We start from the raw sequence: 114,290 nt of genomic DNA, 5'->3' as shown, positions 1-114,290 counted from the left end.
GTGACGACGAGAATCGTCGTGCCATCGCGGTTGAGGTCGCGCAGCAGGTGCAGCAGCTCATCGGCGCGCGCGCGGTCCTGGCCGAACGTCGGCTCGTCGAGCGCCAGCACGGGAGCGCCGGCGATGAGCGCTGTGCCGACCGAGAGCCGACGCTTCTGACCGCCGGACAGCAGGAACGGATGCCGGCCGGCGTGCGCCTCGAGGCCGAAGCGGCGCAGCATCCGATCGACGCGCTCGCGGATCTCCTCGGCGGGCACCCGCTGGCGCCGCAGGCCGTGGGCGAGCTCGTCGAACACGGTGTGCGCGACGAACTGGTGCTCGGGGTTCTGGAAGACGAACCCGATGCGCTCCGCCACCGCGCGCGGGTCCGCCCGGCTCGGGTCGATACCGCCGACGTCGATGCGCCCGCGCGGTCCCCGGACGACGCCCGCGATCGCCTGGACGAGGCTCGTCTTCCCCGCCCCGTTCGCGCCGACGATCGCGACGAACTCGCCGGTCGCGACCTCGAGGTCCACGTCGTGCAGCACCGTCGTCCGGCCTCGACGCAGCGTCAGACCGCGCACCGAGACGGCGGGTGCGGTCGCGAGCCTCGGAGAGTCGCGCGAAACTCGGAGCGGACCGGGGGATGTCTCCGACGACGGTGCAATCGTCCGATTCTCGCGCCCGGATGCCGCGGCCTCGAGCCCCGCGCACAGCTCTTCGGGCGTCAGGGGGAGCGGGTCGAGCGGGTAGCCGGCCTCGCGGAGGTGCAGGGCCGCGAGGGTCGAGATCGGCAGCCACACGCCGATCTCGTGCAGCTCGGCCGCCCGTTCGCGTAGCACCGCGTCGATCGGGCCGTCGGCGATCGTACGGCCGCCGTGATCGAGGACGACGACGCGGTCGGTGAAGCCGATCGCCGCGTCGAGATTGTGCTCGACGAGCAGGATCGCCCGGTCGCCGGCGGCGGCGATCTCGCCCAGAGCGGCGTAGACGTCTTCGATGCCCTCGGGGTCGAGGTTCGCGGTGGGCTCGTCGAGCACGAGCAGGGGGGAGTCCATCGCCAGCGCGCACGCGATCGCAAGGCGCTGGCGTCCCCCGCCGGAGAGGCGGTCGGGGTTCTCGTGCCGCCGCTCCCAGAGACCCATCCGGCGCAGCGCCCGCTCGCTGCGATCGAGGACGTCGTCGACGGGAAGCCGCAGGTTCTCGGGGCCGAAGGCGACCTCGTCGAGCAGGGTGCCGGTGACGAGCTGCGCGTCGGGGTCCTGGAACACCATGCCGACACGGGTGCTCAGGCGCGGAATCGGGGTGGTCGCGGCATCCTCGCCCGACACGAGCACCCTGCCCTCGGTCGTCGCCGGGATCGATTGGGGGATGAGCCCGTTGAGCGTCAGCGCGACCGTCGACTTGCCCGAACCGCTGGGCCCCAGCAGCAGCACGACCTCGCCGGGAGTGACGGTGAACGACGCGCCGCGCGTCGCCACGGCATCCGATCCCTCGTAGGTCACGGCGAGATTGCGCACGGCGAGCAGCGGCGCGGATGCGGTCGCAGCGACCGGCGTCCCCGCCGTGGCGGCACCGGATGCGGCGGATGTCACGGGCGTCCTCGGATCGGATCGGTTGCGCTTAGCTTAGCCGACCCTAACTTGGGCTCGAAAGGCCGGCAGGGGCTCAGCGCCGGGCGACGCCGGCGCGGCGGAGGCCGACGCCGATCCACAGGCCGATCGCCGTCCAGACGACGGGGCCGAGCACGGCCAGGATCAGGTAGGTGACCTGAGCCCACAGCGGGAGGGCGCTGAGATGAGCGGCGAAGAACACCGCGAGGGCGACGACGACGCCGATGACGAGACCCGAGACGAAGAACCGCCAGGGCGCCCACGAGCGATAGCGGACGAGAGCGGCGACGCCCTCCTGCAGGCCGCCGAAAAGTACGGCGGTCCCCAGGAACTGGAACGTGTAGGGCGGCGCGACGGCCGACGATGCGAGCGCCGCGATCAGGTGCGTGATGAGCGCGACCCAGGGCAGCCGCAGGGTCTCCTGCGCGACGATTCCGGGCAGCACGTGGATGCCGAGGAGGAAGCCGTAGACGATCGGCAGACCCGTGATGACGGGGACGGCGAGCCATCCCTCGATGCCGCCGAGCAGACCTGTGGCGACGCCGATGGCAGCGCAGACGAGCAGAACGCGCGTCGAAAGGCGGGATGCCGGGGCCACCCGCCCAGCCTATGGGACGCGCGCAGGGCGGTTCCCTCGTGGGCCGTGAGAAATCCTCGGTCGGGGTGGCGCTTCCGTGACCTGAATGAAAGCCGAGGGTTCCTTGTGTCGGAACTGTGAGCTAGGTTGACTTCACCGCGCGCCGCCGACGCCGCGCGGACTGCTCATCCATCCCCCCACTGGAGCGCACATGGTTCGCACCACCCTGCGAACAGTCGCGGCTGTATCCCTGGCTGCACTGTTCACGAGCTCTGCCGCAACGGCATCCTTCGCTGCAACGGGAGAGGGGGTGAACATCCCGGTTCCGATCGAGAGCGAGAGCGGGCGCTACATCGTCCTGCTCGATGAGGCCCCTGTCGCGACCTACGAGGGCGGCGAGGCCGGCCTCGCGCCGACCAAGCCTGACGAGGGCGAGCGTCTCGACGCCCAGTCCCGCGCCGTGACCGACTACTCGGGCTTCCTCGAGCAGCGTCAAGAAGAGGTCGCGAGCGAAGTCGGCGCGACTCCCGACGCGACCTACCAGACCACCCTCAACGGGTTCGCGGCTCAGTTGACGGCCGACCAGGCGGGCAAGCTGGCTGCCAAGAAGGGCGTGCTCGGCGTCTTCCCCGACGAGATCCGCCACGTCGACGCCGTGCCGTCGACCGAGTTCCTCGGGCTCGAAGGCACCGGCGGTGTCTGGGAGAAGGTCGGCGGCATCGATGCGGCGGGCGAAGGCGTCGTCGTCGGCGTCGTCGACACGGGCATCGCGCCCGAGAACCCCGCGTTCGCCGGCGACGCGCTCGGCACCTCGCCGGGCGATCAGCCCTACCGCGACGGTGACGAGGTCGTGTTCACGAAGGCCGACGGCGGCGAGTTCCGCAGCACGATCGTCGATCAGGATGCCGGCACGAAGGATGCCTGGGACCCGTCGCTGCTGAACACCAAGCTCATCGCTGCGCACTACTTCGGCGACGGCGCCGCAGCCAACGGGTTCTCGTTCGCCGACGACCACCTGTCGCCGCGCGACGGCGACGGGCACGGATCGCACACGGCGAGCACCGCCGCGGGCAACAACGGCGTCGAGGCCACCGTCGAGGGAATCGACTTCGGCTCGATCTCCGGCGTCGCACCGGCTGCCAAGGTCGCGTCGTACAAGGCCTGCTACGTCGGTCCCGACCCGCTCGTGACGACCGACGACATCTGCGCCTTGAGCGACCTGCTGGCCGCGATCGACCAGGCCGTCGCCGACGGCGTCGACGTGATCAACTACTCGATCGGCGGCGGCTCGGCCACGACCGTGCTCGCGCCGGAAGACATCTCGTTCTTCAACGCGGCAGCGGCCGGTGTCTTCGTCGCGACGAGCGCCGGCAACTCCGGACCCGACCCGGTCACGGCCGACCACGCGTCGCCGTGGTACGCCACGGTCGCGGCATCCACGATTCCGACCTGGGAGGGCACCGTCCGCCTCGGCGAGGAGGGCGACACGTCCGCCGCGCAGTTCCCCGGCGCGTCGGTGTCGGTCGGATTCGGCGACACGATCTCGGGCCCGTCCGTGTTCGCCGGCGATGCCGGCCTGGCCGGCGCCACGACGCCCGAGCTCTGCCTGCTCGGCTCGCTCGACCCGGCGAAGGTCACCGGCAAGATCGTCGTCTGCGACCGCGGATCGAACGCTCGTGTCGAGAAGTCGCAGGCGGTCGAAGAGGCCGGCGGAATCGGCATGATCCTGACCAACGTCACGCCCGCCTCGCTCGACAACGACTTCCACTCGGTTCCCACCGTGCACGTCGCCGACACCGCCCGCCCGGCTGTGCTCGAGTACGTCCAGGGAGGCACCGACCGCGTCGTCACCCTGATCGGCGAGAACGTCACCGGCACCGAGACCCCGGTTCCCCAGGTGGCGGGCTTCTCGAGCCGCGGACCGATGCTCGCCGACGGCAGCGACGTCATCAAGCCCGACATCACCGCTCCTGGCGTCGCGATCCTCGCGGCCACCGAGAACGGCATCGGCGAGGACCCGACCTTCGGCATCCTCTCCGGCACCTCGATGTCGTCGCCGCACGTCGCCGGACTCGCCGCGCTCTACTTCGGCGAGCACCCGCAGGCGACGCCCGCCGAGGTGAAGTCGGCGATGATGACGACCGCCTACGACACCGTGGACGCAGCCGGCGACGCCGTCACCGACCCGTTCACGCAGGGTGCTGGTCAGACCGACCCGACGAAGTACTTCGAGCCGGGCCTGCTCTACCTGAACGGTCCGGCCGACTGGGCCGCCTACCTGCAGGGCCTGGGGCTGCGAGACTTCGGTGTCGACCCGATCGACCCGAGCGACCTCAACCTGCCCTCCATCGGCGTCGGCGCGCTCGGCGCGCCGCAGACGGTGACCCGTACGATCACGGCCACCGAGGCCGGGACGTACGAGGCGCAGGCATCCGTTCCCGGCATCGACGTGCAGGTCTCGCCGTCGTCGGTGACCCTCGGCGCCGGCGAGTCGGCCACGGTCGAGATCACGCTGTCGCGCGTCGATGCTGCGATGGGCGAGTGGGCCACCGGCTTCCTCACCTGGACGGGCGGGGCGAACGACGTGCGCTCGCCGATCGCGGTGTTCCCGGTGCCGGTCGACGCTCCCGAGTCCGTGTCGGGCGCCGGCACGACCGGCTCGGTCGACGTCACGGTCGCGCCGTCGCTGACGGGTGAGATCGACCTCGGCCTGTCGGGTCTCGTGCCGCAGGAGCTGCGCGTGAACCCGGACTTCCCCGAGGTGCCCGGCCACTCCGGTGACCAGGACTCGTTCTACGACGAGGGCGAGGCCGGCTTCAACACCTACGAGATCGTCGACGTCCCCGAGGGCACCGAGTTCGCGCGCTTCGCCGTCGAGACCGAGGCGACGGAGACGACCGACCTCGACATGACGGTGTACCGCGTGGTCAGTCCCGACGACCTGCGCTACTACGAGCAGTGGTCGTCGGCGACGGCATCGGCCAACGAGGCCGTCTCGCTCACGGCCCCCACCGCGGGCACCTACCTGGTCAAGGTCAACCGGTACTCGTTCAGCGAGCCCTTCACCTACGACCTCACCACTGCGGTCGTGGCGGCGGGAGCGACGGGCGGCGAGTTCACCGCGACCCCCGACCCGCTGCCGACGGTGCAGGGCGAGAAGGCGACCTACACCCTGTCGTGGGCGGGCCTCGAGCCCGAGACGTCGTACCTCGGCGTCGTTCGCTACGGCGACTCCTCGATCCGGACGATCGTCGAGGTCGAGTCGGGCCAGGGTGCGCCGGTCGCGGTCGTCGCTCCCGAGGTGTCGGGGTCGGCGAAGGTCGGCGGCACGCTGAAGGCGACCGCTGGCGAGTGGGACCCCGCAGAGGTCAGCGTCGCGTACCAATGGCTTCGCGGCGGCGAGCCCATCGAGGGTGCCACCTCGGCGTCGTACAAGGTGACGCGCGCCGATGTCGGCACGGCGCTGTCGGTGCGGGTCACCGCGACGGCGGAGGGCAACCCCCAGACCGGAACCGCGGTGTCGAACGAGGTATTCGTCAAATTCGCCTCGGCGACGACCGTGTCTCTCAACCGTTACGTCGGAACGGCCTCGCAGCCCTACGTCGTCTCGGTGAAGGTCACTCCGACCGGTGGCGCCCCCGCGACGGGCACCGTCGACATCTGGGTGAACTCGACCCGGTACAGCGCGGATGTCGTCGACGGCACGGCGCGGGTCGAACTGCCCCGGCAGTCGCGCGGGCTGAAGGTCGTCGTCGCCACCTACAACGGCAGCGACACGGTCGAGGGATCGCTGGGGCTCAGCGGATTCCTCGTGCTGTGGTGATGACCGGCTGACGCACTTCTGTGCGGATGCGCGGGGCGCTCGGACTTCGGTCCGGGCGCCCCGTCGTCGTGTTTCAGGCGGTGCGGGATGCAGCGAGCGCACGCCCGGCGCTGACGGCATCCCGTTCGGCGTTGGCGCGCAGCTCGGCCGCGGCTTCGGTGAAGGCGTCGAGCGCAGGGTTCACGCCGACGAGCGTGAAGGGACGGTGGACGACCGTGAGGTCGAGGCCCCACACGTCTGCGAACACGCGCCGGAGCCACCCGGTGGAGTGGTCCCAGCCCTCCTTCGGGCTGCCGGGCTCGTAGTTGCCGCCCAGCACGGTGACGAGCGTCGCCGGCTTGCCGCGCAGAGCGGTTCCCTGCGGGTCGATGCGCGGGTCGGTGTAGGCCAGGTCGAACCACGTCTTCACGTGCTGCGAGACGCCGTAGTTGTACAGCGGCACGGTGAACAGCAGGGCGTCGGCACCGATCAGCTCGTCGGCCAGCTGCTCGCGCAGGGCGATCGCGTCGCGCTGGCCATCGGTCTGCTGCTCGGCGGGCGTGAATCCGGCCGTCACGGCATCCCGCCATGCGGTCGCGGGGACCGGGTCGGCGGCGATGTCGCGGCGCATGACATCGCTCGAGGGGTGGGCGGCGAGCCATTCGGCCTCGACGAGGTCGCCCAGCTCGCGGCTGGCAGAGGTGGCGGGCAGGATGCTGGCATCCAGGCGGAAGAGGGTCATGCGCTTCTCCGATCAGAGGGGCTATGAAAAACAAAGCGACTTCGGGAACGCTAGCACACGTACGATGGAGGCATGACCGATGCCCACGACGCGCGACAGTGCGACGCCGCGGTGTCGCATGCGTTCTCGGTGCTCGGCAAGCGGTGGAACGGCATGATCGTCGACGTGCTCGGGCAGGGCGAGCTCTCGTTCGTCGGCCTGCGTCGCGCCGTCGCCGGTATCAGCGACGCGGTGCTCTCCGACCGGCTCACCGAGCTCTCGGATGTCGGACTCGTCGTCCGGCGGGTCGAGCCGGGACCGCCCGTCGCGGTCACCTACGCGCTGACCGAGGCCGGCTCGCGCCTGGTGCCGATCCTCAGCCAGCTGGGCGAATGGGCCGACGGCAACCTCACGCGGCGCTGAGCGCGTACCGGAGACAGCCCGAGAATAGAGACCGTGATCAACGGCTTGAACCTCCCGGCAACCGTCCGCGCCCGCTCGGCGGATGTCGTCATCCGTCGCGCGACGTCGGATGATCTCGATGCGATCGTGCTACTGCTGTCGGACGACCCGATCAGCGCGGGGCGTGGCGACCTTGCCCGCGACGAGGACCGCGGCGCGTACGCAGACGCGCTCGAACGGATCGTCGCGAACCCCGCCAACGAGCTGCTGGTCGCGGTCGACGAGACGGGGCAGGTCGTGGCGACCCTGCAGCTGACCCTCATCCCCGGGATGGCGCGGCGGGGGAGCACCCGTCTCCTCGTCGAGGCCGTACGCGTCGCGAGCACCGAACGCTCATCCGGCATCGGCACGGCGCTCATGCGGTGGGTGATGGATGCCGCGGCGGTCGAGCTCGGCGCCTCTCTCGTGCAGCTCACATCGGATGCCGCGCGCGTCGACGCGCACCGCTTCTACCGCAGGCTCGGGTTCGCCGACTCGCACGTCGGGTTCAAGTACGCCGTGCCCTCGGCGACGGCCAGCGCCCGATGACGGAGATTCGTCACGAGCTCTGTCTGGTGAACGGCCAACTCTGCGCGTGCGTGAAGGGGAGAGCGACCACCTGCACGGGGTCCTCGTAGAGGATCGTTCCCGGATGAGTCGTCCGGACCTCGTGCCAGGGAACGTCGTAGCGGTCGAGCAGGTCGAGGTATCCCGCCGCCAGCGCGAGAATGTCGTGCGCTTCAGTTTTGAACCACGAGCGCCCGCCGGGAGGCGCATACGGGCCATAGGCCTCAGCCGGTGCGTCGTAGAGGCTGTTGGCGCGATCGTTCGCCGCCCGCCACCAGACTTCGTCCTCGGGTTGGAGCATGCCGTCGTGCGCCAGGCCGTTCGCTAGGGCGAAGACGCCGGGGAAGCGTCCGTTCCGGTTGGGAACCGCGCTCTGGAATCGGACGAATCGCTGCACACGGCGACGATATCGGCGTTCGGGATCAGGCCTCTGCCCGCAGGGTCAGCCACACGTCGACGTCGTCCTCGCTGTCGAGGGTGAAGCCGTGCCGCTCGTACAAGCGCCGCGCGGCGCTGCCCTGCAGGACGTTCAGGCGCGTCGGTCCGTCGTGCGGCTGGGAGATCACCGACCGTAGAACGGTGCTGCCGATGCCTCGCCCCTGCACGGAGACGGGTAGGTAGAAGTGCTCGATCCAGCGGGTGGCGCCGTCTGGGCGGGTCGTGATGCAGCCGGCATCCGTTCCCTCGACGACGATGATGCGGGTCCACTCGGGTCGGAAGCCCGCGCGCATCCGCTCGCGCACGCGGTGCTCGTCGAAGCGGCCGAGGCGCTCGAGGTCGACGCGCAGCACGTCGGCGCGCAGGTCGACGAGCCACTCGATGTCGGCTCGGACCGCGGGGCGCAGAGTGACGTCCATCCCACCGAGTCTAAAGACCGGCCGGATCCGGATCACTGGGCCTCCTGCGCTGGCGTCCATGCGTAGAACGTCCCGTCGCTCTCCGCCACTGCCCACTCGCCGCAGACGGCGACACGGTCGATCGCGTAGACATCGGGAGCCGAGGCGATCTCCATGGTCGGCGCCGAGACCCGCTCGACGTCCTCGCACGCTGCAAGTCCGTCCTCGCTCGAGAACAGGAGTGACTCGGCCTCGGCCCGGGTCGACACGACCCGCGTGATCTCACGCGCGTCGGGCGGCAGCCACGCGGGTGCTTCGCCGCGCGCCTGCGCGAACTCCTGGGCCGTCGCGTAAGAGCTCTCCGCTCGACCGTAGGCGACCGAGTCGATGGCGGCGCAGCCCGACAACGTCAGCAGGATGGCTGCCATGCCGAGGGCGGCGGCGCCGGGTGGGATGTCGCGGGGGAGGCGGGGCTTCGTCATGCCATCGACGCTACGAAGACCCGCTGTCTGCGTCGTCGCTCGCGTGGATGAGCGACATCAGCCTCGCGGATGATGTCGCAGCCGTCCCCGCCGATGTCGACAGATGCCAACCGTTCAGTTGGATTCTGCTAGCGTTAGTCCAACCGAACGTTTGGAGTTTTCATGCGACCGCTTCCGCGCCCCCTTCAGGCACTCGTGACGTGGGCGGTGATCCTGCCGCTCTCACTCGGAGTATCGGCTCTCACCGCTCCGATGACCGCTGGCTGGCCCGATGTCGCGAGGACAGCTCTGGTGATCACGGTCGTCGTGCCGCTCGCCGTGTTCTGGGCAGTGCCTCTGCTCGCTCGTGCTGTGCAGCGGATGCGGGGCACGCCGGCTGCGGTCATCGCGGCGTCGTGCCCCGCCCCGGGCCTTGCCGGCAAGCCGTCGACCACGTCGGCCTGCGCGACGAATCCGGGCGAGGCCTCCGGTCGCGGCGGCGGTCATTTCCACTCGCCTTCCCAGGTGTAGAGATCGTCGGTGACGGCGTACTCGCGAAGCTGCGCGATCTTGCCGTCGCGCTCGGTTGCGATGGTCGCCCCCAGGAGCCTCCGGTCCTCACCGTTCTGGTGGTACTCGAAACGCCACTCGGCCACGAGGAGATCTCCGGCCCGGGCTTCGTTCGTGATCGTCCAGTCGAGAACGCGCGACCCCTCCTCGTTCCACTTCTCGCACCACTCCCGCACGCGCTCCCGGCCGTAGTACACAGGCCCGAAGCTCTCGGTGATCACGACATCCTCCGTGACGGTCTCGACGATCCGCTCGGTGTCGTTCGTCTTCCACGCTGCGATGTAGTCGGTGAGAGCGCTCATCGCACCATTCAACAACCGCGCTTCGCCCGGGCGCACCCGGCGCAGTTTGCGCCTATAGCGAAGGTGACTCCTCTGCGTCGGTCGGTGCCTGTTGACTGGCGGGCATGAGACGGATCCTCGTGCTGGGCGGAACCGGATGGCTGGGGCGCGAGGTTGCGCGACGGGCGCACGAGAGCGGAGCCGAGGTGGTCTGCCTGGCGCGCGGCGAGTCGGGACCGGCGCCGGATGGTGTGCGACTCGTGCGCGCCGACCGATCGCTCGCCGGGGCTTACGAGGGTCTCGGGGGTGAATGGGATGACGTTGTCGAGCTCGCCTCCGAGCCGCAGCTCGTCGAGTCCGCTCTGAAGGCGCTCGCGGCCCGAGCGGCGCACTGGACTCTCGTCTCGAGCGTGTCGGTATACGCGGACAACAGCACGCCCGGCGCCGACGAAACGGCGCAGCTGGTCGACCCACAGAACCTCGCCGAGTATCCCGACGCGAAAGTGGCCGCCGAACGGGCCTCCGCGGCAGAGCTCGGTGACCGCCTGCTCATCGCCCGACCCGGTTTGATCGCGGGTCCGGGTGATCCGAGCGACCGCCTCGGCTACTGGCCGGCGCGGCTGCACCGCGGTGGCAACGTGCTCGCTCCGACGATGAGTCAGCGATTCGTCCAGTTCATCGACGTCGAGGACCTCGCGGACTGGATCGTCAGCGCGGGCGCGGCCGGGATCGCCGGCGTCGTCAATGCCGTCGGTGAGGTTCACACCATGGAGGACTTCTTTCGTGCCGCACGGTCGGTCGCCGGGTTCGACGGCGAACTCATCACGGTTGACGACGAAGAGCTCCTCGCTCTCGACGTGCATTATTGGGCCGGCCCCCGGTCTCTCCCGTTATGGCTGCCGATCGAGGCCGCGGGCTTTGCCCAGCGAGCGGGAAGCGCCTTCGTTGCCACAGGAGGTCGGTCGCGACCGCTCGCTGACACCCTGACCCGTGTGCTCACGGACGAGATCTCGCGCGGGCTCGACCGGCCCCGGCGCTCCGGGCTGACAAGGGACGAGGAGCAGGAGGTCCTCGCCGCGGTCCGCTAGTCGCCCAGCTCCGCGGCTGCGGGACAGGGATCAGGTCCGACGGGCGATGATCAGCCCGTCCCAGCCTTTCACGCCGACGGTTTGCAGCGCCGTGGCTGTCAGATCGTCTCGTGCGGCGATGGCGTCGACGACGTCTCGCACACCGATCACGCGGGGATCGTCCGAGCCCGCGTCAGCGACGGCACCGTCGCGCACGACGTTGTCGATGATGATGACCGCGCCGGGACCCGTGAGCTCGAGAGCAGCCTGCAAGTACAGAGGGTTGCTGGGCTTATCCGCATCGATGAACACCAGGTCGAATGGTTCGGTGCCTTCACTGATGAGTCGTTCGGCGGAATCCGCGGCCGAGCCCTCGACGAGCTCGATCCGGTCGGCGAGGCCCGCTCGCTCGAAGTTCTCTCGTGCAACCTCCGCGTTGGCCGGCTCGAGCTCGAAGGTGACGACCTTCCCTTCCGGGCCGACAGCACGGGCGAACCAGATCGTCGAGTAGCCAGCGAGGGTGCCGAATTCGAGGACTCGTCGAGCGCCGGAGAGCTGGGTGATGAGCCCGAGGAGCGCGCCCTGGTTGGCGGCGACCTCGGCGTTCGGCATCGTCGTGCGTTCGCCGGACTCGCGCGCGGATGCCAGTGCGTCGTCCTCGCGGACGAGCGCGTCGGTGAAGTAATCGTCTACGGCCCGCCAGGCCGGGGCGGACGCATAGCGGTTGGCGGGCGCTGTGGAATCGACATCGGTGCTCGGCGGGTGCGTCATGCTCTTCATCCTCCCACCGAGGCTGGTCGGTCCTCGCCTCCGTCCGTCGGTCGCCCGAGGAATGAGCCCGGGCTGGAGCATCGACATCGGTAGCCTGCGACGAGAGGCGGATTCGTGTCAGTGTCTCGAGGGTGAGCGGCCGGCGGGTACGGCGGCCAGTGAGGACGATCATGACGAGTGCCTGGGTAGACCGATGGGTCACGGGGTGGTGCAATTCGCGGCAGATGCAACGATGCCGCGATGGCGACAGCTGGCTCGTGGAGGTCGGGGCAGACGGCCGTTCCCAGGAACGCGTCGCGTCGACGGCGTCGCTGACAGAAATCGACCGCCTGGTCGCCGTGACGAGCGAGCCCGATGTGAGGTTGACTCTCATCGGCGAACTCGACGCGTCGATGCATGACGCTGTCGCTGTTCTCGATCCCGCGAACACGAGCGAATGCATGATGAGCGCGCGTATCCAGCCGGGCATCGTGCCGACCGAGGTCGAAATCGAGCAGGACGGGCCGGTGGCTTACGCCCGGATCCATATGGACGGCGAGCTGGCCGCTCACGGGCAGGTCGCCGTGGCTGCCAGCGACGCGGTGTTCGATCGCATCAGGACGATGTCGGCATTCCAACGCCGAGGGCTCGGGCGCCTGATCATGACCGGCCTCGCCGCCTGGGCGGCCGAGCAGCGGGCGACGACGGGAATCCTCGTGGCGAGCGCCGACGGACGCAAGCTTTACGAGAGCCTCGGATGGTCTCAGGTCGCGCCTATCGCGATGTTCCGCGGACGGGGTGATGAGCGAGGCTGACCACGCGGCTCCTTCACGACCTCTCGCTGTCGTGCAACGTTCGGCCGAGGTCCGGCCATGTACGTGGTGAGCACCGAGGAGGACTCCATGGACACATCGATTGATGACCTGTTGCGGGCAAGTGCCCCGCGCCGCGTATCAACGGACGGAATGGTCGCAGCTGAAGTAGATCGCGTCGGGATCGCAGCGCGCGTTCATGCGGCGCGCCGGCGGCGTGTCCGCCGGCTGTCGTGGGTCGCTTTGCCGGTGCTCGCCTTGCCGGGAATCGCACTCGCGTCCACAGCCGGCACCGATCCGCGAATGATTCCCGACTTCGAGATTCCCGTCTCGTACGTCACCGACACCGGTCGTGAGATCTCTTGCTCGATCGAGCTCTTCAACGGCGAACTCGACTACGTCGAAACGAACACCGAGGCCGTCGAGTACATCGCGGCTCAGAACTGGGATGGTGTCGGACAGAAGATCTACGAGAGGGCTTTGGAGCGCGAGGCCGCTGGTCTTTTCTCGCCGTGGTTCGGAGCGGCGGGCGATGTGATCTTCGCCGGGGTTGACGACTACATCCTTCCGGGCGACGGCGGGCTCGGCCGAGACACCGACTGCACGGGACAGCTGCATTGACGGGCGCATCTGAGCCCGCGCCGACGAACGACCAGCGCGTCGCCCAGCTCGTGAAGGATCACGCCGGTGCGCTCCTGGACTACTTCGTCCGGCGTGTGCCCGATCGCGAAGATGCCGCAGACCTCTTGGGAGAAACCCTCGTCGTCGTGTGGCGTAAGGCGCGGTCGGTCCCCTCCGAGGCCGTCGAAGCCCGGATGTGGATGTTCGGTATCGCTCGCCGCGTTCTTTCTCAAGGCCGGCGGTCGCATGCACGTCGGCATGCGCTCGCGAACAAGCTCGCACGACACCTCGCGGAGTTGCCCCGGACCGAGGAGCAGGATCATGCCGCCGATGTGCGCGCTGCGATCACCCAGCTCCAGGTGATCGATCAGGAGATCATCCGCCTCGTCTACTGGGATGGCTTCACGCTGGTGGAGGCCGCGCGGCACCTGGGAATGAATGCCGCCACGGTTCGCAGTCGACACGCGAGAGCGAGGTCGCTGCTGCAGACGCTCCTTCACACCGAACGCGTCTGACGGGCCACGTCGGGTCGGGGGCGTGGCTCGAACCGGGCCACGCCTCCATCAGCGGATGGGTCAGAGCCGGCGGCGGGGCGTCAGCCGCACGTGCGGGAGCGGCGGCGCGGGGATGCGCTCGTCGCCGTGGCCCGTGACGTGGCCGAATCGATCGGATGCCGCTTCCCACTCCTCGCGCGCGACCTCGATCTCGTCGTGGCTGCGGCCGACGAAGTTCCACCACATGACGATCTCGTCGCCGAAGGGCTCGCCGCCCAGGAGGAAGACCGTCGCATCCTCGTCGCCGGCGGTCAGGCGGGTGCCGCGACGACCGTCACCGAGGTAGAGCAGGGCGCCGGGTGCGACGGCACCCTGCGTCTCGGCGTCCGCGCCTGCCTCGGCCGCCTCATCCGTCCCCTCCACACGAACCGATCCGAAGACCGGCACGACGGCGTACTCCCACGCGGTCTCGAGGGGCAGGTCGACGATCGCCCCGGCGGGCAGTCGGAGCTCCGCGCCGACGATCGGCGTATGCATCGTCGCGGGCGAGACGGCGCCGGCGAGCTCACCCACGACGACGGTCGCCGTGGCCCCGCCGCCGAGGTCGAGCTCGGGCAGGTCGTCGTGACGCTCGAAGTCGGGAGCGCCGTGGCGGCGCTCCTCGGGGAGGGCCACCCACAGCTGCAGCGCGTCGAGCGGGATCGGCTCGTCGCCGACCGAGTACTCGGAGTGGGCGATGCCGGCACCGCTGGTCATGATGTTCAGCGCGCCGCGCTCGATGACGACGTCGCTGCCGAGGGTGTCGCGGTGGTGCACCTCACCGGCGAGCGGCCAGGTGACGGTCTGCAGTCCGATGTGCGGATGCGGCTCGACGCGCATGCGCGTGCGCTGCGGGCCGAACCGGTCGAGAAAGCACCAGGCGCCGACGAGCGGCAGATCGCGCTGCGGCAGGAAGCGGTGCACCGACATCGCGCGCACGCCTCCGAGCGGAACCTCGCGCGCCTCAAGCAGCGCGCGCCGGGGACCCGGCGATCCCGCCCCCGGGTCTTCGTCGACGGGCGCCGTCTCGGCGTCGAAGCGGGTCACGCCGACGGTTCCGCCGGGGCAGCGGCGTCGACGGCATCCTCGTCGCGCCACGCGATCTTCAGGCCGGGAACCTCGTTCTCACGAAGGAACTTCACGATGAACGGGCACTCGGGAACGACGGTCTCGCCACGTCGCGCGACGTCGGCGAGCGCATCGGCGGCCAGCGCCTTGCCGAGGCCGCGCCCGCCGAAGGCCTTGTCGACCTCGGTGTGATCGAACACCAGGCGTCCCTCGTCGTCGCGCCGGAAAGCGGCGAAACCGGCGGCCACGTCGCCGACGTGGAGGTCGTAGCGGTCCTGCTCGTCGTTGCGGATCACGGTGGGGGTCTCGTCGGTCATGGTGATCTCCTCTCGATCACCTCCACGGTAAGGCCGGTCGAGACCATTACGACCGAATACCGGGAATGCCTCGGAGCATCCGCCTAAGCTGGGAAAACGCAATGAAGCGCCTTCCCCCAGGAGAACCGATGCCTCGATCCTCGTCCGACATCGTCACCGATCCGAAACTGCCGCCGGTCGCCGTCTCCGACGAGCAGCACCGCGCCGCCGCGCGCTGGACGCCGTTGAAGGTCGTGATCTGGATCGCGATCGCCCTGCTCGGCGGACTCGCCTGGGTCATGCTCGCCGTCGTCCGCGGCGAGACGGTCAATGCGATCTGGTTCGTGTTCGCCGCCGTCTGCACCTACCTCATCGGGTACCGCTTCTACTCCAAGGTGATCGAGCGCTACCTGCTGCGCCCCGACGACCGGCGCGCGACCCCGGCCGAGGTCAAGCAGGACGGCAAGGACTACGTCCCCACCGACCGCCGTGTGCTCTACGGCCACCACTTCGCGGCCATCGCCGGGGCCGGTCCGCTCGTCGGCCCGGTGCTCGCGGCCCAGATGGGGTTCCTCCCCGGGACGATCTGGATCATCGTCGGCGTCGTCGTCGCGGGCGCCGTGCAGGACTACACCGTGCTCTTCTTCTCGATGCGCCGCGGTGGCCGGACGATCGGTCAGATGGCCCGGCAGGAGCTCGGGCGCATCGGCGGCACCGCCGCGATCGTGGCATCCCTGCTCATCATGCTGATCATCGTCGCGATCCTCGCGCTCGTCGTCGTGAACGCGCTCGGCGAGAGCCCGTGGGGCGTCTTCTCGGTGTCGATGACGATCCCGATCGCCCTCTTCATGGGCGTCTATCTGCGCTACCTCCGGCCCGGCAAGGTCACCGAGGTCTCGATCATCGGGTTCGTGCTGCTGATGGGCGCGATCATCGCCGGAGGCTGGGTCGCCGACACGGCCTGGGGTCAGGAGATCTTCCACCTCGACCGCACCGTCATCGCGTGGGGCATCATCATCTACGGCTTCGTCGCCGCGGTGCTGCCGGTGTGGCTGCTGCTCGCTCCCCGCGACTACCTGTCGACCTTCATGAAGATCGGCGTCATCGTCATGCTCGCCGGGGCGATCGTGCTCGTCCGACCCGAGATCTCGGTGCCCGCGGTCACGATCTTCGGCGAGAACGGACTCGGCCCGGTGTTCGCCGGCCCGCTCTTCCCGTTCCTGTTCGTCACGATCGCCTGCGGCGCGCTCTCGGGCTTCCACGCGCTCATCGCTTCGGGTACGACACCGAAGCTCGTCGAGAAGGAGCGCCAGACGCGCTTCATCGGATACGGCGGCATGCTCATGGAGTCGTTCGTCGCGATCATGGCGCTCGTTGCCGCGATCTCGATCGACCAGGGCATCTACTTCGCGATGAACGCGCCCTCGGCGGCGACCGGGGGCACCGTCGAGGGCGCGGTCGCCTTCGTCAACTCGCTCGGTCTCACCGGGGTCGAGATCACGCCCGATCTGCTGATCTCGACCGCGGCCGACGTCGGCGAGGAGTCGATCGTCTCGCGCACCGGCGGCGCGCCGACCCTCGCCCTCGGGCTCGCGCACATCATGCAGCAGGCCCTCGGCGGCCAGGCCATGATGTCGTTCTGGTACCACTTCGCGATCATGTTCGAGGCGCTGTTCATCCTCACCGCGGTGGATGCCGGAACCCGCGTCGCCCGCTTCATGCTGCAGGACTCCATCGGCGCCTGGATCCCGCGATTCCGCGACGTGTCGTGGCGTCCGGGCGTGTGGATCACGACGGCGATCATGGTCGCCGGGTGGGGCGCCATCCTGATCCTCGGCGTCACCGACCCGCTCGGCGGCATCAACACCTTCTTCCCGCTGTTCGGCATCGCCAACCAGCTGCTCGCTGCGATCGCGCTCGCCGTCGTGCTCGCGATCGTCGCGAAGCGCGGACGCTCGTACGTGAAGTGGATCTGGATCATCGCCGTACCGCTCGCCTTCACCGCGGTCGTGACGATCACCGCTTCGGCGTACAAGATCTTCTCGCCGGTGCCCGCGATCGGCTACTGGGCGAACCACTTCCGCTACCGCGACGCCCTCGCCTCGGGAGACGAGAGTCTGGGGCCGGTGGCGACGGTGGAGGCGGTCATCCGCAACACCGGTGTGCAGGGCACGCTGTCGATCATCTTCGTGGTCCTCGCGATCATCGTGATCGTCTCGGCCGTCGTCGTCGCCGTCCGGGCGATCGTGCGGGGTGGGGGAGACGAGACCGAGGACCCCGCCGTCCCGTCCCGCCGCTTCGCGCCCGCCGGCTTCATCCCCACCGGCCCCGAGCGCGAGCTCGAGAAGGAGTGGGAGCCGCTGCTCGCCGAGGAGCGGGCCGAGACCGCGCGCCGGGGGCACTGACCGATGGTGCAGAGCGCCGGTCGGGCCGTCCTCCGCGTCGCCCGCGCGGTGCACTGGTACGTCACCTCGCTCATGGGCGACAACGCCTACGCGACGTACCTGGCGCACCAGCGCCGGACGCACCCCGACACCCAACCCCTCACCGAGCGGCAGTTCTGGCGCCAGCGCATGGACGACCAGGACCGCAACCCCGGTGCGCGCTGCTGCTGACCGGGTGACCATGGAAGGGTGACCCGCACTCCCTCCTCCTCGCGCGCCACCCGTTCTGCGTTCGCCGCCGCCCTGGTCGGGGTGCTGGCGTTCGCCGCCGGCTGCGCCCCCGAGCCGGGACCGGCCGACCCGACGACGTCTGCCCCGGCCCCGACCGGTTCGGCCACCGCGACCCCGACCCCCACCACGCCGTCCGACCCCGCCGCGGCTCTCGGGCTGGAGGGCTGCGTCGGGCAGGTGCTCATGGTCGGGACGCCGGTCGACACGGTCTCGCCGGATGCCGCGGCGGCGATCCGCGACCGCGGCGTCGGCGTCGGCGGACTGTTCCTCCATGGCCGCTCGAGCTCGGGCGTCGAGGCCACGGCGGCTCTCGTCGCGCAGTTCCGCGACCTTGCGCCGGAGGGCTCGCCGAAGCTCTGGGTCGCGACCGATCAAGAGGGCGGCGAGGTGCAGGTGCTGAGCGGACCCGGATTCGACGAGATGCCCTACGCCATCCGGCAGGCCGATCTCGGCCCCGACGCGCTCCGCGCCGCGGCCACCACGTGGGGCGCTCAGCTGGCGGCAGCGGGCATCGACGTCAATCTCGCCCCCGTCGCCGACATCGTCACGAGCGCCGACACCCGATCGAACAACCCGCCCATCGGAGCGCTCGGACGGCAGTACGGCTACGACGAGCAGACCGTCGCCGCGGGCGCCGGGGCATTCGCCGACGGGATGCGCGCATCGGGCGTGCTGCCGACCTTCAAGCACTTCCCGGGGCTCGGGCGGGTGGATGCCAACACCGATTACACCGCCGAGGTTCTCGACACGGTGGTCTCGGCGGAATCGCCGGATGTCGACGTGTACCGGGCGCTCACGGCATCCGGTCCGTCGCTCGTGATGGTCGGCACCGCGCGGTACCAGAACATCGATCCCGACCACCCGGCCGCGTTCTCTTCGGCGGTGCTCGACCTGCTGCGCGATCGGGTCGGCTTCGACGGTGTCGTCATCACCGACGATCTGTCGGCCGCGGCCGCCGCGGAGATCGTCGCCCCCGGCGATCGGGCCGTCGAGGCGCTGTCGGCGGGGGTCGACATCGTGCTCGCGTCGGCCGATCCGACGGTGCTCCCCGCGATGTACGACGCGGTGCTCTCGCGGGCCGAGTCCGACGCGGCCTTCGCCGAGCGCGTCGACGAGTCGTGCGGCCGAGTGCTGGCCGCGAAGGATGCCGGCACGGCCGGCTGATGCTGCGGGTGAGGCGGTCGCCCGCCCCACCCGCCTCGGCTCAGTTCCCGGTGAGACGCGCGTGCGACCAGGTGCTCGTCGCCGAGCCGTCGGTCGCCGTCAGCTGGAACGACGCGTCGCCCAGGTCGAAGCCGAGCGTGACCGACGCGTCGGCGGCATCCCACCGCAGCTCACCGCGCGTGTCTCGCAGGTCGTGCGAGAACGTCCCGGCGAAGGCGGGGTGGGTCGCGCGCAGGCGAAGCGCGTCGAGCTGGAGTCCGACGACCGGTCGCGCGAGCGCGGCATCGATCTCGTCGGGGGTGTAGTGGTGCCGGTTGACGTCGCGGCCGACGCCGGTCGCCTTCAGCAGATCCATGTCGTTCTCGCCAGCGAGGAGCCCGACGTAATACACCTGCGGGATGCCCGGGGTCATGATCTGCAGCAGCCGCGCGAGCGCGCAGCGCCGGTCGTCGCGCCCGAGAGCATCGTAGAACGTGCAGTTGACCTGGTACAGATCCAGGTTCGATGCCGCCGCCCCGGTCGCCTGCCGACTGGTGCCGCCGCTCGCGTCGTGGATCGCCTCGACGAGGGCGTCGATCTGCTCGGGCTCGAGCAGGCCGGGTTCGCCGGGGGCGAGGTCGCTCACACCGACGTCGATGATGCCGATGCCGTCGTGGGTGTCGAGGACCGTGATCGAGTTCGCGGGACGGATCTCGAGCCAGCGCGCGAGCGGGCGCGCGTCGTGCGCGTGGAGCGCGTGCAGCACGAGGGGCGGCAGCGCGAAGTCGTAGACGTAGTCGACCGTCCGCGCGATCGCGATCTGCTGCGTGTGGTGGCCGTGGATCTCGAGCAGCACCTGGGCGCCCCGATCGTGGGCGAGCTCGAGGATGCGCTGCGTGTAGCGCTCGGTCGCCGCCGTCATGAAGCAGCTGGTGCCGGCCTCCTTGCCCGTGTAGCCGACGGCGTCGAGCCGGAGCATCGAGGTGCCGCCCGCGACGAGCGCGTCGATGACCGCCGTCAGGTACTCCCAGGCGGCGTCGGTGCGGAGATCGATGTCGATCTGCTCCGACGTGAACGTCGTCCACACCAGCCGCAAGCGGTCGCCGAGGACGATGGCGGTGAAGGGGAGCCCCGGGCGGGGGCGGTAGATGCGGGTGAGGTCGGCCTCGGTGACGCCGTCCGGGAAGACGGAGTCGAGCGTGAGGAACATCGGCGCGAACGGCGATGCGTCGCCGCGTCGGCGGACGTCGGCGAAGGCCGCCGAGTCGGCCGAGACGTGGTTGACGATGAGGTCGCTCATGACCGTGTGGGTCTCGCTCAGCGCGCGGACGTCGTCCCACGTGCCCAGACGCGGATCGATGGAGGCGTGGTCGACCGGATCGAAGCCGGCGTCCGCACCGTCGAACGGGGTGAAGTAGGGCAGCAGGTGCACGCCGCCGAAGGCGTCGGACAGCCGGGTCGCGAGCAGATCGCGGATGCCGGTGACGGTGCCGCCGAGGCGGTCGACGTAGGTGATGAGCTGGGGGGAATCGGGGTTCATGGGTTCTGGGGGTTCTTCCGAGGGGTCAGATGCGGTGGAGCAGGCGGCGCAGCCACTCTTCGCGAGCACGTCGCGCGTCGCGCGCGAGGACGGTCCACGGCGCGAGGAAGTCGAAGGCGTGCGCTCCGCCGGGCCAGACGTGCAGCTCGGCGTCGCCGCCGTCGGCCCACATCCGTCGCGCGAAGGCGACGCACTCGTCGCGGAACGTCTCTGCCGAGCCGACGTCGATGAAGGTCGGCGGCAGCCCCGCGAGCGAGTCGGCCACGGCCGGCGACGCGTACGGCGGGACGCCGCCCTCGACATCGGCCAGATAGGCGGCCCAGGCGGTCGCGTTGGCGTCGCGGTCCCACGAACCGTGGCCCGCCATCTGCCGTGCCGATTCCGAGTCGGAGCGGTGGTCGAGCATGGGGCACAGCAGCACGAGCCCCGCGATACGCGGACCGCCGTGATCGCGAGCGAACAGGGCCGTCGCCGCGGCGAGGCCGCCCCCGGCGCTGACCCCCGCGACGATGATGCGGTCGCCGTCCAGGGCGGCGGGGGCGTCTGGCCCGGCCAGCCAGCGGAGAGCGGCAGCGGCATCCTCGAGCGCTGCGGGGTACGGGTGCTCGGGGGCGAGCCGGTACTCCACCGAGAGGATCGCGCAGCCGGTGCGCTCGGCGAGCTCGGCCGTGGCCGGCATGTCCGAGTCGGCGTTCCCCGCGATCAGTCCGCCTCCGTGCAGGTGCAGGATGACGGGCACCGGACGGCGCACGACGGCGGGCGTGTAGACGACGACGCCCACCGGCGGGTCGTCCTCACGCCACCCGGGGACGAGCAGCTCGTCGCGCTCGAAGGCGCCGTGCGCGGTGAGCTCGGCGAGCGGAGCCGCGACCCCGGACGCGCGCACGCGCGGGATCTCGTCGCTGCTCATCGACACGACCACGAGGTCGTCGAACTCGGCGAGAGCGCGGGCGACGGCGTCGTCGAAGGGCGGCCGTGCGACATCCGTCATCCCTTCACCGCCCCCTGCAGCAGAGCCGCCACGAACTGACGCTGGAAGATGAGGAACACCAGGAGCGTCGGCAGCAGGATCAGGATCGACCCGGCGCACAGCAGCGGGATGTCGGTGCCCCACTGACCCTGGAACGCGCCGAGCGCGCCGGCCATCGTGCGCTTGGTCGGGTCGTCGACGAGGACGATCGCGAGCAGGAACTGGTTCCAGGTCCACAAGAACAGCAGGATCGCCAGCGATGAGATCGCCGGGCCCGACAGGGGGACGTGGATGCGCCAGAACAGCTGCCACGTCGTGGCGCCGTCGATGCGCGCCGCCTCGGTGAGCTCGTGCGGCATGTTCACGAAGTGCGCCCGCATCCACATCACGGCGAACGGCATGAACAGGCCGATCAGCGGCAGGACGATCGCCAGCTGGGTGTTGAGGAGGCCGTAGCCCTTCATCTGGTAGTAGATCGGCACGATGATGCCCTCGAAGGGCAGCGTCAGGCCGAGGACGAACAGCACGAAGATCGCACGGGCGAAGGGCACGCGCAGGTGGCCCAGGGCGAAACCGGCGAGCGTTGCGATGACGAGCGAGATCGGCACGACGCCGAGCTCGATGAGGGCGCTCGACCCGAGCATCTTGAGCATGTCGGCCGACTGGAACGCGAGCGCGAAGTTGTCCCAGTGCGGGGTCTCGGGCCACGACAGGCCCTTGGGGTAGGTGCCGGGCTCGTGGAGCGCGGTGACGAAGAGCGTGATGAACGGGATGATCGTGAACGCCATCACCACGATGAGGACGATGCGGCCCGTCCAGGCCTCGACGGCGGAGGTTCTCATGCGTCTTTCTCGCTTCCGCGCGTGATGCGGTTCAGGGGCAGGACGATCACCAGGACGAGCACCGTCAGCACGACGGCGAGGGCCGACGCCTGTCCGACCTCGCGCTGGAAGAACGCGAGGTAGTAGATCTCGAGACCGGGCACGGTGGTCGAGCCGCCGGGACCGCCCTGCGTGGAGATGTAGATGATGTCGAAGCTGCGGAGGGCGTTGATCACCGTGATGAGGATCGCGACGCCGAGCTCCTGGCGCACCGCGGGCAGCGTCACGGTGAAGAACTCGCGGATCGGGCCCGCGCCGTCGATGCGGACGGCTTCGTAGAGCGCCGGGTCGATCTTGGTCATGCCCGACAGCATGAGAAGCATGCAGAGCCCGAGCGAGACCCACGCTCCGATGACACCGACGGCGGGGAGAGCGGTGTCGAAGTCGCCGAGCCACGCGCGCGTGACGCCGCCCAGTCCCACCAGGCGCAGGGCCTGGTTGACCAGGCCGTCGGCGGCGAGCAGCCAGGTCCACATGATGCCGGCCGCGACGAGGGGGATCACCTGCGGCAGGAACAGGACGGTGCGCGAGATGCCGGCCAGACGGCTGCCCCCGAGCTTGCGGATCAGGGCGGCCGAGACGAGTCCGAGGATGACCGGCACGATCGAGAAGTACAGGATGAGCTTCAGCGCGTTGACGATCGGCACGAGCAGCGTCGAATCGGTGAAGATCCGGATGTAGTTGTCGAAGCCCGCCCACGTCGCGGTGGTGATGCCGTCCCAGTCGTAGAACGAGTACTGGACGGTCGAGCCGAGGGGGATGAGTACGAACATCGCGTAGGCGATGAGCGCGGGGGCGATCAGGGCGAGACCGATCGACCTCTCGCGCAGGCGCCGCGTGGTGACGCGGCGCCTGCGCGGCCGAGAGGCCGACGAGTCCCGGTTTGCCCGGCGATCGCCGAGCTGTCCGGTGACGGTCATCGGGACGGCCTACTCCTTCTTCTGGCTGAGGTAGTCGGACTGCACCTTGGTCAGCAGGCCGTCGGCGGTCTGCTTTCCGGCGAACAGCTCCTGGAGGTTCGGCGTCAGCGTCTTGGCGTAGATCGACCCGGTCGCGTTGGCGATGAAGTCCATCGAGCCGTTGTTCGCCGAGAGGTCGGCGCCGGCGGCGAGGGTCTCGGCGGTGACGCTGCCCTCGGCGATCTCGGGCATGAAGGCGTCGGCCGGGCCCATGGGGTGCGAACCGCCGGACTCGACGGCGATGGTGCGTGCCGTCTCGTTGGTCGCGACCCAGTCGAAGAAGAAGGCCGCGCAGTCGGGCTCGTCGGCGTAGGCCGAGACGCCGTACGTCGTCGGCGCCGACATCGCGCCGACCTGGCCGCCGGCCTCGACCGGGGGCATGAGGAAGAAGCCGACGTTGTCGGGCATCTGCGCGTCGAGGTTGCCCGACTCCCAGTCGCCGTTGAAGATGAAGACGCTCTCGCCGCCGATGAAGCGGCTCATCATCTGCGAGTAGTCCATCGAGTTGATGTCGGGAGCGAAGTAGCCGGCGTCGATCCAGCCCTTCAGGTGCTCGGCCGCCTCGAGGTTCTCGGGGGTGTCGATCGTGGCGTCGTCCTTGAGGAAGATCCAGTCGTTGATCTTGCTGGGCTCACCGTACGAGGCCATGAGCGCCTGCAGCGGGAAGGCGAGGCCGCCGGTCGCGCCGCCGTTGAACTGCGCGACGGGCGTGAGCCCGGCGTCCTTGGCCGCCTGCAGGTAGCCGTCGAGCTCGGCGAGGGTCGCGGGCGGCTCGGTCATGCCGGCCTGCGCAGCGAGGGTCTTGTTGTAGAAGACACCCGTCACCGAGTAGTTGATGCCCATGCCGTACAGCGGCCCGTCGCCGCGCTGTCCGTTCTCGTCGACGCGCAGCTGCTCGAGCTGCGAGGAGGGCCACTGGTCCCAGCCGTAGGCCTCGGCGTAGGGATCGAGGTCGTAGAGCAGGTCGCTGTCGACCAGGTCGACGATCGTGGGGAGACGCATGATGTCCGGCGGGGAGTCGACCAGCACACGGGGCGCGTTCTGGGTGATGACGGCGAACTGGTCCTCGCGCAGGTTCACCGTGACGTTCGGGAACTGCTTCTCGAACTCGGTGGCGAGGTCGCTGAAGACCGGGAAGCCCGTCTCGACGTAAGCGTCGAGGGTGACGTCCTCCGTTCCGCAGGTCGTCTGGATCGGACCGCCGGATGCCGCGCCTTCGCCGGCGGGGGCGGCGCTCGGCGGAGCACAGGCCGAAAGGGTGACCGCGACGGCGAAGCCGGTCGCCGCGGTGGTGAGAACACGTCGTCGCATTCGTGTCGACATCATCGTCTACCTTCTGTGGGTGGTGGAGGGGCAGGTGCTGCTAACACGAAATAGCACCTGGGCTAAAACGTACTAGCCAGTGGCGGTTCTTCGCAATCGCGGCATACTGAAGCTGCACCGGAGCGAGAGGGGGAGAGATGAACCGCAAGCGCGTCACGCTGGCACAGGTCGCCGCGGAGGCCGGGGTCGCGGCATCGACGGCATCCCTCGTCCTCGCCGGACGCGGCAGCGAGCTGCGCCTCTCGCAGGCGCTCCAGGAGCGGGTGCGAGAGGCCGCCGAGCGGCTGGGGTACCGTCCCAACGCCGTATCGGTCGGGCTCCGCACGGGCAGCACCCGCACCCTCGCCTTCATCTCCGACTCGGTCGCCTCGTCGCGACTGGCCGGAGAGATGATCAAGGGCGCCATCGACGCCGCCCGTGCGCGCGGTTTCCTCGTGTTCGTCGGCGAGACCGGCGGCGACGTCCAGCTCGAGCGGCAGCTGCTCAACGCCATGTTCGACCGGCAGGTCGACGGCCTGGTCCTGGCTTCGATGATCACCCACCGCCGGGCGCTGCCTCCCGAGGCGACACGCACTCCCGCCGTTCTGCTCAACCTCGAGGTCGACGGCGCCACGGATGTTCCGCGGGTGCTTCCCGACGAGTACGCCGCCGGTCGCGAGGCGGTCGGTCACCTGCTCGAGCGCGGGCTCCGCGACATCCACCTGATCGGTGCCGGGCCGACAGAAGACGACGCGCCGCCGTTCTCACTCGGCGCGCAGCAGCGACTGCACGGCATCCTCGACGCGCTGCGGGATGCCGGACTCGAGCCGGCATCCGGAAGTCCCGTCATCCAGTGGCTGCCGCCCGAGGGCTTCCGGCTGACCTCGCAGCTGCTCGACGGGGGAGTCGTGCCGCAGGCGCTGATCTGCTTCAACGACCGCCTGGCGATGGGCGCGTATCAGGCGCTCGGCGAGCGAGGCCTCGCGGTGCCCGACGACGTGTCGGTCGTCTCGTTCGACGACGTCTCGTTCGCCCAGTGGCTGCGTCCGGGGCTCACGACCTTCGCGCTGCCCCACCGTGCGATGGGCAAGCGAGCCGTCGAGCTTCTCATCGACCGGGTCGAGGCGGCGAAGGATGACACCGGTGCGGGCGACGCGGCGGTCGCGCCGTCGCTTCTGCCGATGCCGCTGCGTGTCCGGGCATCCGTGCGAGAGGTCGACGCGGCGGCCGCCGTTCCGCGGGTGTAGGGCAGACTCGAGGGATGACCTCCGCGCCGCTGCTCGACCTCATCGGCCCGGATCCCTCCGACGACGCGATCTACGACGCCTTCACCTCCTGGGCGGAGGGACGTGGGCTCACGCTCTACCCGGCACAGGACGAGGCGGTCATCGAGCTCGTCTCGGGGGCCAACGTGGTGCTGGCCACGCCCACCGGCACGGGCAAGTCGCTCGTCGCGGTGGCCGCGCACGCGGCATCCGTCTCCCGCGGCGGGCGCACGTACTACACGGCTCCGATCAAGGCGCTCGTGAGCGAGAAGTTCTTCGCCCTCGTCGAGATCTTCGGGGCCGAGCGAGTCGGCATGGTGACGGGCGACTCGTCGGTCAACCCCGAGGCGCCGATCATCTGCTGCACGGCCGAGATCCTCGCCAACCTCGCGTTGCGCGAGGGCGCCGACGCCGACGTCGACCAGGTGGTCATGGACGAGTTCCACTTCTACGGCGACCCCGATCGCGGCTGGGCGTGGCAGGTGCCGCTGCTGACCCTGCCGCGCGCGCAGTTCCTGCTCATGTCGGCCACGCTCGGCGACGTCACCGACCTCGCCGACGACCTCTCGCGTCGCACGGGCCGGCGGACGGCCCTGGTCACCGGTGTCGAGCGTCCGGTGCCGCTGCACTTCTCGTACGAGCGGCGCCCCGTGCACGACGTGCTCGAGCGGCTGCTGGAGGAGCGCGAGACCCCGGTCTACATCGTGCACTTCTCGCAGGCCGCCGCGCTCGAGCGCGCGCAGGCGCTGTCGAGCGTGAAGATCACGACGCGCGAGCAGCGGGATGCCATCGCCGAGGCGATCGGCGGATTCCGCTTCACGACCGGCTTCGGCAAGACCCTGTCGCGCCTCGTGCGGGCGGGCATCGGCGTGCACCACGCCGGGATGCTGCCGCGGTACCGGCGTCTCGTCGAGACGCTCGCCCAGCGCGGGCTGCTCAAGGTCATCTGCGGCACCGACACGCTCGGGGTGGGCATCAACGTCCCGATCCGCACCGTCGTGATCACGGCGCTGTCGAAGTACGACGGGACCCGGATGCGGCAGCTCACCGCCCGCGAGTTCCATCAGGTCGCGGGGCGTGCGGGACGCGCCGGCTTCGACCCGCACGGGAACGTCGTCGTCATGGCGCCGGAGTGGGAAATCGAGAACGCCGTCGCCCTCGCGAAGGCCGGAGACGACCCCGCCAAGCGCAAGAAGATCGTGCGCAAGAAGGCTCCGACCGGCGTCGTCAACTGGGGCGAGGGCTCGTTCGAGCGGCTCGTCGAGGCGCAGCCCGAGCCGCTCACGCCGCAGCTGCAGCTGTCGGCCGCGATGCTGCTCAACGTCATCGGTCGCGGGGGCGACGTGTTCGGCAACGTCCGCTCGCTCGTCTTCGACAACCACGAACCCCGCGCCCGGCAGTACGCCCTGGCCCGCCGGGCCCTGGCGATCTTCCGCACCCTGGTGGCCGCCGGCATCGTCGAGGTCGTGCGCCCCGCCTCTGTGGCTCTTGCCGTCGACTCGCCACAGAATGCGGATGCGAGGGGTGCGGCATCCGCGGTTTCTGGCGAGTCGACGATCAGACTCACGGTCGATCTGCAGCCCAACTTCGCGCTCAACCAGCCGCTGTCGCCGTTCGCGCTCGCGGCGATCGAGCTGCTGTCCCCGGATGACGCCGAGACCGGCACCGGCCACTATGCGCTCGATGTCGTGAGCGTGATCGAGGCGACGCTCGACGACCCGCGCGCGATCCTGTCGCAGCAGGAGTACAAGGCGCGCGGCGAGGCGGTCGGCGCGATGAAGCGCGACGGCATCGAGTACGACGAGCGGATGGCGCTGCTCGAGGAGATCACCTGGCCCAAGCCCCTCGCCGACCTCCTCGCCCAGGCGTTCGAGACCTTCGCGTCGAGCCAGCCGTGGGTGCGCGACTTCGAGCTGTCGCCGAAGTCGGTCGTGCGCGACATGTTCGAGCGGGCGATGTCGTTCGGGGAGTTCGTGTCGTTCTACCAACTGGGGCGCAGCGAGGGCCTCGTGCTGCGCTACCTCAGCGACGCGTACCGCGCGATCCGCCAGACCGTGCCGGCCGAGGCGCGGACCGACGACCTGATGGACCTCATCGAGTGGCTGGGGGAGCTCGTGCGGCAGGTCGACTCCAGCCTCGTCGACGAGTGGGAGTCGCTCGCGCACCCGACCGACGACCCCGACGCTCCCGTCGTGCCGCCCGCGCCGCCCTCGGTGCTGACGAATCGGCGCGCGTTCACGGTGCTGGTGCGCAACGAGATGTTCCGCCGGGTTCAGCTCGCCGCGCTGCAGGACGATGAAGCGCTCGAAGCCCTCGACGCCGAAGTCGACTGGCCGGAGGTGCTCGACCGGTACTACGACGACCACGACGAGATCCTCACCGGTGGTGCCGCGCGCTCGCCGTCGCTCTGCGTCATCGACGAGTCCGCGGCCCGCGACGGCATCTGGCGCGTCGAGCAGATCATCGACGACCCCGCCGGAGACCACGACTGGCGCATCCGGGCCGAGGTCGACCTCGAGCAGTCCGTCGAAGCCGGCACGGCCGTCGTGCGCGTTGCCGAGGTCATCCGCCTCTGAGCTCGGCCAGGCCGCGCCGTGACCGGATGTCGCGGGCCCTGGGCATGATGAGGGCGTGGCCACACATCTCGGGTTTCTGCGGGCGATCAACCTCGGCGCGACGCGCGTCTTCCCGAAGGACGACATCCGCCGGGTCACCGAGGCCGCCGGCTTCGAGAACGTCGTCACGCACATCAACACCGGCAACATCCGCTTCGACACGCGCATGCGATCCCGCGCGAAGCTCGAGCAGACCCTCGAGCGGGCCTACGCGGCCGATCGGGGCTTCGACGTCCCGACGATCACGTTCCGAGCCGACGAGTTCGCCGCGCTCGCCGCCGAGGCGCTCGCCGTGAGCGAGGCGAACCCGGGCCTGGCCCGCCATTACGTGTACCTGCTCAAGGACGAGCTCGACCCCGACACCGCAGCCCGGGTCGAGTCCCTCGCGACTGCCGCCGGGCGCATGCGCGTGCGCGGCCGCGCCGTCCACGCGCTGCTCGAGCCCGGATACCAGGACGGCACCGTCGATCCGCTCGGCGCGGCGAAACTCCTCGGCGTCGCGACCAATCGCAACCTCAACGTCGTCGCGACACTCGCCGAACGATGGTGCTGACGACAGACGCGACGACTCCGCGCCTGTGAACGCGCGGAGCACGATGTCGGATGCCGCGGCTATCGTGAATCGGGTGAGTCGAGAGCAGCAGTCCTGGGATGCCGATCCCTACGCCGACCTCGACTGGAACCCCGACGAGTTCGCTCCGCCCGAGGATTTCGACGCACCGCCGCCGCCCGAGTTCGACGGTTACGGCGCTGCCGTCGCCCGCGCCACCCGCGACCGCGCCGCCGCCCCGGCGTCGAGCGTCTTCGCGACCTCGGCCCGCAGCACCGTGAGCCCGGCCCGCACCGCAGCCGCGCCTCCGACGGCGGCCCCCGCCGCCGTCCTCTCCCTCGCGCGCCGCGACTTCACCGGCGCAGACCCCCGCGCCGTGCTCAAGGAGGTCTTCGGCTACGACGACTTCCGCGGCGACCAGGGCGATATCGTCTCGCACGTCATCGGCGGCGGGGATGCCGTCGTGCTCATGCCCACCGGCGGCGGCAAGTCGATCACCTACCAGGTTCCCGCGCTCGTGCGTCCCGGAACCGGACTCGTCGTCAGTCCGCTCATCGCGCTCATGCACGATCAGGTCGATGCCCTGATCGCCAACGGCGTGCGGGCGGCCTATCTGAACTCCACGCAGTCTCCGGGCGAGCGCGCGGGCGTCGAGCAGGCCTATCTCGCCGGCGAGCTCGACCTGCTCTACGTCGCCCCCGAGCGGCTGAGTGTGCCGCAGACGACGCAGCTGCTCCAGCGAGGCGCCCTGAGCGTCATCGCGATCGACGAAGCGCACTGCGTCTCGCAGTGGGGCCATGACTTCCGCCCCGACTACCTCGCCCTCGGCGACCTCGACGAGCGGTTCCCCGGGGTGCCGCGGATGGCGCTCACCGCCACCGCGACCCGCGCGACCCACCAGGAACTCACCGAGCGGCTGCGCCTGCCGCAGGCGCGTCACTTCGTCGCGAGCTTCGACCGGCCCAACATCCAGTACCGCATCGAGCCGAAGGTCGACCCGCGGCGGCAGCTCGTCACGTTCATCCGCTCGATGCCCGAGGGGTCGGCCGGCATCGTGTACGCGCTCAGCCGCAAGTCGGTCGAGCAGACCGCCGACTACCTCGCCGCGCAGGGGCTCGACGCGCTGCCGTATCACGCCGGGCTGCCGGCCGAGATGCGGGCGAAGCACCAGTCGCGGTTCCTCCGCGAAGACGGTGTCGTCATGGTCGCGACGATCGCTTTCGGGATGGGCATCGACAAGCCCGACGTGCGATTCGTCGCCCATATCGATCTGCCGAAGTCCGTCGAGGGCTACTACCAGGAGACCGGACGCGCGGGACGCGACGGCGAAGCGTCGATCGCCTGGATGGCCTACGGCCTGGGGGATGTCGTGCAGCAGCGGCGCCTCATCGATCAGAGCCCCGGCGACCGCACGTTCAAGATGCGCATGGGGCAGCACCTCGACGCGATGCTCGCCCTGTGCGAGACGGTCGCCTGCCGCCGCCAGAACCTGCTCGGCTACTTCGGCCAGGACTCCGAGCCGTGCGGCAACTGCGACACCTGCCTCACCCCGCCCGACACCTGGGACGGGCTGATCCCGGCGCAGAAACTGCTCTCGACGATCGTGCGGCTGCAGCGCGAGCGCAACCAGTCGTTCGGCGCCGGCCACCTCGTCGACATCCTGCGCGGGGCCTCCACCGAGCGCATCCGCCAGCAGCGTCATGACGAGCTGGCGACGTACGGCCTCGGGGCCGACCTGTCCGACCAGGACTGGCGCAGCGTCATCCGGCAGCTGCTCGCCCGCGGGATCCTCGTCGCCCGCGGTGAGTACGGCGTGCTCGCGGTCGGCGACGCCGGCGCGCCGGTGCTCAAGGGCGAGGTCGGCGTTCCCCTTCGGCGCGACGTGCTCGGACGGGGGCAGAACAGCGGCGGCTCTCGCGTCCGCAAGGCGGCCGCGGCCGAGCAGGTCGCCGAGGGCGACCGCGACCTCTTCGAGGCCCTGCGGGCGTGGCGGGCCGAGCAGGCTCGCGAGCAGGGCGTGCCGGCATACATCGTCTTCGGCGACGCGACGTTGCGCGCTCTCGCCGATCGCCGCCCTCGCACGTCGGCCGACCTCGAGGGCATCACCGGCATCGGGGCGAAGAAGCGCGAGGCCTACGGCGACGCGGTGCTCGCGGTCGTGGCATCGCACTGACGCACATCCCACCGACCGACCGGATGTCGCGGTCGCACAATGCGGGTCGCCGACGTACCGGAATCCCGTTGTGCTGATCGACCAACCCGCTTGGTGAGGTGTTGTGGAAGTCCTACCGTGAGTATCGACTCCGATCCTTCCGACGTCGAAAGGCACGCGATGACCGACGCCGCTGTTCGTCCCCACAAGCCCGCAACCGCCGACCGCACCCCGGCCGGGGGTGCCCCGACCGCGCCCCACACCGCGGCGGAGGCGCATGAGCCCCGCATCGACATCGACGCGGTCACCGACATGCTGCTCGGAACGTGGGCGGCGACGCGTCGCGAGGCGCGCGAGATGATCAAGGACCCGGTGTTCTGGCAGATCCCGGGCGAGCCGATGGCCGAGCACCGTGAACGCGTGCTCAAGCAGCTCCACCTGCTCGTCGAGCGCGGCGCCTCGGGCCGTGGCTACCCGAAGGAGTACGGCGGCGACGGCGACAACGGCGCGAACCTCGCCGGTTTCCAGGAGCTCGTCCTGGCCGACCCCAGCCTGCAGATCAAGTCGGGTGTCCAGTGGGGTCTCTTCGGCTCCGCCATCCACCAGCTGGGCACGAAGCCGCATCACGACGCGTGGCTGCGCGATGCGATGGAGATGCGCCTGCCGGGCGCGTTCGCGATGACCGAGACCGGGCACGGATCGGATGTCGCGGCCATCGGCACGACGGCCACGTACGACCCCGAGACCGAGGAGTTCGTGATCCACACGCCGTTCCGCGGCGCGTGGAAGGACTACCTGGGCAACGCCGCCGTCCACGGCAAGGCGGCGACCCTGTTCGCTCAGCTCATCACGGGTGGCGTGAACTACGGCGTCCATTGCTTCTTCGTGCCGCTCCGCGACGACGAGGGCAACTTCCTGCCCGGGGTCGGTGGTGAGGACGACGGCGTCAAGGGCGGGCTCAACGGCATCGACAACGGCCGGCTGCACTTCGACCACGTGCGCATCCCGCGCACGAACCTGCTCAATCGCTACGGCGACGTCGCGCCCGACGGCACCTACAGCTCCGACATCCCCAGCCCCGGCCGCCGGTTCTTCACGATGCTCGGGGCACTCGTGCAGGGTCGCGTGTCGCTCGACGGCTCCGCCACGACGGCCTCGGCACTGGCGGAGTACATCGCCGTGACGTACGCGAACCAGCGCCGGCAGTTCGACTCGGGTGCCGGCACCGAAGAGGTCACCCTGCTCGATTACGGCCGGCACCAGCGGCGCCTGCTGCCGCGGATCGCGCAGACCTACGCGCAGTACTTCTCGCACGACGAGCTGCTGCAGGCATTCGACGGCGTGTTCTCGGGCCGCACCGACACCCCGGAGGGGCGCGAGAACCTCGAGACCCTCGCCGCGGCGCTCAAGCCGCTGTCGACGTGGAACGCTCTGGACACGATCCAGGAATGCCGCGAGGCATGCGGCGGTCAAGGGTTCCTCGCCGAGAACCGCATGGTCGACCTGCACCACGACCTCGATGTCTTCGCCACCTTCGAGGGCGACAACAACGTGCTCCTCCAGCTGGTGGGCAAGCGCCTGCTCAGCGACTACGCGAAGCAGTTCAAGGGAGCCGACGCGAAGGCCCTCGCGAAGTTCGCCGCGGTCTCGACCGCCGAGCGCGTCTTCCACGGCGCCGGCCTCCGGCGGCTCGGTCAGTCGGTCGCCGACTTCGGTCAGACGGCGCGATCGGTCGAGCTCGGGCTGCGGGCCGAACAGCAGCACGAGCTGCTGACGGGCCGCGTCGAGCAGATGATCGCCGATATCGCGGCCGCCCTCCGGCCCGCGTCGAAGATGTCGCAGCAGGATGCCGCCGCCGTCTTCAACCAGCACCAGTCGGAGCTGATCGAGGCGGCTCGTGCCCACGGCGAGCTGCTGCAGTGGGAGGCCTTCGCGCAGGGTGTCGAGCGGGTCGACGACGAGGGCACGCGCCAGGTGCTCGTGTGGCTGCGCGACCTCTTCGGCCTGACCCTGATCGAGCGGCACCTCGCCTGGTACCTCATCCACGGTCGCCTCTCGACCCAGCGCGCGGCCGCCGTGACGAGCTACATCGACCGGTTGTGCGCTCGGCTCCGCCCGCACGCCCAAGACCTCGTCGACGCCTTCGGGTTCGCCCCCGAGCACGTCCGGGCGCCCATCGCATCGGGCGCCGAGGCCGAGCGGCAGCGTGAAGCGCGCGAGTACTTCGCAGAGCTCGCCGCGTCGGGCAGCGCCCCGGTCTCGGAGAAGACGCTCGCGAAGTCGGCCAAGCGAGGGTCCTGATCGGATGCCGCCCCGCCGATCGCCCGAGGGATGTCGGCGGGGCTCGCTAGCCTGACGGGATGGTGCACGACCTCATCACCGGACCCGACGGCCTCGCTCGCTGCGGCTGGGTGGGGGATGACGCCGAGTACCGGCGCTACCACGACGAGGAGTGGGGGCGCCCGCTCCACGGCGATCGCGCACTGTTCGAGAAGCTGAGCCTCGAGGGGTTCCAAGCGGGACTGAGCTGGATCACGATCCTCCGCAAACGCCCCCGTTTCCGCGAGGTGTTCGCGGGGTTCGAGCCGGCGCGGGTCGCCGCATTCGGATCGACCGAGATCGCAGCCCTGATGGCGGATGCCGGCATCATCCGCAATAGGGCGAAGATCGAGGCCACCATCTCGAACGCGAGGCTGCTGCGCGACGTCGCCGACGGCGAGTTCGACGAGCTGATGTGGTCTTTCGCGCCCGCCGTGCCGCGGCCCCGTCCGGCGACGCTCGCCGAGGTGCCGGCGGTGACGGCCGAGTCGGAGGCGATGAGCAAGGCCCTGCGCCGCCGCGGCTTCCGATTCGTCGGGCCGACGACGATGTACGCGCTCATGCAGTCGGCCGGCATGGTCGACGACCACGTCGTCGGATGCCATCGAGCTCTCGCCTCGCACGCCGTCGAGCCCCACAATGGGGAGGTCCGCACCGAGAGGATGTCCGATGGCCGCCGCATCCGCTGAGAACGCCGCCGATTCGCACGAGGTCATCCGCGTGCGCGGCGCCCGCGAGAACAACCTGGACGGCGTCGATGTCGACGTCCCGAAGCGACGCCTCACCGTCTTCACCGGGGTGAGCGGCTCGGGCAAGTCGTCGCTCGTGTTCGGCACGATCGCCGCCGAGTCCCGGCGGCTGATCAACGAGACCTATCCGACGTTCGTCCAGCAGTTCATGGCGCAGATCGCACGGCCCGAGGTCGACGCGCTCGAGAACATCAGCCCCGCGATCATCGTCGACCAGGAGCGGATGGGAGCGAACGCCCGCTCGACCGTGGGCACGGCGACCGACGTGCACGCCATGCTGCGCGTGCTGTTCAGCCGCATCGGCGAACCGTTCGTCGGCTCACCGCAGGCCTTCTCGTTCAATGTCCCGTCGGTGTCGGGGGCGGGCGAGATCACGGTCGCGGTCGGAGGCGACGCGGGCCGGGCGGAACGACGCTCCTTTCAGGTGACGGGCGGCATGTGTCCCGACTGCGAGGGCCTCGGCGAGGTCAGCGACATCGACATCGACGAACTGGTCGACCGGTCGAAGTCGCTCAACGAAGGGGCCATCCGCGTTCCCGGATACAGCGCCGACGGCTGGATGGTGCGCGGGTACAGCGAGTCGGGGCTGCTCGACCCCGACAAGCCCGTCGCCGACTACACGGATGCCGAACTCGCGGACTTCCTCTACAAAGAGCCGACCAAGATCAAGATCCAGAGCATCAACATGACCTACGAGGGGCTCGTGCCCCGCGTCACGAAGTCGATGCTGCAGAAGGATCGCGACGCGTTGCAGCCGCATGTGCGGGCCTTCGTCGAGCGCGCGGTGAAGTTCATGCCCTGTCCGGCATGCGATGGAACGAGGCTCAACGCCGGCGCGCGGTCGGCGAAGATCGCCGGGGCGAGCATCGCCGACGCCGCGGCCATGCAGATCACCGACCTCGCCGCGTGGCTCGCATCGATCGACGCGCCGGGTGTCGAGCCGCTGCTCGCGGGGTTGCGCGGCACCGTGCAGTCCTTCATCGACATCGGGCTGGGATACCTCTCGCTCGATCGGTCGTCGGGCACCCTGTCGGGCGGCGAGGCTCAACGGACGAAGATGATCCGGCATCTCGGATCGAGCCTGACCGACGTCACCTACGTCTTCGACGAGCCCACGGCAGGACTGCACCCGCACGACATCCAGCGGATGAACGACCTGCTTCGCGGCCTGCGCGACAAAGGCAACACGGTGCTCGTCGTCGAGCACAAGCCGGAGGTCATCGAGATCGCCGATCACGTCATCGACCTCGGGCCGGGCGCGGGTCGCCACGGCGGGCGGGTCCAGTTCACGGGAACGGTCGCCGAGCTGCGGGCCTCCGACACGCTGACCGGCCGGCACCTCGATCACCGGGCGCAGCTGAAGCCAGCGGTGCGCTCGGCCTCCGGCGTCCTCGAGATCCGAGGCGCGACCGCCAACAACCTCAGGTCGGTCGACGTCGACATCCCCCTCGGGGCCCTCACCGTCGTCACCGGGGTGGCCGGCTCGGGCAAGTCGTCGCTCATCCACGGCAGCCTCGCGGGGCGGGAGGGGGTCGTCGTCGTCGATCAGTCGCCCATTCGCGGCAATCGCCGCAGCAGCCCGGCGACCTACACGGGACTGCTCGATCCGATCCGCTCGGCGTTCGCGAAGGCGAACGGGGTCAAGCCGGCTCTCTTCAGCGCCAACTCGCAGGGTGCGTGCCCGGCCTGCAAGGGACTCGGCGTCATCGTGACGAAGCTCGGCATCACCGCGTCCGTCGAGACGGAGTGCGACGTCTGCCGGGGATCGGGGTTCAGCCCCGAGGTGCTTCGGTACACCCTCGACGGGCGCACCGTCGCGGACGTGCTCGCGCTGAGCGCGGCGGAGGCCGCGGAGGCGCTGCCGGCGCGCGTGGCGGGCGGCATCCTCTCGCGTCTCATCGACGTGGGCCTCGGGTACATCACGCTGGGGCAGGCGCTCAGCACGCTCTCCGGCGGCGAGCGGCAGCGGTTGAAGCTGGCCATCTCGATGGCGACGTCCGGCTCGGTCTACATCCTCGACGAGCCCACGACGGGCCTGCACCTGGCAGACGTCGACAACCTTCTCGCGCTGCTTGACCGCCTCGTCGACGCCGGGAACTCCGTCATCGTCATCGAGCACCACCAGGCGCTCATGGCGCACGCCGATCACATCATCGACATCGGTCCCGGCGCCGGGCGCGACGGCGGGCGGATCGTGTTCGAGGGGTCGCCCGCCGACCTCGTCGCCGGTGGCGACACCCTCACGGCCGAGCATCTGCGCCGGTACGTCGGGACGAGCGCGGGGTCGGACCGATGATGCACACCTTCGAGACGGTCGACATGGGGAGAACTCCCCATGTCAACCGACAAATCCCGCATCCCTCCTGACATAGGGTGGTTCCGCAGTTCAACCAGTGCGAGCCCGGACGCCGGGCCCATCACCGTCGCCCAGGGGGGAGCCGAGCCCAATGACGTCGACCTCGTGGCTGCGCGCACGCCCGCGGACGTTCCTCTCCGCCGGTATCGTCACCGTCGCGGCGCTGACGATCGGAACCCTCGCCGTCGCGTACGAGGGCGAGCCCACGACCGAGGTCGACCTCCACGACGGCGGCGTGTGGGTGACCAAGCAGTCGAGCCTGCTCGTGGGGCACTACAACAATGAGTCCCGCGTGCTCGACGGCAGCCTGCGCACGACCTCCGCCGAGTACGACGTGCTCCAGTCGGGCCCCCGAGTCGTCGTGGTCGACGCCGACGGGTCGGCGATGTCGGCCGTGGATCCCGCGAAGGTCGTGCTGTCGGGCACCGCCGAGGTGCAGCCGGGAGCGCAGATCGCCCTCGGCTCCGACACCGTCTCGGTGCTCGACGCGGCCGGAGACCTGCGCACCGTGCAGTTCGCGGGTGTGAACGGCTTCAGCTTCGAGGGCAACGAGCCGATCGCCGAGCTCGGTGAGAACGCCACGGCGACCGTCGGCACCGATGGCACGATCTACGCGGCGTCCGCGGCGGGCGCCTCGCTCTACGCGTACGCGCCGATCGGCGACGGCACTGTCGCGCAGACCGCCGAGCGGAGCCTCGAGGGCATCGCCGAGGATCACGAACTCGCGATCACGTCGCTCGGGCAGACCCCGTTCGTCCTCGACCGGGAGACGAACGTGCTCTATGGCGGCGACGGATCGCAGACCGACCTTCCCGCCGATGCGCTGCTGCAGCGTCCGTCCAACTCCGCCGAGACCCTCACCGTCAGCACGCGCAGCGCGCTGTTGCGCGTGCAGCCCGGCGGACAGACGACGACGATCGAGGCCGGCGCCGAGGGCACCCCCGCCGATCCCGTGTACGTCGGCGGCTGCGCCTACGGGGCGTGGTCGGGATCGGGAGTGTTCGTGCGCGACTGCGCGAACGACGCCGACGATGTGGTGCAGGAGATCGAGGGCATCGATCCCGCCGCGAAACTGGAGTTCCGCGTGAACCGCGATGTCGTCGTGCTCAACGACGTGTTCGGCGGCGCGGCCTGGCTGGCGAGCGAGAACATGCAGCGCGTCGACAACTGGACCGACATCACCCCGCCCGAAGGCACCGGTGACGAGGAGCAGGAGACGACCGAGGAGACGGTCGAGACCGCCCTGCCCGAGCGCACCGACGAGAACACGCCGCCGATCGCCGTCGACGACTCGTTCGGTGTGCGCCCCGGTCGCACGACCGTTCTCCCCGTCCTCTTCAACGACACCGATGCCGACGGCGACGTGCTCGTCGCCGAGGCCACGAGCGATCCCGCGTTCGGTGAGATCTCGCAGATCCAGAACGGCGGCGCCCTCCAGATCGCCGTGCCCGACGACGCCTCGGGCTCGACGTCGTTCACCTACACCGCCGACGACGGCCGCGGCGGCGAGGCATCCGCGACGGTGCGGCTCTCGGTGCGCGGTGACAACGAGAACTCCCCGCCCGTCCAGCAGCGCGTCACGCCGGTGACCGTCGAAGCCGGCGGCACCACGTCGTACAACGTCCTGAGCGAGTGGATCGACCCGGACGGCGACGACATCTTCCTGAAGTCGGTCCAGCCCGACGGCGGCGACGAGGCCGACTTCACGTCCGACGGTCAGATCACCTATCGTGCGATCGGCGCGGTGCAGGGCCGCAAGGACGTGCCCATCATCGTCTCCGACGGAACGGACGACGGCGCCGGGGTGCTCCGGATCGACGTCCGTCCTCCCGGGACGACGGTCCCCGTGACCAACGCCGACCACGTCGTGACCCGGGTCGGCCAGTCCGTCACCGTTTCGCCTCTCTCGAACGACACAAGCGCCGGCCGCGAGCCGCTGCGTCTGACGCGCGTCGACGAGGTCGAGGGTGCGACGATCCAGCCCGACTTCGCCGAGCAGACCTTCACCTTCACCTCCGACGCCGTGAACACCTACTACGTCGACTACCTCGTGTCGGCAGGCCCGAACAGCGTCCCCGGGCTCGTGCGGGTCGATGTTCTGCCGGCGGCGGACACCAATCTCCCGCCCGTCGCCGTGCGAGACGTCGCGCTGCTGCCGACCGGCGGCGACGTGCTCGTCAACGTCCTCGGCAACGACACCGACCCGGCCGGCGGCATCCTCGTCGTCCAGTCGGTGACGGCCGACCCCGACGGCGGCGTCACGGCAGCGGTGCTCGGCCACGAGACCGTCCGCATCACCGATCAGGGCTCGCTCAGCGAGCAGACCCGGGTGTCGTACACGATCTCCAACGGCGATCAGTCCGCCACGGGTGAGATCGTCGTCATCCCGATCCCCGCGCCCGACCGGCTGCGGCCACCGGTCGCGAACAACGACACGGCGGTCGTTCGTGTCGGCGACGTCGTCACGATCGACGTGCTCGCCAACGACACCCACCCCAACGGCGACACTCTGCACGTGTCTCCCGAGCTCGTGCCGCCGCTCGTCGACGAGGCCGACGGCCAGGTGTTTGTCTCGGAGGACAAGCTCCGGTTCCGCGCCGGCGACGAGCCCAAGACCGTCAACGCCACGTACGAAGCGGTCGACAGCTCGGGTCAGCGTGCCGGCGCGTACGTGACGATCCAGATCCTGCCGCGGCAGGATGACGCGAACGCCGCCCCGCGTCCCCGCGACCTCACCGCACGCACGCTCAGCGGATCGGAGGTCACGATCCCGGTGCCGCTCGACGGCATCGACGAGGACGGCGACTCGGTCGAATTGCTCGGCATCGCGAGCTCGCCCAGCAAGGGCCGCATCGTCGAGACCGGCTCCAATACGTTCGTCTACGAGGCGTTCGACACGAGCGCCGGCTCGGACTCGTTCACCTACCGAGTGCGTGACCGCCTCGGCAAGGAGGGGACCGCCCGCATCCAGGTCGGCATCGCCCCTCCCGAGACGACCAACCAGGCGCCGTACGCCGTGAAGGATGCCGTGATCATGCGGCCCGGGCGTCAGGTGGCGGTCTCGGTCCTCGAGAACGACTCCGATCCCGACGGCGACCAGTTCGGCTTCGCCGCCGACGCTCTCGAGGTGCCGGACGTCGACGGTCTCTCGGCCGAGGTGTCGGGCGAGCAGATCGTCATCACCGCGCCCGACGCGCCGATGAACACCAGCATCCAGTACACGATCGAGGACGCTCGCGGGCTGACCGCGACGGCCCCCGTGCAGATCACCGTCGACCCCGACGTGCCGCTGCAGCGCCCCATCGCCCGCGACGACCGCGTGCGCGCCGAGGACGTCGACGAGAACGGCGTGGCCGAGGTCGCGGTGCTCGACAACGACGACGACCCCGACGGCACGCGCAGCGCCTTGCGCGTGACGCTCGGCGCCGGCGGCGAGAACGCCACCGTGCGCCCGAACGGCACGGTGTCGGTGCCGCTGACCGACGAGCGCCAGCTCATCACCTACTTCATCACCGACGAGGACGAGCTCACCGCGGCCGCCTTCATCCACGTGCCCTCGCTCGCCGAGCTTCCGCCGAGCCTGATCTCGACCGAGGCGCTCGTCGTCCAGAGCGGTGAGACCGTCGACCTGCCGCTGTCGGAGTACGTGCGCGCCTCGGGCGGGCGCGACGTCGTCATCACCGAGGCCGAGAAGGTCACGGCGGCCCATTCGAACGGTGCATCCCTCGTCAAGGACGAGCGGACTCTCCAGTACACCTCCGCCGCCGACTACTTCGGTCAGGACGCCCTGACCTTCGAGGTCACCGACGGCTCGGGGCCCGACGATCCCGAGGGCCGCAAGGCGACCCTGATGATCCCCATCACCGTCACGCCTCCCGACAACCGGCCGCCGAGCATGATCGGCGCGCAGATGGAGGTCGCGCAGGGCGAGGACGCCCGGACCCTCGATCTCGCCGCGCTGGCGACCGACCCCGATCCGGGCGACGCCGAGAAGCTGCGATTCGCGGTCGTCGGCAGTGCGCCCGACGGGCTCACGGCGCGCGTCGACGGGTCCGTGCTGTCGGTCGAGGCGAGCACCGACGTCGCCAAGGGGACGTCGCTCCCCGTGCAGGTGAGCGTCACCGACGGCGAGTCCGACCCGGTGACGGCGACGATCACGGTCACTGTGACCGCCTCGACGCGCCCCCTCGCTACGGCGAACGCCGACGTCATCGAGCAGGCCGACCAGGGCGAGACCATCTCGGTTGCCGTGCTCGACAACGACGTGAACCCCTTCCCCGGCACGCCGCTGAAAGTGGTCGGCGCGTTCACCGAGACCTCGGGAGCCTCGGCGACCGTCGCCGGCGACCGCGTCGAGGTCACCAGCCGCGCCGACTTCGTGGGAACCCTCGTCGTGCGCTACCGGATTCAGGATGCGACCGGCGACCCCGACCGCGAGGTCGAGGGCCAGATCCGCATCACGGTGCAGGGTCGTCCGGATGCTCCCGGCAAGCCGACAGTGACGAGCGTCGAGAGCCGCACGGTCGTGATGTCGTGGTCGCCGCCCGTCGACAACGGCACCTCGATCACGGGCTACACCGTCCGCTCGACCGCCGGCTCGTACACCCGCGAATGCCGTTCGACGACGTGCACGCTCGACGGACTGACGAACAACGTCGAGTACAACTTCGTCGTCACCGCGACCAACCGCGTCGGCGAGTCCGACCCGTCGCTGCCGTCCGAGACCGCGCGTCCCGACCAGAGGCCCGACACCCCGAACCCGCCGAGCCTCGCCTTCGGCGATCGCAGTCTGGACGTGTCGTGGACGGTCCCTCGCACGGAGGGCTCGCCCGTCGAGAGCTACAGCCTGCAGATCTCGCCGGCACCGCCCTCCGGTGTCGCCGAGAAGACCGGCGTGACCGGAACCCGCATCACGTGGGACGGCCTCCAGAACGGTGTGCAGTACCAGGTGCGGGTCCGCGCCCACAACCGCGCGCCCGAGCCGTCGAGCTGGAGTGTCTGGTCGCAGGCGATGGTGCCCGCAGGCAAGCCGGATGCTCCCGGCGCACCGTCGACGCAGCGCCTCAACCCGGTGGGCAACCGCTCGCAGATGCAGGTGAGCTGGAACCAGCCGGCGAACAACGGCGACGCGATCGCGGGGTACCAGCTGCAAGTCCGCCGCGGCGGCGCCACCGTCGACACGATCAGCGTGCCCGCCGGCCAGACGAGCCAGGCCGTGACCGTCGACACCTCGACGACCGACTACACGTTCGTCGTCCGCGCCCAGAACAAGGCGGGCTGGGGCGAGTGGAGTGCGGCATCCGCACCTCGACGCGCCTTCACACCTCCCGGTGCCCCGACCGGAATCAGCGCGAGCGAAGGCGACAACCGCGTCACCGTGTCGTGGACGGCCGGGCCGCTCAACGGCGCGAACCCGGGTGAGGTCAGCTACCAGTACTCCGTCAACAACGGCGGCTGGCGCAACGACTGGATCGGCGGCGGCAACGGCGGATCGGGCGCGATCGGCAACGGTCAGGTCAACAACAACGGCACCTACACCGTGCGCGTTCGCGCCGTGGCCACCGCCGACGGATCGCGGTACGAGGGCGAGCCCTCGGCGGCCTCCAACCAGGTCGCACCCTACGGCCAGATCGGCAACCCGTCGGCGAACGCCAGCCGCGACGGCAACCGCGTCACGCTGTCGTGGTCGTCGCCCGCACGCAACGGACGCGACATCACGACGGAGATCAGCGTGAACGGCGGCGGCTGGCAGCGTGTCGACGCGAGCGGGTCGCGCCAGCAGGGCGACGTCGGCTACAGCAGCACGCAGACCATCCGGGTGCGCGTGAGCGCCGCCGGCAGCGAGGCACGCGAGGCCTCGGCGAGCGTGACGACACCCAACCCGCCGCCCCCGCCGCAGCCACGCGCGTCGGTCGAGAAGGGCTCACCGGTCGGCGGCTGCGTCAACGGCTGCTTCCACCTGAAGGTGAACACGCAGGACTTCCCCGCGGGCAACTACCGCATCGACTGCTACGACGGCAACCGGAAGTTCAACACCTACCCGTCGTCGTACGACGTACCGGCCGACGGCTCGATCCAGCTCGACTGCTGGATCGGCGCCGACGGCCGCGACATCTCCGCCGAGATCATCGGTTGGGGTCGAACCAGTACGACGCGCTGGTAGCGCCCGCATCCGCCCCCGGCATCCACTCATCACGAGGAACGAGAACGAACGAATGAGCATGACACCCGAGCAGGCAGCGTGGTTCCGCGACACCTTCGCGCGCCTGATCGACAACGTCGACGCCGCCCTCCTCGGCAAGCGCGAGGTCGTCGCCCTCGTGCTGTCGGCGATGATCGCCGAGGGGCACGTGCTGCTGGAGGATGCACCGGGTACGGGCAAGACGAGTCTGGCCAAGGCGATCGCGGCGAGTGTGCAGGGCACCTCGACGCGCATCCAGTTCACGCCCGACCTGCTGCCCTCCGACGTCACCGGTGTGACGATCTACGACCAGGCGAACAAGCGCTTCGAGTTCCACCGCGGACCCGTCTTCGCCTCGATCGTCCTGGCCGACGAGATCAACCGTGCCTCGCCGAAGACGCAGTCGGCGCTGCTCGAGGTGATGGAGGAGTCGCGGGTGACCGTCGACGGCGTCGCGCACGAGGTCGGGCGCCCGTTCCTCGTCATCGCGACGCAGAACCCGATCGAGCAGGCGGGTACGTACAAGCTGCCGGAGGCCCAGCTCGACCGCTTCATGATCAAGACGTCGATCGGCTACCCGACCCTGGCGGTCTCGGAGCGCATCCTCGTCGGCGCCGTCGACCGCAACCCGTCGGCCAGCCTCAAGCCTGTCATCACCACGCGCGCAGTGGGCGAGATGGCCGACCTCGCCGCGACCGTCCACATCGACCCGGTCGTCGCACGGTACGCCGCGCAGATCGTCGAGGCCACGCGCGAAGCGTCGGCGACGCGCCTCGGCGTCTCGGTGCGCGGCGCCATCGCGATGATCCGTATCGCCAAGGTGTACGCGGCCGCGCAGGGGCGCCACTACGTCGTGCCCGACGACATCAAGCTGCTCGCGCTGCCGGTGTGGGCCCACCGTCTCGTGCTCGACCCCGAGGCGGAGTTCACCGGCACGACCGCCGAGACCGTCATGAACAACGCCCTCGCCGACGTCGAGGCCCCCCTCGCGCGGGCGGACGCTTGATGGCCACACCCCCTGCCGCCTCGACCCCGACGCGCCGACCGCGCCGGGGCCGAGGCGCTGGCAGCGGTGAGAGCGCGGCCGACCTCACGTCGGGTGGCGCCGCGGACTCCCGCACCGTCGGCGACACGACCCGAGACGCCGACGCGACCCTGCGGGTGGGCACGACGACCCTGTCGGCCGACGCCGCCCCCGTCAACGCGGAGACGCCGTCGCGGCTGGTCCTCTGGCTGGAGCGTCTCGAGTCGTGGTGGGCGGTCGCGCGGCGCGGTATCCGTCTGGTCACCCGAACCGTCCGCCCGCTGGGCTGGGTGCTGCTGTTCGCGACCGTGCTGCTGTGGGTCGTCGCACTCAGCTTCGGCTGGCAGGAGATGGTCATCGCCGCCGTCATCCTCACCGCCATCGTCGTCATCAGCGTGCCGTTCCTCTTCGGCGGCACGGCGTACGACGTCGACCTCGATCTCACGCGCACCCACGTGGTCGTGGGCGAGCGCGCGATCGGTGGACTGACCCTCGTCAACGGCACGTCGCGCTCGATCCTGCCGTCGCGGGTCGTCCTGCCCGTCGGGTCGGGGCGCGGCGAGTTCGACGTGCCGCGGCTCGCGCCCCAGGCCGCCCACGAAGAGCTGTTCGCGATCCCCACCACCGCCCGCGGGGTGCTCGCGGTCGGCCCGGTCAGCGTGCTCCGCGGCGACCCGCTCGGACTCTTCGAGCGCAGCAGCGACCGCCGCCAAGCCGTCGACCTCTACGTGCACCCGCGCACCGTCCCCCTCGAGGGGCTCTCGCTCGGGCGCCTGCGCGACCTCGAAGGGCTGCCCTCGACGCAGCTGGCTCCCGACGACGTGTCGTTCCACGCCTTGCGCGAGTACCAGCCCGGTGACGACCTGCGTCACGTGCACTGGAAGTCCACCGCACGCGTCGGCAATCTGATGATGCGTCAGTACGAAGAGACGCGCCGGTCGCACTTCGTGCTGGGCCTCTCGACGTACGCGGGCGACTACGCCGACCCCGACGAGTTCGAGCTCGCGATCTCCGCGGCCGGCTCGATCGGACTGCGCGCGCTGCGCGATTCCCGCATGCTCGAGGCGCGCACGCAGCGCGGTCCGCTTCGCACGGAGGGGCCCCGTCGCCTGCTCGACAACCTGTCGGCTCTCGAGCATTCGCGTCAGCGCGACGGGGGCATCGTGGCCCTCGCCGGGACGATCGCGATGAACTCCCACGGCATCGCCATCGTCGTCCTCTTCTGCGGCTCGGGTGCCGACCCCGCCGAGCTCAAGCTCGCCTGCTCGCGACTGCCCCAGGGCGTCCGGGTTCTCGCCGTCGTCGCCGACCGCTCGGCCGACGTGCCGCTGCTGCGTCGCGTCGGCGACGCCGATGTCATCTCCATCAGCGCGCTCGACCAGCTCGCGCCCGCGATGCGGAAGGTGCTCTCGTGATGTCGCCCGTCCGCCGCCGACTCGTGCTCGACCTCGTCGCCGTCGCGCTGCTGCTGTCCGTGGCGATCGTCGGCTTCGGGCCGACGTTCGACGGGGGCGCGTACCTCGTCGCGGGATTCGGCGCGCTGGTCATCGGCGTCGGCATCGCGTGGCTGTGTGCGCGACGCCGCTGGGGCGTGCTGCCCACGGCGGGCCTGACCGTCGCGGCCTACTTCATCTTCGGCGGGGCTCTCGCGCTGCCGCACACCGCGCTGTTCGGCGTCATCCCGACCCTCGATACGTGGACGCAGCTCGCCCTCGGCTCGGTGCAGTCGTGGAAGCGCCTGCTCACGACGGTGGCTCCCGTGGCGCCGTACGACGGGCACCTGATCGTTCCGTTCCTGCTCACTCTCGTCGCGACCGTCCTCACGGCCTCTCTCGCGCTGCGCCTGCGCCAGGCGGCGTGGGCCCTGATCCCCGTGACCGCGTTCCTGGTCGCGCAGATCCTGCTCGGGATGACCGAACCCGCCGTCCCGGTCCTCCAGGGCGTCGTCTTCGCCGTGGTCGCCTCGGTGTGGCTCGCGCTGCGGCAGGCGTGGGACCCCGACAACGCCGCCGTCCGCATCGAGCCGACGGCGACCTCGGATGCCGCGACCCTCCGGCACACGCGCCTGCGTCGCCTGATCTCGGGAACCGCCGTCGTCGCCGTCGCCGTGGGTGCCGGCGTCGCGACCGCCGCCGTGGCGAGTCCGCCGTCGACGCGGTACGTGCTGCGCGACATCGTCATCCCGCCCTTCGACGTCAAGCAGTACCCGAGCCCGCTGCAGGGCTTCCGCGGTCTCGTGCGCGATGACGCGGACACGCCGCTGTTCACGGTGCAGGGTCTCCCCGACGACGGCCGTATCCGCCTGGCGACGATGGACGCTTACAACGGCATCGTCTTCAACGTCTCGGACGAGGGCGCCGGATCGTCGAGCTCGTTCACGCCGCTCCGCTCGAACATGTCGCCCGACGCCGAGGGCGTGCCCGGTCAGCTGCAGTTCGAGATCGACGAGCTGCGCGGCGTGTGGCTGCCCGACGCCGGTGCCGTGCGGTCGATCGAGTTCGAGGGCGAACGCGCCGACGAACTGCGCCGCACCGCCCACTACAACGACGCCACGGGGACGGCGGCCGTCACCGCGGGGCTCGCTCCGGGCACGACCTACACGGTCGACACGGTGTTCCCCGTGCTGCCGACGGACGAGGCGCTCGCCGACGTCGCGTTCGCGCCCGTGAAGATGCCGAAGCAGGAGGGCATCCCCGACGGGCTGTCGCAGATCGCCACGGATGCCGTCGGCGACGCGGATACGCCGATCAAGCAGGTCCGCGCGCTGACGGACTGGCTCTCGACCGACGGCTACTTCAGTCACGGGCTCGAAGACGACCCGTACTCGCCCTCCGGTCACGGCGCAGCGCGCATCACCAGCTTCTTCGGCGGCGATGAGATCATCGGCGACGACGAGCAGTACGCCGTCGCGATGGCCCTGCTGTCGGCTCAGCTGGGCATTCCGGCGCGCGTCGTCATGGGGTGGCACCCCGACGAGGGCGACACCGCCGGGGAGTTCACCGCGACCGGCGACAACGTTCACGCGTGGGTCGAGGTCGCGTTCGAGGGGTACGGGTGGATCCCCTTCGACCCGACGCCCGACGAGGACAACGAGCCGAACGAGCAGACGACGACTCCGCGGGCCAACCCCAAGCCGCAGGTGCTGCAGCCGCCGCCTCCCGCCCAGGAGCCGGCCGAGCTGCCGCCCGCGATCGCCAACGATCGTGACCAGGAGGAGGAGGACGACCCCGGCTTCGACTGGATCGGCGCGATCCTCGCCCCGGTCGGCATCGGCATCGGCGTCCTGGCGATCATCTTCGCGCCGTTCGTGATCATGGGCGCCGTCAAGACCGCCCGGCGCACGAAGCGGCGAAACGCCGACAAGCCCGCCGACCGCATCTCCGGCGGCTGGGACGAGCTGATCGACCGTGCGGTCGACCTCAATGCGCCGGTCGCCTCGGGTGCGACGCGCACCGAGAGCGCACGGGTCGTCGCCGCCACCATGGACCAGCCCGACGTGACCGCCCTCGCGACGTCGGCCGATGCGCGCGTGTTCGGACCGGGCGAGCCCTCCGCCGAAGACGTCGACGCCTTCTGGCGCGAGGTCGACGCGATCGTCGTCGGCATGAGCGGTCGCGTGTCGGTGTGGCGCCGGCTGCGCGCTCGCCTCAGCCTGCGGTCGTTGCTGCGGGGCCGGACGCGGCGCGCCCGGGGAGGCAGCGCATGAGCGCGATGATCTTCGACACCGAGCCGCTCGCGGGGGTTCCCGACATCCGGAGCGGCGCGCGTGCGCTGCTGACGTGGGATGACGGCACCCGCACCGCCGTGTACGGCCGAACGGTCTTCGGCCGCGACCCTCATCGCGGCACCGGGGCCGATGCGATCGTGCTCCGCGACGAGACGCTGACGTTGTCGCGAACCCACTTCGAACTCGTTCCCCTCGAGCCCGGCGGTCTCGCCGTCATCGATCGCGCGTCGACGAACGGGGTGGTCGTCACCCGCGGACGCGACGGCGTTCCCGTGGTGCCGGGCACGCAGACGGTGCTCCGCAGCGGTGACCGGCTCGACCTCGGTGATCGGTGGCTCGTCGTCCAGGTCGTGCGGTGACTCCCATGTCGGTACGGGTCGGACACGGTGCCGCGACGCACGCCGGGCTGCGGGGGCGCGCGAACGAGGACTCCTACCTCGCGGCAGCGCCCGTCTTCGTCGTCGCCGACGGCATGGGCGGGCACGAGGCCGGTGCGCGCGCGAGCGCGGCTGCGGTGGCCGAGTTCGAGCCTCTGGTGGGCGTCGCCGTGGTGACGAACCAGGACGTGCGGGCGGCCATCGAGCGGGCGCGGGCGAACATCGACGCCCTCGCCACCGGCCAGCGCGCGGCCGGGACGACCTTGACCGGGGTCGTGCTGACCCGTGTCGGAGACGCCGGCTACTGGCTGACGCTGAACATCGGCGACTCGCGCACGTACCGGTGGGCGCGCGGCCGCCTCGAGCAGATCAGCGTCGACCACTCCGTCGTCCAGGAACTGGTCGACTCGGGGCAGATGGACGCCGAAACCGCCGCGCGCCACGCACGGCGCAACGAGATCACCCGAGCGCTCGGGGCCGGCAGCGTCGGGCAGGCGGATTTCTGGATGCTGCCCGCGGAGAGCGGCGACCGCATCCTCGTCTGTTCGGACGGTCTGTCGACCGAGCTGGACGACGAGCGGATCGCCCGTATCCTCGACGAGGAGACGGAACCGCAGGATGCCGCGCAGCGACTGGTCCACGAAGCGTTGCTGCACGGTGGTCGCGACAACGTCACGGTCATCGTCATCGACGCGCTGGGCGACGGCGGTGACGATGTGTACGACACCGTGCCGTCCGCTCAGCCGGATGACGCAGACATAGACACCCGGCCGCGCGCAGCGGCCGCAGGGGGGAGAGCCTGATGGTCGAGGTCCGCTACGTTCCGGCGACGGGCGCGGAGCACTGGCGCGTCGCACTCGCGCCCGCGGCGGCCGTCGCCCTGCCCGCGAACGTGTCGATCCCGACGGTCGAGGCCGTGTGGCGCCGACTCGCGGAACGTGGCATCGGCGCCGTCATCGAGGCCCTCACCGGCGCGTTCGGCACCTCGCTGGCGGCTATCCCCGACTTCATCCTGGCCATCGTCGAGGGCGACGGGCTCCGCGTCGCGGTGCGCGGGCCGGTCGAGCTCGTCGTCGAGACCGAGTCCGGGCCGCTGTCCGTCTCGGGCCAGGGAGTCTCGACGTGGGTCGAACGTCACATCCCGGGTGTCCGGCGCGCGTCGGCTCTCTTCGCCGAGGCGGCCGACGAGGCCGCGTCGCTGCCCTTCGTCGAGGGCGTCGTCGCGGCAGACTCCGTCACCGTCGACCTGACGGATGCCCGGCCGGGCGTCCGCTCCGCGAGCCCCTTCGTCGCAGCGCCGACCGCGCCCCCACGTGCGCCGGCGCCGCCCGCGGCAGAGCCCCCCGCGCCCGCGTCGCCTCCGGTGTCCGCGCCGGTACCGGTCGCTGCGCCGGCATCCGCCGCCGAGCCGCAGCCCGAGCCGCCTATCGTCGCCGAGCCCGAGCCCGAGCCAGAGGCCGAGGCAGGGCCGGTGGACGATGACATCCCGTTCGACGAGTCGCCCGGGGCGCAGACGTTCGTCCCGCTCGGCGACACGGCCGCCGCCGACGAGCACGCGATGATCTGGGGAGAGACGGTGGTCCGGCCGACGCTGCCCTCCGAGCAGCCCGACGCGGCCGACGCGCCCCTTCCCGCCGACGACGCCACCGTCGTGTCCTCTCCCGCCGGCCCGGCCGGCGACCACGACGGCGAGACCGTCGCCGTCGCCGACATCCGCGGCGCGCGACGGGGCGAGCCGGCGGTCTACGAGTCGACCGAGATCGTCCCGGCTCGTCGCCTCGCGCGGGGCCGCATCCGTGTCTCGGACGGGCAGGTCGTCGAGCTCGACAACACCGTCATCGTCGGACGGCGCCCGCGGTCGTCGCGATCCACGGGCGACATGCTCCCCACGCTCGTCGCCGTCGAGAGCCCCGAGCAGGACATCTCGCGCAATCACGTGGAGATCCGGGCGGAGGGCGAGCACGTTCTCGTGGTCGACCTCGACACGACGAACGGCTCAGTGCTGCTGCGCGGCGGCAATGACCCGGTGCGGCTGCATCCGAACGAGCCGACGATGGTCGTCTCGGGTGACGTGCTCGACATCGGTGACGGCGTCACGATCGCCTTCGAGGACCTGCCGTGAGCGCGAAGCGGCCCCCGGCGCCGCCGCCCGAGCTGCCCGGGTTCACCTACCTCGAGCTGCTCGGTTCGGGCGGCTTCGCCGACGTCTACCTGTACGAGCAGCACCTGCCTCGGCGCAAGGTCGCGGTGAAGGTGCTGCTGCCGGAGCGGATGGCGGGCGGCTCGGTCGAGCAGTTCACCGCCGAGGCGAACGTCATGGCGATGCTGTCGACGCATCCCGCGATCGTGACGATCTACCAGGCCGGTCTCGCCGACGACCAGCGGCCGTATCTCGTGATGGAGAACTGCCCGCGGCCGAACCTGCAGGTGCGCTACCGCACCGCGGCGTTCTCGGTGGCCGAGGCGCTGCGCGTGGGCATCCAGGTCGCGGCGGCGGTCGAGACGGCGCACCGTGCCGGCATCCTGCATCGCGACATCAAGCCGGCCAACATCCTCGTGACGGAGTACAACCGCCCCGCGCTGACCGACTTCGGCATCGCGACGACGACCGACAGCGCCGATGAGACCGCGGGTATGTCGATCCCCTGGTCGCCGCCCGAGGCGTTCGGCGAGGGCACGGACTCGGGCGTGCGCTCGGACGTCTACGCACTCGGCGCCACGATCTACACGCTGCTGGCGGGCCGTTCGCCCTTCGAGCAGCCCGGCGGACGCAACGGCGCCGCCGATCTCATCCAGCGCATCGAGACCGCACCGCTCGAACCGCTCGACCGCGCCGACGTGCCGCCGTCGCTGCAGCAGGCGCTCGCTCGTGCGATGGCGAAGAGTCCCGCGGCGCGCTTCGACAGCGCGGTGGCGTTCGCCCGTGCGCTGCAGCGCGTTCAGATCGAGCTCGCCCATTCGGTGACGCCGATCGACATCCTCGACGATTCCCCCGACGCCGAGGAAGAAGAGGATGCCGACGGCGAGCTGACTCGCGTTCGCGGCATCGTGAGCATCGAGCCGACGACGGCGCCTCCCGCCGGGTCCACGCGACGCAAGGACGGGACGGCCGCGACGTCGCCGTTCGCCCCGGCCGCCTCGGGATCGCCCTTCGCGCCGGCGGCCCCCGACGAGACCGTGCTGCGCCCCTCTGCGCGTGCCGGGCAGGATGCCACCGTCCGCCGTCCCCGCACGGTCGAGCCGGCCGCCGATCACACGGTGCAGCGCGGGGCGACGGCGTCCGCGGCGGCCGCGAGCGTGACGAGCCCGGACGCCGTCGCCGCCGCGCCGGGGGAGGGAACCCCCGCCGGGACGGCCGAGGATGTCGCACCGGGGCGCTCGCGCTCCTGGCTGTGGATCGCCCTCGGCGGCGTCGCCGCGGCGCTGGTCGTCGCCCTCGTCGTGGTGGCGAGCATGCTCCAGCCGTCCGCCCCTGCCGAGCCGCAGGCGAGCGAGTCGCCCTCCAGCGCCCCGCAGGACCCGCTCGCCGGTTTCGTGCCGCGTGTGGGCGACCTCGCGGGTGCTGCGGCGGGTGCCGACGTCACGTTCACGTGGACCAACCCGAACCCCGCCGAGGGCGACTCGTACCTCTGGTACCCGGTCACGCTCGACGGCGCGAGCGCACCGCAGCGCGTCGAGGACGAGACCGTCACCGTGCCGGCCGACCCGTCGGGCCGGACCTGCATCGAGGTGCAGCTCGTGCGCGCGAACGGCGGAGCGGGCGATGCCGTGCGGGGATGCACGCCCTGACGCCGCGTCAGCCGCGGCCGGGCTTGTCCTGATCGCGCTTGCTCTCCCGCTCCTCGGCCTTCTTCTGCTCGTCGGCGTCCTTCTTCGCCTCCTGCTCGGCCTTCTTCGCCTCCTGCTCGGCCTTCTTCGCCGCTTCCTCGGCGGCCTTCCGGTCTGCCTCCGACCCCGGTCCTGGGCCGGTGGTGTCCTCCACCGGCGCGGCGGGCTGCTCACCGGACTGGTCCGATTGATCGGTCACGACGGTGGCGGGCTCGGTCTCGTCGGTGGGCGCCGGCTCCGGGACGGGAGACTCCTCGGTGTCGGCGGGAGTGGTCGGCGGGGTCTCGGGCGCCGCGCCCGCGAGCCCGAGGCCCGTGATCGCGGCCGCCGCGAGAGCGGCTGCGGCGAGCCCGCCGATGAGGCCGAGCCGCGCTCGCGAGGGGCGACGACGCGCTGACGGGGCCGGATCGGCTGCAGCGTCGGGAAGGATCCGCGTCGGGCTGGTCCCAGCCGTGACAGCCGTCGCCGGGACCGTAGCCGCCGCGACCGCGGCAGGGACGACGGGACGCGCCGGCGTCGCGGGTGCGCGGGCCAGATCGGATGCCGCCGCGAAGACCTCGGCCGCGCTGGGGCGGTCCTCCGGCCGCATAGCGGTCATGCGGCGCAGCAGGGCGACCCACGCGGGGTCGAGCGTGTCGGGAATCTCGGGTGCGACGGTGAGCCGTGCGAGTGCTTCGCCGAATCCCTCGGCGCGCGGAAAAGCGCGCTGGCCGGTCAGCGCTTCGAGCATGACCAGGCCGAGCGCGTAGATGTCGGCGGGCGGAGCGGGCGGAGCCCCGGTGAGCTGTTCCGGGGAGAGGTATGCGGCCGTTCCGATGACCGTTCCCGGCTGGGTGAGCCGAGCGGCATCCACGAGAACCGAGATCCCGAAGTCGGCGAGCTTCGCGCCCGATCGGCTGCCGAGGGGCGGCACCGGAGCCAAGAGGACGTTCGACGGCTTGATGTCGCGGTGCACGATGCCCGCGTCGTGCACGACGTGGAGCGCCTCGGCGAGGTCAGCCGCGAGAGCCGCCGCGTCACCGGCCGGGAGAGGCCCCTCGGCGATGCGCGCGGCGAGGGTCGGGCCCTCGACGAACTCCATGACGAGGTACTCGGCCCGGCCCGGCGCCAGCTGCGCGTCGTAGAGCGTCACGAGAGCGGGGTGGTTGAGCGAGGCGAGCACGGTCATCTCGCCGCGCGCGCGGGACGAGGTGCTCGCTCCCTCCATCTCGGGTCGCAGCAGCTTGATCGCCACGGTGCGTCCGAGGAGGACGTCCTCGGCCCGGTGGACCCGGGCCATGCCGCCGTGGCCGACGCATTCGCCCAGCAGGTATCGACCGTCGAGCATCGCCTCCGTGGGCGGAGGTTCGTTCGTGACCATGGCGTCTCCCTGCGACCGCATCCCCGGGTCGGATCGGCCACGCTCAACGGTAGAGTCCGCCCGGCCGCATGCCAGGGTCTTGACACCGGACGGCGGAGCGGGGCGGATGCCGCGTCTCAGCGCGCGAGCGTCGTGAGCGCCCGATCGATGCGGGCGACGACCGCGTCCGGTGCTGAGACGGCGGCGAGCTCGTCGCGCAACCGGCTGCCCGGGACCCACCGGATGTAGGCGTCGAACTCCGTCGCCATCTCGGGGGAGTGCTCGGCGATCGACCGGGACACCAGGGCACAGGCATCCGGGGTGTCCGCGATCGCGGCGAGGTCGGAGTCGACGCCGATCGCGGCGGGACCCCGGACACCCGCGGTCGTGTTCCAGGTGTGGATCCCGGCGCCCGCCTCGAAGGGCGCGCGGTCGCCGAGGTCGATAAGTGCCGTGACCCCGTGCGGGATGCGCGCGTGGACGCGCACCCGCTCGCGGTGGGCGGCATCCCGCGCCCACGACACCGAGGCGCGCCCCCGCGGGGTGTCGTGCGTGACGCTCGCGTGCTCCAGTGACGAGACGAACCACGGCTGGATTCGCAGCCGCCCCCAGCCGGGTTCGGCGCACGCGAGCCCCCCGATGCGTCGGTGCAGCACATCGCCGACGGATCCGAGCGCGTAGTGGTTGAGCGAGGTCATGCCGGAGGGATGCAGCGAGCCGTCGGGGCGGACGGCATCCCATCGCTCCCACACCGTCGTCGCATCCTGCGACAGCGGATAGAGCCAGGAGGGGCACATGGTCTGGAGCAGCAGCCGTTCGGCGGCCCAGGCCTGCCCCTCCGACAGCAGGGCGTCGAGGACCAGCGGCGTCCCGAGGAATCCCGTCGCCGTGCGGTAGCCGCCGGCGCGGAGAAGGAAGGCGAGACGCTCCGCCGCCGCGCGGCGCAACGCGGCCGGGAGCAGCTCGAACTCGAGCGCGAGGGCGTACGCCGTCGGGGCGTCGGAGGCGAGGCGGCCGCGCGGCGTGACATACGCCGCGACGAACGCATCGCGCACGTCGTCGGCGAGGGCGGCGTAGCGGGCAGACGTCTCCGCTTCGCCCGAGAGGGTCAATGCGTCGGCGGTCAGCCGCGCAGAACGTGCGAAGTAGGCCGTGGCGACGAGCCCGGGGTCGGTCTTCGCCTTGTCGGGGCGGGCGGAGGTGGGATCGAGCCAGTCGCCGTACTGGAACCCGCGCTCCCACAGCCGGCCGGGCCCGGCGGCATCCGCGACGGTGTCGACCCACGCCCGCATCGGACCCGTCATGCGTTCGAGCAGAGACCGGTCGCCGAACCGCTCGTGCAGCACGGTCGGGATGACAGTGACGGCGTCGCCCCAGCCGGCGGCCATCGTCTCGCCGAGCCGCCCGAGCGTCTGCGGGACGACCGTCGGCACCCGCCCGTCCCGCGCGCGCTGCTCGGCCGCGACGTCGTCGAGCCACGACGCGAAGAACGCGTCCGCGTCGAAGAGGGATGCCGCGGTCGGGGCGAACACCTGGGCGTCGCCCGTCCAGCCGAGTCGCTCGTCGCGCTGCGGGCAGTCGGTCGGCAGCGAGAGGGCGTTTCCCGCGAAGCTCCGCACGATGTTCTCGTGCAGGCGGGTGAGGCGCTCGTCGGAGCACGAGAACCATCCCGTCCGCGTCATGTCGGTGTGGAGCACGACGGCGGTGACGTCTGCCGGGTCGAGCGCGCCCGGGTAGCCGGTGACTTCGACGTAGCGGAACCCGTGGAAGGTGAAGCGCGGCTCGCAGACGGTGTCGGCGGCGCCGTCGAGGATGAACGTGTCGGTCGCCGCGGCGGCGCGGAGCGGCCGGGTGCTCAGCCGCCCGGCCTCGAGCACCTCGGCGTGCCGCAGTGTGATCCGGGTGCCGGCCGGGCCAGAGACGCGCAGCCGCACGCGTCCGACGATGTTCTGGCCGAAATCGAGCAGGATGCGATCCGCATCGGCGCTCTCGGGCATCGCGACGACGGGCAGGGAGCGGATGCGGCGCACGGGCTCGACGTCGATCACCTCGGGCTGCCGGTCGGGTTCGGACAGTGCGGGTGTCGCCCACGTGGCATCGTCGAATGCGGCGGCATCCCACTCGCGCGGATGCCGCCGCAGGTCGATCTCGTCGCCGGCGTAGATGCCGCTCGAGACGAGGTCGCCGTCGCCGGTCAGCCGCCAGCGCGCGTCGGCCCGGATCTCCTCGACCCGGCCGTCGCGGTGGCGGAGCCGCAGCAGGGGTGCGACGGCGGCCTGATCGCCGTAGAAGCGCTCCGCCGTCTCGCCGAACCCGTACGACTCGGTGTACCAGCCGCCCGCGACCTCCATCGCGAGGACGTTCGCCACGCCGGGGCGGACGAGGGAGGTGACATCGGTCAGGTGCAGGGGGAGGCGGTGCTGGTACGCCGTCCAGCCGGGGCTCAGCACGGCGTCGTCGACGTCGGCGCCGTTGAGGCGCGCGTGGTACACGCCGTGCGCCGCCACCTGGAGCTCGGCGGCGACGACCGTCTCGGCGACCGTGAACTCGCGCCGGGCGAGGAACGGCTGGGCGGCACGGCCGGGGTCGGCGAGGCGCAGGAAGGGGGCGGACCAGGCTCCGGCGGGAAACCCGGCACGGACCTCGCAGGGTTCCGACCACGGGCTCGCCGTGCCATCGGCACCGACGACGCGCGCCTCGAGGGCGTGCCTGCCACCGGCGCGGAGCGGGGCGAAGGGCCAGTCCTCGAGGATGCCGTAGGGCGACGCGACCGCGACGGCGGCGCCGTCGAGCCGGAGCTCGGCACGGGCCGCCACCCACGCGGCGGGTGCTTCGACCAGCCACGACACGGGCGGTCGCGGCGAGGCGGCGACGGAGATGTCCCGTCGCCGTCCCACGCGCAGGGCGACGACGCGCGGCTCGCGCGCGACGCTCACGACCGGGGAGCCCGGCGACGTGTCAGCAGGAGCGCGATCCCGCCCGCCCCGGCGGCCACTGCGGCGCCGAGCCACGCGAGCGGTGCCGCCCCGCCCGTGCTCGCCAGCGCGCGGGCTCCGTTGGCCCCGGCGGTGGTTGCGTTCCCGCCGGTGGCACCGGGCGCCGCCGAGCCGCCGTCGCCCGGTGCCGCTGGCTGCCCCGGTTCGACGGGCGGTTCGACCACCGGGGCCGGCGCGAGCAGCCGCACGGCGGTGAACTCGCCCGAGTCCTTCTCGCCCGCGATGCCGCCGCCCCAGGAGAGGAAGCCGGCGCGCCCGGCTCCGTCTGCCTCGTTGACGATCGCGGCGCTGCTCAGCAGGGATGTCGCCCTGTCGACGCCGCGCAGCAGACGCCACGGGATCGCGGTCTCGTACACGGTGCGCCCGGCGGCGTCATCGCGCGAGATGGCCACGGGAGCCCCCGGGACGGGGCCGGCGCCCGCGTCGACGGAGAGCCAGCGGTACAGCTGCGGGCCGGCGCTCGTGAGCGCCATGCCGAACTCGTGCCAGGTCGTCGCGGCACCCGGAGCGCCGCCGGCGACGGTGAACTGGATGGAATCGCCCTGCCAGATGTTCGCGCCCTGCGCGGGCTGGTCGTGCACGTCGTCCGTGACATCGGCCGAGAAGTACAGATACTCCTCGTCCCACGTGAGCCAGGCGACGGCGGACTGGTCGAAATCGTCGTCGGCCTCCGGGTTGGCGGTGAAGGCGATCGGCGTGACGCCGTCGAGGTCGTCGAGCGTGCCGTCGACGGTGATCGTGCGATGAGCGGCCGGCAGAGCGGATGCCGCATCGACGGGGGCGACGCGCCCCGAGGCCGTCAGCGTCACCCCGTCGACGACCGCCGTCGCCGTGAAGGCGGCGGGTCCGGCCAGCGTGTCGAGCGGGATGTCGACGACGACATCCGAGCCGGCATCGACGATCGCCGGAGCCTCCGGCTGTCCACCGGCATCGCCGAGCGTGTACGACACCGAGTCGAGGGCACGGGCGGTGGCGGACGCGTTGATGACACGGATGCGGAGCACCGAGGCGCCCTCCGCCGTGACGGCCTGCGCGGCCCGCAGCGACACGGGTTCGCTCACCGCCGCGGCGGCGCGGAGCGTGCCGGCGTAGCGGTCGCCCTCGTAGACGCGCGCGCTCGTCTCGTACGTCCCCACGGTCGCGGGAGCCGGGAACGAGACCGTCGTGCTCACGGTCGCGCCGGGGGCGGTGGTCTGCGTCGCCTCGGTCCCGTCCGGCAGCACGAGACGCCAGGACGACGCGGCATCCGCACGGCCCGCCACGGTCCACGAGCCCGTCACGGGGGCTCCGACGACACCCGCATCGAGCGTCAGGCCGGCATCGGTCTGCGCGATGGCGGTGACGTCACCGCGGACGTACAGCGGTTCGGTGCCGGTCGGTGCCAGCACCGGGGCGCCGGCGCCGCCGGTGACGGTCTCGGTGTCGCCGAACATCGTCGTCAGGTCGGCGGACCCGGCGACCTCGAGCGACACCGTCTGCGGCGCGTCGGACCACAGCACGTGCAGGGGCCCGTCGGCGGTGTCGAATCGCACGTGGCGCAGGCCCGGCAGCGGTTCGTCGCGCTCGGCGAACGTCGCCGTCGCGAGGGCGTCGGCGGCCACGGAGTAGGCGGCGAACGAGGGCTTCGGCGTGAAAGCGCCCAGAGCGTCGTCGGGGTGGTGCAGGAGCCCGAAGTTCTCTTCCGTCTCGGCGTCGTCGACACCGTCGTTGACGAGGTCGTACACGTAGTACCGGGCGGCATCATGGGCTGCCGCGATCACAGCCGACTTCGCGATGTCGGCCGCCTGCTGACGCTCGGACACGGCCCGCGCGTTGGTTCCGGTGGGCCAGCCGTGCTCGGTGATCCACAGCGGCTTCGACTCGCCGCCGTTGTAGCGGCGCACCAGGGCGTCGATGCGCGTCAGGGTCTCATCGAGGGCGTCGGCTCCGACGGGGTAGCTGTAGGGGTGCAGGACGATGCCGTCGAGGTGATCGAGCGCGCCGAGCTGGAACGTCCGCTCGAGCCAGTCGGTGTTGAGGTTGGCCACGGCGGGGCCGATGACCGGCAGATCGGGGGCCGCCGTCTTGATCGCGGGAGCCGCGGCGGAGAGCAGGGCGACGTAGTCCTCGGGTGAGACGTTGGTGTTGCCGCCGAGCCCGAGATCCCACTCGTTCCACACCTCGATGCCGGTGGACATGTCGCCGAACTCCGCGGCCATCGCCGCGGCATAGGCGGCGTAGGCGGCGACCGCGTCGGGGCTGACAGGGCCGTTTCCCGCGTCGTAGAGCGGATTTCCGTACCCGGCGAGCAGCAGCGGGCGGATCCCCTGCTCGCGGGCGGGGTCGAGGAACTCGGCGCGGGCGCGCGACCAGTCGTACACGCCCGGCTGCGTCTCGACCTCGCTCCAGTAGACCTCGTCACGCAGCTGGGCGAAGCCGCCCGCGGTCAGTGCCTGCATCGACGCCGGGTCCCAGGACTGCCCGTAATGGGTGGCGGCGCCGAACCGGCCGGTCGCCGAGGCGGCGGCATCGATGTCGGGGAGGATCGCGAACGTCGTCGCGGCGCTCGTCGTTCCGTCGCCGGCCGCGGTCACCTCGAGGCGGTACCAGCCGCGCTCGGTGACAGCGGGGGCCAGGACGCCGTCGGCGGGCTCCGTGCCGTCGTCGATGACCTCGCCCCAGCCGTCCACGACGCGCCAGGCGATCGTCGGAGCGGTCGTGTCGTATCCGAACGACACGGCGTCGCCGGCGTGGAAGAGATTGCCCCAGGCATCGGGCCGGATCGACACCGCGGGCGCGTCTGCGGAGGCCGGCGCGGCGAACGCGACGCCCGCGGTGGCGGCGAGCGCGAGCGCGGCGGTTGCGGCGACGAGCCGCGGGACGGGATGGGGGGAAGGATGCTTCGGCACGCGGTGCTCCTCATCGAGTGTTCGCGGATGGTGGACCGGTAGGAAAATCGTTTGTCCAGCGGGCAGTTTGGCCGGGAGGCATGCACTCTGTCAACACTCTGCTCGACACGAAGCCCGGTTCTTTGGGCGAGCACGCGTCGGGAGATTTTTGTTTTGACGTGTCGGGGCCAGAGGTGCTAGACATCGGAGAGCAATCGTTTTTCCTGCTTGCCACTCACACCTAGGAGTTTCAATGACGAAACGTTTCCGTTCCGTCGCGGCCGCGATCGCCATCGGCGGACTGTCCGTCGCCGCCCTCGCCGGCTGCAGCAGCGACGCGGCCGCGCCCGCCGACGGCACCGTCACGATCGAGATCGGCGACCGCCCGACCGCCGACCGGCCGGAGGACCGCGCCTACTTCGACGAACGCGTCGCCGCGTTCGAGAAGGCGAACCCCGACATCGACCTGCAGCCGGTCGAGACGGGCTACGACGCCTCGACGTTCCAGGCGCTCGCCGCCGGCGGCAGCCTGCCCGACGTCATGAGCGTGCCGCTCACCGAGCCGCAGGGGCTCATCAAGCGCAACCAGGCAGCCGACATCACCGACGCGCTCGAGAGCGAGGGGCTGCTCGACGCGTTGAACCCCACGATCCTCGCCCTGACGAAGAACAGCGACGACCGTGTCTTCGCTATCCCGACGAACGCGTACTCCTTCGGGCTCGTCTACAACCGTGATCTCTTCGCCCAGGCGGGCCTCGACCCCGAGAACCCGCCCAAGACCTGGGACGAGGTGCGCGAGGCGGCGAAGAAGATCAGCGACGCCACCGACGCCGCCGGCTTCTCCGTGCTGACGACCGCGAACACGGGCGGGTGGCAGTTCACCGGCATGACCTACTCGTTCGGGGGGACGGTCGAGAACGAGGACGGCTCGAAGGCCACCTTCGACGACGCCCCGTCGACCGACGCCCTCGAGCTGCTCCAGACGATGCGCTGGGACGACGGCACACTGCCGGAGAACACCCTCTACGACGTGCAGTCGCAGGGGCAGGACTTCGCCGCCGGCAAGATCGGCATGATCCTCGGCGCCAGCGACTCGTACTACAACGTCGTGCAGAACCTGAAGCTGCCCGCCGAGCAGTTCGGCATCGGCGGCATGCCGCAGTCCGGCGGCACGCAGGGGACGCTGAGCGGCGGCACGGTGCAGATCGTCAACCCGAACGCGAGCGACGCCGAGAAGACCGCGGCCGTGAAGTGGGTGGAGTTCTTCTACCTGCAGCGCTTCCTCGACGAGGACACGGCCGTCGAAGACGCTCGCGCGTCGAGCGAGGCCGGGTCGGTCACGGGTCTCCCGGGTCTGCCGGTCGTCAACGCCGATCAGTACTCCGAGTACTTCACCTGGATCGCCGACTACATCAACGTCCCCAGCGCGAACTTCACCCCCTACCTCGAGGCGTCGGCCGACATCCCGATCGTGCCCGAGCCCGTGAACAACGCGCAGGAGGTGTACGGCGCACTCGACACCGTCGTCCAGACGGTGCTCACCGACAAGGGCGCCGACATCCCCGCTCTTCTCTCCACCGCTCAGAGCGACGTCCAGTCCCGCCTGAGCCGCTGACCCGACGGGGCGGGCCGATGACCTCGGCCCGCCCCCGACCGGAGGACCCCCATGACCGACGTGAGACCGCGGACCCGGATGGCGACATCCGCGTCCGCATCCCCTGAGCCCGCCCCGTCGCGGCGCCGCCGGCGGTGGCGTCCCAGCCTGACGGCGCTCGCCATCGCGGCACCCGCGATCCTCGTCTTCCTGTACTTCTCGTGGGGACCGATCGTCAGCTCGCTCGCCATGAGCGTGCAGCGCGTCGTCATCGGCGGCGAGAGCAGCTTCGTCGGGTGGGAGAACTTCGCCTACGTACTGTCCGACCCCGGACTTCCGCAGGCGACCCTGAACACGATCTACTACACGGTCCTCGCCGTGCTGTTCGGCTTCCCGGTGCCGCTGGCCCTGGCGGTCTTCATCTCCGAGATGCGCTCGCGCAGCTGGTACTTCAGCGCGCTGGCGTACCTGCCGGTGATGGTGCCGCCGGTCGTCGCGATCCTGCTGTGGAAGTTCTTCTACGCCCCCGACGCCGACGGCCTCTTCAACACCGTGCTCGGGTGGGTCGGCATCGGCCCCCTTCCCTGGCTTAACTCGACGGCGACCGCGATGCCCTCGATCGTCCTCGAGACGACGTGGGCCGGCGCGGGCACGGCGATCATCATCTACATCGCGGCCCTCACGAGCATCCCCTCCGAGCTCTACGAAGCCGCCGAGCTCGACGGCGCCGGCATCTGGCGCCGCGTCTGGCACGTCACTCTGCCGCAGATGCGCGGCATCATCGCGACGATGCTGCTGCTGCAGGTCATCGGCACGATGCAGATCTTCACCGAGCCGTTCCTCTTCACCGGCGGCGGGCCGCAGGGCGCCACCAAGACGCTGCTCATGACGATCTACGACTACGCCTTCGTGCGCGTCGACTACGGCGCAGCGACCGCGCTGAGCGTGCTGCTCGCCGCATCGCTCGGCCTGCTGTCGCTCCTCTACTTCCGACTGACCCGACGCTGGAGCCGAGCATGAGCGCCCTTCTTCCCACCCGGCGGCTCGCCCGGCGTCGCGACGTCGCACCGGACCCGCTGTCGCGCACGAACATCTCCGACAGCGACCGCCGGCGACCCTCGGTGCGCGTGTGGCTCGGCATCGGGCAGGCCGTCGTGCTGGCGGGGCTGCTGATCGCCGGACTCGGCCCGCTCATCTGGCTCGCGCTCGCCGCGGTCTCGCCGACGCAGGACCTCATCCGCGGTCCGTTCTCGTTCTTCTCCAGCGGCACCGTGCAGTGGGAGAACCTCGCGATCGCGTGGGAGCGCGGCCGCATCGGCCATTACCTCACCAACACCGCGATCCTCGCGGCGGGCTCGGTCGTTGTCACGCTCGTCGTCTCGACGACGGCCGCCTTCGTCATCACCGTGCTCCGCCCGCGCTGGGGCGAGCTGCTCTCCGGAGCGATCCTCGCGACCCTGTTCATCCCCTCGATCGTCTCGCTCGTGCCGCTGTACCTCACGGTGCGCGAGCTGCCGCTGCTGGGCGTCTCGCTCATCAACACCTGGTGGGCCGTGTGGCTCCCCGCGGGAGCCGCCGCGTTCAACGTGCTCATCATCGCCCGGTTCCTCGAGGCGATCCCCGCCGACCTCTACGAGGCGGCCCGCATCGACGGCGCCGGCCCGCTCCGCATCCTGTGGAGCATCGTGCTTCCGCTGTCGCGACCGATCCTCGGGGTAGTGGGCCTCCTGACGGTCGTGGCGTCGTGGAAGGACTACCTGTGGCCCCTCCTCGTGCTGCCCGACCCCGACAAGCAGCCCGTGTCGGTGGCGCTGCCCCGCCTCGCCGACCAGACCGAGCTGAGCGTGCAGATGGCCGCCCTGTTCCTCTCGCTGATCATCCCGGTGGCGCTGTTCCTGATCTTCCAGCGGCAGTTCCTGCGCGGTGCGAGCATGGCGGGCGGGGTGAAGGGATGAGCCGCATCCTCGTCACCGGCGCCGACGGCGAGATCGGTCGCGCGGTCAGCGACCACCTCGTCGCGAGCGGCCACCAGGTCACCGCGTTGTCGCTCGCGTTCAGCGGAGACCACCCCGCCGACCGCCAAATCACCGGCGACGCGACCTCGCGGGCCGACGTCGAGGAGGCGATGCGCGACGCCGACGCGGTCGCGCACTTCGCCGCCATCCCGCATCCGAGCCTCGGCACCCCGTACGACGTCTTCCGCGTCAACACGTCGGCGACGTTCAACGTGCTCACGCGCGCCGCCGAGGCGGGTGTGCGCCGGGCGGTCATCGCCAGCAGCATCAACGCCATCGGATACCCGAACAATCCGCACGACACGTTCCCGCCGGCGTTTCCGCTGGATGCCGAGACGCCGCCCGACATCGCCGACGCCTACTCGCTGTCGAAGCTCGCCGACGAGGCCACGGCCCGGTACGCGCACCGGCGCTACGGCATCGACGTCGTCGCGCTGCGGTTCCCGCTGGTGAAGTGGCCGCACGTCCTGCACGAGGTCGCCGACGAGGTGCGGGCCGACCCCGCGCGCATGGCCCGCGAGGGCTGGGCGTACCTGACGATGTCCGACGCCGTGCGCGCGATCGAGCGGGCGCTGCGGGCTGATGTCGCGGGCGCCGTGGTCGTGCCGCTCAGCGCTCGCGACACCCTGCTCGACGTCCCGACCGCCGAGCTGCTGCGTCGTTACGTACCGGGTGCCCGGCCGCCCGCGCGCATCTCGGGTCGCGAGGCGCTCGTCGACCTGACGACGGCGCGGACGGTGCTCGGCTTCGAGCCCCGCGAGTCGATCCACGACGGCACCGCCACCCCCTACCCGGCACTCGTGAGGAGCGACCGATGACGACAGAGCCCACGACGTTCGATCAGCCCTGGATGCCGCGCGAGAACGTCCGCATCACGGATGTGCGGGCGATCGTGACGGCGCCCGAGGGCATCCCGCTGGTGGTCGTGCGCATCGACACCGACCAGGACGGACTGTGGGGATACGGCTGCGCGACCTTCACGCAGCGCTGGCAGGCCGTCGTGGCCTTCCTCGACCACCTGCGTCCCCTGCTCGTCGGGCGCTACCCCGGCGACATCGAAGACCTGCTGCGCCTGGTGCGGTTCACCGGCTACTGGCGCGAGGGGCCGGTCGGCAACAACGCGCTCTCGGGCATCGACATGGCGTTGTGGGACATCGCCGGCAAGCGCGCCGGGATGCCGGTGTACGAGCTGCTCGGCGGGCGGGTTCGCGCTGCGGCCGACACCTACCTGCACGCCGAGGGCGCCGATCTCGACGAGACCACGGCGCACGCGCGCGAGCTCATGGCCGCCGGCCAGCGCCACGTGCGCATCCAGACCGGCCAGCAGGGCGTCGGACATTACGGCGCCCCGCCCGTCGCAGGGTCCTTCGCGTGGGCGAAGAACCCCGCGGGCTGGCGGGTCGAGGACTATCTCGTCCGCACGCCGGAGCTCTTCGCCCACGTGCGCGAGGCCCTCGGCGACGGCGTCGAGCTGCTGCACGACGTCCACTCGCGGCTCACTCCCGCGACCGCGATCGCCCTCGCCCGTTCGCTCGAGCCGTACCGGCCCTTCTTCCTCGAAGACGTGCTCGCACCCGAGCACTGGCACCGCCTCGCCGAGGTGCGGGCCGCGTCACCGGTGCCGATCGCGGTCGGCGAGCTCGCGACATCCTTCACCGACGCCGCCCGTCTCATCCGCGAGCATCACGTGGACTACATCCGCAGTCACCTCTCGGATGTCGGGGGCGTCAGCGCCGCGCGCCGGCTCGCCGTCCTCGCCGACATCGAGGGGGTGAGGACGGCCTGGCACTCGCCCGGCGACGCCTCGCCGTTCGCCGTCGCCGCAGCGGTCGCACTCGACGTGACCTCGCCGGCGTTCGGCATCCAGGAGGGGCACGTCTACAACGACGAGACCCACGAGGTCTTCCCCGGCATGATCGACATCGTCGACGGCTGGCTGACGCCCAACGACGCCCCCGGCTGGGGCATCGAGATGGACGAGGCCGCCGCCGCACGGTTCCCCGCCGGCCTCTCGGGCCACGACGCGTGGGCGGCGGGCGTTCGCGCCCCCGACGGCGCCCTCATCGCGCCCTGATCGCCGCTGCTCGCACTCCCGAATCCCGAACTCCGCATTCCTCCAACCCGAAAGAGATCCATGACCACGTGGTCGATCGCGCCCTCGGGGCGCTGGCTGCTGCACCGCGGCGAACCGACGTTCCTCCTGGCCGACACCGTCTGGGCGGCCTTCGGCGGGCCCACCGAGAACGAATGGCTCGACCATCTCGAGCTCCGGCGGCGCCAGGGTTTCAACGCGCTGCTGATCAGCGTCCTGCCCATCGAGCACGACCGGTCGACGGGAACGCGTTCGCCGTACGCCCTGCGCGACGGCGCCGTCGACTTCGCGGCCGGCGATCCCGACTACTGGACTGTCGCGGAGCGCATGCTCGAGCAGGCTCGCGAGCGCGGCTTCACGCCGATGCTCGTCCTGCTGTGGAACAACTTCGTGCCGGGCACGTGGGGCTCGCGCCTCACTCCGGATCACGTCCTGAGCGCCGAGCAGACCGACACCTACGTCCGCGAGACGGTCGCGCGGTTCCGCCGCTTCGATCCGATCTGGATCGTGTCGGGCGACGACGACCTCGACGACGATGTCGCGCTGGAGCGGTACAGCTCGGTCGCGGCGCTGCTGCGCGAGGTGGCACCCGGCCAGCTCGTCACGTGGCACGACACCCCCACGGCGCGGATGCCGCAGCCGCTGGCCGACAGCGGACTGGTCGACTTCCACGCCCTGCAGTCGGGGCACAACGAGGCGTGGGAGACCCTGCCCGCCGACCTCACCCACTACTACCGGGCGCTCGACGTCGCACGACCGATCATCAACCTCGAGCCCTGCTATGAGGGACTCGGACGCTTCCGCGGCGCCGCGCGGCACTCGGCCGCCGACGTCCGTCGCGCGAGCTGGACGGGCGTCGTCTCCGGCGCGGCCGCAGGCCTCGGGTACGGCGCGCACGGCGTGTGGTCGTGGCATCGTCGCGGCGAGGGCTTCTCGGCCGAAGACGTGCACGGCGCGCCCTTCCCGTTCTCCGTCGCCGCCGCGTTCCCGGGTGCCGACGACGTCGCCTACCTCCGCCGGGTCGTCGACGCGGAACAGCTGTGGGGCCTCGACGCGGCCCCCGATCTGCTCGTCGCCGAGCCCTCCGGGGCCGTCGCCGGACGCACTCCCGACGGCACGATCGCCGTCTACGCGCCCACGCCCTTCGCGCTCACCCTCGCGCTCGACGACGCCGAGGCTGCCGGCCTCGAGGTTTCCGTCCATGATCTGGCCGCACGGCGGCCGGACGCCGCGCGGTGGACGGCGGTGGACGGCGGCATCCGGCTCGAGCAGCCCGAGTTCACCGGCGACGCACTGTTCGTGCTGCGCCCCGCTCGCAGCGGGGCCGAACGATGAGCGGCCGGATCGTGACGTTCGGCGAAGCGCTCGCCACCGCCACCGTCGACGAGGCGGGAACCCTGACGCCGGCGACCGTCGCGGGCGCAGAGCTGAACACCGCGGTCGGCCTCGCCCGTCTCGGGCACGATGTCGCGTGGGCCTCACGGCTCGGCGACGACGTCTTCGCCGGGCTCGTGCGCGAGACCCTGCGCGCCGAGGGCATCGACGATCGGTTCGTCGTGGCGGCTCCGGGGGAGCAGACGGGGCTGATCGTCAAGCAGCGTCTGAGCGACGGCGACATCCGTTCGGAGCACTATCGCGCGACGAGCGCCGCGAGCCGGCTGCGCTCGGACGATCTGCCGGTGGCTGCGCTCGACGGAGCCGACTGGCTGCACGCGACCTGCATCATCCCCGCCCTCGGCACTGGCCCGAAGGGGCTGTTCGAGAACGTCCTGCACGAGGCGTCGATGCGCGGCATCCCGATCTCGCTCGACGCCAACCATCGGCCGCAGCTGATGACGGAGGACGAGCTCCGAGCGGTCGTCGACGATTGGCTCGACGTCGTCGACACCTTCTTCTGCAACGAGGACGAGGCGCGCATCCTCACCGGGACGACGTCGACGGATGCCGCGGTCGACGCGCTCGCTCGGCGCGGTCCCCGCGTCGTCGTGGTCAAGCTCGGCGGTCGCGGTGCGATGGCCGGAGACGCCGAGGGCCGCCGCTTCACGCCCGCCTCGGCGGTCGCTGCGCCAACGCATCCCGTGGGAGCGGGCGACGCCTTCGCGGCAGCGTGGATCTCGTGCACCCTGCGGGGCTACACCGTCGACGCGGCGCTGCCGGTCGCGGCGTGGTGCGCGGCCCGGGTGGTCGCCGATCCCGGAGATCATGACGGTTTCCCGCGTCGCGCCGAGCTCGACGCGTTCGAAGCGGCGCAGCGCGAGGTGGCGGAGGCGGGACGATGACCGCGAACGTGCGCGCTGCTCTCGCCGCCGCCGCCGTCGTCGCCGTGCTGCGGGCTCCGTCGGAGGCCGAGCTGCGTCGGCAGATCGACTTCGCCGTCGAAGCGGAGCTGCCGGTGCTCGAGATCACGGCCACGACCCCGGGGTGGGACCGCGTGCTGGCGGAGATCGCCGGCGACACCGTGTTCGATCGTATCCTGCTCGGTGCGGGAACCGTCACGACGGCGGCCCAGGCCGAGGCGGCGCGGGATGCCGGAGCACGCTTCCTCGTGTCGCCCACGGTCGTCGGGGATGCCGTGCGCACGGCGGCCGGCGAGGCGGCCTTCATCGCCGGCGGATTCACCCCGACCGAGCTGCGCGCGGCAGCCGGGACGAGCGGCATGGCGAAGCTGTTCCCCGCCGCGAGCGGGGGTCTCGCGCACCTGCGCGCCGTGCGCGACGTCCTCCCCGACGTCGCCATCATGCCGACCGGCGGCATCGGCATCGACGACGCCGCCGACTGGATCGCTGCGGGCGCGATCGCCGTGGGCATCGGCGGCGGGCTCTTCCGCGAGCCGGTCGATCGCGTGCGCGGGCTGGTCGCATCGCTCCGGCGGACGCCATGACCCGCGTGCGCATGGGGTCGGACGACCTCGTCGCGGTCGTCGAGTCGGACGGGGCCCGCATCTCGTCACTGCGCCACCTGCCCACCGGCCGTGAGCTGCTGGCCTCGACGCCTTGGGCCGACGACCCCGCCGATGCCTTCGTCATGGCCGACTCCAGCGCGCAGTGGCATCGCGCCTACCGCGGCGGGTGGCACCTGCTGCTGCCGCGCGCGGGCGACAGCCCCGCCACGGCTTCTCCGCCGCAGCCGTTCCACGGCGAGGCCGCGTGGCGCACCTGGCGGCTCACGGGCAGCCGGAACGCCTGTCGTGCTTCGGTCGTCCTGCGGACCCTCCCGCTCGCGATCGACCGCTGGATGTCGGTCCGCGCGAACATGCTCGTGATCGAGACCGCGGTCCGCAACGTGGGGAGCGAGCCGGTGAACCACGGGTGGGCCGAGCACCCGGCGTTCGCGGGCGACCTGTTCGGCCCGGCCTCCACGGTGCGCACGGGTGATCGCGTCGTGCGGCTCGACCCGGCTCCCGCGGCATCCTTCGCCGACCTCGCCGCGCCCACCGGCGACGTGACGATCACCGCGCCCGAGGCCGGGGTCGAGGTCGCGCTGAGCTGGGACGCGTCGCTGCTGCCGCGGCTCTACGTCTGGCAGGAGCAGCGGGGGAGCGCCGGTTTCCCGTGGTGGGGTGCGATGGACGCGGTCGGGCTCGAGCCGGCCGCCGACCCCTACGGCACGCCTCTCGACGCGCTCGGCTCGCTGAGTCTCGCGCCCGGCGAGACCCGGGAGTCCGTCGTCTCGGTGCGCGTCGATCAATTGGGCGATGTGGCGCCGGAGGCGACGTCATAGACTCGGAGCGAGATGGCGAGAAAAGCGATTTCCCTCCGTGACGTTGCGGCTGTCGCCGGCGTCTCGGTGTCGACCGTGTCGAAGGTCCTGCGGGGCCAGGGCAAGGCGTCGGATGCCACGCGCGAGCGCATCTTCGAGGCCGCCGAGCGACTCGACTTCCAGCCCAACGCGCTGGGTCAGTTCCTCGTCCAGGGGCGCAGCGCCACCGTGGGCGTGCTCACCATGAACGCCCCGGGCGCCTTCACGATGCCCGTTCTCACCGGCGCGACGACGACCCTCGGCACGCGCGACCTGTCGGTCCTCGTGACCGACTCGCACCTCGACCGCACGGTGCTGGCGGCGACGGTCCGCAAGCTCCGCGCCCGCAGCATCGACGGGCTGCTCGTCGTCGGCGACGGATCCGGGTCGGAGATCCGCTCGGTCACCGCGGGGTTCCCGGCGCCGGTGGTCTACGTCTACGGCATCTCCGACGACGCCGCCGACGCCTCGTTCGTCCACGACGGCTACGCCGCCGGGAAGCGCGCCGGCGAGCACCTCCTGGCGTCGGGGCGCCGCCGCATCGCGCACATCACCGCGTCGGCCGACGACCACTCGGCGCGCGAGCGCGCGGACGGCCTCGCCGCCGCCCTCGCGGCCGCCGGCACCGACCTCGCACCCGAGCTCGTGCTGCGCGGCGACTGGTCGCGGGGCTGGGGTCGCGAGGCCGCCGAGCGACTGATCGCGTCGGGTGAGAGGTTCGACGCCGTCTGCTGCGGCAACGACACGATCGCCCGCGCGGTGATCGCCGCGTTGGCCGAGGCCGGTGTCCGCGTGCCGGAGGATGTCGCCATCACCGGGATGGACAACATCTCGGGCCTCACGGGCCAGGACGACGAGAGCCTGACGACGATCGACTTCCGCCTCGCCGACCTGGGCGCCCGGGCGGCCGCGCATCTGGCCGACGTCATCGACGGTCAGTCGTACGAGCCAGGCCTGCACCGGATCGCCGGCGACCTCGTCGCGGGCGAGTCGACGGCGGCGCCGAGCGTCTGACCGGCCTCAGGCCTGGCGCGAGCCGAGCACCTTCACGATGACGGAGCGGCGGCGCAGCTCGGCGATCGTCCGGGTCTCCTCGTCGGCGTCGCGGCCGAGCGCGTGCACGTCCGAGACCACGACGACGTCACCCGCCGTCAGGTGACCGAACAGTCGCGACAGGCGCTCCTGCCAGCTCTCGCCCGTCTCGGGGGCCGGATGCCGGAAGCCCTCGATGGGGACGCCGAACTGGGCGAGCGCATCGCGCTGAGCCACGATGCTCGGCATGTCGTCGCGCGAGACGACGAGGCCGACGAGGCGAGCTCCCGCGGGGCGGGCGGCCCACCACTCCGGACTCGGCTGCAGGGCCGCGAAGCTGTCGGGCAGCTCGTCGACGGGGGAATCGGGCAGCGCGATCGTACGCGTCTCGGCGTAGTCCGCCGCCGGGCGCGTGGTCCGGTCGTCGTCGGTCGGGGTGCTCACCCTCTCATTGTCGCTGACGCGAGAACGGTTTTCACCACGAGTTCGCGTCAGACGTCGTTCTGACGCATCTCGAGGCTCACCTGCTGCGCGTCGAGCCGCCGCTGCGACTCGCGCAGCACCTCGGACGAGAACGCACCCTCTCGCGACAGCTCGAGCAGTCGCGAGCGCATCGCGCCGATGAGCAGCAGCTGCAGCTCGCGGACGAGGGCACCGGCATCCTCGTCAGCGGCGTGCTCGAGTCGGCGACGCGCGATCGTCAGGGTGCGGGCATCCCATCTGCCGCCCTCCTCGACGGCGAGCGTCGGGTCGGCCAGGCGGTCGATCGCCGCCGTGCGCAGTTCGGCGTCGAGCGCTTCCTCCTCTTCGCGCAGCAGTGACGTGTCGGCGGCCGTGCTCGGGATGCGCAGCGCCCGAACCAGTGCCGGCAGCGTGAGGCCCTGGAGGAGCAGGCTGATGACGGCGACCAGGAACGCCGTGAGGATGAGCAGCTCGCGTTCCGGCGTCTCACGGGGGAGGGTCTGCGCCGCAGCGAGGGTCACGACCCCGCGCATCCCGGCCCACACGATGATCGTGCCGTGCTTCCAGCCCAGCGGCGACGCCTCGTAGTAGTCGAGGTCGTTGAACGCCCGGGTCACCCGGCTGCGCATGCTCTCCAGACGCCGGCGCGTGGCCCCGGGATTGCGGCCGCGCCCGGCGAAATCGGGCGGCAGGCTGTCGAGACGCTCCGAGATCTGCTCGAGGCGGTCGCGCTGGCGCAGGCGCGCGCGACGCCCCTGGAAGAAGATGAGCCCCGCGACGTAGACGGCGCGGATGGCGAGCAGGATCGCGAGCGAGCCGAGGGCGAGCAGGATCGCCTTTCCGGGACCGCTCTGCTGCCGGAAGTTGTCGTCGAGGATGCCGCGCAGCTCGAGCCCCATCACGAGGAACACCCCGCCCTCGAGGACGAGCTCGACCGTGCGCCAGTTGATCTCGTCCGAGACCCGCTGCTCGGCGGTGAAGCGCCGTGCGGCACCTTGACCCGTGGTGATGCCCGCCGCGACGGCGGCGACGAGCCCCGAGCCGCCGAGGTGCTCGGTCGGCAGGTACGCCACGAAGGGCACGACGAACCCGAGGGCGGTGGCGGCGACCGTGTTCATGCGCGCGCGGACTCGCAGGTTCAGTCCGCCGACGACGACCCCCACGATCACGGCGGCCACGATGCCCCAGACGAAGGTCCCGACCGTGTCGGCGAAGGCGAACCCGCCCGCGACCGCCGCGATCGCGCTGCGCAGCAGAACGAGGGCGGTGGCGTCGTTGATGAGGCTCTCGCCCTCGAGGATCGTCACGACCCGCGGCGATATGCCGAGCCTCTTGACGATCGAGGTCGCGACGGCGTCGCTCGGGCTCAGCACCGCTCCGAGCGCCACGGCCAGCGGAAACCCGAGCTGGGGCAGGACGAGGGTGAGGAAGCCGCCGATCGCGAGCGCGCTGATGACGACCAGCGCGACGGCGAGGCCCGAGATCGACGGCAGGTCGCGCCGGAACTCGACGGCGGGCAGGCGCACCGCCGCCGCATAGAGGAGGGGAGGCAGCACGCCGACCAGGATCAGCTCGGGGTCGACCTCGAAGTCGTCGAGGATCGGCAGCCACGACGCGGCGAGGCCGACCGCGACGAGGATGAGCGGACCCGCGACCCCGAGGCGCTTCGACAGGGATGTCGAGAGCGCGATCGCGACGACACCGAGGATGAGTCCGGGCAGCAGTTCCACGCGTCCGGGTGCCCGTCAGAGGATGCCGAGAGCCCGGACGGCGTCACGCTCGTCGATGAGTTCGGCGACCGAGGCGTCGAGCCGCGTACGGCCGCGTTCGTCGAGCTCGAGCCCGGTGACCACGCGATAACCCGAGCCGTCGCTCGTGACGGGGAAGGAGCACACCAGGCCCTCGGGCACGCCGTACTCGCCGCGCGAGACGACGGCGGCCGAGGTGCGCCGGCCGTCCGTGCCGAGCACGTCGTCGCGGACGTGGCGCAGCGCTGCGTTGGCGGCCGATGCGGCCGAAGACGCCCCGCGCACCGAGATGATCTCGGCGCCGCGCTTCGCGACGCGGGGCACGAACTCGTCGTCGAGCCAGGCCCGTGCGGCATCCGTTCCGCCCAGCCGGTCGGCGAGCGCGTCGATCGCGGGGCGCCCGGCGACGGTCGCGGAGGCGATGTCGGGGAACTGCGTGGCGGAGTGGTTGCCCCAGATGACGACGCCCTCGATGTCGGTGACCCCGACCTCGAGCCGCGCGGCGAGCTGAGCGACGGCGCGTTCGTGATCGAGCCGGGTCATGGCGCTGAAGCGCTCGGCCGGAACGCCCTCGGCAGCCGATGCCGCGATCAGCGCGTTCGTGTTGGCGGGATTGCCCACCACCAGCACGCGGACGTCGGATGCCGCGGATGCGGCGATGGCCGCGCCCTGCGGGCCGAAGATGCCCGCGTTGGCGGCGAGCAGGTCGCCGCGCTCCATGCCGGCCGTCCGGGGACGGGCGCCCACGAGCATCGCGATGTTGGCGCCCGCGAATCCGGTGCGCGCGTCATCCGTGACCTCGACCGAGCGCAGCAGCGGGAAGGTGCAGTCCTGCAGCTCGAGCGCCGTCCCTTCCGCGGCTCGGACGCCGTCGGGGATCTCGAGCAGGCGGAGGTTCACGGGCCGGTCGGGGCCGAGCATCTCGCCGGCGGCGATGCGGAACAGCAGGGCGTAGCCGATCTGACCGGCCGCGCCGGTGACGGTGACGGTGGTGGCGTCCATGTGCCGAGCCTATTCCTGCCGTCGCGGGGTGCGCGTGGTGGAGCGCGCGGTCGCCGATGCAAGGGATTCGGGCCGACACCCCGTGATGGATGCCGCAGGGCCGGGGTGTCGGGTCCGATCCCTTGCATCGCGGCGTGCCGGGCGGCGTGCCGGTCGGGGTGGTGACCCGGGCGGGCGTCCGGCCCTGGTCAGGCCTTCCGCTTCGCCTGGTGCCGCGCCACGCGGTTGCGGTTGCCGCACCCGGCGGCGGTGCACCAGATGCGATTGCGTCGCGGCGAGCGGTCGAGGTAGACCCACCCGCAGGCGTCGTCGGCACACTGCCGCGCGGTGGTGAGATCGGATGTCAGCAGGTCGTGGGCGCTCATGGCGATCGCCGCACGCGGTCCGGAGAGATCTGCGGGCGGCACCCACACCCACGCCGAGGCGGTCTCGTCGAAGCCCAGCGACGAGCGGGCGAGGGCGTCGACGTGCTCGCGGGCGATGAGATCGGCTGCTGCGGAGGATTGCTGGAACACCGCCTCGTAGACCGCCTCGCGCAGTGCGACGACGGCGCGGTGCTCCCGAGCTGCGGTGACCGCATCCGCGGCAGAGAGCGCAGCCCTCGTCGACGGGGGTGTGGCGCCGACATCCATCTGGTGGCACCACGACACGACGTCGTCGAAGTCGCGGAGGGTGTCGATCGCGCGTTGCGGGTCGAGCCGCCAGTGCACCGTGTCGACCAGATCGAGAGCGGGGTGCCCCGCGACCCGGGGGAACGCCACTGCGTCGGACTGCGCCACGAATGGATGCTAACGCTCGTCGTCCGCTTGTGCCATTAGTTCGGGGCTGACAGGGTGTAACGCATGAAAGCGCGTGCACCCATTAGGCGCTCCTCGAGTGGACTCGGCGCGGACTTCCGTCGTCTCTGGGTCGCGCAGGGGGCCTCATCCGTCGGGGCGCAGGTCGGCGACCTCGCTCTCCCGCTGCTCGCCGTCGTGGTGCTCGGGGCGAGCGCCGGCGAGGTGGGGCTGCTGGGCGCGGCGAAATGGGTGCCGTTCCTGCTCCTCGCGCTGCCGCTCGGCGTGCTCGTCGATCGGTCCCGTCGCCGCCGCATCCTGATCGTCGCGGACCTCGCCCGAGCTCTCCTGACGGTCGTGATCGTCGGCCTCGCCGTCGCCGGGGCGCTGACGTTGCCCGCCCTCGTCGGGCTGGTCCTGCTCTTGGGCGCTTTCACCGTGGCGTTCGACGTGAGCTACCAGTCCTATCTGCCCACCGTCGCGGGCCGGTCTCACCTCGAGCGGGCGAACGGCCGCCTGCAGGCGACGGCCGCCGTAGCTCAGATCGGCGGGCCCGGGATGGCGGGGCTGCTCGTCCAGACGCTGACCGCCGCCTGGGCCCTCATCGCTCCCGCGGCCACGTACCTCGTCTCGGCACTCGCCCTGACGAGCATCTCCACCCGGGAACAGCGCCCCGTCCCCAGCGGCCGCGGTGCACTGCCGGAGCTGCGCGAGGGCTTGCGTTTCGTGCGGCGAGATCGCTTCCTGGTCGCCCTCGTCGGGTTCGCCGCCATCTACAACCTGTTCGCCCAGGCGATCACGGTGCTGTTCACGGTGCACGCCGTCCGCGAGCTCGGGCTGGATGCGGGGCAGCTCGGGTTGATCTTCGGGCTCGGTGCCGTCGGTGCCGTGGCCGCCGCGGCGAGTGCCCCGGTGGCGGTGCGCCGCTTCGGTGCGGGGGCGGTCTTGATCGCGTGCGCAGTCGCGGAGAGCATCGCGCTGTCGATGCTGCCGCTCGTGCCCGCATCGTGGTCCTCCGCGGTGCTGGTGGCGGTGCTGGCGGCGGCGTTCGCGCTGAACGGAGCCGGCACGTCGCTGTCGAGCGTCGTCGCCGTGACGTTGCGTCAGCTGCGGACGCCGGACGAGGTCCTCGGGCGCGTGAACGCGACGATGCGCTGGGTCTCGTACGGGGTGGTCGCGATCGGCGCGGCGCTCGGCGGCGGGCTCGGCGAGCTGGTGGGCACCCGCGCCGGGATGGCCATCGCGGGTGCGGGCGTCATGCTCACGGTCGTCTGGGTCGTGCTGTCGCCGCTGCGGTCGATCCGCGATCCCCGCGAGCTGGTCGACGCGAGCGGCGTCTCGGGCGGAGGGCCTGAGGCGGCGCATCCCGGCTCGTCTCCGTGCGGCGACGCGGTGGGCGACGCGCCGCAGGTACGGTAAAGCGCATGAACGAACGCGACCGCGGAGCCGCACGGTGAGCGTGTCGGCCGCCCTGGCCGGCATCCTGTATCCCGAGATCGAGCCCTACGAGACGGGCTTCCTGCTCGCCGGCGACGGCCAGCGCGTCTATTGGGAGCAGTCGGGCAATCCCGAGGGCAAGCCGGTCGTGTTCCTGCACGGCGGCCCCGGCGGCGGAACCTCGCCGTGGCACCGCCGCTTCTTCGACCCCGAGGCCTACCGCATCATCCTGTTCGACCAGCGCGGCTGCGGGAAGTCGACGCCGCACGCGAGCGACCCGGCCGCCGACCTGCGTTACAACACCACGTGGCACCTCGTCGCCGACATCGAGCTGCTGCGGCGCAACCTCGGCATCGATCGGTGGCAGGTCTTCGGCGGCTCGTGGGGCTCGACGCTCGCGCTCGCCTACGCGCAGTCGCACCCGGATGCCGTCTCCGAGCTGGTGCTGCGCGGGATCTTCACGCTGCGGCGCCACGAGCTCGAGTGGTTCTACGAGGGCGGGGCGGCGGCGCTGTTCCCCGACCTGTGGGAGGACTACCTCGCCCCGGTGCCCGTCATCGAGCGGAGCCGACTGATCGAGGCGTACCACCGGCTGCTGACCGACCCCGATCCGGCGGTGCACGTTCCCGCCGCCCAGGCCTGGACGCGCTGGGAGGCCTCGACCGTGACCCTTCGTCCCGACCCGGAGCTGGTGGCCGGGATGACCGAGGCGGAGTCGGCGACCGCGTTCGCGCGGATCGAGAACCACTACTTCCTCCACGGCGGATGGCTGCGCGAGGGGCAGTTGATCGAGGATGCCGCGTCGGGCCGCCTCCGCGGCATCCCGGGCGTCATCGTGCAGGGTCGCTACGACGCGTGCACGCCCCCGATGACCGCATGGGACCTGCACCGGGCCTGGCCCGAGGCCGAGTTCGTCATGGTCGACGACGCGGGCCACTCGGCGGGCGAGCCCGGCATCGCCGCGGCCCTCGTCGCCGCGACCGACCGCTTCGCCCGCTGACGCGCCGCCCGCCGGCGGCGCCGGCGCCGAGAACGCACCGCCGCCGCGAGAACGCACCGAGAAGGGTGCGTTATCGCGACGAGAGTGCGTTCTCGGCGGGGTGGGCCGGGGGCCAGTGCACCGACACGCCGAGGCGTCGGCGGGTGGGGGCGGCCGGTGGCGCGGCGAGCATCGGGATGAGCGCGGCCATCGCCTCGCGGCCCAGCTCGTCACCGTCGACGTCGATCGCGGGCACGTCGTCGGCCCCGATCGCCTCGGCCACCAGGCGTTCCGCGCTGACGACGATCTCGCCGGGCGAGGCGACGCCGCGGGCGCGAAGCGCGAAGACGAGACCGAGGCCGATGGATGTCGCATAGGGCACCACAGCGGTCGCGCCCGAGTCGATGACCGCGTCGGCGGTCGCGACACCCGCCGCGAACGTCGCCGGGAAGGGGCCGAGCGCAGTCAGCTCGACGCGCTCGCCGACCGCCGCCTCGATCGCGGCCGAGCGCTGCCGGTCCTGCCACGAGCCGTCCGGACCGCCGAGGTACACGATCCCGCGGTGACCGGCGCCGGCCAGGCGCGTCGCGAGCTCGGCGAAGGCGCTCGCGGTGTCGGCCACGATCGAGGTCATGCCCTCGATCTCGCGGTCGACGAGGACCGTCGGTCCGAAGGCGCCGGCGGCGCGGACGATGTCGTCGGGACCGCGCGGGGCGACGAGGATGCAGCCGTCGACCTGCCGGGCGAGGCGTTCGAATCCGTCGAGCCCGTCGACGTCGTCGAGCCGGTGCACCGCGACCGTGAGCTGCAGGTCCGACTCGCGGGCGCGCTCCTGGGCCCCGGCGATGATCGGCGTGAAGAAGGCGTTGTCGAGGGTCGGGACGACGAGCGCGACGATGCCGCTGCGTCCTCGGGCGAGGTGGCTCGCCGCTCGATTGGGGATGAAGCCGAGCGTCTGGGCCGCGGCGCGCACCCGCGCGACCGTCTCGGGCGCGACGAGGTCGGGGCGACTGAGCGCCCGGGATGCCGTCGACTTCGACACACCCGCATGCGCGGCGACATCGGCGAGTGTCGTCACCGCGCCCCCTTCGTCCCGCCGCCGCAGGGAGCGACGGTCCGCTCATCCTACTGAGCGGAAGCAACCGGTTGCGTCGCCGCCGAACCGCGGTTTTACACGGTGTTAACACGAATGGTCGCGACGCGCCCCGCTCGGGCTCTACGGTAGGAGCAACCGGTTGCGCAACCGGTTGCGCCCGCACCCTTCGCACGAACGGAGTTCGCTCGTGGTTTCACGCCGCACCGGACTGCTGGCCCTCCCCGGGCTGGCGCTCCTGCTGGCGGGGTTCCTCATCCCGTCGATCGCGATGCTGTTCGCCCCGCCCGGCGTCAGCCCCGTCGACATCCTCGAGCGTCTCGGCAGGATGCTGACCGACCCGTTCGATCTCGCGATCATCGGGCGCACCGTCGGGCTCGGCCTCATCGTCACGGTGATCTGCATCGTGCTGGGGTTCCCGATCGCCTATCTGCTCGCCCGCTCGACCTCGCGCTGGTCGGGTGTGCTGCTCGCCCTCGCGATCTTCCCGCTGCTGCTGAGCAACGTCGTCCGCACCTTCGGCTGGCTCGTGCTACTGGGCTCCAACGGGGCGATCGGGCAGCTCCTCACCGGACTCGGGCTCGTCGACCGGGCGCCGCAGCTGCTCTACACCGAGCTCGCGATCGTACTGGGCCTCACCCAGCTCTTCCTGCCGCTCGCCATCATCTCCTGCTACTCCGCCGTCGCGCAGGTCGATCCCGGACTCGACGACGCAGCGCGCGGTCTCGGCGCGAGCCGCACCCGCACCTTCTGGGGCATCGTCGTGCCGCTCTCGGCGCCGGGCATGGTCGTCGCGTCGACCCTCGTCTTCGCGGGCAGCGTCACCGCCTACACGACCCCCTACCTGCTCGGCGGATCGAGCCAGCGGATGCTGTCGACCCAGCTCTACTCGTACTCGAGCGTGACGATCGACTGGGCGGCGGCCAGCGCGACGGCCATCATCATGACGGTCCTCGTCTTCGCCGTGTCGGGCTTGTCGGCCGTCGCCGGACGACGGGGGGCCACCGCGTGAAGACGAGTCGTCCCGTCGCGGCATCCCTCGCCGTCGCCGGCTACATCATCATGATCGTGCCGATCCTGTTCGTGGTCGCCACGGCGTTCACGGGCGGACGCACCCTGCGCTTCCCGCCCGAGGGCTTCTCGCTGCAGTGGTTCGAGGCGGCGCTGAACTACGACCCGTTCATCAGCGCGCTGCTGTCGAGCCTCCAGCTCGCCCTCATCGCGACCGTGCTCGCGCTGCTCATCGGCGTTCCGGTGACGCTGGCGATCCACCGCGGCCGGCTGCCCGGCAAGGGACTCGTCGAGGGCCTGTTCCTCTCGCCGCTCATCGTCCCCGAGCTCGTCGTCGGACTCGCCCTCTACCAGCAGCTGATGATCGGCCTGCGGCTCGACAACTTCCCGGTGCTGCTCATCGGCCACACCGTGCTGATGCTGCCCTATGCGGTGCGCGTCACCGGGGCGTCGCTCGCGCTCGCCGACCCGGGCATCGAGGAGGCTGCCCGCGGCCTCGGCGCCTCGCCGCTGCGCGCGTTCTTCTCCGTGACCCTGCCGCTGCTGCGACCCGGCATCTTCTCGGCGGGGCTGCTGAGCTTCGTCACCTCGTTCAACAACGTGCCGCTGTCGCTGCTGCTGCAGAGCCGTGACTTCCGCACGCTCCCCGTCACCATGCTCGACTACGTCCAGCAGAGCTACGACCCGATGGTCGCGGCCACGAGCACCATCATCCTCGCGGGCACCGTCGTCATCGCCGTCATCGCCGAGCGCACTGTCGGCTTCGCCCGCATCTTCGGAGGGATCAACCGATGACCACCGCAGCAGAGTTCGTCGGGGTGACCCAGCGCTTCGGCGACTTCACCGCCGTCGACGACATCGACCTCGCCATCCCCTCGGGGCAGCTCACGACGCTGCTCGGGCCGAGCGGATGCGGCAAGACCACCTCGTTGCGGATGCTCGCGGGCTACACGCAGCCCACCTCGGGCCGCATCATGATCGCGGGCGCCGATGCGACCCGCACCCCGCCCGAGCGGCGCGGGCTCGGCATGGTGTTCCAGTCGTACGCCCTGTTCCCGCACATGAGCGTGGCCGAGAACGTCGGATACGGTCTGAAGCTGCGCAAGGTCCCGGCAGCGGAGCGCCGTCGCCGGGTCGAGGAGTCGCTCGACCTCGTCGGCCTCGGCCACCTCGCGGCCAGCCGGCCCAAGAAGCTCTCGGGCGGGCAGCAGCAGCGCGTGGCTCTCGCCCGCGCCATCGCCATCCGCCCGACCCTGCTGCTGCTCGACGAGCCGCTGTCGAACCTCGACGCGCGCCTGCGCGTGCAGATGCGCGCCGAGATCCGCCGCATCCAGTCCGAGACCAGCCTGACCGTCGTGCTCGTCACGCACGACCAGGACGAGGCTCTGGAGATGTCGGACCGCATGGTCCTCATGCGCGACGGCCGCATCATGCAGGAGGGCGCACCGTCGGAGGTGTTCACCGCCCCCGCGAACCGTTTCGTCGCGGAGTTCCTCGGCTACGAGAACTTCCTCGCCGCGGCGGACGGGACGCTCACGACCGTGCGCCCCGAGCATCTCGCTCTCGGACTCCCCGCCGACGGCACCGGGCTCGCGCTCGACGGAGTCGTGCTCGACGTCGCCTACCGCGGGGTCGACCGTCTCGTCACGGTCGAGACCGCCGACGCCACCGGCGCGGCCGTGCGTCTCATCGCCGACGTTCGCGACGAGGCCGTTGCCGCCCGCCCGGGCGACCGGGTCACCGTCACCGCTCCCACCGCCCGTCTCATCCGTCTCGCGGCCTGACCTCCGCAGACAGCCCGCTCCACACGTTCCACCCGCACCAGCACCCGCACCCGCACCAGAACCCGCGCCCCTGCGGCCCGCCCGCAGAGCTCCGAGAGGAACCCGCATGATCCGCACCCGCACCAGCCGCGTCCTCGCGGCATCCGCCGCCGTCGCCGCCACGGCCCTCGTCGTCACCGGCTGCTCCGGCGGCTCGGGAGACTCCGCTGACGACGCCTCGAGCGACTCGATCGTCGTCAGCGCGTTCCCGTTCGGGGTCGAGCAGTTCCAGGAGGCGATCGTCGACCCCTTCACGGAGAAGACGGGCATCACGGTCGAGATCGAGACCGGCTCGAACGCCGACCGCCTGTCGCAGCTGCAGCTCGCCGGTGGTGACGCCGGCATCGACGTCATGCTGATCTCCGACACGTTCGCGGCATCCGGTCAGGAGCAGGACCTGTTCCAGGACTTCGACGAATCCGACGTCCCCAACCTCGCGAAGATCGCCGACTTCGCCGTCGAGGAGGGCTACGACGGGCCGGCCTACAGCTACCAGCTCAACGGCACGCTCTACAACACCGATGAACTGGATGCCGCGCAGGCGGCGGACTGGTCGCTCTACGCCGACTCCGCCTACAGCGGCCGCCTCGCCTTCCCCGACATCGCGGTGACGGCCGGACAGCTCGCGGTCTCGGGCGTCGCCTCGACCTTCGGTGACGGCCCCTACGACATCGACACCGCCTACACGACGATCGGCGGGTGGGCTCCGAACATCCTGCAGTTCTACTCGTCGTCGACCGAGGTCACCAACCTCCTCACGCAGGGCGAGATCGTCGCGGCCGACGCCCTCAGCGGCTTCGCCACGACGCTCATCGCATCCGGCGAGCCCGTCGCGTGGACCGCGCCCGCCGAGGGCCGTTACATGGCGACCAACCGCGCCATGATCCCCAGCGGCGCGAAGAACCTCGAGGGCGCGTACGCCTTCATCGACTACCTGCTCTCGGTCGAGGCGCAGACGGCATCGGCCGAGATCGTCGGCGACCTGCCCGTCGCCCTCGACGCGACGATCCCCGCCGAGATCACCGCCGTCGTCGGCGACATCGCCGCCGACCCGATCGCGGCGGGCTACGCCACGCTCGACCCGGCCGAGATCGTCCCGAACCGTGCGCAGTGGGTCGAGCGGTTCGCGCGCGAGGTCGCCTCGCGCTGATCCAGACCGCCCGGCCGTCGAGCACCCCCCATCCTCGGCGGCCGGGCTTCTTCCCGCGGTTCTCCGACCGCATCGCTTCACGACGCACGAACGGCACCATGACCTCCGCAGCATCCCTCCCCGCCGAGTACCTTCAGCGCCTGCCGAAGGCCGACCTGCACTGCCACCTCATCGGCACCGTGCGCGCGTCGACGTTCGCGGAGCTCGCCCGCCGGGAGTCGCTCGAGCTGCCCGCCGATCCCGAGCGCATCTTCGCCGACATCAACTCGCTGCCGCCCGACCCGGCGCTGTACCGCGACACGCGCATCCCGGTTCCGCAGCAGCGCGCCGCCGACGAGCCCGAGGTGTCGTACTCGCTTTTCCAGGTGTCGAACTGGGTGGTCGAGGTGCTTCGGGATGCCGGCGACCTGACCCGCATCGTGTACGAGGCCTTCGAGGACGCCCACCGTCGCAGCGGCACCCGTCACCTCGAGCTCTTCTTCGACGCGCTGCCGCCGCACCTCGAGTCTCTCGGCTATCTCGGCGCGGTCGAGGCTTACGCCGAGGGCATCCGGATGGCCGAGCGCGACTTCGGCATGACCGGGCTGATGATCCAGGGCATCGACCGCAGCCGCAGCGGCGAGGAGGCGCTCGCGGTAGTCCGGCGCGTCGTCGACAACCCGCATCCGTACGTCGCGGGCATCGGCCTCGACAACCTCGAGACCGCCGGTCCGCCCGAGCGTTTCGTCGACGCCTATCGCCTCGCCGGCGAGGCCGGGCTCGGCCGTACCGCGCACTCGTCGGAGCACGCCCCGACCGCCGTCAACACGATCACGTGCCTCGACCTGCTCGGCTGCGACCGTATCGACCACGGCTACTACGTGCTCGAAGACGACGCCGTCGTCGAGCGGATGCGCGAGGACCAGGTCGCGTTCACCGTGGCCTCGACCACGTCGCGTCGCTCGTGGCGGCCCTGGCGTCGCGCGTCGATCGCCGCGATGCTGGAGGCCGGACTCAACGTCATCCCGTGCTCCGACGACCCGGGCATGTTCCCCACGACTCTCGCCGCCGAGTACGGGATCGTCGCGGACCAGATCGGCGCCACCCACGAGCAGGTCCGCCGCATGGCGATCTCGTCGTTCGAGGCATCCTGGCTCCCCGCCGAGCAGCGCGCCCGTCGCGTCGCCGAGATCACCCGCGAGATCGACGCCCTCGACGCCGAGTTCGCGCTCTCGGTCTGAGCCGCCGCGCCGCGCCGCGCCCGCCGCGCCCGCCGAGAACGCACCGTCGCCGCGAGAACGCATGGTCAAGGGTGCATTCTCGCGGCGAGCGTGCGCTCTCGGCGGGGTGGCTTACGCCGGGCGGTGTGCACCGTCGCGTCGCCGAGGTCACCGCCGAGATCGATGCGCACGACGCTGAGTTCGGGCTCGGCGGCCGGACCGGGCCGGGTCAGCGCCGGATGCCGGGGTGAGCCGGATGCTGCGGGTCAGCGACCGCCGCGGCGGCCGGCGCTGTTCTGGCGCACGACCGAGCCGACCATGAGCTTGCCGCCCGCGGCGCCGCCGTTCGACGAGGCGCGACGGCCGGTGCGGCGCGGGTTGCCCGCGGGAGCGGCATCGCGCGTCTCGCGGGGTGCGCGGTCGGCGGTCTGGCCGCCGCGCGCGGACTGCTGTCCACCGCGGCTCTGCTGCGCGTCGCGCTGACCGCCCGAGCGTGCGCCCTGGCCGTCGCGACCACCGGCAGCGCCCTGACCAGCGCCCTGACCCTGCCCGCGTCCGCCGCGACCGCGGCCACCGCCGGAGCGACCACCGCCGTTCGACGAACCGCCCTCGCGAGCATCGCGTGCGGCGCGCTTGCGCTGAGCGTTGGCGCCCTGGCTCGTGCCGCGGGGTGCGACCTCGACGGGGGCCGGAGCCACGTACGGCGCGACCTTTCCGACGAGGGCGACGACCTCGGGCGACTCGGCCGTGACCGTGACCGGGGTGACGGCGATGGCGGCCTTGCGGAGCAGATCCTTGACGTCGCGCTCCTGGCCCGGCATCACGAGGGTGACGACGGCGCCCTCGGCGCCCGCGCGGGCGGTGCGACCCGAGCGGTGCAGGTACGCCTTGTGCTCCATGGGCGGGTCGACGTGGACGACCAGCTCGACGTCGTCGACGTGCACACCGCGCGCGGCGACATCCGTCGCGACGAGCACCTTCGCGGTGCCCGACGAGAACGCCGCGAGGTTGCGGTCGCGTTGCGGTTGCGAGAGGTTGCCGTGCAGGTCGACCGAGGGGATTCCCTGCGAGGTCAGCTGCTTGGCGAGCTTCTTCGCCGCGTGCTTGGTGCGGGTGAAGAGGATTCGGCGGCCCATGCCCGAGGCGAGCGCCTTGACGACATCCTTCTTCTCCTCGGCCCCGGCGAGGTGGAACACGTGGTGGGTCATCGCCGCGACGGGCGAGTGCGCCTCGTCGACGGAGTGCAGCACCTCGTTCTGCAGGAAGCGCTTGACGAGTTTGTCCACGCCGTTGTCGAGGGTCGCGCTGAACAGCATCCGCTGCCCGTCGCGCGGCGTCTTGTCGAGGATGCGGGTGACGGCGGGGAGGAAGCCGAGGTCGGCCATGTGGTCGGCCTCGTCGATGACCGTGATCTCGACCGAGTCGAGGGTCAGGTGGCGCTGCTGCAGCAGGTCTTCGAGGCGGCCCGGGCAGGCCACGACGATGTCGACGCCGGCGTTGAGCGCCTGCACCTGACGGTTCTGGTTGACGCCGCCGAAGATGGTGGTCGTCTTCATGCCGTAGGCCGCCGCGAGCGGCTCGAGGGTCGCGTTGATCTGCGTCGCGAGCTCGCGGGTGGGGGCGAGGACGAGGCCCAGGATGCGGGTCGCCCGGCGGCTGCCGCCGGCCAGCTCGCCGCCGAGGCGCGCGGCCATCGGGATCGAGAAGGCGAGCGTCTTGCCCGAGCCGGTCTTGCCGCGACCGAGCACGTCGCGTCCGGCGAGCGTGTCGGGCAGGGTGTCGACCTGGATCGGGAAGGCGGTGGTCTTGCCGTCCTTCGCGAGGGCTTCGACGAGGGGAGCGGGCACGCCGAGCGTGCGGAAAGTGGTGTCAGTCATGAGGGAGCGTTTCTCCGGGCGCACGTCGGCGCCCTGATCGGTGGCCCGGATGCGGGTGCGCATGCGGGGTCGCCGTACGAAAGAGTCCGCGGGATGCCGGTCGTGACCCGGTGGGGCGGAAGGCGTTCTACGACGCGTGCGGCGCGAGCGCGCCGCAAGAACCCTCAGCCTATCAGTGCTCGCCTGTCCGTCGGCCCGGCCCGGCCCCGGCCCCGGGCTGAGGCCCGCGTGCCGCGATGCAAGGGATTCGGCCCGACACCCCGGCCGAACGGCATCCGCCGCGGGGTGTCGGCCCGGATGTCTTGCATCCGCGCCCGGCGCAGAGAGCGCAGAGCGCGCGGGTCAGATGAGCGAGAGCTCGCGCAGCTTGGCTGCGACGTCGTCGTTGCTCGGCTCGACGTGGTGCGTCGCGTCGGGGTAGACCACCACGGGGATCTGCGTGCGGCCCGAGATCTCACGCGCGACATCGGCTGCGGCGGGCTCCGCCTCGAGGTCGATGTAGGTGTAGTCGACACCGAGCTCGTCGAGCTGAGCCTTCGTGCGGCGGCAGTCGCGGCACCAGTCGGCGCCGAACATCGTGATCGTGTCGGTGGAAGCGGTCATGCCTCCAGGGTACGTCCGCTCAGTACTCGGCGGCGCGGGCGCGCTCGGGGGCGGCCTCGAGCACTGCCGGCACCCGCTGGCTCTTGGGCGCGTAGACGACGAGCGCATGGAACACGAAGCGCACGACGAACGCCGCGATCAGGGTCAGTCCGGCGGCGATGACGCTCGGGATGTGCGCGTTCTCGACGAGCACCCACAGCACCGGGATCCGGATGATCGCCTCGGCGTTGTTGAACGCGAACGATTTCACGAACCGCTGCGTCATACTGCCCGATTCCGAGCGCATGTCGGAGAAGACGAGGTATTCCAGCAGCAGGAAGTTGCCGATGATCGTGATCTCACTGGCGATGATGGATGCCGGCAGATAGTCCATCCCCAGTCGGATGAGACCCCACATGATCACGAGGTTCGCGATCGCGCCGACACCGCCGACGAGGGCGAACGCCGACATCCGTCCGAAGCGGAGCATGAGCAGCTGCGTGAGGAACCGGATGCCCTGCGTGAAGGTCGCCTTGGACGAGCCGGCGTATCGCGGCGCGAACGCGAACGGCACCTCGGCGACGCGCATGTGGCGGCGCGCGAGGATCTCGAGCAGGATCTTGAAGCCTCGCGGACGCAGCGCGTCGATGTCGATCGTGTCGCGGTCGACGAGGAAGAACCCGGTCATCGGGTCGCTGCACTCACCGAGCTTCCGCGGGAACATCGCCTTGGTCAGCAGCGTCGACGCGCGCGAGACGGTCGTTCGCGTGGCGTCGGCGAGCCCCTTGGAGTCACCGCCGGCGATGTAGCGCGAGGCCACGACGATGTCCACGTCGCCGCGGTCGGCTCGTGCGAGCAGCCGCGGGATGTCCTCGGGCGGATGCTGCAGGTCGCCGTCCATCACGAGACACCAGGACGAGTTCGCGGTGCGGATGCCTTCGACCACGGCCCCGCCGAGTCCCGCGACCGGCTCGTCGCGGTGGACCAGGCGCACCGGGAAGTCGGCGGTCTTCGCCGCCCGCTCGATGATCGCGGGGGTGTCGTCGGTCGAGTCGTCGACGAAGACGACCTCGATCATCCGGTTATCGACCGCGTCACCGATCCGTCGCAGCAGCTCCACGACGTTCGGACCCTCGTTGAAGGTCGGGACGACGATCGTCAGATCCATGGAGCGCTCGCAAGTCGAAACGGACGGGGGAATTCACACAGTACTGAGGATTCATATGCGTACAAGCGGTTGACTCTTTGGATATCGCCTGAGATTCACCCGATGGCCTTCTCGATGTCATCCACGGTCATCCCGTAGTTGACCCGCACCACCGGCAGGGCCAGCTTGTCGGTTCCGATCGAGACGTAGCCGGGCTCGATGGTGCGAGCCATCTCGAAGCCCGCGTCGGCGACCGCTTGCTTGGCGGCGTCGTTGTAGTGGCCGAACGGGTAGGCGACGACTTCCTTCGTTCCGCCCAGCACGCTCGCCGAGGTGTCGAGGTCGGCGACGATCTCGTCATGCGTCCAGGTGACGATGCGGCCCTTGCCGTCGGCGCCTGCGGCGTGCATGTCGTGGGTGTGCGAGCGCTTGAGCACGTACGGCGTGAGCTCGGGGCCGGACCCGTTGACGGTGATCACGAAGGATGTCGTCATCACGCGGTACTTCTCCACCAGCGGCACGGCGAGCTCGAGCCACGACGGATCGGCGTCGTCGTCGGTGACGATCACCGAGTGGTCGGGCAGGAAGAGCCTGCCGTCGATGAAAGCGCTCAGCTCCGGCCACGTCGGCAGGTAGAACTGCTGCTCGGAGATGTAGCGCAGGTGGGCTTCCCAGTCGCCGACGTAGGCGTAGTTGCCCCGCAGCCAGCCGGATTCGCCCTCGGGCTTGGTGGTGAACTGGTGGTACATCAGGATCGGGATGCGCGTCTTCGCGGCGGTGTTGTCGGCGGCGCTCATCCACGCGGCGTGCACGGTCCGCTGCTGCGCGTCGCAGGCGACGGCATCCGCGCCGTTGAGCCGGCCGGGGATGGACAGCGCAGCGGCATCCTCGGCGGTGTCGTACCAGCCGGCGAACACCATGCCCTCGCGCGAGGGGATCGGAAGCGAGGCGTACGGCTTTCCCTGCGTCTCGAGCACCGGGGCGATGTCGATGGCGTCGCCGGAGAACGACACGGCGCACGCGTTCGGGTCGTTCGCGTCGGCGACGAGCTGTTCCGCCGGCGACAGCGGTTCGGGCGTCGGGGTCTCGGCGTCGGGAGTAGGGCTGCCCGCGGATGCCGCCGGGTCGGGCGTCGTGCTCGCGCGCTGCATCGCATCGACGGCGAACCACCCGCCGACCGCAGCGGCGAGAAGGACTCCGGCGACCGCAGCGCCGATCCCGATCGCCCGGCGCTTGCGGCGTCCCCGCGCGTTCGAGCGTCGCGTTGCGGCCATCGTTACTCCCCCTGTGGTGCCCGGTGCGTCCGTCGAATCCTAGGGCGCGCGGCTATGCGGGTACGCGCCGGTGTTCTGGGATGCGGCGGCGAGGGCAACCCCCTTTTCATGCGTCGGTTCGCGGGCGGAGACTGCGGAATCATGAACGCGCGACCTGCAGGAGCCGACGCCGGCCGGGTGCGCGTCGGCATCTCCGGGTGGCGGTACGCCGGGTGGCGCGGTGATTTCTACCCCACGGGCCTCGCTCAGCGGCGCGAGCTCGAATACGTGGGCGAGCGGATGTCGACGGCCGAGCTGAACGGGTCGTTCTATTCGCTGCAGCGCCCGTCGAGCTATCAACGGTGGCGGAGCGAGGTGCCCGAGTCGTTCGTCTTCGCCGTCAAGGGCTCGCGCTACGTCACGCACATGCTGCGCCTGCGCGCAGTCGAGACGGCGCTGGCGAACTTCTTCGCCTCGGGAGTGCTCGCGCTCGGGCGGCAGCTCGGCCCCGTGCTCTGGCAGCTGCCCGAACGCGAGGAGTTCGACGCCGACGTGCTTGCAGAGTTCTTGGCGCTTCTACCGCGGACGACCGGCGAGGCGCTTGCGCTCGCCGAGCGGCACGACGAGCGCCTCGACGGGCGGGCGTGGCTCGAGATCGAGGACGACCGTCCGATCCGACACGCTCTCGAGCCTCGGTCGGCCGGGTTCGGGTCGGATGCCGCGCTCGCGCTGCTGCGTTCGCACGACACCGCTCTGGTGGTGGCCGACACCGCCGGACGCTTTCCGCGGTTCGAGGAGGTCACGACAGCGGGGCACGTGTACGTCCGGCTGCACGGCGCGACCGATTTGTACGCCAGCGGGTACACCGATGCCGAGCTCGACGAGTGGGCGGACCGCATCCGAGGATGGGCCGACGGGTCGGCGGCATCCGACGGTCGGCCGCGCGACGTGTGGGTGTATTTCGACAACGACGCGCGGGGGAGGGCGCCGCACGATGCCGTCGCGCTCGCCCGGCGGTGCGATGCGGCGTTTAGGCTCGGCGGGTGACCGATCGGGATGGCGCGTGAGCGCGCAGCCGGCACCGTGGGTCTGCCCGACCTGCGGCGATCCGCTGCGCTTCGAGATCCTCGACGACGAGGCGTTCCTCGTGGCGTGGTCGTGCCTGAACTGCGGACTCGTCCGGATTACCGAGCCGGCGTGAGCCCGGGGTGCCTCCGTACCTCGGCCAAGGTGCAGAGGTATCCGCTCGACGCCGTCCGCCCCGGGTCGTAGGGTCGCTGACATGTGCGGGCGATTCGCGAACGACGCCAAGACGGACGAGCTGATCCGGGAGTACGTCGCCGAGGGCGGCGACCCCGAGGACTGGGTGAAGTCGTGGGCTGGCGCTTACTCGATCGCGCCGACCGAGGATGCCCCGATCGTCCGCGACCGGGGCGAAGGGCGGGTGCTGGAGCTCGTCCGCTGGGACTGGCAGAAGCCGGCGAATCGCCCGCGGGGCGGTCCGATCATCAACGCGCGGATGGAGAAGCTCGGCCAGGGATTCTGGGCGCCGGCGTTCAGCGCGGCTCGGTGCATCGTTCCGATGCGGGGCTACTTCGAGTGGACCGGCGACAAGACCCCGAAGACCCCGCACTTCCTCCACGGCGACGGCTTGCTCTCGGCTGCCGGGCTCACCTGGTCGATGGAACTCCCGACCGGCGAGAAGACGCGCTGCTTCGTCGTCATCACCCGCGAGGCGCGCGATGCGAGCGGACAGGTGCACGACCGGATGCCGGCCTTCCTGACGCCGGACACGTGGGATGCCTGGTTGACGCCCGAGAAGCTCACCGGCGACCGCAAGGCGGAGACCCTCGCGATGCTCGAGCACACGTCCGGTCAGGTCGCCTCGACTATCCGTGAGCACGTCGTCGACCGCAAGGTCAGCAACTCCCGCACGGTCGATCCCGCAGACCCGACGCTGCTTGACCCGGTGGCCTAGTGAAGGGCGCCCGGCTCTTCACCGTGGGTACCTTGCCTCGCAGCTTTGCGGCGCTCGCCGTCGTTGTCGGCGGGCTGTCGGCGGTCTTCAGTTCTGGTGCGACGCTCCCTCTGTTTCGCGACACCCTCCACTACAACTGCTCGTGGGGCGCCGGCGGAGCATGGGCAGACAGCGGCGAATGGGTCTGCGGCGACGGCCTCGGGTACTTCGGTGTCGCGGTGGGGCTCGGCGGCATGTCGGCATTGCTGCTGCTCGTCGGCCTCGTCGTCGCGGCAGGAGGGCCGTCGCGACGTCGCGCGGTCACGCTCATCGTGTTCGCGTCGGGGTCGGTCGCCTGGATCAGCTGGTGCGGGTTTCATGCCGCCACGGTCTACACCGGGGCTCGCCCTGCCGGCGAGACGGGACTCGGATCATGGGCCGAGGTGCTGGTCCCGGGCCTGAGTCTCTGTGCCATCGGTTTGGTGGTCGGCGCTGCGGGGGTTGCCGTCGGGCGGCGATGGTCGCTCGTAGCGGTCACGGTCGGAGCCTGTCTCATGATCCTCGGCACCACGTTGCGGTTCGGGATCGGAGTCTCGACGCTCGCGGCCGCCGGATTGCTCCTCGCCGCAGGCATCCAGCGGTTCGCATCAGTGTCGGCGGAGCAGTCGTCGTCACTCGAAGCCGTGGTGGCCGCGCCGCCGTTGCGCCGGCGACCGCGCGCCGGTCCGCCTCAGTCGTGTCTTCGCGGGTGTGACTGATCACCGTCTCCCGCTGACTCCTGCCGGTAGTCGTACGCCGGGTCTGACCGCTGCCACAGGAGATAACCGGTAAGCCCCGTCGCGAGGCCGACGAAGTGCAACGCCGGGTAGATCAGTGCCGGCGCAGCCGGAAGTGCGCCCGCGAACACGATCGACAGGATGAACGCTGCGGCACTGAGAGCCGCTGATGCCACGGCCCAGCGGCGAAGGCGCTTCGTCCGTGGGCTCCGCGGCGACTGCGACGCACTCATGCCTCGACGATAGGTCCTCGCCCGGGCGGCCGGCGCGACGCGCGGCGGCACCAGGGCAAAGCAAAACCCCCGCCATGTAGAAGCTAGGCGAGGGTTTCTGGGGCCGTTGTAATGACGGTCCGTGTGGCTCCGACGGGCGTCGATCCCGTGACCTCACGATTTTCAGTCGTGCGCTCTACCAACTGAGCTACAGAGCCGCATGGCGTCAGAGGATGCCATGTCCTAGACGAAAGGCCCTCTGGAAACCAAAGGGCCCGTCGCTTTAGAGCGACCCTGACGGGACTTGAACCCGCGACCTCCGCCGTGACAGGGCGGCACGCTAACCAACTGCGCTACAGGGCCATGCTTATTAAGTTGTGGGAGTGACCCCAACGGGATTCGAACCCGTGCTACCGCCGTGAAAGGGCGGCGTCCTAGGCCGCTAAACGATGGGGCCGAGCGAACCCAGACTCGGGAGTCAAACGTTCACGCTTACCGAGGGACAAGCATATGCGATCCGGCGCCGATGTGCGAATCGGGGGCGTGGCGTCCGCCGCCCGGGCGTGTCTGCGGGGCACAATGGCCCGGTTCGCGCGCGCCGGACGCAGCCCCCGACGCTTTCGGCGATGTGACGTGTGTTGCTACTGTGAACGAAGTTGCCCACGCGATATGGAGGATCACCCGCGTGCGATACGAGAGCCTCGACTCCCCGGAAGACTGCGGCTGCGCCCCGACGCCCGCAGAGAGCAAGAAGCTCTCGCAGCTGATCTCGCGCCGCGGCGCCCTCGGCCTCGGCGCCGTCGGCTTCGTCGCAGCGACGGCGTTCCTCGCCCCCGGCATCCCGTCCGCCTTCGGTATCGAGGGCTACCCGTCGTGGGATGACGTGCAGCGCGCGAAGGGCAACGAGTCCGCGAAGGCTGCCGAGATCGCGCGCATCGAGAAGCTGATCGCCGACCTCACCGCCGACGTCGCCTACAAGCAGGCCGAGGCCGAACGGCTGGGGGCCGAATACGCCAAGGCGCAGGCCGACTTCGAGGATGCCGCGTACCGCGCGACCTCGCTTCAGGAGCAGGCCGACGCCCAGTCGGCAGCCGCCCTCGAGGCGGCCCGCCGAGCCGGAAAGCTCGCGGCGCAGCTCTACCGCAACGGCGGCGACGACACGAGCCTCAAGCTCTTCTTCTCCGACTCCGCTGCGAGCGCCGATGACCTGCTCGCCCGACTCGGCACGATGGACAAGCTGCTGCAGGCGAACCGCGGCATCTACACGGATGCCGTCGCCGCCCGCGAGACCGCGCAGAGCCTGAGCGACCAGGCCGGCGTGGCCCGCGACGAGCGCGACCGCCTGCAGAAGGAGGCCGAGCAGAAGCTCGCCGCCGCTCAGGAAGCAGCAGCGGTCGCCCAGGCCGCCCTCGAAGAGCAGACCGCCAACATGGCGACCCTCCAGGCTCAGCTCGCGGCGCTCAAGGACGAGACGGCGGCCACGGTCGCCGGCTACCAGGCGGGCGTCGAGGAGGAGCGTCGCCGCGAAGAGGCCCGCAAGCAGCGCGAGCGCGAAGAAGCAGCCCGCCGTGCCGCGGAGGAAGAGCGTCGTCGTCAGGAAGCTGCAGCGGCGGCCGCTGCGGCAGGCAACAGCGGTGGTGGTGGCGGCGGCGGAGGCGGCGGTAACAGTGGTGGTGGCGGCGGCGGTGGTGCCGGTCAGGTCCAGCCCTCCGGATGGGTGCGCCCCGGCCCCGGTTACATCAGCTCGTGGTTCGGCAACCGCGGCACGATCTGCTCGAACGGGTACTGCACCACGGGTCACCGCGGCATCGACTTCGCCGGCGGTTGCGGCGCGCCGATCTACGCCGCCGCATCCGGGACGGTCGTCCACGCCTCCTACACCGGCGACTGGGGCAACTACATCAAGATCGACCACGGCGGCGGCATCATCTCGGGGTACGCGCACATCCAGAACGGCGGCTACAACGTCGGATACGGACAGCGCGTCTCGGCCGGACAGGTCATCGCCTACGCCGGCAACACCGGCATCTCACAGGGCTGCCACCTGCACTTCGAGATCTACCAGGGCGGCGTCCGCATCGACCCGGCGCCGTTCCTGCGCAACCGCGGCATCTCGGTCTGAGCCTCAACGCTCACGAGCCCGGAACGACGAAGGAGGGGCGGATGCCGCAGCATCCGCCCCTCCTCGCGTCCGGGTGAGACTCAGAGCGAGTTGGGCGCTTCGCCCTCACCCTGCGTCTTGGTCTGGCCCTCGTGCTCCTCGAAGCGCTCGAACGCCTCGGCGACGAGACGCTCGGCCTCGGCGGCGTTGGCCCACTCGTCGACCTTGACCCACTTGTTGGGCTCGAGGTCCTTGTAGTGCTCGAAGAAGTGGCCGATCTCGTTCTTGGTCCAGTCGTCGATGTCGTCGACATCCTGGATGTGGGCCCAGCGCGGGTCCTTCGCCAGCACGGCCACGACCTTGTCGTCGCCGCCGGCCTCGTCGCTCATCTTCAGCACGGCGACGGGGCGGACCTTCGCCAGCACGCCGGGGTAGATGTCGCGGTCGAGCAGCACGAGAACGTCGAGCGGGTCGCCGTCTTCACCGAGGGTGTTCTCGAAGAAGCCGTAGTTGCTGGGGTATCCCATCGGCGTGAACAGCACGCGGTCGAGGAAGACCCGGCCGGTGCCGTGGTCGACTTCGTACTTCACGCGGCTGCCGCGGGGGATCTCGATGACGGCGTCGTACGCGCCCATACGTGTGCTCCTTCGATAAGACGGTGGGATGCCGCCGTCCAGCCTACTTCGCGCCGCTCGCCGTGCCGCATACAGGCTCAGCCCGAGTTTCCCGCCCGAGGCTGCGCCTGCCGAGGCTCTCAGCCCGCCGACGGCACGGGCCCGGTTACCGTAGGGGCGTGCCGTCGCTGAACCCCGCCCTCGCCGAGGTCCGTCGCGCCGTGCGCGCGTCGCTGTCGGCACTGCCCGCGGGCAGCACCGTGATCGTCGCGCTCTCGGGCGGCCCCGACTCGCTGGCCCTCGCCGCCGCGACCGCCTTCGAGGCCCCGAAGCTCGGCCTGCGCGCGGCGTCGGTGACGGTCGACCACGGATTGCAGCCGGGCTCCGACGAGGCCGCGCTCGCCGCCGCCCGCGCCGCCGCGGAGCTCGGTCTCGACCCGCTGGTCGTGAGCGTCGAGGTCGGCACCGCGGGCGGGCCCGAGGCCGCGGCCCGTGAGGCGCGCTACGGCGTGCTGAGGGATGCCGCGCGCGACGCGAACGCCGCCGCCGTGCTGCTGGGCCACACGCTCGACGACCAGGCCGAGACGGTGCTGCTCGGGCTCGCTCGGGGGGCCGGCGCGACGAGCCTCGCGGGCATGGCCCCCGACCGCACCGATGACGATTCGGGCGTGCGCTGGCTTCGCCCGCTGCTCGCGGTCCGCCGAGAGACCACGGTCGCGGCGTGCGCGGCGGCCGGACTCGACCCCTGGCTCGACCCGCACAACCGCGACGACCGCTTCCGGCGGGTGCGGGTCCGCGAGCGTGTGCTGCCCCTCCTCGAGTCCGAGCTCGGTCCGGGCGTGGCCGAGGCGCTGGCCCGCACCGCCGAGCAGCTGCGCGAGGATGCGCAGGCCTTCGACGACATGATCGCCGAGACGATCGAAGACATCGTCGAGCCGGCCGAGGCGGGCATCGCGATCTCTGTCGCGGCGCTCGCGGCGAACCCGCCGGCGCTGCGCCACCGCATCATCCGTCACGTCGTGCAGAGCGAGTTCCACGAGAGCCTGTCGCGCAGCCAGACCCTCGAGGTCGCCCGGCTCGTGACCGACTACTCCGGCCAGGGACCGATCGACCTTCCCGGATGCCGCGCCCGCCGCGTCGGCCGACTCGTCGAGTTCTCGGCGGGCGGGAGCGGCGCCTAAACTCGTCGCATGCGTGCCGCCGAGATCGCCGACCAGCTCACCGACGTCCTCGTCACGGAGGAGGAGATCCAGGCCAAGCTGGCCGAGCTCGCCGCCCGGGTCGAGGCCGACTACGAGGGCAAGGAGCTCATCCTCGTCGGCGTCCTCAAGGGCGCGGTGATGGTCATGGCCGACTTCGCCCGCGCGCTCAAGCGCGACATCACGATGGACTGGATGGCGGTGTCGTCCTACGGCGCGAGCACGAAGTCGAGCGGTGTCGTCCAGATCCGCAAGGACCTCGACGCCGACCTGCACGGCAAGCACGTCCTGATCGTCGAGGACATCATCGACTCGGGCCTCACCCTCAGCTGGCTGCTCGAGAACTTCCAGTCGCGCGGTGCCGAGTCGCTCGAAGTTCTCGCGCTCCTGCGCAAGCCCGAGGCGGCGAAGGTCGAGATCGACTGCCGGTACGTCGGCTTCGACATCCCGAACGACTTCGTCGTGGGCTACGGCCTTGACTACGCGGAGAAGTACCGCAACCTGCGGGATGTCGCCATCCTCGCGCCCCACGTCTACAGCTGAGCGGGCGTCGATCCCTCGTCGGGCGAGCCGGCTCCCGGTACGCCCAAAACGAACGCACAGAGCCCGCATAGTCGTCGCGGGGTAGCCTGATCGCACCATGGACGTCAAGAAAGTCACGCGCAACCCGCTGATGTACGTGTTGCTCATCGGCGCGCTGCTGCTGATCGGCTTCATGCTGATCTCCAGCCTCACCGGTGCGAAGCAGATCACGACCCAGCAGGGCTTCGAGCTGCTCAAGGGCGACACCGTCACGAAGGTGCAGACCACGGACGGCGATCAGCGCGTGGATCTGACGCTCTCGGAGGATTTCGAGGGCTCGAAGCAGGTGCAGTTCTACTACACCTCCGCGCGTGCCGACGAGGTCGTCGCGGCCGTCGACGCGGCGAACCCCGCCGACGGGTACAACGACGTCGTGCCGCGGGCCACGTGGTTCGACGGCTTCCTCTCGCTCATGCTGCCGCTCGTGCTGCTGGGCCTGCTCTTCTGGTTCCTGATGTCGAGCGCGCAGGGCGGCGGCAGCCGCGTCATGCAGTTCGGCAAGTCGAAGGCCAAGCTCGTCACGAAGGAGACCCCGACGGTCACCTTCGGCGACGTGGCCGGCTCCGACGAGGCCATCGAGGAGATGCAGGAGATCAAGGACTTCCTGAAGGACCCGACCAAGTTCCAGGCCGTCGGCGCTCGCATCCCGAAGGGCGTGCTGCTGTACGGCCCTCCCGGAACCGGTAAGACGCTCCTCGCACGCGCTGTCGCGGGCGAGGCCGGCGTCCCGTTCTACTCGATCTCGGGCTCGGACTTCGTCGAGATGTTCGTCGGCGTCGGCGCGAGCCGCGTTCGCGACCTCTTCAAGGAAGCGAAGGAGAACTCGCCCGCCATCATCTTCATCGACGAGATCGACGCCGTCGGCCGCCACCGCGGCGCCGGCATGGGCGGCGGTCACGACGAGCGCGAGCAGACGCTCAACCAGATGCTGGTGGAGATGGACGGCTTCGATCCGAAGGTCTCGGTGCTCGTCATCGCGGCGACGAACCGTCCCGACATCCTCGACCCGGCGCTGCTGCGTCCGGGCCGCTTCGACCGGCAGATCGGCGTCGACGCCCCCGATCTGAAGGGCCGTCAGAAGATCCTCGAGGTGCACGGACGCGGCAAGCCGCTCTCGCCCTCGGTCGACCTCGCCGTCATCGCTCGCAAGACCCCGGGCTTCACCGGTGCCGACCTGGCGAACGTGCTGAACGAGGCCGCGCTGCTGACCGCGCGCTCCAACGCGCAGCTGATCGACATGCGCGCGCTCGACGAGGCGATCGACCGCGTGATCGCCGGTCCGCAGCGCCGCACCCGCGTCATGAAGGACAAGGAGAAGCTCATCACGGCGTACCACGAGGGCGGCCACGCCCTCGCCGCTGCGGCGATGAACCACTCCGACCCGGTCACGAAGGTCACGATCCTTCCGCGCGGCAAGGCGCTCGGGTACACGATGGTGCTGCCGCTCGAAGACAAGTACTCCGTCACGCGCAACGAGCTCCAGGACCAGCTCACCTACGCGATGGGCGGACGCGTCGCCGAGGAGGTCGTGTTCCACGACCCGACGACCGGTGCCTCCAACGACATCGAGAAGGCGACGGGCATCGCCCGCAAGATGGTCACCGAGTACGGGATGACGACCGAGGTTGGCCCCGTGAAGCTCGGGTCGTCGTCGGGCGAGGTGTTCATGGGCCGCGACATGGGTCACGGCCGCGATTTCTCCGAGCGCATCGCCGAGCGCGTCGACGCCGAGGTCCGGCTGCTGATCGAGCAGGCCCACAACGAGGCGTACGAGGTCATCAACGCCAACCGCGACATCCTCGACAAGCTCGCGCTCGCGCTGCTCGAAGAGGAGACCCTCGACCACCTGCAGCTCGCCGAGATCTTCAAGGACATCAAGAAGCTCCCGCCGCGCCCGCAGTGGCTCTCGAGCCAGGACCGCCCGGTGTCGTCCCTGCCCCCGATCGACGTCCCCAAGCGTCGCGAGGAGGCCGGGCTGGCGGCATCCACCGTCGCCGAGACCGAAGCCGAGACCGCCGCCGAGCGGGCTCCGCACCGTCGCCCCTCGGGGCAGGCGCGACCCGCGACCGCGTAGGCTCGGGGCGTGGCCGTCGATCGCGAACGCGTCGCCGCCCTCGTGCGCGACCTGCTCGAGGCGATCGGGGAGGACCCCGACCGTCCCGGGCTGAAGCAGACCCCGCAGCGGGTCGCCGACGCGTACGCCGAGTTCTTCTCGGGAGTCGGTGCCGACGCCGCCGAACCGCTCGCGCACACGATCTCGGTGGCGCGGGGTCCGGCGCCCGACACGCTGCCGTCGGGCGCGGTCATGGTGCGCGGCATCCGGTTCCGTTCGTTCTGCGAGCACCATCTGCTGCCGTTCGCGGGGCACGCCCACATCGCGTACCTGCCGGGCGAGCAGGTCGTCGGGCTCGGCGCGCTGCCGCGCGTGGTCGACACCCTCGCGGCGCGGCCGCAGGTGCAGGAGCGTCTGGGCGAGCAGATCGCCGACACGATCGCGGGTGCGCTCGACGCGCGCGGCGTGCTGGTCGTGCTGGATGCCGCCCACGAGTGCGTCACGATGCGCGGCGGACGTCAGGCGGATGCCTCGACAGTGACCGTCGCCGCCCGCGGCGTCTACACCGAGCCGGCCGAGCGGGCCGAGCTGATCGCCCTGATCTCGGGCGGCGCGGCATGACGACGATCATGGGCATCCTCAACATCACGCCCGACTCGTTCAGCGACGGCGGGCGGTACCTCGATCTCGACGCCGCGATCGGCCACGCTGAGACGCTGCGCCGAGCCGGCGCGCACATCGTCGACGTCGGTGGCGAGTCGACCCGCCCGGGTGCCGAGCGCGTCGACCCCGACCTCGAGCGCGGTCGTGTCGTCCCGGTGATCGAGGCCCTCGCGGCGCGGGGGATCGTCGCGAGCGTCGACACCATGAACGCCGGCACCGCTGCAGCCGCCGTCTCCGCCGGAGCCCGGATCGTCAACGACGTCTCGGGAGGCCTGGCCGATCCCGACATGTTCGCCGCGGTCGCGGCATCCGACGCGGACGTCGTCATCGGACACTGGCGCGGACACTCGACCGATATGTACGCCACCGCCCGCTACGACGACGTCGTCGCGGAAGTGGTCGCCGAGCTCCAGGAGCGCGTGAGCGCGGCAGCCGCGGCCGGTATCGCCCCCTCGCGCATCATCCTCGACCCGGGCATCGGCTTCGGTAAACGCGGCGAACAGAACTGGGCGGTGCTGCACCGCCTCGACCGCATCGTCGGACTCGGCAAGCGTGTGCTCGTCGGCACGAGCCGCAAGGGCTTCCTGCGCGAGGCGATCGGAGACGCCGCCGGCGCGGACACCCCCGGCCCGGACGGCACCGACATCGGCCGTCGCGACCTCGCGACCGCCGTGACGAGCGTGCTGGCCGCCGACGCGGGAGCGTGGGGCGTGCGGGTGCACGACGTCGCGACGACCCGAGACGCGCTGGCGGTGCGCTCGCGGTGGCGGGAGGGCTCATGAGCGATCGGATCACGCTGCGCGGCATCCGGGCCGTCGGGTATCACGGCGTCTACGAGCACGAACGACGCGAGGGTCAGGAGTTCATCGCCGACGTCGAGCTCGACCTGTCGCTGGCCGATGCCGCCGCGAGCGACGACGTCGCCGACACCGTCCACTACGGGGAGCTGGCCGAACAGGTCGCCGCGATCCTGTCGGGAGAGCCGGCGAACCTCGTCGAGACGGTCGCCGACCGCATCGCCCGTGCGGCTCTCGCCTTCGACCGTGTGGATGCCGTCGCCGTGACCGTGCACAAGCCGCAGGCGCCCATCGCGGTGCCGTTCGGCGATGTCAGCGTGACCCTCAGCCGACGACGGGAGAACCGATGAGCCGCCGCCTCGCCCAGGAATCGCCCGAGCCCCGTGCGGCCGAGAACCCCGCCGCGCGCCGAGCCGTCATCGCGATCGGTGCGAACCTCGGCGACCGGGCCGAGACCGTCGCACGCGCGATCGCGGACCTCGACCGGCTGCCGCTGACGCAGGTGGTGCGCGCCGCCGAGCCGATCGAGACGGTCGCGCTGACCCTCGACGGCCCGGATGCCGCGGCCCCCGCCTATCTCAACTCCGTGGCCCTCGTCGAGACCAGGCTCGCCCCCAGCGTGCTGCTCGGCTACCTGCACGCGATCGAGGAGCGTCACGGCCGGGCCCCGCGCTCGGCCGATCAGGCCCGGTGGCAGGATCGCACGCTCGATCTCGACCTCATCGCGCACGGCGACGTCGTGTGCGAGACCCCGACGCTCGTCCTGCCGCATCCGCGTGCGCACGAGCGCGATTTCGTGCTCCGGCCGTGGCTCGCGGTCGACCCCGACGCCGTGCTCCCCGGACGCGGGCGCGTCGACGCGCTGCTGGCGGCTCTGCCCGGGAGCACGCCGTGAGACGCACGTCTCCCGCGACCCTCATCGTGTCGGCGGTGCTCGGCATCGCCGCGGGGTTCGTCATCGACCAGGTGCTCACGGGCGCGGGCCGCGCGACCTTCACCCCGTCGGTCATGCTCCCCGTCCTGTTCGTGCTGCTGGGAGTCTCGGTCATCGCCCTCGCGCTGCCGATCCGCCGGGCGACCCGGGGCCAGGCTCCGCGGGTCGACCCGTTCCGGGCGGTGCGCGTGGCGATGCTCGCGAAGGCGTCGAGCATCGTCGGGGCGCTCGTCGGCGGTGTCGGCGTCGGCCTCCTGCTCTTCCTTCTCACACGGCCGGTGCCGCCGTCAGTAGGCTCGACGGGAGCGGTCGTCGCCGCGATCGTCGGAGCCGTCGTGCTCGTGGCGGCCGGTGTGATCGCAGAACAGCTCTGCACCATTCGGAAGGACGACGATGACGACCAGCCCGGACCACCCGAGCCCGACGCCACTCCCTCCCACCACTGACGCTGCGGAGCCGGGTGCGATCGACGCCACCCTCGACGCCGGCACCTACGACGGCATCCGCGAGCCGCGTGGTGCCGGGAGGCTCGCCCTCGAGCACGGCGTCTGGCACCAGATCTCGCGCAAGTACCTCGCCGTCCAGCTCATCAGCAACGGGTTCATCCTGGCGATCATCGTCGCCGTGATGCTCGTGCTGCTCCTGGTGGCCGATCAGTCGTGGGCGCTCATCCCGGGCGTCATCCTCATCGTGCTCACCGTCGCAGGCATGGCCATCCTGCCGCGCCAGGTGCGCTCGATCGGCTACCAGCTCCGCGAGGACGACCTCGTCTTCCGTCGCGGCATCCTGTGGCAGCGCATGGTGGCCGTGCCGTACGGGCGGATGCAGCTCGTCGACATCACGCACGGGCCCCTCGACCGCGGATTCGGCATCGCGCAGCTGAAGTTCGTCACCGCCGCTGCAGCGACGGGCGTCGTGATCCCGGGCCTCACGCAGCAGGCCGCCGAGGCGCTGCGCGACCACCTCATGTCGGTGGCGGAATCGCGGCGGACCGGGCTGTGAGCGACTCCGTTCCGAGCCCGCCCCCGGCCGACGCGACCGTCTCCGCGCCGCCGTCCGAGCTCGTCCGCTCGCCGCTGAGCGACGGCGAGTGGCATCGGCTGCATCCGCTGACGCCGCTGCTGCGCGGCGGCCTGGCGCTGCTCGTGGTGCTCGGCATCGTCGTCGCGAACATGCGCGACCGGCTCATCAGCATCTTCGTGCCGGCGCTCGCGCCCGATGCGCCCATCGACGAGTGGGAGGAGTACGAGGCCGCCGGCGACCCCATCGGGTGGGTGCTGGCGAACAACCTCCTGCTGATCGCCCTGCTCGTCACCGTCGGCGTGCTCGCGCTCATCATCGGGGCGTTCTATCTGTCGTGGCGCTTCCACACGTTCCGCATCACCGACGACGACGTCGAGGTGCGCAGCGGCATCCTCTCGCGCACGCAGCGCCGCGCACCGCTCGACCGGGTGCAGGGCGTCAACCTCACCCGCCCCGCGGTCGCGCGGCTTCTGGGGGCGGCGAAGCTCGAGATCGTGGGTGCGGGCGCCGACGCGAACGTCAAGCTCGAGTACCTCTCGACCGGTAATGCCGAGACGATCCGCGCCGACATCCTGCGGCTGGCCTCGGGGCAGCGCCTCGCCGAGCAGCGCGCGGCCGCGGCGGCCGCCGGGGGAGGACGCGTCGCCGTCGCCGACACCGTCGCACGCGGCATCACCGGTCTCATCGAAGGCGACGATGCGGATGCCGCCGAGCCCGAGTCCGTCGTGCGCATCCCGCCCGGGCGACTCATCGGGTCGCAGCTCGCCAGCTGGGGCACCGTTGTGATCCTCGCGGGCGCCACCGCGCTCGCGATCGCCCTGTCGCAGGGCGTGTTCTGGGTGCTCTTCGCCTACTTCCCGGCACTGCTCGGTTTCGGGGCGTACTGGGTGCGGACGATCGTGAAGTCGTTGCGCTACTCCATCGCGCCGACGCGTGACGGCGTACGCGTGACGTTCGGCCTGCTCACGACCGTGTCGGAGATCCTGCCTCCCGGACGCATCCACGCCGTGGAGATCACGCAGTCCATCCTCTGGCGCGGGTTCGGGTGGTGGACGGTTCGGATCAACCGCATGACCGGCCGAAGCGCCTCCGACACGACGACCGACCAGTTCACCACGGTCCTTCCCGTCGGCACGCTCGCCGACGTCGAGCGGGTGCTCGGCCTCATCCTGCCGTCGGCCAGCGAGGAGGAGCGCGCGGCGATCATCCGCGACGGTGTGCTCGGCGGCTCGTCCGCCGGGGGATACGTCACGACGCCGCGGCGCGCACGCATCGTGCGTCTGCTGTCGTGGCGCCGGAACGGTCTTGCGATCAACGGCGACCTGCTGATGCTGCGGCGCGGGCTGATCTGGCGCATGCTCGCGGTGCTGCCGCTCGCGCGGCTGCAGTCGGTCGCGCTGCACCAGGGGCCGGTCTCACGCGCGCTGCGGGTCGCGACGCTGCGCGCTCACACGGTCTCGGGGCCGGTGCTCACCGCGGTCGCGGGCATCGATCGCGACGACGCGATCGCGGCGTTCGAGCGCGTCGCCCGGGTGGCCGTCGCCGCGGCGGCATCCGACCGCTCGCACCGCTGGGCGGAGACGACGGATGCCGACGGACCGACGGATGCCGACGCGCTGTCGGATGCCGTCGCGCTGATGGATGCCGTCGAGCCGGTGCCGCCCGTTCCGGCGCAGAGCCCGAGTGCCGGCCCGAGCCCCGTGCCGCCCCCGCCGAGCGCGACGGAGCTTCCGCCGGGCGCTGTGCCGCCCCCGCCCTATGCGCCTCCGTTCGTGCCTCCCGTGGAGCAGACGCCTCCCGCGGAGCAGACGCCGCCGGCGGGGCAGACGCCGCCGGCGGGGCAGACGCCTCCGGAGGGTGGGCGATGACCGCGAACTCGCGCCTGGGGGTCGGCATTATCGGCGCCGGCCGGGTGGGGCCCGTGATCGGCGCGGCGCTCGCGGGTGCCGGTCATGCGCTGACCGGCGTCACCGCGGGTTCCGATCGGGAACGCGTCGACGCGGTCATCCCGGGGGTGCCGGTGCTCGACGCCGACGAGGTCGTGCGCCGCAGCGAGCTCGTCGTCATCGCGGTGCCGCACGACGAGCTCGGCCCGCTGGTCAGCGGCCTCGCCGAGCTCGGTGCCTGGCAGGTCGGGCAGCTCGTGCTGCACACCGATCCCGGGCACGGGCTCGACGTGCTGGCGCCCGCGGCCGCGCGAGGCGCCATCCCGCTCGCGGTGCACCCGGCGATCGCGTTCACCGGGTCGACCCTCGACCTCCGCCAGCTCACGGGCGCCTACGCCGCGGTGACCGCGCCGGCAGCCGTCCTGCCGATCGGGCAGGCGCTCGCCGTCGAGCTGGGCTGCGAGCCCGTCGTCGTCGCCGACGCCGACCGCCCGGCCTACGGCGAGGCGATCGCGACCGCGACGCAGTTCGCCGCCTCGATCGTCCAGCAGTCGGCCGCGTTGCTCGAGGACGCCGGAGTCGACGCCCCGGGGCGCTTCCTCTCGACGCTCGTGCACTCGACGGTCGACCGTGCGCTCACCGCCGCGGGCCGGGGCGCGGACCCCGACGACGAACTGCTGTGAGCGACGTCGAGCTCGCCCGCATCCCGGCCGGAGAGCTGCCCGTCGCCGGCGCAGGGCGGGGGCCGCGGGTCGCCTCCTTCGAGATCGGCGTCTATCCCGTGACCGAAGAGCAGCTCGGGGAGGTGCTCGGGATCACCGCCGCGCATCCCCGTCGCCCGGCCGTCGCGGTGTCGTGGCTTCGGGCCGTGCGCTTCTGCAACGCGCTGTCGGAGTGGGAGGGGCTCGATTCCGCCTACGCCGTCGACGGCGACGAGGTGCACTGGTACGACGACGCCGACGGGTACCGGCTGCCGACGGAGCGCGAGTGGGAGTACGCCTGCCGCGCGGGTTCGGCGGCGGCGCACTACGGCCCGCTCGCCGAGATCGCCTGGACCGCGGCCGACAACCTCTCGTCGCCGCAGAACGTGGGCGGGCGGCATCCGAACCTCTTCGGCCTGTTCGACATGCTCGGAAACGTCTCGGAGTGGTGCTGGGACCTCTTCGCCCCCGACACTGGGTCGCGCGACCGGGTGTTCCGGGGCGGTGGGTTCGCCGACGCCGCGACATCCGTGCGGGCGGGCACGCGCCGCGGGGCCCGCCCCGACAGCGCGCACGACGACATCGGCCTGCGCGTCGCCCGCGGTCCCGTCGCGTAGCCGGCCGGCTCGGCGCTGCCGGCGGCGTGCTGGGTGCACATTCGTCGGACCGGCGGTGCTGGAGTCGTGCCGCGGCGCCGCCGAGGCGACACCAGCACCAGTGGTCCGACGGCTGTATCGCCGAGCACCGGTGTATCGCCGAGCAGCCGTGGCGCGCTCGGTAGACTGGCACGTCGAATCCCGAGGAGTTTTTCTGCCATGAGCGACGCGCCCGTGCCCCCCGTCGACGACGCCGACGACGTCATCGAGCAGAAGGCCGTGCGCCTCGCCAAGCGCGAGCGGCTGCTGAGCGAACGAGCGGATGCCGCGGGCGGCGCCTATCCCGTCGCCGTGGCCGTCACCGACACCATCCCGGCGCTGCGCGAGCGCTTCGCCGACCTCGAGGCGGGCGCCGAGACCGGCGTGACCGCGTCGGTCGCGGGACGCGTCGTGTTCAGCCGCAACACCGGCAAGCTCTGCTTCGCGTCGCTGCAGTCGGGCGACGGCAGCCGCATCCAGGCCATGGTCTCGCTCGCCGAGGTCGGCGACGAGTCGCTGCAGGCGTGGAAGGAGCTCGTCGACCTGGGCGACCACGTCTCGGTCACGGGCCAGGTCATCTCCAGCCGCCGCGGCGAGCTGTCGATCATGGTGTCCGCGTGGCAGATCGCGTCGAAGGCGCTGCTGCCGCTGCCGAACCTGCACTCCGAGCTGAGCGAGGAGAGCCGCGTGCGCTCGCGCTTCCTCGACCTCATCGTGCGCGACACCGCGCGCGAGACGGTCGTGGCCCGAGCGAAGGTCAACGCTTCGCTGCGTCGCACGTTCGACGAGCACGGCTTCCTCGAGGTCGAGACCCCGATGCTGCAGGTGCAGCACGGTGGTGCCGCCGCGCGCCCGTTCATCACGCACTCGAACGCCTTCGACACGGAGCTGTACCTGCGCATCGCGCCCGAGCTGTTCCTCAAGCGCGCCGTCGTGGGCGGGATCGACCGCGTGTTCGAGATCAACCGGAACTTCCGCAACGAGGGCGCCGACTCGACCCACAGCCCCGAGTTCGCGATGCTCGAGGCCTACCAGGCGTACAGCGACTACAACGGCATCGCCGATCTGACGCAGGAGCTCATCCAGAACGCGGCGATCGCCGTCGCGGGATCGACGACCGTCACGTGGGCCGACGGCACCGAGTTCGATCTCGGCGGCGAATGGGACCGCATCTCGATGTACGACTCGCTCTCGGCCGCCGCGGGGCGCGAGATCACGCCCGCCACCTCGCTCGAGGAGCTTCAGACGCTCGCCGCCGAGGTGGGCGTCGTCGTGCCCGAGAAGGTCGCGACGCACGGCAAGCTCGTCGAAGAGCTCTGGGAGCACTTCGTCAAGGGCGGGCTCGAGCGCCCGACCTTCGTGATGGACTTCCCTGTCGACACGTCGCCGCTCGTCCGCGAGCACCGCACGATCGCGGGCGTCGTGGAGAAGTGGGACCTCTACGTCCGCGGCTTCGAGCTGGCGACCGGCTACTCCGAGCTCGTCGACCCGGTCATCCAGCGCGAGCGTTTCGTCGAGCAGGCCAAGCTCGCCGCTCGCGGCGACGACGAGGCGATGCGCGTCGACGAGGAGTTCTTGCGGGCGCTCGAGCACGGGATGCCGCCCACCGGCGGCATGGGCATGGGCATCGACCGCCTGCTCATGGCGATCACGGGCCTCGGCATCCGCGAGACGATCCTCTTCCCGCTGGTCAAGTAACCGCCGATTCCTGCGAGGCCGCGAGGTCCGTCCGGGTTTCCACATCCCGTCCCGCTCGCGCTCTGCACCGCCTCGCCCGGCGCCAGCCTGGTCTGCATGACCACGACTGTTGGCGCCGCGGATGCCGCGCACTTCCTCTCCCTCGTTCCTCATCTGCTCGGCTTCGTCCCGAGCCGAAGCCTCATCGTGGTGCCTTTCGCGGGGTCGCGGAGCCTCGGCGCGATGCGCGTCGACCTGCCGACCGGCGCGCTCGGCGACCTCGACAGTGCCGCTGCGACGATCGTCGGGATGGTGTGCCGCATTCCGGACGCCGATGCCCTGACAGCGATCGCGTACGTCCCGGAGTCGGCGGCTGACGGGCTGCCAGGGGTGCCCGTCCTGGCGGCGGTCAGCCGGGCGGCCGACGTCTGCGGTGTGCGGGTCGTCGACCTGCTGACCGTCGCGACCGACGGCTGGGGGTCGCACCTCGATTCGTCGTGCCCGACGGGCGGCCGGTCTCTCGACGAGATCGAGCGGGCCGCTGCGCGGCACCCCGGTCCGGGCCCCGATCCCGCGATCGACAGCGATCACGCATCGGGCGCCGTTCTGCCGCGTCGCAGCGCCGCAGAACGGCGCGCGGTGGGCGGCGCGCTCCGCTCGCTCGAGACGGCGCTCGCGGTGGTGTGCGGCATCCCGCGGGTGGGCGGTGGCCGCCGGCATACGCGCGAGTCGGGGGCGGAGGGCGGCGGTGTCGACCCCGCCGCACTCGAGGCGGCGTGCGAGCTCGACGCCCCGCCGCGACTGTTCGAGCGGGTGCTCGGGGGCGATCCCGCCGAGCTCGACCCTCTCGTCGTGGCGCTGCTGGTCTGGTGCCTGTCACGACCGTCGCTGCGCGATGTCGCCCTCGTGCAGTGGGCGACGGATGCCGACCGCGGCGAGGACGCCCTCGAAGCCCAGCGACGGTGGGAGCGAGGTGAGGAGTATCCGGAACGGCTCGGGCGCATCATGTGGGGCGACGGCGACAGACCCGACCCCGACCGCCTGCTCGCCGCGCTCGCGGTGGTGCGAGAGGTCGCCGCACTGGCCCCGCGTCGATTGCGGCCGGGACCGCTCGCGCTGTGCGCATGGCTCGCCTGGGCGCTGGGGCGATCCACGCACGCCGCGTCGTACGCCGAGCGGGCGCTCGAGATCGACCCCGATCACGGGCTCGCCGAGATCCTGATGTCGTTCGCGCAGATCGGCCACCTGCCCGACTGGGCCTTTCATCAGCGGGGACACGTACGATAGGGGGCATGGACGAATACGTGAGCGCGGTCATCTGGTCGCTGCTGCCGACCCTCGTGGTCTCGGTGCTCTTCGTCTTCGTCCTCCGCGGCATCTTGCGCATGGATCGCACCGAGCGCCGGGCGTACGCGAAGATCGAGGCCGAGGAGCGTGCGGCCCGTGGGCTCGCCGCTCCCGCGCCCGACAGCTCCGCCCCCTGAACCCGTGGGATGAGCGGTCGCGCCCGATACGCTGATTCCGAGGAGATCGGAGGGGCGGCGTGACGATCGAGTTCACCGCGTTCGAGTTCCCCGGTTGGTGGCTCGTCCTGGTCTTCATCGCCGACCTCGTCATCCGCATCACGGCGATCATCGTCGTGCCCCGCAACCGGCGCCCCACGGCCGCGATGGCGTGGCTGCTCGCGATCTACTTCATCCCGTTCGTCGGCGTGCTGCTGTTCCTTCTGATCGGCAATCCCCGTCTGCCGCGAAAGCGGCGCCGGATGCAGCGCGAGATCAACCAGTACATCCGCGAGACCAGTGAGGGGCTCGACTTCGGCACTCTGCGTCCCGACGCCCCCGCGTGGTTCACCTCGGTCGTCACGCTCAACCGCAACCTCGGCGCGATGCCGCTCGCGGGCGACAACGGCGCCGAGATCATCTCCGACTACGAGGAGAGCATCCGCCGCATGGCGGAGGAGGTCCGCAAAGCCGAGCGGTACGTGCACGTGGAGTTCTACATCCTCCAGTCCGACGAGACGACCGACGTCTTCTTCGCCGCGCTCGAAGAGGTCGCCGCGCGCGGTGTGACCGTGCGCGTGCTCCTGGACTACTGGGCCAACCGCGGCAAGCCGAACTATCGCGCCACGGTGAAGCGCCTCACGGCGATGGGCGCGGACTGGCACCACATGCTCCCGGTGCAGCCGCTTCGCGGCAAATACCAGCGGCCCGACCTGCGCAACCACCGCAAGCTCATCGTCGTGGACGGGCGGGTGGCGTTCACCGGGTCGCAGAACATGACCGACTCGACCTACAACCTGAAGAAGAACATCAAGCGCGGCCTGCACTGGGTCGACCTGATGGTGCGGGTGCAGGGCCCCGTGGTGGCGAGCATCGACGCGGTGTTCCTCTCGGACTGGTACAGCGAGACCGGCTCGGCGCCCTCCGAAGACGTGGGTCTGTTCGAGCTCGAGAGCGGGCCGGGCGACCTGGACTGCCAGATCGTCCCGTCCGGGCCCGGATTCGAGTTCCAGAACAACCTCAAGCTGTTCACCGCCCTGCTGTTCGCGGCGCAGAAGCGCGTCATCATCGTGAGCCCGTACTTCGTGCCCGACGAGGGGCTGCTGCTGGCGGTGCAGACGGCCTGCCAGCGCGGCCTGCAGGTCGAGCTGTTCGTCTCGGAAGAGGGCGACCAGGCGATGGTCTACCACGCCCAGCGCAGCTACTACGAAGCGCTGCTGCGGGCGGGCGTGAAGATCTGGATGTATCGCAAGCCCTACATCCTGCATACGAAGAGCCTGACGATCGACGACGATGTGGCCATCATCGGCTCGAGCAACATGGACATGCGGTCGTTCGGTCTGAACCTCGAGATCTCCATGCTCGTGCGCGGCGAGGAGTTCATCGCCCAGCTGCGTCAGGTTGAAGACCAGTACCGGTCGCTCTCGCGTGAGCTCACCCTCGAGGAGTGGATGAAGCAGCCGCTCCGGTCGACGGTGCTCGACAACCTCGCGCGCTTGACCTCCGCGCTGCAGTGATCGGGTTCTGAGACGATGCGCGGCGACGCGACACTTTCGGGATGACGGAAGGATGAGACCATGACGACGACACGCACGACCGCGGCATCCGCTCTGCTGCTCCTCTCGGCGCTCGCGCTCGCAGGCTGCGCCACGACCCCCGGCGGGGCCGCGCCCGGCGACACGGGTGCCAGCGGGTCGGATACCGGCTCGGCGGCGCCGTCGCAGGACGCCGATGTCGAGGCGGCGTGGCTCGACAGCGGCCGTGCTGTCGGCCTCGTGACGTACGGCAGCTCCTCGTGTCAGCCCGTCGTCGGCGAGGTGACGGCGTCGGGACAGACGGTCACCGTCGAGCTCACCGACCCCGAGGGCACGGCCTGCACGCGCGACTACGTTCCGCGCGCGTCGTACGTCGGGCTGCCGGCGGGCGTCGACCCCACCCAGGACGTCGACATCGTCGTGACCGGCGGATACACCGGCGACGCCGATCTGGACGGGGTCGCCGGGCTCGAGGGGCCGACGGGCGAGGTGACCGGTGACATGGTGCCGAGCGCCGGCTGGTTCGATGACGCGGGCCTCGTGCTGCTCACCTGGGGTTCGTCGAGCTGCCCGCCCGTGTTCGAGACCGTGGCGCTCGACGGTGACGCGGTGCGCGCCACCGAGGCCGCCGGAGCGGCCGATCAGGTCTGCACGATGGACTACGCGCCCCGGCTGAGCGTGCTCGGGGTCGACGGCGTCTCGGACGACGCTCGTCCGGGCGAGATCGTGCTGGTGTCGCCCGCGGGCGACGAGCAGCGCATCGCCGTCATCGGCTGACGCTGAGTTCGGGGCGCGGGTCTCAGTAGTCGGCGAACCCGGCTACTGAGGGATGCCGAGGATGAATCCCGGTGTACTGGTCTCGGCGCGGAAGCCTCTCGGACCTGCACATTCCGCGGCTACAGTCCTCAGGATCTGAACCGTCCGCGTCGCGCCCGAGGAGCCCCGCCCATGACATCCGCACCCGCATCAGCAGAACCATCCCGGGCGGATGCGTCCCCCGACCCGCAGCGCCGCCGGCGGATGGCGCTGGCGCTCGCCGCGGGCGGCCTGGTCCTCGGGGTCGGTGCGATCGTCACGCTCGCTGTCTGGAACGACTCGGAGTTCGCCACGGGAACGTTCGGCGCTGGGTCGTTCGACCTCGAGGGCAGCACCGACGGGACGACGTTCACGAGCGATGCCGCCGCACCGGGTAAGACCCTCACCTTCACGCTCGACGCCGACGCCCTCGCCCCCGATGACGTGGCCTACGCGCCGTTCGCCGTGCAGCTGTCGGGCACCTCGACGAACGAGGCCGCCGTCTCTGTCGAGAACGTCATCGGCGGAGCCATCGGCGACGACCTCACGTACTCGCTTTTCGTCGAGGACGACTTCGGCGTGACGTGTTCGGCAGCCACCCCGCCCACGGGCACGGAGGTCGTCGCAGACCGTGCCGCCGACGCGACCGGAACCGTCGACGTCTTCGACCTCACCGCCGCCGGGACCCCGGTGAACCTCTGCTTCGTGGTCACTGCCGGTGCGATCGAGCAGGGCGAAGCCGGGACGATCACGTGGGAGTTCGCGGGTACCTCGGGCGACACGCTGCCCTGATTCCGCGGATGCAGACGAGAGGGGATGCGCGACGCCGGTGGCGGCGCCGACGCGTCCTGGCGGTCCTCGCGGCGGGAAGCGTGCTCGGGGTGGGCACGGCATCGACGATCGCCGCCTGGACCGACAGTGAGGTGGCCACCGGGTCGTTCGTCGCGAGCGTCTTCGACACGCAGTCGCAGACGGCTGGCTCTCCGACCTATGCGAGTCACGCGACGGCACCGAACGCGGCGACCCTGACCTTCTCGGGTGGTGCGCTCTCACCGGGTGCCCTCGCTCAGGCCTGGATCAACGTGCGCACGTCGCCCGCCTCGACCGTCGGGGGCACGATCTCGCTGACATCCGCGACCGCGACCGGCGGGCTGACGCCGGCACTCGAGTACCGCGCAGTCCGGCTGAGTGCCGCAGTCCCCACCGCGACCTGCAATGCCGCCGCGTTCACGTCGGGCACCCCCGTCTTCGTCGCGGGCAGCGCCTCGACCTACATTCCGGTGACCACGGTTCCCGGCACCATCGTCGCGAACCCGATCGACGCCGCGGGGGCGCAGCTCGGTTTCTGCGTCGAAGTCCGCATCCAGCCCGGTGCGGCCAACTCCTTCCAGGGAACCTCCGGAACGGTGACGTGGACGTTCACGGGAACATCGGCGAGCTGAGATCCGTATGACATCGCCGACCACGGTGACGAAGCTGACGAAGCCGACGAAGCCGGCGACCCGCGCCGAAGCCCGGACGGCGCGGGTCGTGACCCCACGACGGCGGCCCCTCTCGCGCGTCGGTGACGCGATGCTCGTGCTCGCTGCGGCAACAGGAGCGCTCTGCATCGCGCTGACGATCGCGGCGGCCGTGTTCGACATCCGGGTGACGCTGTTCAGCACCGGCTCGATGTCGCCGACGATCCCCGCCGGTGCGGCGGCCGTCGCTCGCGGCATCCCGGCGTCCGAGGTCCGCGTGGGTGACGTCGTGACCGTCGAGCGCGCGGGCAAGCTGCCGATCACGCACCGGGTGACAAGTGTCGTCGCGGTTCCGGACGGTGACCCCGAGGCGCGTCGGATCACGATGCGCGGCGACGCGAATGTCGTCGAGGATCCGTTCCCCTACGACGTGGAGTGCGTTCGGATCGTGATGTTCTCGGTTCCGGGCATCGCGCCGCTCATCGCCGGCGTGGGGACGCCGCCCGTCATGGCCGGGGTGACCGGGGCTGCGACGGTGCTCGTCGTGGCGATCTTCTGGCCGCGGCGAGACCGGGGAGACCGGTCGCGGCGGCGTAGGCCGAGGGGGCGCGCGTGAGCTCCCCGCGGCCTCGGAGCCGTGCCTGGTTCGTCGCCGCGGGGCTCGCGCTCGCCGGGTGCGTCGCCGTCGGGCTGATCGCACCGGTGGAGACGGATGCGGCCTGGGTCGACGCCGAGGTCGCCGCCTCGACGAGCCTCTCGGCCGTGACCGTGACATCGCCCGGTGCGGTGCGGTGCGTGCAATCCGGGCTGCTCGTTCCCGCGGTCGTCGGGTGGAACACGGCACCGGTGGGCGGCAATATCACCGGGTACCGGTGGACGCTCGTGGGCTCTTCCAACCGCTCCGGCACGCTTCCGGCCACGGCCACGTCGGTATCGCTCGCGCCGAGCCTCGTCGAGCTCGGCTCGTCGGTCTTCACCCTGTACGCCGTTGGCCCCGGCGGGTGGGAGCGTGCCGCCACCAACACCGCGCAGATCGGCTTCCTCTCCGTCGCGCTCGGCCTCACGTCGTCCTGCGCGACGTGATGAGGCCCCATCGCGTCGATCAGGCCATCGTGTCGAGGATGCCGGTCAGGTCGTCGTACGTCGTGCGGGGGTTGAGGATCGCGAACCGGGCGTTCGTCCGTCCCGTGTGACTGCTCGGGGTGACGAACGCGTGCTGACGCTCCAGCAGATCCGACGACCAGCGCGCATAGTCGGACCGCTCCCACCCGACCCGCTCGAAGACGACGACACCGAGCTGAGGTCGGCGCACCAGTGTGAGCTCCGGGCGGCGTTCGATCTCGGCGGCGATGCGCTCGGCGAGCTCGATCGACCGCGTGATCGCGTCGCGGTACACGTCGGTGCCATAGGTTGCGAGCGAGAACCACAGCGGAAGGCCGCGCGGCCGGCGCGTGAGGTGCACGGCGTAGTCGGACGGGCTCCAGTCGGAGGTCTCGGTCAGCGTGTCGAGGTACTCGGCGTGCTGCGTGTGCGCCCGTCGCCCGAGCTCGGGGTCGCGGTAGATCAGCGCGCACGCGTCGAACGGCGCGAACAGCCACTTGTGGGGGTCGACGATGACCGAGTCGGCGTTCTCCACACCGGCGAAGCGGTGGCGCGCGATCGGGGAGAGCATCGCCGCGAGGCCGTAAGCGCCGTCGACGTGCAGCCACACGCCGTGCTCGCGCGTGACAGCCGATACGAAGGCGATGTCGTCGACGATGCCGAAGTTCGTCGACCCGGCGGTCGCGACGACGGCGAAGACGCTCTCGCCGTGCTCCGCGAGTGCGGCGCGCACCGCCTCGCCCCGCAGCACGCCGTCATCGGCCACGGGTACCGCGACGACGTCGACGTCCATGACGCGGGCCGCCGACGCGATCGAGGAATGCGCCTCGGCGCCGCAGACCACGCGCCAGCGGTCGGGACGGATGCCGCGCCCGCGGGCGGTCTCGCGTGCGGCGACGAGCGCCGAGAGGTTGCCGAGCGTGCCGCCCTGCACGAAGACACCACCGGCGCTCGCGGGCAGCCCGAACTCGTCGGCGAGCCAGCGCAGCACCTCGTTCTCGGCGTGCACCGCTCCGGCGCCCTCGAGCCACGACCCGCCGTAGAGCGCGCTCGCCGAGACGACGAGATCGAACGCCGCGGCGGCCTTCGACGGGGCGCTCGGGATGAAGGAAAGGTAGCGGGGGTCGTCGGTCGAGATGCACGACGGCGCGAGGATGTGCTCGAAGACGCCGATGGCCTTGCGTGCGCCGATACCGCCCGCGTCGATCGTCCGCCCGGCCAGGCGCCGCAGTTCGGAGGGTGGCAGGGGCTTGTCGAGCGGGGTGTCCTCGGCGAGGAGCCGGCCGCGCGAATACTCCAGCACGAGATCGACGATCGCGCGCGTCTCATCGGTGACGTCGTGCATGCGGGCGGGGAAGCGCTCGGTCATGGGTCCTCCTTGCGTCGAGGGTAGTTCCGTCGGGGCGGTGCGGGACAGGTCGGTGCCCGGCGGATGGATCAGGTCAGCGGCGGAGTCCGCGGCGGTGCGACCCGCCGCGGAGCGATCGCCTCGACGGCCGTCCCGAGCCGCAGCAGCGCGCTGTCGTCGTACGCGCGCCCGGCGATCGTCAGGCCGACCGGCATCCCGATGTCGGGGAGGAGTCCCATCGGAACCGTCACCGTCGGGATGCCCAGGTGGCGGATGGCGAGATTGCCGTTGGCGATCCACGTGCCGTTGCGCCAGCCGAGATCGGCCGACGCGGAGTTGACGTCCATGTCGGCGGGTGCGACATCGGCGACGGCGGGGAAGGCGACGGCGTCGAGGCCCGCGACATCCATCCACTCCTCGAAGTCGACCGCCCGGGTCTCTTCGAGCCCGCGGAGCCCGGCCTCGAGATGCGGGATGTCGGTGAGCGCGGCGCGCGGGTGCGCGCGGACCCAGTCGGGATACCCGGCGATGTCGTCGTCGAATCCGTCGTAGCGGTCGGGCAGGGCGCCGTCGGGATGCGGGAAGATCCGTGCTCCGTCGACGCGCGCGAGGCCGGGGAAGGCGGGGTCGCCGTTGGCCCGGAGGAAGTCGTCCCAGGCCCAGGCCGACAGATCGACGATCTCGCGGCGCAGGTACTCGGGGCTCACGCGACCGTTCGTCGCGATGGACCCCGCGCCGGGCCGGTCGTTCTCGTAGCGCGACACGACGGGGAAGTCGGTCTCGACGACCTCGGCTCCGGCTGCCTCGAGCTCAGCGCGAAGCGACCGCCACAGCGCGATCACGCTTGGCCGCGTCTCGATGCGTCGCCCGGTCGGCCCGCCGATGCCGGGGGAGTCGGCGGTGCCGGCATCCGGATCGGCGCCGATGTACATGCGCGGAATGCCGATGCGTCGGCCGGCCAGCACCGCGCGGGCGTCGGCGGGGCCCGTGACCGCGAGGTCGCGGTAGGTCTGCGGGCGGACGGCCGAGGCGGCCGGGATCTCGACCCAGGGCTGCACCCGCCAGAAGTCGCCGTGAGGGTCGGGATCGTCGGCGACGACGACATCGAGCACGGCGAGCAGATCGGCCATCGTCCGGGTGTGGGGGACGACGACATCCATCGTCGGGACGAGCGGCCAGTTGCCGCGCACCGAGATCACGCCGCGCGACGGGGTGTAGGCGCAGAGGGCGTTGTGCGAGGCCGGTCCGCGCCCACTCGACCACGTCTCCTCGCCGAGCCCGAACGCGGCGAAGCTCGCTGCGGTGGCCGTCCCCGAGCCGTTCGACGATCCCGACGCGAACGGGGCGGTCAGATAGTCGGCGTTGTACGGGCTCTCGGCCCGCCCGTAGAGACCGCGCTGCATGCCGCCGTTGGCCATCGGGGGCATGTTGGTCAGCCCGAGGCAGATGGCGCCGGCATCCCGCAGCCGCTCGATCGTGAAGGCGTCGCGCTGGGCGACGAGGTCGGCGAACGCGGGGCTTCCGGCGGCCGCGGTCAGGCCGCGCACGAGGTAGCTGTCCTTCGCGGTGTAGGGGATGCCGTCGAGCGGGCCGCGGCTCTCGCCGCGCGCGCGACGCTCATCGGATGCGCGGGCTTCGGCGAGGGCATCGGGGTTTCGGACCACGATCGCGTTGAGCGCGGTGGCGGTATCCGGGCCGTCGTAAGCGTCGATGCGCGCGAGGTACGCCTCGACGAGCCCGACCGCGGTGGTCTCACCGCGCGCGAGCGCCGCGTCCAGCTCGCTGATGGAGGCCTCCCAGACCTCGATCACCGGTCTGTCCCCGTCGCGCCCACCGTCGAGTCGCCAGGAAGTGCGGATGCGGCGGGGGCGGCATCCGCAGAGTGTGGCGAGTCGACGGGGGGCGCGACGGGGACAGAC

101 protein-coding genes and 3 tRNA genes (1 of these 104 running past the window's edge) are annotated in these 114,290 nt (G+C 71.1%); 70 read left to right on the top strand and 34 right to left on the bottom strand.

The window, feature by feature from the left end; genetic code table 11:
- Both CBF90_RS00515 and CBF90_RS00510 read right to left on the bottom strand, forming a co-directional pair.
- Positions 1-1,574: the 5' portion of an ABC transporter ATP-binding protein gene (locus tag CBF90_RS00515; RefSeq protein WP_088379641.1), read on the bottom strand. The gene continues 244 nt to the left of window position 1, outside the view; 1,574 of the gene's 1,818 nt are visible here — the first part of the coding sequence; the start codon lies at positions 1,572-1,574; its stop codon lies off the left edge, out of view.
- Between the two features lie 73 nt (positions 1,575-1,647).
- Positions 1,648-2,190: an ECF transporter S component gene (locus tag CBF90_RS00510; RefSeq protein ID WP_071918705.1), complete on the bottom strand. Its 543-nt coding sequence runs from the start codon at positions 2,188-2,190 to the stop codon at positions 1,648-1,650.
- A gap of 190 nt (positions 2,191-2,380) precedes the next feature.
- On the opposite strand from CBF90_RS00510, the gene CBF90_RS00505 reads away from it, so the two are divergent.
- Positions 2,381-5,992, top strand: a complete 3,612-nt coding sequence (locus CBF90_RS00505; protein WP_088379640.1) for a S8 family serine peptidase — start codon at positions 2,381-2,383, stop codon at positions 5,990-5,992.
- 73 nt (positions 5,993-6,065) lie between these two features.
- Here CBF90_RS00505 and CBF90_RS00500 read toward each other — a convergent pair whose 3' ends face one another.
- Positions 6,066-6,713 carry an FMN-dependent NADH-azoreductase gene (locus CBF90_RS00500; RefSeq protein WP_023953047.1) on the bottom strand — a complete coding sequence of 216 codons (648 nt, stop codon included), beginning with the start codon at positions 6,711-6,713 and terminating at the stop codon, positions 6,066-6,068.
- A 72-nt stretch (positions 6,714-6,785) separates the two neighbouring features.
- Here CBF90_RS00500 and CBF90_RS00495 point away from each other — a divergent pair, with 72 nt between their 5' ends.
- Both CBF90_RS00495 and CBF90_RS00490 read left to right on the top strand, forming a co-directional pair.
- Positions 6,786-7,115 (top strand): helix-turn-helix domain-containing protein, encoded by a 330-nt coding sequence (locus CBF90_RS00495; protein ID WP_088379639.1) that lies wholly within the window; start codon positions 6,786-6,788, stop codon positions 7,113-7,115.
- A gap of 33 nt (positions 7,116-7,148) precedes the next feature.
- Positions 7,149-7,682, top strand: coding sequence for a GNAT family N-acetyltransferase (locus CBF90_RS00490; RefSeq protein WP_088379638.1), 534 nt, complete (start codon positions 7,149-7,151; stop codon positions 7,680-7,682).
- A gap of 10 nt (positions 7,683-7,692) precedes the next feature.
- On the opposite strand, the gene CBF90_RS00485 is transcribed toward CBF90_RS00490, so the two are convergent.
- The 3 genes from CBF90_RS00485 to CBF90_RS00475 are packed head-to-tail and all read right to left on the bottom strand — an operon-like array spanning position 7,693 to position 9,018.
- Complete coding sequence (locus CBF90_RS00485; RefSeq protein WP_088379637.1) at positions 7,693-8,097, bottom strand: hypothetical protein; 405 nt, start codon at positions 8,095-8,097, stop codon at positions 7,693-7,695.
- A gap of 25 nt (positions 8,098-8,122) precedes the next feature.
- Complete coding sequence (locus CBF90_RS00480; RefSeq protein ID WP_036304710.1) at positions 8,123-8,557, bottom strand: GNAT family N-acetyltransferase; 435 nt, start codon at positions 8,555-8,557, stop codon at positions 8,123-8,125.
- 32 nt (positions 8,558-8,589) lie between these two features.
- Positions 8,590-9,018, bottom strand: a complete 429-nt coding sequence (locus CBF90_RS00475; protein WP_023953042.1) for a hypothetical protein — start codon at positions 9,016-9,018, stop codon at positions 8,590-8,592.
- Positions 9,019-9,180: 162 nt separating this feature from the next.
- Between CBF90_RS00475 and CBF90_RS00470 the strand changes: the two genes are divergently transcribed.
- Positions 9,181-9,528, top strand: a complete 348-nt coding sequence (locus CBF90_RS00470; RefSeq protein ID WP_088379636.1) for a hypothetical protein — start codon at positions 9,181-9,183, stop codon at positions 9,526-9,528.
- Here CBF90_RS00470 and CBF90_RS00465 read toward each other — a convergent pair.
- Complete coding sequence (locus CBF90_RS00465; protein WP_088379635.1) at positions 9,501-9,869, bottom strand: nuclear transport factor 2 family protein; 369 nt, start codon at positions 9,867-9,869, stop codon at positions 9,501-9,503. The two genes, CBF90_RS00470 and CBF90_RS00465, sit on opposite strands and share 28 nt — an antisense overlap.
- A gap of 104 nt (positions 9,870-9,973) precedes the next feature.
- Between CBF90_RS00465 and CBF90_RS00460 the strand changes: the two genes are divergently transcribed.
- Entirely contained in the window at positions 9,974-10,936 is a 963-nt protein-coding gene (locus tag CBF90_RS00460; protein ID WP_088379634.1) for an NAD-dependent epimerase/dehydratase family protein, read from the top strand.
- Between the two features lie 30 nt (positions 10,937-10,966).
- Here the strand turns inward: CBF90_RS00460 and CBF90_RS00455 are convergent, their stop codons facing one another.
- Positions 10,967-11,686: an O-methyltransferase gene (locus CBF90_RS00455; protein WP_023953036.1), complete on the bottom strand. Its 720-nt coding sequence runs from the start codon at positions 11,684-11,686 to the stop codon at positions 10,967-10,969.
- A gap of 170 nt (positions 11,687-11,856) precedes the next feature.
- Here CBF90_RS00455 and CBF90_RS00450 point away from each other — a divergent pair, with 170 nt between their 5' ends.
- Genes CBF90_RS00450 through CBF90_RS00440 form a run of 3 tightly spaced genes read left to right on the top strand, consistent with a single transcriptional unit; the run spans position 11,857 to position 13,613 of the window.
- Entirely contained in the window at positions 11,857-12,480 is a 624-nt protein-coding gene (locus CBF90_RS00450) for a GNAT family N-acetyltransferase (RefSeq protein WP_137749794.1), read from the top strand.
- Positions 12,481-12,537: 57 nt separating this feature from the next.
- A complete protein-coding gene (locus CBF90_RS18145; RefSeq protein WP_141097105.1) occupies positions 12,538-13,098 on the top strand; it encodes a hypothetical protein in 561 nt (186 codons plus the stop codon).
- Positions 13,095-13,613, top strand: a complete 519-nt coding sequence (locus CBF90_RS00440; protein WP_023953031.1) for an RNA polymerase sigma factor — start codon at positions 13,095-13,097, stop codon at positions 13,611-13,613. The genes CBF90_RS18145 and CBF90_RS00440 overlap by 4 nt, the downstream gene beginning before the upstream one ends.
- Positions 13,614-13,673: 60 nt before the next feature.
- Here the strand turns inward: CBF90_RS00440 and CBF90_RS00435 are convergent, their stop codons facing one another.
- Together CBF90_RS00435 and CBF90_RS00430 are read right to left on the bottom strand one after the other, a co-directional pair.
- On the bottom strand, positions 13,674-14,678 hold the full coding sequence (locus tag CBF90_RS00435; protein WP_242435542.1) for a pirin family protein: 1,005 nt from the start codon (positions 14,676-14,678) through the stop codon (positions 13,674-13,676).
- Positions 14,675-15,016, bottom strand: a complete 342-nt coding sequence (locus tag CBF90_RS00430; protein WP_023953027.1) for a GNAT family N-acetyltransferase — start codon at positions 15,014-15,016, stop codon at positions 14,675-14,677. The genes CBF90_RS00435 and CBF90_RS00430 overlap by 4 nt, the downstream gene beginning before the upstream one ends.
- A 128-nt stretch (positions 15,017-15,144) precedes the next feature.
- Between CBF90_RS00430 and CBF90_RS00425 the strand changes: the two genes are divergently transcribed.
- From CBF90_RS00425 to CBF90_RS00415, 3 genes are read left to right on the top strand one after another with little or no spacing between them, the layout of a single operon-like run.
- Positions 15,145-17,400, top strand: a complete 2,256-nt coding sequence (locus CBF90_RS00425; protein ID WP_088379631.1) for a carbon starvation CstA family protein — start codon at positions 15,145-15,147, stop codon at positions 17,398-17,400.
- A 3-nt stretch (positions 17,401-17,403) separates the two neighbouring features.
- Positions 17,404-17,610: a YbdD/YjiX family protein gene (locus CBF90_RS00420; RefSeq protein ID WP_023953025.1), complete on the top strand. Its 207-nt coding sequence runs from the start codon at positions 17,404-17,406 to the stop codon at positions 17,608-17,610.
- An 18-nt stretch (positions 17,611-17,628) separates the two neighbouring features.
- Complete coding sequence (locus tag CBF90_RS00415; RefSeq protein ID WP_172407759.1) at positions 17,629-18,834, top strand: glycoside hydrolase family 3 protein; 1,206 nt, start codon at positions 17,629-17,631, stop codon at positions 18,832-18,834.
- Positions 18,835-18,874: 40 nt separating this feature from the next.
- Here the strand turns inward: CBF90_RS00415 and gtfA are convergent, their stop codons facing one another.
- Genes gtfA through CBF90_RS00390 form a run of 5 tightly spaced genes read right to left on the bottom strand, consistent with a single transcriptional unit; the run spans position 18,875 to position 24,489 of the window.
- Positions 18,875-20,353, bottom strand: coding sequence for a sucrose phosphorylase (gene gtfA / locus CBF90_RS00410; RefSeq protein ID WP_088379630.1), 1,479 nt, complete (start codon positions 20,351-20,353; stop codon positions 18,875-18,877).
- 25 nt (positions 20,354-20,378) lie between these two features.
- Complete coding sequence (locus tag CBF90_RS00405; protein WP_088379629.1) at positions 20,379-21,344, bottom strand: alpha/beta hydrolase fold domain-containing protein; 966 nt, start codon at positions 21,342-21,344, stop codon at positions 20,379-20,381.
- On the bottom strand, positions 21,341-22,165 hold the full coding sequence (locus CBF90_RS00400) for a carbohydrate ABC transporter permease (RefSeq protein WP_064955134.1): 825 nt from the start codon (positions 22,163-22,165) through the stop codon (positions 21,341-21,343). The genes CBF90_RS00405 and CBF90_RS00400 overlap by 4 nt, the downstream gene beginning before the upstream one ends.
- The gene (locus tag CBF90_RS00395) at positions 22,162-23,124 is read right to left on the bottom strand and encodes a carbohydrate ABC transporter permease (RefSeq protein ID WP_023953020.1); all 963 of its coding nucleotides are present in this window, start codon (positions 23,122-23,124) and stop codon (positions 22,162-22,164) included. Before CBF90_RS00395 ends, CBF90_RS00400 begins: the two co-directional genes overlap by 4 nt.
- A gap of 9 nt (positions 23,125-23,133) precedes the next feature.
- Positions 23,134-24,489, bottom strand: a complete 1,356-nt coding sequence (locus tag CBF90_RS00390; RefSeq protein ID WP_088379628.1) for an ABC transporter substrate-binding protein — start codon at positions 24,487-24,489, stop codon at positions 23,134-23,136.
- A gap of 134 nt (positions 24,490-24,623) precedes the next feature.
- Here CBF90_RS00390 and CBF90_RS00385 point away from each other — a divergent pair, with 134 nt between their 5' ends.
- The 15 genes from CBF90_RS00385 to CBF90_RS00315 all read left to right on the top strand — a co-directional run bounded on the left by CBF90_RS00385 (position 24,624) and on the right by CBF90_RS00315 (position 51,569).
- Positions 24,624-25,712, top strand: a complete 1,089-nt coding sequence (locus CBF90_RS00385) for a LacI family DNA-binding transcriptional regulator (RefSeq protein ID WP_088379627.1) — start codon at positions 24,624-24,626, stop codon at positions 25,710-25,712.
- A 14-nt stretch (positions 25,713-25,726) separates the two neighbouring features.
- Positions 25,727-28,306 (top strand): RNA helicase, encoded by a 2,580-nt coding sequence (locus CBF90_RS00380; RefSeq protein WP_071918689.1) that lies wholly within the window; start codon positions 25,727-25,729, stop codon positions 28,304-28,306.
- A 55-nt stretch (positions 28,307-28,361) separates the two neighbouring features.
- Positions 28,362-28,898: a DUF1697 domain-containing protein gene (locus CBF90_RS00375; RefSeq protein WP_071918688.1), complete on the top strand. Its 537-nt coding sequence runs from the start codon at positions 28,362-28,364 to the stop codon at positions 28,896-28,898.
- 73 nt (positions 28,899-28,971) lie between these two features.
- Complete coding sequence (gene recQ / locus CBF90_RS00370; RefSeq protein ID WP_242435541.1) at positions 28,972-31,068, top strand: DNA helicase RecQ; 2,097 nt, start codon at positions 28,972-28,974, stop codon at positions 31,066-31,068.
- Positions 31,069-31,227: 159 nt separating this feature from the next.
- Positions 31,228-33,348, top strand: a complete 2,121-nt coding sequence (locus tag CBF90_RS00365; RefSeq protein WP_023953010.1) for an acyl-CoA dehydrogenase — start codon at positions 31,228-31,230, stop codon at positions 33,346-33,348.
- A 59-nt stretch (positions 33,349-33,407) separates the two neighbouring features.
- Positions 33,408-34,055: a DNA-3-methyladenine glycosylase I gene (locus CBF90_RS00360; protein WP_172407758.1), complete on the top strand. Its 648-nt coding sequence runs from the start codon at positions 33,408-33,410 to the stop codon at positions 34,053-34,055.
- Entirely contained in the window at positions 34,036-36,411 is a 2,376-nt protein-coding gene (locus CBF90_RS00355; protein WP_088379626.1) for an excinuclease ABC subunit UvrA, read from the top strand. The genes CBF90_RS00360 and CBF90_RS00355 overlap by 20 nt, the downstream gene beginning before the upstream one ends.
- Before the next feature lie 151 nt (positions 36,412-36,562).
- The gene (locus tag CBF90_RS00350) at positions 36,563-42,634 is read left to right on the top strand and encodes an Ig-like domain-containing protein (protein ID WP_088379625.1); all 6,072 of its coding nucleotides are present in this window, start codon (positions 36,563-36,565) and stop codon (positions 42,632-42,634) included.
- Positions 42,635-42,686: 52 nt separating this feature from the next.
- Positions 42,687-43,658, top strand: a complete 972-nt coding sequence (locus tag CBF90_RS00345) for a MoxR family ATPase (RefSeq protein ID WP_023953002.1) — start codon at positions 42,687-42,689, stop codon at positions 43,656-43,658.
- Positions 43,658-45,091, top strand: coding sequence for a DUF58 domain-containing protein (locus tag CBF90_RS00340; RefSeq protein WP_023953000.1), 1,434 nt, complete (start codon positions 43,658-43,660; stop codon positions 45,089-45,091). The genes CBF90_RS00345 and CBF90_RS00340 overlap by 1 nt, the downstream gene beginning before the upstream one ends.
- Entirely contained in the window at positions 45,091-47,382 is a 2,292-nt protein-coding gene (locus CBF90_RS00335; protein WP_088379624.1) for a transglutaminase-like domain-containing protein, read from the top strand. The genes CBF90_RS00340 and CBF90_RS00335 overlap by 1 nt, the downstream gene beginning before the upstream one ends.
- Positions 47,379-47,762 carry an FHA domain-containing protein gene (locus tag CBF90_RS00330; protein ID WP_064955128.1) on the top strand — a complete coding sequence of 128 codons (384 nt, stop codon included), beginning with the start codon at positions 47,379-47,381 and terminating at the stop codon, positions 47,760-47,762. The genes CBF90_RS00335 and CBF90_RS00330 overlap by 4 nt, the downstream gene beginning before the upstream one ends.
- 5 nt (positions 47,763-47,767) lie before the next feature.
- Positions 47,768-48,583: a PP2C family serine/threonine-protein phosphatase gene (locus CBF90_RS00325; RefSeq protein ID WP_023952994.1), complete on the top strand. Its 816-nt coding sequence runs from the start codon at positions 47,768-47,770 to the stop codon at positions 48,581-48,583.
- Positions 48,583-49,902 carry an FHA domain-containing protein gene (locus tag CBF90_RS00320; RefSeq protein WP_088379623.1) on the top strand — a complete coding sequence of 440 codons (1,320 nt, stop codon included), beginning with the start codon at positions 48,583-48,585 and terminating at the stop codon, positions 49,900-49,902. Before CBF90_RS00325 ends, CBF90_RS00320 begins: the two co-directional genes overlap by 1 nt.
- Positions 49,899-51,569, top strand: coding sequence for a serine/threonine-protein kinase (locus CBF90_RS00315; RefSeq protein ID WP_088379622.1), 1,671 nt, complete (start codon positions 49,899-49,901; stop codon positions 51,567-51,569). The genes CBF90_RS00320 and CBF90_RS00315 overlap by 4 nt, the downstream gene beginning before the upstream one ends.
- 7 nt (positions 51,570-51,576) lie before the next feature.
- On the opposite strand, the gene CBF90_RS00310 is transcribed toward CBF90_RS00315, so the two are convergent.
- The 3 genes from CBF90_RS00310 to CBF90_RS00295 all read right to left on the bottom strand — a co-directional run bounded on the left by CBF90_RS00310 (position 51,577) and on the right by CBF90_RS00295 (position 58,831).
- Complete coding sequence (locus CBF90_RS00310) at positions 51,577-52,968, bottom strand: serine/threonine-protein kinase (protein WP_023952991.1); 1,392 nt, start codon at positions 52,966-52,968, stop codon at positions 51,577-51,579.
- A 116-nt stretch (positions 52,969-53,084) separates the two neighbouring features.
- Positions 53,085-55,883: an alpha-L-rhamnosidase gene (locus CBF90_RS18140; RefSeq protein ID WP_172407757.1), complete on the bottom strand. Its 2,799-nt coding sequence runs from the start codon at positions 55,881-55,883 to the stop codon at positions 53,085-53,087.
- Entirely contained in the window at positions 55,880-58,831 is a 2,952-nt protein-coding gene (locus tag CBF90_RS00295; RefSeq protein WP_088379621.1) for a sugar-binding protein, read from the bottom strand. Before CBF90_RS00295 ends, CBF90_RS18140 begins: the two co-directional genes overlap by 4 nt.
- A 232-nt stretch (positions 58,832-59,063) precedes the next feature.
- Between CBF90_RS00295 and CBF90_RS00290 the strand changes: the two genes are divergently transcribed.
- Genes CBF90_RS00290 through CBF90_RS00245 form a run of 10 tightly spaced genes read left to right on the top strand, consistent with a single transcriptional unit; the run spans position 59,064 to position 69,263 of the window.
- On the top strand, positions 59,064-60,425 hold the full coding sequence (locus tag CBF90_RS00290; RefSeq protein WP_088379620.1) for an extracellular solute-binding protein: 1,362 nt from the start codon (positions 59,064-59,066) through the stop codon (positions 60,423-60,425).
- A 51-nt stretch (positions 60,426-60,476) separates the two neighbouring features.
- On the top strand, positions 60,477-61,424 hold the full coding sequence (locus CBF90_RS00285) for a carbohydrate ABC transporter permease (RefSeq protein WP_064956423.1): 948 nt from the start codon (positions 60,477-60,479) through the stop codon (positions 61,422-61,424).
- Positions 61,421-62,359 carry a carbohydrate ABC transporter permease gene (locus CBF90_RS00280; RefSeq protein ID WP_088379619.1) on the top strand — a complete coding sequence of 313 codons (939 nt, stop codon included), beginning with the start codon at positions 61,421-61,423 and terminating at the stop codon, positions 62,357-62,359. Before CBF90_RS00285 ends, CBF90_RS00280 begins: the two co-directional genes overlap by 4 nt.
- Positions 62,356-63,237, top strand: coding sequence for an NAD(P)-dependent oxidoreductase (locus tag CBF90_RS00275; protein ID WP_064956421.1), 882 nt, complete (start codon positions 62,356-62,358; stop codon positions 63,235-63,237). Before CBF90_RS00280 ends, CBF90_RS00275 begins: the two co-directional genes overlap by 4 nt.
- Positions 63,234-64,493, top strand: coding sequence for an enolase C-terminal domain-like protein (locus CBF90_RS00270; protein ID WP_172407756.1), 1,260 nt, complete (start codon positions 63,234-63,236; stop codon positions 64,491-64,493). The genes CBF90_RS00275 and CBF90_RS00270 overlap by 4 nt, the downstream gene beginning before the upstream one ends.
- A 60-nt stretch (positions 64,494-64,553) precedes the next feature.
- Positions 64,554-65,846, top strand: coding sequence for a DUF4038 domain-containing protein (locus tag CBF90_RS00265; protein WP_088379618.1), 1,293 nt, complete (start codon positions 64,554-64,556; stop codon positions 65,844-65,846).
- A complete protein-coding gene (locus tag CBF90_RS00260) occupies positions 65,843-66,790 on the top strand; it encodes a sugar kinase (protein WP_088379617.1) in 948 nt (315 codons plus the stop codon). Before CBF90_RS00265 ends, CBF90_RS00260 begins: the two co-directional genes overlap by 4 nt.
- A complete protein-coding gene (locus CBF90_RS00255) occupies positions 66,787-67,392 on the top strand; it encodes a bifunctional 4-hydroxy-2-oxoglutarate aldolase/2-dehydro-3-deoxy-phosphogluconate aldolase (protein WP_088379616.1) in 606 nt (201 codons plus the stop codon). The genes CBF90_RS00260 and CBF90_RS00255 overlap by 4 nt, the downstream gene beginning before the upstream one ends.
- Complete coding sequence (locus tag CBF90_RS00250; RefSeq protein WP_088379615.1) at positions 67,389-68,231, top strand: hypothetical protein; 843 nt, start codon at positions 67,389-67,391, stop codon at positions 68,229-68,231. Before CBF90_RS00255 ends, CBF90_RS00250 begins: the two co-directional genes overlap by 4 nt.
- A 12-nt stretch (positions 68,232-68,243) precedes the next feature.
- Positions 68,244-69,263, top strand: coding sequence for a LacI family DNA-binding transcriptional regulator (locus CBF90_RS00245; RefSeq protein WP_088379614.1), 1,020 nt, complete (start codon positions 68,244-68,246; stop codon positions 69,261-69,263).
- A 6-nt stretch (positions 69,264-69,269) separates the two neighbouring features.
- Here the strand turns inward: CBF90_RS00245 and CBF90_RS00240 are convergent, their stop codons facing one another.
- The 4 genes from CBF90_RS00240 to CBF90_RS00225 all read right to left on the bottom strand — a co-directional run bounded on the left by CBF90_RS00240 (position 69,270) and on the right by CBF90_RS00225 (position 73,272).
- Positions 69,270-69,725 (bottom strand): recombinase family protein, encoded by a 456-nt coding sequence (locus tag CBF90_RS00240; protein ID WP_023952973.1) that lies wholly within the window; start codon positions 69,723-69,725, stop codon positions 69,270-69,272.
- A 47-nt stretch (positions 69,726-69,772) separates the two neighbouring features.
- Positions 69,773-71,473: a sodium:proton antiporter gene (locus CBF90_RS00235; RefSeq protein ID WP_088379613.1), complete on the bottom strand. Its 1,701-nt coding sequence runs from the start codon at positions 71,471-71,473 to the stop codon at positions 69,773-69,775.
- Positions 71,474-71,488: 15 nt separating this feature from the next.
- Positions 71,489-72,493, bottom strand: a complete 1,005-nt coding sequence (locus tag CBF90_RS00230; protein WP_088379612.1) for a malate dehydrogenase — start codon at positions 72,491-72,493, stop codon at positions 71,489-71,491.
- A 188-nt stretch (positions 72,494-72,681) separates the two neighbouring features.
- Positions 72,682-73,272, bottom strand: a complete 591-nt coding sequence (locus CBF90_RS00225) for a CGNR zinc finger domain-containing protein (RefSeq protein ID WP_023952970.1) — start codon at positions 73,270-73,272, stop codon at positions 72,682-72,684.
- A 63-nt stretch (positions 73,273-73,335) separates the two neighbouring features.
- Here CBF90_RS00225 and CBF90_RS00220 point away from each other — a divergent pair, with 63 nt between their 5' ends.
- Positions 73,336-74,688, top strand: a complete 1,353-nt coding sequence (locus CBF90_RS00220) for an MFS transporter (protein WP_088379611.1) — start codon at positions 73,336-73,338, stop codon at positions 74,686-74,688.
- Positions 74,689-74,728: 40 nt separating this feature from the next.
- Positions 74,729-75,706 carry a prolyl aminopeptidase gene (pip, locus tag CBF90_RS00215; RefSeq protein ID WP_071919453.1) on the top strand — a complete coding sequence of 326 codons (978 nt, stop codon included), beginning with the start codon at positions 74,729-74,731 and terminating at the stop codon, positions 75,704-75,706.
- 70 nt (positions 75,707-75,776) lie between these two features.
- Here pip and CBF90_RS00210 read toward each other — a convergent pair whose 3' ends face one another.
- A complete protein-coding gene (locus tag CBF90_RS00210; protein ID WP_064956414.1) occupies positions 75,777-76,763 on the bottom strand; it encodes a LacI family DNA-binding transcriptional regulator in 987 nt (328 codons plus the stop codon).
- A 205-nt stretch (positions 76,764-76,968) separates the two neighbouring features.
- Here CBF90_RS00210 and CBF90_RS00205 point away from each other — a divergent pair, with 205 nt between their 5' ends.
- The 6 genes from CBF90_RS00205 (at position 76,969) to CBF90_RS18340 (ending at position 82,212) form a co-directional block, all read left to right on the top strand.
- The gene (locus CBF90_RS00205) at positions 76,969-77,790 is read left to right on the top strand and encodes an ABC transporter permease (protein WP_036304705.1); all 822 of its coding nucleotides are present in this window, start codon (positions 76,969-76,971) and stop codon (positions 77,788-77,790) included.
- Entirely contained in the window at positions 77,787-78,584 is a 798-nt protein-coding gene (locus tag CBF90_RS00200; RefSeq protein WP_023952964.1) for an ABC transporter permease, read from the top strand. The genes CBF90_RS00205 and CBF90_RS00200 overlap by 4 nt, the downstream gene beginning before the upstream one ends.
- Positions 78,581-79,573, top strand: coding sequence for an ABC transporter ATP-binding protein (locus CBF90_RS00195; protein WP_088379610.1), 993 nt, complete (start codon positions 78,581-78,583; stop codon positions 79,571-79,573). The genes CBF90_RS00200 and CBF90_RS00195 overlap by 4 nt, the downstream gene beginning before the upstream one ends.
- A 106-nt stretch (positions 79,574-79,679) precedes the next feature.
- The gene (locus CBF90_RS00190; RefSeq protein WP_088379609.1) at positions 79,680-80,762 is read left to right on the top strand and encodes an extracellular solute-binding protein; all 1,083 of its coding nucleotides are present in this window, start codon (positions 79,680-79,682) and stop codon (positions 80,760-80,762) included.
- Between the two features lie 98 nt (positions 80,763-80,860).
- Positions 80,861-81,982, top strand: a complete 1,122-nt coding sequence (locus tag CBF90_RS00185) for an adenosine deaminase (protein ID WP_023952958.1) — start codon at positions 80,861-80,863, stop codon at positions 81,980-81,982.
- 71 nt (positions 81,983-82,053) lie between these two features.
- Positions 82,054-82,212, top strand: a complete 159-nt coding sequence (locus tag CBF90_RS18340) for a hypothetical protein (RefSeq protein WP_172407755.1) — start codon at positions 82,054-82,056, stop codon at positions 82,210-82,212.
- A 15-nt stretch (positions 82,213-82,227) separates the two neighbouring features.
- Here CBF90_RS18340 and CBF90_RS00180 read toward each other — a convergent pair whose 3' ends face one another.
- From CBF90_RS00180 to CBF90_RS00165, 4 genes are all read right to left on the bottom strand, one after another.
- Complete coding sequence (locus CBF90_RS00180) at positions 82,228-83,838, bottom strand: DEAD/DEAH box helicase (RefSeq protein WP_036305249.1); 1,611 nt, start codon at positions 83,836-83,838, stop codon at positions 82,228-82,230.
- 342 nt (positions 83,839-84,180) lie between these two features.
- Positions 84,181-84,441 carry a glutaredoxin domain-containing protein gene (locus CBF90_RS00175; protein ID WP_023952954.1) on the bottom strand — a complete coding sequence of 87 codons (261 nt, stop codon included), beginning with the start codon at positions 84,439-84,441 and terminating at the stop codon, positions 84,181-84,183.
- Positions 84,442-84,460: 19 nt separating this feature from the next.
- Entirely contained in the window at positions 84,461-85,588 is a 1,128-nt protein-coding gene (locus CBF90_RS00170) for a glycosyltransferase (RefSeq protein ID WP_088379608.1), read from the bottom strand.
- Positions 85,589-85,683: 95 nt separating this feature from the next.
- Complete coding sequence (locus tag CBF90_RS00165; RefSeq protein WP_088379607.1) at positions 85,684-86,841, bottom strand: polysaccharide deacetylase family protein; 1,158 nt, start codon at positions 86,839-86,841, stop codon at positions 85,684-85,686.
- Between the two features lie 141 nt (positions 86,842-86,982).
- Between CBF90_RS00165 and CBF90_RS00160 the strand changes: the two genes are divergently transcribed.
- The 4 genes from CBF90_RS00160 (at position 86,983) to CBF90_RS00145 (ending at position 89,535) form a co-directional block, all read left to right on the top strand.
- Entirely contained in the window at positions 86,983-87,867 is an 885-nt protein-coding gene (locus CBF90_RS00160; RefSeq protein WP_088379854.1) for a DUF72 domain-containing protein, read from the top strand.
- 16 nt (positions 87,868-87,883) lie between these two features.
- Positions 87,884-88,021 carry a hypothetical protein gene (locus CBF90_RS00155; protein WP_242435540.1) on the top strand — a complete coding sequence of 46 codons (138 nt, stop codon included), beginning with the start codon at positions 87,884-87,886 and terminating at the stop codon, positions 88,019-88,021.
- A gap of 81 nt (positions 88,022-88,102) precedes the next feature.
- Positions 88,103-88,798 carry an SOS response-associated peptidase gene (locus CBF90_RS00150; protein ID WP_088379606.1) on the top strand — a complete coding sequence of 232 codons (696 nt, stop codon included), beginning with the start codon at positions 88,103-88,105 and terminating at the stop codon, positions 88,796-88,798.
- 32 nt (positions 88,799-88,830) lie between these two features.
- Complete coding sequence (locus tag CBF90_RS00145; protein WP_141097103.1) at positions 88,831-89,535, top strand: hypothetical protein; 705 nt, start codon at positions 88,831-88,833, stop codon at positions 89,533-89,535.
- On the opposite strand, the gene CBF90_RS18135 is transcribed toward CBF90_RS00145, so the two are convergent.
- From CBF90_RS18135 to CBF90_RS00130, 4 genes are all read right to left on the bottom strand, one after another.
- Complete coding sequence (locus CBF90_RS18135) at positions 89,508-89,786, bottom strand: hypothetical protein (RefSeq protein ID WP_141097102.1); 279 nt, start codon at positions 89,784-89,786, stop codon at positions 89,508-89,510. The genes CBF90_RS00145 and CBF90_RS18135 overlap by 28 nt on opposite strands.
- 124 nt (positions 89,787-89,910) lie before the next feature.
- Positions 89,911-89,983, bottom strand: a tRNA-Phe gene (locus tag CBF90_RS00140).
- Positions 89,984-90,054: 71 nt separating this feature from the next.
- A tRNA-Asp gene (locus tag CBF90_RS00135) sits at positions 90,055-90,128 on the bottom strand.
- 21 nt (positions 90,129-90,149) lie between these two features.
- Positions 90,150-90,222: transfer RNA gene (locus CBF90_RS00130), tRNA-Glu, on the bottom strand.
- A 228-nt stretch (positions 90,223-90,450) separates the two neighbouring features.
- Here CBF90_RS00130 and CBF90_RS00125 point away from each other — a divergent pair.
- Complete coding sequence (locus CBF90_RS00125; RefSeq protein WP_023952938.1) at positions 90,451-91,887, top strand: M23 family metallopeptidase; 1,437 nt, start codon at positions 90,451-90,453, stop codon at positions 91,885-91,887.
- An 80-nt stretch (positions 91,888-91,967) separates the two neighbouring features.
- On the opposite strand, the gene CBF90_RS00120 is transcribed toward CBF90_RS00125, so the two are convergent.
- Positions 91,968-92,501 carry an inorganic diphosphatase gene (locus tag CBF90_RS00120; RefSeq protein WP_064956402.1) on the bottom strand — a complete coding sequence of 178 codons (534 nt, stop codon included), beginning with the start codon at positions 92,499-92,501 and terminating at the stop codon, positions 91,968-91,970.
- A gap of 158 nt (positions 92,502-92,659) precedes the next feature.
- On the opposite strand from CBF90_RS00120, the gene tilS reads away from it, so the two are divergent.
- The 21 genes from tilS to CBF90_RS00015 all read left to right on the top strand — a co-directional run bounded on the left by tilS (position 92,660) and on the right by CBF90_RS00015 (position 111,005).
- Positions 92,660-93,661: a tRNA lysidine(34) synthetase TilS gene (gene tilS, locus CBF90_RS00115; protein WP_088379604.1), complete on the top strand. Its 1,002-nt coding sequence runs from the start codon at positions 92,660-92,662 to the stop codon at positions 93,659-93,661.
- A 9-nt stretch (positions 93,662-93,670) separates the two neighbouring features.
- On the top strand, positions 93,671-94,222 hold the full coding sequence (hpt, locus tag CBF90_RS00110) for a hypoxanthine phosphoribosyltransferase (RefSeq protein WP_023952935.1): 552 nt from the start codon (positions 93,671-93,673) through the stop codon (positions 94,220-94,222).
- A 97-nt stretch (positions 94,223-94,319) separates the two neighbouring features.
- Positions 94,320-96,335, top strand: a complete 2,016-nt coding sequence (ftsH, locus tag CBF90_RS00105) for an ATP-dependent zinc metalloprotease FtsH (protein ID WP_023952934.1) — start codon at positions 94,320-94,322, stop codon at positions 96,333-96,335.
- 9 nt (positions 96,336-96,344) lie between these two features.
- The gene (gene folE, locus CBF90_RS00100) at positions 96,345-96,935 is read left to right on the top strand and encodes a GTP cyclohydrolase I (RefSeq protein WP_088379603.1); all 591 of its coding nucleotides are present in this window, start codon (positions 96,345-96,347) and stop codon (positions 96,933-96,935) included.
- On the top strand, positions 96,932-97,759 hold the full coding sequence (gene folP / locus CBF90_RS00095) for a dihydropteroate synthase (protein ID WP_088379602.1): 828 nt from the start codon (positions 96,932-96,934) through the stop codon (positions 97,757-97,759). The genes folE and folP overlap by 4 nt, the downstream gene beginning before the upstream one ends.
- Positions 97,756-98,124 (top strand): dihydroneopterin aldolase, encoded by a 369-nt coding sequence (gene folB / locus CBF90_RS00090; RefSeq protein WP_088379852.1) that lies wholly within the window; start codon positions 97,756-97,758, stop codon positions 98,122-98,124. Before folP ends, folB begins: the two co-directional genes overlap by 4 nt.
- Positions 98,121-98,669 (top strand): 2-amino-4-hydroxy-6-hydroxymethyldihydropteridine diphosphokinase, encoded by a 549-nt coding sequence (gene folK / locus CBF90_RS00085; protein WP_088379601.1) that lies wholly within the window; start codon positions 98,121-98,123, stop codon positions 98,667-98,669. The genes folB and folK overlap by 4 nt, the downstream gene beginning before the upstream one ends.
- Positions 98,666-99,154, top strand: a complete 489-nt coding sequence (locus CBF90_RS00080) for a DUF3180 family protein (protein ID WP_023952928.1) — start codon at positions 98,666-98,668, stop codon at positions 99,152-99,154. Before folK ends, CBF90_RS00080 begins: the two co-directional genes overlap by 4 nt.
- The gene (locus CBF90_RS00075) at positions 99,102-99,710 is read left to right on the top strand and encodes a PH domain-containing protein (protein ID WP_088379600.1); all 609 of its coding nucleotides are present in this window, start codon (positions 99,102-99,104) and stop codon (positions 99,708-99,710) included. Before CBF90_RS00080 ends, CBF90_RS00075 begins: the two co-directional genes overlap by 53 nt.
- A complete protein-coding gene (locus CBF90_RS00070; RefSeq protein WP_277921427.1) occupies positions 99,707-101,599 on the top strand; it encodes a PH domain-containing protein in 1,893 nt (630 codons plus the stop codon). The genes CBF90_RS00075 and CBF90_RS00070 overlap by 4 nt, the downstream gene beginning before the upstream one ends.
- A complete protein-coding gene (locus tag CBF90_RS00065; protein WP_023952922.1) occupies positions 101,596-102,300 on the top strand; it encodes a DUF2520 domain-containing protein in 705 nt (234 codons plus the stop codon). Before CBF90_RS00070 ends, CBF90_RS00065 begins: the two co-directional genes overlap by 4 nt.
- Positions 102,297-102,935 carry an SUMF1/EgtB/PvdO family nonheme iron enzyme gene (locus CBF90_RS00060; protein WP_023952920.1) on the top strand — a complete coding sequence of 213 codons (639 nt, stop codon included), beginning with the start codon at positions 102,297-102,299 and terminating at the stop codon, positions 102,933-102,935. Before CBF90_RS00065 ends, CBF90_RS00060 begins: the two co-directional genes overlap by 4 nt.
- A gap of 198 nt (positions 102,936-103,133) precedes the next feature.
- Complete coding sequence (gene lysS / locus CBF90_RS00055; protein ID WP_023952918.1) at positions 103,134-104,651, top strand: lysine--tRNA ligase; 1,518 nt, start codon at positions 103,134-103,136, stop codon at positions 104,649-104,651.
- Between the two features lie 96 nt (positions 104,652-104,747).
- Positions 104,748-105,917: a DUF4192 family protein gene (locus CBF90_RS00050; protein ID WP_088379599.1), complete on the top strand. Its 1,170-nt coding sequence runs from the start codon at positions 104,748-104,750 to the stop codon at positions 105,915-105,917.
- 5 nt (positions 105,918-105,922) lie between these two features.
- Positions 105,923-106,114: a hypothetical protein gene (locus CBF90_RS00045; RefSeq protein WP_064956394.1), complete on the top strand. Its 192-nt coding sequence runs from the start codon at positions 105,923-105,925 to the stop codon at positions 106,112-106,114.
- A gap of 65 nt (positions 106,115-106,179) precedes the next feature.
- On the top strand, positions 106,180-107,649 hold the full coding sequence (gene cls, locus CBF90_RS00040) for a cardiolipin synthase (protein WP_233494941.1): 1,470 nt from the start codon (positions 106,180-106,182) through the stop codon (positions 107,647-107,649).
- A 60-nt stretch (positions 107,650-107,709) separates the two neighbouring features.
- Entirely contained in the window at positions 107,710-108,444 is a 735-nt protein-coding gene (locus tag CBF90_RS00035; RefSeq protein ID WP_088379598.1) for a hypothetical protein, read from the top strand.
- Between the two features lie 171 nt (positions 108,445-108,615).
- Entirely contained in the window at positions 108,616-109,254 is a 639-nt protein-coding gene (locus tag CBF90_RS00030; protein ID WP_242435539.1) for a SipW-dependent-type signal peptide-containing protein, read from the top strand.
- A gap of 8 nt (positions 109,255-109,262) precedes the next feature.
- Positions 109,263-109,904, top strand: coding sequence for a SipW-dependent-type signal peptide-containing protein (locus CBF90_RS00025; protein WP_088379596.1), 642 nt, complete (start codon positions 109,263-109,265; stop codon positions 109,902-109,904).
- Positions 109,905-109,911: 7 nt separating this feature from the next.
- On the top strand, positions 109,912-110,538 hold the full coding sequence (locus tag CBF90_RS00020) for a S26 family signal peptidase (RefSeq protein WP_197690545.1): 627 nt from the start codon (positions 109,912-109,914) through the stop codon (positions 110,536-110,538).
- Positions 110,535-111,005: a hypothetical protein gene (locus CBF90_RS00015; protein WP_088379595.1), complete on the top strand. Its 471-nt coding sequence runs from the start codon at positions 110,535-110,537 to the stop codon at positions 111,003-111,005. Before CBF90_RS00020 ends, CBF90_RS00015 begins: the two co-directional genes overlap by 4 nt.
- A 19-nt stretch (positions 111,006-111,024) precedes the next feature.
- Here CBF90_RS00015 and CBF90_RS00010 read toward each other — a convergent pair whose 3' ends face one another.
- Both CBF90_RS00010 and CBF90_RS00005 read right to left on the bottom strand, forming a co-directional pair.
- Positions 111,025-112,392 carry an aminotransferase class V-fold PLP-dependent enzyme gene (locus CBF90_RS00010; RefSeq protein WP_088379594.1) on the bottom strand — a complete coding sequence of 456 codons (1,368 nt, stop codon included), beginning with the start codon at positions 112,390-112,392 and terminating at the stop codon, positions 111,025-111,027.
- Between the two features lie 68 nt (positions 112,393-112,460).
- Positions 112,461-114,182 carry an amidase gene (locus CBF90_RS00005; RefSeq protein WP_088379593.1) on the bottom strand — a complete coding sequence of 574 codons (1,722 nt, stop codon included), beginning with the start codon at positions 114,180-114,182 and terminating at the stop codon, positions 112,461-112,463.
- Between the last annotated feature and the right edge of the window lie 108 nt (positions 114,183-114,290).

It is taken from the genome of Microbacterium sp. AISO3 (assembly GCF_002204305.1).
GTDB classification, from domain to species: Bacteria; Actinomycetota; Actinomycetes; order Actinomycetales; family Microbacteriaceae; genus Microbacterium; species Microbacterium arborescens.
Note: the sequence above shows the minus strand (reverse complement) of the source record. Positions and strands in the feature narration are given on the sequence as shown.

What these genes read in the sequence shown, in the direction of transcription:
- CBF90_RS00165 (WP_088379607.1), bottom strand. Translation starts at nt 86,841, where the DNA reads ATGGCCGCAACGCGACGCTCGAACGCGCGGGGACGCCGCAAGCGCCGG.
- CBF90_RS00395 (WP_023953020.1), bottom strand. Translation starts at nt 23,124, where the DNA reads ATGACCGTCACCGGACAGCTCGGCGATCGCCGGGCAAACCGGGACTCG.
- CBF90_RS00360 (WP_172407758.1), top strand. Translation starts at nt 33,408, where the DNA reads ATGGTGCACGACCTCATCACCGGACCCGACGGCCTCGCTCGCTGCGGC.
- CBF90_RS00455 (WP_023953036.1), bottom strand. Translation starts at nt 11,686, where the DNA reads ATGACGCACCCGCCGAGCACCGATGTCGATTCCACAGCGCCCGCCAAC.
- lysS (WP_023952918.1), top strand. Translation starts at nt 103,134, where the DNA reads ATGAGCGACGCGCCCGTGCCCCCCGTCGACGACGCCGACGACGTCATC.
- CBF90_RS00285 (WP_064956423.1), top strand. Translation starts at nt 60,477, where the DNA reads ATGACCGACGTGAGACCGCGGACCCGGATGGCGACATCCGCGTCCGCA.
- CBF90_RS00465 (WP_088379635.1), bottom strand. Translation starts at nt 9,869, where the DNA reads ATGAGCGCTCTCACCGACTACATCGCAGCGTGGAAGACGAACGACACC.
- ftsH (WP_023952934.1), top strand. Translation starts at nt 94,320, where the DNA reads ATGGACGTCAAGAAAGTCACGCGCAACCCGCTGATGTACGTGTTGCTC.
- CBF90_RS00255 (WP_088379616.1), top strand. Translation starts at nt 66,787, where the DNA reads ATGACCGCGAACGTGCGCGCTGCTCTCGCCGCCGCCGCCGTCGTCGCC.
- CBF90_RS00365 (WP_023953010.1), top strand. Translation starts at nt 31,228, where the DNA reads ATGACCGACGCCGCTGTTCGTCCCCACAAGCCCGCAACCGCCGACCGC.
- CBF90_RS00325 (WP_023952994.1), top strand. Translation starts at nt 47,768, where the DNA reads ATGTCGGTACGGGTCGGACACGGTGCCGCGACGCACGCCGGGCTGCGG.
- CBF90_RS00075 (WP_088379600.1), top strand. Translation starts at nt 99,102, where the DNA reads ATGACGACCAGCCCGGACCACCCGAGCCCGACGCCACTCCCTCCCACC.
- CBF90_RS00475 (WP_023953042.1), bottom strand. Translation starts at nt 9,018, where the DNA reads ATGACGAAGCCCCGCCTCCCCCGCGACATCCCACCCGGCGCCGCCGCC.
- CBF90_RS00500 (WP_023953047.1), bottom strand. Translation starts at nt 6,713, where the DNA reads ATGACCCTCTTCCGCCTGGATGCCAGCATCCTGCCCGCCACCTCTGCC.
- CBF90_RS00150 (WP_088379606.1), top strand. Translation starts at nt 88,103, where the DNA reads ATGTGCGGGCGATTCGCGAACGACGCCAAGACGGACGAGCTGATCCGG.
- CBF90_RS00190 (WP_088379609.1), top strand. Translation starts at nt 79,680, where the DNA reads ATGATCCGCACCCGCACCAGCCGCGTCCTCGCGGCATCCGCCGCCGTC.
- CBF90_RS00120 (WP_064956402.1), bottom strand. Translation starts at nt 92,501, where the DNA reads ATGGGCGCGTACGACGCCGTCATCGAGATCCCCCGCGGCAGCCGCGTG.
- CBF90_RS00185 (WP_023952958.1), top strand. Translation starts at nt 80,861, where the DNA reads ATGACCTCCGCAGCATCCCTCCCCGCCGAGTACCTTCAGCGCCTGCCG.
- CBF90_RS00380 (WP_071918689.1), top strand. Translation starts at nt 25,727, where the DNA reads ATGACCTCCGCGCCGCTGCTCGACCTCATCGGCCCGGATCCCTCCGAC.
- CBF90_RS00175 (WP_023952954.1), bottom strand. Translation starts at nt 84,441, where the DNA reads ATGACCGCTTCCACCGACACGATCACGATGTTCGGCGCCGACTGGTGC.
- CBF90_RS00460 (WP_088379634.1), top strand. Translation starts at nt 9,974, where the DNA reads ATGAGACGGATCCTCGTGCTGGGCGGAACCGGATGGCTGGGGCGCGAG.
- CBF90_RS00195 (WP_088379610.1), top strand. Translation starts at nt 78,581, where the DNA reads ATGACCACCGCAGCAGAGTTCGTCGGGGTGACCCAGCGCTTCGGCGAC.
- CBF90_RS00275 (WP_064956421.1), top strand. Translation starts at nt 62,356, where the DNA reads ATGAGCCGCATCCTCGTCACCGGCGCCGACGGCGAGATCGGTCGCGCG.
- CBF90_RS00480 (WP_036304710.1), bottom strand. Translation starts at nt 8,557, where the DNA reads ATGGACGTCACTCTGCGCCCCGCGGTCCGAGCCGACATCGAGTGGCTC.
- folK (WP_088379601.1), top strand. Translation starts at nt 98,121, where the DNA reads ATGAGCCGCCGCCTCGCCCAGGAATCGCCCGAGCCCCGTGCGGCCGAG.
- CBF90_RS00335 (WP_088379624.1), top strand. Translation starts at nt 45,091, where the DNA reads ATGTCGCCCGTCCGCCGCCGACTCGTGCTCGACCTCGTCGCCGTCGCG.
- CBF90_RS00340 (WP_023953000.1), top strand. Translation starts at nt 43,658, where the DNA reads ATGGCCACACCCCCTGCCGCCTCGACCCCGACGCGCCGACCGCGCCGG.
- CBF90_RS00385 (WP_088379627.1), top strand. Translation starts at nt 24,624, where the DNA reads ATGAACCGCAAGCGCGTCACGCTGGCACAGGTCGCCGCGGAGGCCGGG.
- CBF90_RS00505 (WP_088379640.1), top strand. Translation starts at nt 2,381, where the DNA reads ATGGTTCGCACCACCCTGCGAACAGTCGCGGCTGTATCCCTGGCTGCA.
- folB (WP_088379852.1), top strand. Translation starts at nt 97,756, where the DNA reads ATGAGCGATCGGATCACGCTGCGCGGCATCCGGGCCGTCGGGTATCAC.
- CBF90_RS00350 (WP_088379625.1), top strand. Translation starts at nt 36,563, where the DNA reads ATGACGTCGACCTCGTGGCTGCGCGCACGCCCGCGGACGTTCCTCTCC.
- CBF90_RS00160 (WP_088379854.1), top strand. Translation starts at nt 86,983, where the DNA reads ATGAACGCGCGACCTGCAGGAGCCGACGCCGGCCGGGTGCGCGTCGGC.
- CBF90_RS00025 (WP_088379596.1), top strand. Translation starts at nt 109,263, where the DNA reads ATGCAGACGAGAGGGGATGCGCGACGCCGGTGGCGGCGCCGACGCGTC.
- CBF90_RS00310 (WP_023952991.1), bottom strand. Translation starts at nt 52,968, where the DNA reads ATGGTCACGAACGAACCTCCGCCCACGGAGGCGATGCTCGACGGTCGA.
- CBF90_RS18135 (WP_141097102.1), bottom strand. Translation starts at nt 89,786, where the DNA reads ATGAGTGCGTCGCAGTCGCCGCGGAGCCCACGGACGAAGCGCCTTCGC.
- CBF90_RS18145 (WP_141097105.1), top strand. Translation starts at nt 12,538, where the DNA reads ATGTACGTGGTGAGCACCGAGGAGGACTCCATGGACACATCGATTGAT.
- CBF90_RS00065 (WP_023952922.1), top strand. Translation starts at nt 101,596, where the DNA reads ATGACCGCGAACTCGCGCCTGGGGGTCGGCATTATCGGCGCCGGCCGG.
- CBF90_RS00045 (WP_064956394.1), top strand. Translation starts at nt 105,923, where the DNA reads ATGGACGAATACGTGAGCGCGGTCATCTGGTCGCTGCTGCCGACCCTC.
- CBF90_RS00355 (WP_088379626.1), top strand. Translation starts at nt 34,036, where the DNA reads ATGGCCGCCGCATCCGCTGAGAACGCCGCCGATTCGCACGAGGTCATC.
- CBF90_RS00245 (WP_088379614.1), top strand. Translation starts at nt 68,244, where the DNA reads ATGGCGAGAAAAGCGATTTCCCTCCGTGACGTTGCGGCTGTCGCCGGC.
- CBF90_RS00425 (WP_088379631.1), top strand. Translation starts at nt 15,145, where the DNA reads ATGCCTCGATCCTCGTCCGACATCGTCACCGATCCGAAACTGCCGCCG.
- CBF90_RS00250 (WP_088379615.1), top strand. Translation starts at nt 67,389, where the DNA reads ATGACCCGCGTGCGCATGGGGTCGGACGACCTCGTCGCGGTCGTCGAG.
- CBF90_RS00430 (WP_023953027.1), bottom strand. Translation starts at nt 15,016, where the DNA reads ATGACCGACGAGACCCCCACCGTGATCCGCAACGACGAGCAGGACCGC.
- CBF90_RS00320 (WP_088379623.1), top strand. Translation starts at nt 48,583, where the DNA reads ATGGTCGAGGTCCGCTACGTTCCGGCGACGGGCGCGGAGCACTGGCGC.
- CBF90_RS00020 (WP_197690545.1), top strand. Translation starts at nt 109,912, where the DNA reads ATGACATCGCCGACCACGGTGACGAAGCTGACGAAGCCGACGAAGCCG.
- CBF90_RS00345 (WP_023953002.1), top strand. Translation starts at nt 42,687, where the DNA reads ATGAGCATGACACCCGAGCAGGCAGCGTGGTTCCGCGACACCTTCGCG.
- CBF90_RS00230 (WP_088379612.1), bottom strand. Translation starts at nt 72,493, where the DNA reads ATGGACGCCACCACCGTCACCGTCACCGGCGCGGCCGGTCAGATCGGC.
- CBF90_RS00450 (WP_137749794.1), top strand. Translation starts at nt 11,857, where the DNA reads ATGACGAGTGCCTGGGTAGACCGATGGGTCACGGGGTGGTGCAATTCG.
- CBF90_RS00330 (WP_064955128.1), top strand. Translation starts at nt 47,379, where the DNA reads ATGAGCGCGATGATCTTCGACACCGAGCCGCTCGCGGGGGTTCCCGAC.
- CBF90_RS00495 (WP_088379639.1), top strand. Translation starts at nt 6,786, where the DNA reads ATGACCGATGCCCACGACGCGCGACAGTGCGACGCCGCGGTGTCGCAT.
- CBF90_RS00265 (WP_088379618.1), top strand. Translation starts at nt 64,554, where the DNA reads ATGACCACGTGGTCGATCGCGCCCTCGGGGCGCTGGCTGCTGCACCGC.
- CBF90_RS00270 (WP_172407756.1), top strand. Translation starts at nt 63,234, where the DNA reads ATGACGACAGAGCCCACGACGTTCGATCAGCCCTGGATGCCGCGCGAG.
- folP (WP_088379602.1), top strand. Translation starts at nt 96,932, where the DNA reads ATGACGACGATCATGGGCATCCTCAACATCACGCCCGACTCGTTCAGC.
- CBF90_RS00280 (WP_088379619.1), top strand. Translation starts at nt 61,421, where the DNA reads ATGAGCGCCCTTCTTCCCACCCGGCGGCTCGCCCGGCGTCGCGACGTC.
- hpt (WP_023952935.1), top strand. Translation starts at nt 93,671, where the DNA reads ATGCGTGCCGCCGAGATCGCCGACCAGCTCACCGACGTCCTCGTCACG.
- gtfA (WP_088379630.1), bottom strand. Translation starts at nt 20,353, where the DNA reads ATGAACCCCGATTCCCCCCAGCTCATCACCTACGTCGACCGCCTCGGC.
- CBF90_RS00420 (WP_023953025.1), top strand. Translation starts at nt 17,404, where the DNA reads ATGGTGCAGAGCGCCGGTCGGGCCGTCCTCCGCGTCGCCCGCGCGGTG.
- CBF90_RS00050 (WP_088379599.1), top strand. Translation starts at nt 104,748, where the DNA reads ATGACCACGACTGTTGGCGCCGCGGATGCCGCGCACTTCCTCTCCCTC.
- CBF90_RS00390 (WP_088379628.1), bottom strand. Translation starts at nt 24,489, where the DNA reads ATGATGTCGACACGAATGCGACGACGTGTTCTCACCACCGCGGCGACC.
- CBF90_RS00180 (WP_036305249.1), bottom strand. Translation starts at nt 83,838, where the DNA reads ATGACTGACACCACTTTCCGCACGCTCGGCGTGCCCGCTCCCCTCGTC.
- CBF90_RS00170 (WP_088379608.1), bottom strand. Translation starts at nt 85,588, where the DNA reads ATGGATCTGACGATCGTCGTCCCGACCTTCAACGAGGGTCCGAACGTC.
- CBF90_RS00400 (WP_064955134.1), bottom strand. Translation starts at nt 22,165, where the DNA reads ATGAGAACCTCCGCCGTCGAGGCCTGGACGGGCCGCATCGTCCTCATC.
- CBF90_RS00290 (WP_088379620.1), top strand. Translation starts at nt 59,064, where the DNA reads ATGACGAAACGTTTCCGTTCCGTCGCGGCCGCGATCGCCATCGGCGGA.
- CBF90_RS00030 (WP_242435539.1), top strand. Translation starts at nt 108,616, where the DNA reads ATGACATCCGCACCCGCATCAGCAGAACCATCCCGGGCGGATGCGTCC.
- CBF90_RS00035 (WP_088379598.1), top strand. Translation starts at nt 107,710, where the DNA reads ATGACGACGACACGCACGACCGCGGCATCCGCTCTGCTGCTCCTCTCG.
- CBF90_RS00010 (WP_088379594.1), bottom strand. Translation starts at nt 112,392, where the DNA reads ATGACCGAGCGCTTCCCCGCCCGCATGCACGACGTCACCGATGAGACG.
- CBF90_RS00260 (WP_088379617.1), top strand. Translation starts at nt 65,843, where the DNA reads ATGAGCGGCCGGATCGTGACGTTCGGCGAAGCGCTCGCCACCGCCACC.
- CBF90_RS00470 (WP_088379636.1), top strand. Translation starts at nt 9,181, where the DNA reads ATGCGACCGCTTCCGCGCCCCCTTCAGGCACTCGTGACGTGGGCGGTG.
- CBF90_RS00405 (WP_088379629.1), bottom strand. Translation starts at nt 21,344, where the DNA reads ATGACGGATGTCGCACGGCCGCCCTTCGACGACGCCGTCGCCCGCGCT.
- CBF90_RS00220 (WP_088379611.1), top strand. Translation starts at nt 73,336, where the DNA reads ATGAAAGCGCGTGCACCCATTAGGCGCTCCTCGAGTGGACTCGGCGCG.